Annotated in this window: 101 protein-coding genes, 2 pseudogenes and 1 riboswitch; of the genes and pseudogenes, 59 read left to right on the top strand and 44 right to left on the bottom strand. The window is 66.9% G+C overall.

Translation table 11 applies throughout. From position 1 onward, the window contains the following. The coding region (locus ACN0RJ_RS19660) for an electron transfer flavoprotein subunit alpha (RefSeq protein ID WP_417725389.1) at positions 1-93 on the top strand (93 nt) is incomplete at its 5' end. A gap of 65 nt (positions 94-158) precedes the next feature. Here ACN0RJ_RS19660 and ACN0RJ_RS19655 read toward each other — a convergent pair. The 7 genes from ACN0RJ_RS19655 to ACN0RJ_RS19625 all read right to left on the bottom strand — a co-directional run bounded on the left by ACN0RJ_RS19655 (position 159) and on the right by ACN0RJ_RS19625 (position 6959). Next, positions 159-1658: a tripartite tricarboxylate transporter permease gene (locus ACN0RJ_RS19655; RefSeq protein WP_417725386.1), complete on the bottom strand. Its 1500-nt coding sequence runs from the start codon at positions 1656-1658 to the stop codon at positions 159-161. Between the two features lie 12 nt (positions 1659-1670). Continuing rightward, positions 1671-2189: a tripartite tricarboxylate transporter TctB family protein gene (locus ACN0RJ_RS19650; protein WP_417725385.1), complete on the bottom strand. Its 519-nt coding sequence runs from the start codon at positions 2187-2189 to the stop codon at positions 1671-1673. 104 nt (positions 2190-2293) lie between these two features. Beyond that, entirely contained in the window at positions 2294-3295 is a 1002-nt protein-coding gene (locus ACN0RJ_RS19645) for a tripartite tricarboxylate transporter substrate binding protein (protein WP_417725384.1), read from the bottom strand. Between the two features lie 195 nt (positions 3296-3490). After that, positions 3491-4558 carry an alpha/beta hydrolase gene (locus ACN0RJ_RS19640; protein ID WP_417725383.1) on the bottom strand — a complete coding sequence of 356 codons (1068 nt, stop codon included), beginning with the start codon at positions 4556-4558 and terminating at the stop codon, positions 3491-3493. Between the two features lie 89 nt (positions 4559-4647). Beyond that, complete coding sequence (locus ACN0RJ_RS19635; RefSeq protein ID WP_417725382.1) at positions 4648-5658, bottom strand: PQQ-dependent sugar dehydrogenase; 1011 nt, start codon at positions 5656-5658, stop codon at positions 4648-4650. Positions 5659-5767: 109 nt separating this feature from the next. Then, positions 5768-5920, bottom strand: coding sequence for a hypothetical protein (locus tag ACN0RJ_RS19630; RefSeq protein ID WP_417725381.1), 153 nt, complete (start codon positions 5918-5920; stop codon positions 5768-5770). Between the two features lie 145 nt (positions 5921-6065). Continuing rightward, on the bottom strand, positions 6066-6959 hold the full coding sequence (locus tag ACN0RJ_RS19625) for a LysR substrate-binding domain-containing protein (RefSeq protein ID WP_417725380.1): 894 nt from the start codon (positions 6957-6959) through the stop codon (positions 6066-6068). A gap of 281 nt (positions 6960-7240) precedes the next feature. Between ACN0RJ_RS19625 and ACN0RJ_RS19620 the strand changes: the two genes are divergently transcribed. After that, positions 7241-8422 carry an MFS transporter gene (locus ACN0RJ_RS19620; RefSeq protein ID WP_417725379.1) on the top strand — a complete coding sequence of 394 codons (1182 nt, stop codon included), beginning with the start codon at positions 7241-7243 and terminating at the stop codon, positions 8420-8422. 360 nt (positions 8423-8782) lie between these two features. On the opposite strand, the pseudogene ACN0RJ_RS19615 reads toward ACN0RJ_RS19620, so the two are convergent. Next, a pseudogene (locus ACN0RJ_RS19615) lies at positions 8783-9220 on the bottom strand (DUF1403 family protein); the annotation flags it as partial. Between the two features lie 168 nt (positions 9221-9388). Here ACN0RJ_RS19615 and ACN0RJ_RS19610 point away from each other — a divergent pair. The 8 genes from ACN0RJ_RS19610 (at position 9389) to ACN0RJ_RS19575 (ending at position 18769) form a co-directional block, all read left to right on the top strand. Next, the gene (locus ACN0RJ_RS19610; protein ID WP_417725378.1) at positions 9389-10435 is read left to right on the top strand and encodes a tyrosine-type recombinase/integrase; all 1047 of its coding nucleotides are present in this window, start codon (positions 9389-9391) and stop codon (positions 10433-10435) included. Positions 10436-11026: 591 nt separating this feature from the next. Continuing rightward, complete coding sequence (gene repA, locus ACN0RJ_RS19605; protein ID WP_417725377.1) at positions 11027-12229, top strand: plasmid partitioning protein RepA; 1203 nt, start codon at positions 11027-11029, stop codon at positions 12227-12229. Continuing rightward, on the top strand, positions 12229-13194 hold the full coding sequence (gene repB, locus ACN0RJ_RS19600) for a plasmid partitioning protein RepB (RefSeq protein WP_417725376.1): 966 nt from the start codon (positions 12229-12231) through the stop codon (positions 13192-13194). Before repA ends, repB begins: the two co-directional genes overlap by 1 nt. Before the next feature lie 225 nt (positions 13195-13419). Continuing rightward, positions 13420-14514, top strand: a complete 1095-nt coding sequence (repC, locus tag ACN0RJ_RS19595) for a plasmid replication protein RepC (protein WP_417725375.1) — start codon at positions 13420-13422, stop codon at positions 14512-14514. 1058 nt (positions 14515-15572) lie between these two features. Then, the gene (gene dctP / locus ACN0RJ_RS19590) at positions 15573-16448 is read left to right on the top strand and encodes a TRAP transporter substrate-binding protein DctP (RefSeq protein ID WP_417725374.1); all 876 of its coding nucleotides are present in this window, start codon (positions 15573-15575) and stop codon (positions 16446-16448) included. A 60-nt stretch (positions 16449-16508) separates the two neighbouring features. Then, complete coding sequence (locus ACN0RJ_RS19585; RefSeq protein ID WP_417725373.1) at positions 16509-17024, top strand: TRAP transporter small permease; 516 nt, start codon at positions 16509-16511, stop codon at positions 17022-17024. Beyond that, positions 17021-18316 carry a TRAP transporter large permease gene (locus ACN0RJ_RS19580; RefSeq protein WP_417725372.1) on the top strand — a complete coding sequence of 432 codons (1296 nt, stop codon included), beginning with the start codon at positions 17021-17023 and terminating at the stop codon, positions 18314-18316. Before ACN0RJ_RS19585 ends, ACN0RJ_RS19580 begins: the two co-directional genes overlap by 4 nt. A gap of 6 nt (positions 18317-18322) precedes the next feature. Further along, positions 18323-18769, top strand: a complete 447-nt coding sequence (locus ACN0RJ_RS19575) for a type II 3-dehydroquinate dehydratase (protein WP_417725371.1) — start codon at positions 18323-18325, stop codon at positions 18767-18769. Between the two features lie 3 nt (positions 18770-18772). Here ACN0RJ_RS19575 and ACN0RJ_RS19570 read toward each other — a convergent pair whose 3' ends face one another. The 10 genes from ACN0RJ_RS19570 to ACN0RJ_RS19525 all read right to left on the bottom strand — a co-directional run bounded on the left by ACN0RJ_RS19570 (position 18773) and on the right by ACN0RJ_RS19525 (position 29857). Further along, positions 18773-19459 carry a GntR family transcriptional regulator gene (locus ACN0RJ_RS19570; protein WP_417722053.1) on the bottom strand — a complete coding sequence of 229 codons (687 nt, stop codon included), beginning with the start codon at positions 19457-19459 and terminating at the stop codon, positions 18773-18775. Between the two features lie 195 nt (positions 19460-19654). Further along, entirely contained in the window at positions 19655-20608 is a 954-nt protein-coding gene (locus tag ACN0RJ_RS19565; protein ID WP_417725370.1) for a formylglycine-generating enzyme family protein, read from the bottom strand. Continuing rightward, a complete protein-coding gene (locus ACN0RJ_RS19560; RefSeq protein WP_417725388.1) occupies positions 20605-21321 on the bottom strand; it encodes a DUF2270 domain-containing protein in 717 nt (238 codons plus the stop codon). The genes ACN0RJ_RS19565 and ACN0RJ_RS19560 overlap by 4 nt, the downstream gene beginning before the upstream one ends. A gap of 262 nt (positions 21322-21583) precedes the next feature. Further along, positions 21584-23104, bottom strand: coding sequence for a sulfatase (locus tag ACN0RJ_RS19555; RefSeq protein WP_417725369.1), 1521 nt, complete (start codon positions 23102-23104; stop codon positions 21584-21586). 106 nt (positions 23105-23210) lie between these two features. Then, positions 23211-23999: a DeoR/GlpR family DNA-binding transcription regulator gene (locus ACN0RJ_RS19550; RefSeq protein ID WP_417725368.1), complete on the bottom strand. Its 789-nt coding sequence runs from the start codon at positions 23997-23999 to the stop codon at positions 23211-23213. A gap of 90 nt (positions 24000-24089) precedes the next feature. Further along, positions 24090-25496, bottom strand: coding sequence for an amidase (locus ACN0RJ_RS19545; RefSeq protein WP_417725367.1), 1407 nt, complete (start codon positions 25494-25496; stop codon positions 24090-24092). A gap of 4 nt (positions 25497-25500) precedes the next feature. Further along, positions 25501-26562, bottom strand: a complete 1062-nt coding sequence (locus tag ACN0RJ_RS19540; protein WP_417725366.1) for an ABC transporter ATP-binding protein — start codon at positions 26560-26562, stop codon at positions 25501-25503. Between the two features lie 4 nt (positions 26563-26566). Beyond that, on the bottom strand, positions 26567-27454 hold the full coding sequence (locus ACN0RJ_RS19535; RefSeq protein ID WP_417722047.1) for a carbohydrate ABC transporter permease: 888 nt from the start codon (positions 27452-27454) through the stop codon (positions 26567-26569). A 2-nt stretch (positions 27455-27456) separates the two neighbouring features. Continuing rightward, the gene (locus ACN0RJ_RS19530; protein WP_417722046.1) at positions 27457-28404 is read right to left on the bottom strand and encodes a carbohydrate ABC transporter permease; all 948 of its coding nucleotides are present in this window, start codon (positions 28402-28404) and stop codon (positions 27457-27459) included. Positions 28405-28492: 88 nt separating this feature from the next. Further along, on the bottom strand, positions 28493-29857 hold the full coding sequence (locus ACN0RJ_RS19525) for an extracellular solute-binding protein (RefSeq protein ID WP_417725365.1): 1365 nt from the start codon (positions 29855-29857) through the stop codon (positions 28493-28495). 165 nt (positions 29858-30022) lie between these two features. On the opposite strand from ACN0RJ_RS19525, the gene ACN0RJ_RS19520 reads away from it, so the two are divergent. Together ACN0RJ_RS19520 and ACN0RJ_RS19515 are read left to right on the top strand one after the other, a co-directional pair. After that, complete coding sequence (locus tag ACN0RJ_RS19520; protein ID WP_417722044.1) at positions 30023-30826, top strand: BtpA/SgcQ family protein; 804 nt, start codon at positions 30023-30025, stop codon at positions 30824-30826. 14 nt (positions 30827-30840) lie between these two features. Next, on the top strand, positions 30841-32325 hold the full coding sequence (locus ACN0RJ_RS19515) for a sulfatase (protein WP_417725364.1): 1485 nt from the start codon (positions 30841-30843) through the stop codon (positions 32323-32325). Between the two features lie 37 nt (positions 32326-32362). Here the strand turns inward: ACN0RJ_RS19515 and ACN0RJ_RS19510 are convergent, their stop codons facing one another. Then, positions 32363-33124, bottom strand: a complete 762-nt coding sequence (locus ACN0RJ_RS19510) for an SDR family NAD(P)-dependent oxidoreductase (RefSeq protein ID WP_417725363.1) — start codon at positions 33122-33124, stop codon at positions 32363-32365. A 166-nt stretch (positions 33125-33290) separates the two neighbouring features. Here ACN0RJ_RS19510 and ACN0RJ_RS19505 point away from each other — a divergent pair, with 166 nt between their 5' ends. The 3 genes from ACN0RJ_RS19505 (at position 33291) to ACN0RJ_RS19495 (ending at position 36065) form a co-directional block, all read left to right on the top strand. Next, on the top strand, positions 33291-34793 hold the full coding sequence (locus ACN0RJ_RS19505; protein ID WP_417725362.1) for an FGGY-family carbohydrate kinase: 1503 nt from the start codon (positions 33291-33293) through the stop codon (positions 34791-34793). Beyond that, the gene (locus tag ACN0RJ_RS19500; RefSeq protein WP_417725361.1) at positions 34790-35482 is read left to right on the top strand and encodes an HAD family hydrolase; all 693 of its coding nucleotides are present in this window, start codon (positions 34790-34792) and stop codon (positions 35480-35482) included. The genes ACN0RJ_RS19505 and ACN0RJ_RS19500 overlap by 4 nt, the downstream gene beginning before the upstream one ends. A 355-nt stretch (positions 35483-35837) precedes the next feature. Further along, the gene (locus ACN0RJ_RS19495; protein WP_417725360.1) at positions 35838-36065 is read left to right on the top strand and encodes a hypothetical protein; all 228 of its coding nucleotides are present in this window, start codon (positions 35838-35840) and stop codon (positions 36063-36065) included. A gap of 96 nt (positions 36066-36161) precedes the next feature. Here the strand turns inward: ACN0RJ_RS19495 and ACN0RJ_RS19490 are convergent, their stop codons facing one another. The 3 genes from ACN0RJ_RS19490 to ACN0RJ_RS19480 form a co-directional block, all read right to left on the bottom strand. Then, on the bottom strand, positions 36162-37466 hold the full coding sequence (locus ACN0RJ_RS19490) for an ATP-binding protein (RefSeq protein ID WP_417725359.1): 1305 nt from the start codon (positions 37464-37466) through the stop codon (positions 36162-36164). Beyond that, positions 37463-38134 (bottom strand): winged helix-turn-helix domain-containing protein, encoded by a 672-nt coding sequence (locus ACN0RJ_RS19485; protein ID WP_417725358.1) that lies wholly within the window; start codon positions 38132-38134, stop codon positions 37463-37465. Before ACN0RJ_RS19485 ends, ACN0RJ_RS19490 begins: the two co-directional genes overlap by 4 nt. Positions 38135-38206: 72 nt before the next feature. Then, positions 38207-38584: a PepSY domain-containing protein gene (locus ACN0RJ_RS19480; protein WP_417722036.1), complete on the bottom strand. Its 378-nt coding sequence runs from the start codon at positions 38582-38584 to the stop codon at positions 38207-38209. Between the two features lie 205 nt (positions 38585-38789). On the opposite strand from ACN0RJ_RS19480, the gene ACN0RJ_RS19475 reads away from it, so the two are divergent. From ACN0RJ_RS19475 to ACN0RJ_RS19460, 4 genes are all read left to right on the top strand, one after another. Further along, positions 38790-39455: a hypothetical protein gene (locus tag ACN0RJ_RS19475; RefSeq protein ID WP_417725357.1), complete on the top strand. Its 666-nt coding sequence runs from the start codon at positions 38790-38792 to the stop codon at positions 39453-39455. Beyond that, complete coding sequence (locus ACN0RJ_RS19470) at positions 39452-40234, top strand: hypothetical protein (RefSeq protein WP_417725356.1); 783 nt, start codon at positions 39452-39454, stop codon at positions 40232-40234. The genes ACN0RJ_RS19475 and ACN0RJ_RS19470 overlap by 4 nt, the downstream gene beginning before the upstream one ends. Before the next feature lie 73 nt (positions 40235-40307). Further along, on the top strand, positions 40308-42290 hold the full coding sequence (locus ACN0RJ_RS19465; protein ID WP_417725355.1) for a phosphatase PAP2 family protein: 1983 nt from the start codon (positions 40308-40310) through the stop codon (positions 42288-42290). Positions 42291-42301: 11 nt separating this feature from the next. Next, the gene (locus ACN0RJ_RS19460; RefSeq protein ID WP_417725354.1) at positions 42302-43348 is read left to right on the top strand and encodes a metallophosphoesterase family protein; all 1047 of its coding nucleotides are present in this window, start codon (positions 42302-42304) and stop codon (positions 43346-43348) included. Between the two features lie 50 nt (positions 43349-43398). Here ACN0RJ_RS19460 and ACN0RJ_RS19455 read toward each other — a convergent pair whose 3' ends face one another. Then, the gene (locus ACN0RJ_RS19455) at positions 43399-44619 is read right to left on the bottom strand and encodes an MFS transporter (protein WP_417725353.1); all 1221 of its coding nucleotides are present in this window, start codon (positions 44617-44619) and stop codon (positions 43399-43401) included. 343 nt (positions 44620-44962) lie between these two features. On the opposite strand from ACN0RJ_RS19455, the gene ACN0RJ_RS19450 reads away from it, so the two are divergent. The 6 genes from ACN0RJ_RS19450 (at position 44963) to ACN0RJ_RS19425 (ending at position 50393) form a co-directional block, all read left to right on the top strand. Beyond that, positions 44963-45394 (top strand): c-type cytochrome, encoded by a 432-nt coding sequence (locus tag ACN0RJ_RS19450; RefSeq protein ID WP_417725352.1) that lies wholly within the window; start codon positions 44963-44965, stop codon positions 45392-45394. A gap of 105 nt (positions 45395-45499) precedes the next feature. Continuing rightward, complete coding sequence (locus tag ACN0RJ_RS19445) at positions 45500-47971, top strand: heavy metal translocating P-type ATPase (RefSeq protein ID WP_417725351.1); 2472 nt, start codon at positions 45500-45502, stop codon at positions 47969-47971. After that, positions 47968-48405: a c-type cytochrome gene (locus ACN0RJ_RS19440; protein ID WP_417725350.1), complete on the top strand. Its 438-nt coding sequence runs from the start codon at positions 47968-47970 to the stop codon at positions 48403-48405. Before ACN0RJ_RS19445 ends, ACN0RJ_RS19440 begins: the two co-directional genes overlap by 4 nt. 78 nt (positions 48406-48483) lie before the next feature. Next, positions 48484-49323 carry a DUF305 domain-containing protein gene (locus tag ACN0RJ_RS19435; RefSeq protein WP_417725349.1) on the top strand — a complete coding sequence of 280 codons (840 nt, stop codon included), beginning with the start codon at positions 48484-48486 and terminating at the stop codon, positions 49321-49323. A 117-nt stretch (positions 49324-49440) separates the two neighbouring features. Then, on the top strand, positions 49441-49809 hold the full coding sequence (locus tag ACN0RJ_RS19430) for a hypothetical protein (RefSeq protein WP_417725348.1): 369 nt from the start codon (positions 49441-49443) through the stop codon (positions 49807-49809). A gap of 83 nt (positions 49810-49892) precedes the next feature. After that, complete coding sequence (locus tag ACN0RJ_RS19425) at positions 49893-50393, top strand: cupredoxin domain-containing protein (RefSeq protein ID WP_417725347.1); 501 nt, start codon at positions 49893-49895, stop codon at positions 50391-50393. A gap of 174 nt (positions 50394-50567) precedes the next feature. Here ACN0RJ_RS19425 and ACN0RJ_RS19420 read toward each other — a convergent pair whose 3' ends face one another. The 7 genes from ACN0RJ_RS19420 to ACN0RJ_RS19390 are packed head-to-tail and all read right to left on the bottom strand — an operon-like array spanning position 50568 to position 55691. Next, positions 50568-51233, bottom strand: a complete 666-nt coding sequence (locus ACN0RJ_RS19420; RefSeq protein WP_417725346.1) for a transporter substrate-binding domain-containing protein — start codon at positions 51231-51233, stop codon at positions 50568-50570. Then, positions 51230-51991: an HpcH/HpaI aldolase family protein gene (locus ACN0RJ_RS19415; RefSeq protein ID WP_417725345.1), complete on the bottom strand. Its 762-nt coding sequence runs from the start codon at positions 51989-51991 to the stop codon at positions 51230-51232. The genes ACN0RJ_RS19420 and ACN0RJ_RS19415 overlap by 4 nt, the downstream gene beginning before the upstream one ends. A gap of 52 nt (positions 51992-52043) precedes the next feature. Then, positions 52044-52826, bottom strand: coding sequence for a 2-oxo-hept-4-ene-1,7-dioate hydratase (hpaH, locus tag ACN0RJ_RS19410; protein WP_417725344.1), 783 nt, complete (start codon positions 52824-52826; stop codon positions 52044-52046). A 7-nt stretch (positions 52827-52833) separates the two neighbouring features. After that, positions 52834-53727 carry a dioxygenase gene (locus ACN0RJ_RS19405; RefSeq protein ID WP_417725343.1) on the bottom strand — a complete coding sequence of 298 codons (894 nt, stop codon included), beginning with the start codon at positions 53725-53727 and terminating at the stop codon, positions 52834-52836. Between the two features lie 22 nt (positions 53728-53749). Continuing rightward, positions 53750-54184 carry a type II 3-dehydroquinate dehydratase gene (gene aroQ / locus ACN0RJ_RS19400; protein WP_417725342.1) on the bottom strand — a complete coding sequence of 145 codons (435 nt, stop codon included), beginning with the start codon at positions 54182-54184 and terminating at the stop codon, positions 53750-53752. Next, positions 54181-54975 (bottom strand): sugar phosphate isomerase/epimerase family protein, encoded by a 795-nt coding sequence (locus tag ACN0RJ_RS19395; RefSeq protein ID WP_417725341.1) that lies wholly within the window; start codon positions 54973-54975, stop codon positions 54181-54183. Before ACN0RJ_RS19395 ends, aroQ begins: the two co-directional genes overlap by 4 nt. Further along, positions 54975-55691 (bottom strand): GntR family transcriptional regulator, encoded by a 717-nt coding sequence (locus ACN0RJ_RS19390; RefSeq protein ID WP_417725340.1) that lies wholly within the window; start codon positions 55689-55691, stop codon positions 54975-54977. The genes ACN0RJ_RS19395 and ACN0RJ_RS19390 overlap by 1 nt, the downstream gene beginning before the upstream one ends. Positions 55692-55971: 280 nt before the next feature. Here ACN0RJ_RS19390 and ACN0RJ_RS19385 point away from each other — a divergent pair, with 280 nt between their 5' ends. The 4 genes from ACN0RJ_RS19385 (at position 55972) to ACN0RJ_RS19370 (ending at position 60019) form a co-directional block, all read left to right on the top strand. Then, positions 55972-56925, top strand: a complete 954-nt coding sequence (locus ACN0RJ_RS19385) for a tripartite tricarboxylate transporter substrate binding protein (RefSeq protein WP_417722016.1) — start codon at positions 55972-55974, stop codon at positions 56923-56925. A gap of 74 nt (positions 56926-56999) precedes the next feature. Continuing rightward, entirely contained in the window at positions 57000-57464 is a 465-nt protein-coding gene (locus ACN0RJ_RS19380; protein WP_417722015.1) for a tripartite tricarboxylate transporter TctB family protein, read from the top strand. Between the two features lie 11 nt (positions 57465-57475). Next, positions 57476-58996 (top strand): tripartite tricarboxylate transporter permease, encoded by a 1521-nt coding sequence (locus ACN0RJ_RS19375; RefSeq protein WP_417725339.1) that lies wholly within the window; start codon positions 57476-57478, stop codon positions 58994-58996. A gap of 123 nt (positions 58997-59119) precedes the next feature. Beyond that, complete coding sequence (locus tag ACN0RJ_RS19370) at positions 59120-60019, top strand: LysR family transcriptional regulator (RefSeq protein ID WP_417725338.1); 900 nt, start codon at positions 59120-59122, stop codon at positions 60017-60019. 12 nt (positions 60020-60031) lie between these two features. On the opposite strand, the gene ACN0RJ_RS19365 is transcribed toward ACN0RJ_RS19370, so the two are convergent. Continuing rightward, the gene (locus tag ACN0RJ_RS19365) at positions 60032-61015 is read right to left on the bottom strand and encodes a 2-hydroxyacid dehydrogenase (protein ID WP_417725337.1); all 984 of its coding nucleotides are present in this window, start codon (positions 61013-61015) and stop codon (positions 60032-60034) included. Next, the gene (locus ACN0RJ_RS19360; RefSeq protein ID WP_417725336.1) at positions 61012-61932 is read right to left on the bottom strand and encodes a dihydrodipicolinate synthase family protein; all 921 of its coding nucleotides are present in this window, start codon (positions 61930-61932) and stop codon (positions 61012-61014) included. Before ACN0RJ_RS19360 ends, ACN0RJ_RS19365 begins: the two co-directional genes overlap by 4 nt. 233 nt (positions 61933-62165) lie before the next feature. Here ACN0RJ_RS19360 and ACN0RJ_RS19355 point away from each other — a divergent pair, with 233 nt between their 5' ends. The 6 genes from ACN0RJ_RS19355 (at position 62166) to ACN0RJ_RS19330 (ending at position 69571) form a co-directional block, all read left to right on the top strand. Further along, positions 62166-63341, top strand: coding sequence for an enolase C-terminal domain-like protein (locus ACN0RJ_RS19355; RefSeq protein ID WP_417725335.1), 1176 nt, complete (start codon positions 62166-62168; stop codon positions 63339-63341). Between the two features lie 123 nt (positions 63342-63464). Next, positions 63465-64970 carry an ABC transporter substrate-binding protein gene (locus ACN0RJ_RS19350; RefSeq protein WP_417725334.1) on the top strand — a complete coding sequence of 502 codons (1506 nt, stop codon included), beginning with the start codon at positions 63465-63467 and terminating at the stop codon, positions 64968-64970. A gap of 60 nt (positions 64971-65030) precedes the next feature. Beyond that, complete coding sequence (locus tag ACN0RJ_RS19345; RefSeq protein ID WP_417725333.1) at positions 65031-65936, top strand: ABC transporter permease; 906 nt, start codon at positions 65031-65033, stop codon at positions 65934-65936. 15 nt (positions 65937-65951) lie between these two features. Further along, a complete protein-coding gene (locus ACN0RJ_RS19340; RefSeq protein ID WP_417725332.1) occupies positions 65952-66875 on the top strand; it encodes an ABC transporter permease in 924 nt (307 codons plus the stop codon). Next, positions 66872-68506, top strand: a complete 1635-nt coding sequence (locus ACN0RJ_RS19335) for an ABC transporter ATP-binding protein (RefSeq protein WP_417725331.1) — start codon at positions 66872-66874, stop codon at positions 68504-68506. The genes ACN0RJ_RS19340 and ACN0RJ_RS19335 overlap by 4 nt, the downstream gene beginning before the upstream one ends. Positions 68507-68518: 12 nt before the next feature. Then, a complete protein-coding gene (locus ACN0RJ_RS19330; protein WP_417725330.1) occupies positions 68519-69571 on the top strand; it encodes an Ldh family oxidoreductase in 1053 nt (350 codons plus the stop codon). A 55-nt stretch (positions 69572-69626) separates the two neighbouring features. On the opposite strand, the pseudogene ACN0RJ_RS19325 reads toward ACN0RJ_RS19330, so the two are convergent. After that, positions 69627-69731: pseudogene (locus tag ACN0RJ_RS19325) on the bottom strand (IS5/IS1182 family transposase); the annotation flags it as partial. Between the two features lie 280 nt (positions 69732-70011). Beyond that, positions 70012-70662: a GntR family transcriptional regulator gene (locus ACN0RJ_RS19320; protein WP_417722004.1), complete on the bottom strand. Its 651-nt coding sequence runs from the start codon at positions 70660-70662 to the stop codon at positions 70012-70014. A 215-nt stretch (positions 70663-70877) separates the two neighbouring features. Between ACN0RJ_RS19320 and ACN0RJ_RS19315 the strand changes: the two genes are divergently transcribed. The 9 genes from ACN0RJ_RS19315 to ACN0RJ_RS19275 all read left to right on the top strand — a co-directional run bounded on the left by ACN0RJ_RS19315 (position 70878) and on the right by ACN0RJ_RS19275 (position 79497). After that, positions 70878-71882, top strand: a complete 1005-nt coding sequence (locus ACN0RJ_RS19315; RefSeq protein WP_417725329.1) for a TRAP transporter substrate-binding protein — start codon at positions 70878-70880, stop codon at positions 71880-71882. A 121-nt stretch (positions 71883-72003) separates the two neighbouring features. Beyond that, positions 72004-72489, top strand: a complete 486-nt coding sequence (locus tag ACN0RJ_RS19310) for a TRAP transporter small permease (protein ID WP_417725328.1) — start codon at positions 72004-72006, stop codon at positions 72487-72489. Continuing rightward, positions 72489-73769, top strand: coding sequence for a TRAP transporter large permease (locus ACN0RJ_RS19305; RefSeq protein ID WP_417725327.1), 1281 nt, complete (start codon positions 72489-72491; stop codon positions 73767-73769). Before ACN0RJ_RS19310 ends, ACN0RJ_RS19305 begins: the two co-directional genes overlap by 1 nt. 57 nt (positions 73770-73826) lie before the next feature. Further along, complete coding sequence (locus ACN0RJ_RS19300) at positions 73827-74906, top strand: Ldh family oxidoreductase (RefSeq protein WP_417725326.1); 1080 nt, start codon at positions 73827-73829, stop codon at positions 74904-74906. Further along, positions 74899-75939, top strand: a complete 1041-nt coding sequence (locus tag ACN0RJ_RS19295; protein WP_417725325.1) for a Zn-dependent oxidoreductase — start codon at positions 74899-74901, stop codon at positions 75937-75939. The genes ACN0RJ_RS19300 and ACN0RJ_RS19295 overlap by 8 nt, the downstream gene beginning before the upstream one ends. Before the next feature lie 43 nt (positions 75940-75982). Then, positions 75983-77167: an enolase C-terminal domain-like protein gene (locus tag ACN0RJ_RS19290; RefSeq protein WP_417725324.1), complete on the top strand. Its 1185-nt coding sequence runs from the start codon at positions 75983-75985 to the stop codon at positions 77165-77167. A 29-nt stretch (positions 77168-77196) separates the two neighbouring features. Continuing rightward, a complete protein-coding gene (locus ACN0RJ_RS19285) occupies positions 77197-77937 on the top strand; it encodes an SDR family oxidoreductase (RefSeq protein ID WP_417725323.1) in 741 nt (246 codons plus the stop codon). Further along, positions 77924-78850 (top strand): 2-dehydro-3-deoxygalactonokinase, encoded by a 927-nt coding sequence (locus ACN0RJ_RS19280; protein ID WP_417725322.1) that lies wholly within the window; start codon positions 77924-77926, stop codon positions 78848-78850. The genes ACN0RJ_RS19285 and ACN0RJ_RS19280 overlap by 14 nt, the downstream gene beginning before the upstream one ends. After that, complete coding sequence (locus ACN0RJ_RS19275; RefSeq protein WP_417725321.1) at positions 78847-79497, top strand: 2-dehydro-3-deoxy-6-phosphogalactonate aldolase; 651 nt, start codon at positions 78847-78849, stop codon at positions 79495-79497. Before ACN0RJ_RS19280 ends, ACN0RJ_RS19275 begins: the two co-directional genes overlap by 4 nt. Before the next feature lie 98 nt (positions 79498-79595). Here ACN0RJ_RS19275 and ACN0RJ_RS19270 read toward each other — a convergent pair whose 3' ends face one another. Next, a complete protein-coding gene (locus ACN0RJ_RS19270) occupies positions 79596-80048 on the bottom strand; it encodes a MarR family winged helix-turn-helix transcriptional regulator (protein ID WP_417725387.1) in 453 nt (150 codons plus the stop codon). A gap of 197 nt (positions 80049-80245) precedes the next feature. On the opposite strand from ACN0RJ_RS19270, the gene ACN0RJ_RS19265 reads away from it, so the two are divergent. The 4 genes from ACN0RJ_RS19265 (at position 80246) to ACN0RJ_RS19250 (ending at position 84476) form a co-directional block, all read left to right on the top strand. Beyond that, on the top strand, positions 80246-81403 hold the full coding sequence (locus tag ACN0RJ_RS19265) for a M20 aminoacylase family protein (RefSeq protein ID WP_417725320.1): 1158 nt from the start codon (positions 80246-80248) through the stop codon (positions 81401-81403). Positions 81404-81456: 53 nt separating this feature from the next. Further along, positions 81457-82194 carry a DUF5058 family protein gene (locus ACN0RJ_RS19260; RefSeq protein ID WP_417721992.1) on the top strand — a complete coding sequence of 246 codons (738 nt, stop codon included), beginning with the start codon at positions 81457-81459 and terminating at the stop codon, positions 82192-82194. Positions 82195-82221: 27 nt separating this feature from the next. Beyond that, on the top strand, positions 82222-82929 hold the full coding sequence (locus tag ACN0RJ_RS19255; protein WP_417725319.1) for a hypothetical protein: 708 nt from the start codon (positions 82222-82224) through the stop codon (positions 82927-82929). A gap of 148 nt (positions 82930-83077) precedes the next feature. Then, positions 83078-83173: riboswitch (glycine riboswitch) on the top strand. A gap of 43 nt (positions 83174-83216) precedes the next feature. After that, positions 83217-84476: a D-amino acid dehydrogenase gene (locus tag ACN0RJ_RS19250; RefSeq protein WP_417725318.1), complete on the top strand. Its 1260-nt coding sequence runs from the start codon at positions 83217-83219 to the stop codon at positions 84474-84476. 84 nt (positions 84477-84560) lie between these two features. Here ACN0RJ_RS19250 and ACN0RJ_RS19245 read toward each other — a convergent pair whose 3' ends face one another. The 5 genes from ACN0RJ_RS19245 to ACN0RJ_RS19225 all read right to left on the bottom strand — a co-directional run bounded on the left by ACN0RJ_RS19245 (position 84561) and on the right by ACN0RJ_RS19225 (position 86509). Further along, positions 84561-84704: a hypothetical protein gene (locus ACN0RJ_RS19245; protein WP_417721989.1), complete on the bottom strand. Its 144-nt coding sequence runs from the start codon at positions 84702-84704 to the stop codon at positions 84561-84563. Further along, on the bottom strand, positions 84701-85057 hold the full coding sequence (locus tag ACN0RJ_RS19240; RefSeq protein ID WP_417725317.1) for an alpha/beta fold hydrolase: 357 nt from the start codon (positions 85055-85057) through the stop codon (positions 84701-84703). Before ACN0RJ_RS19240 ends, ACN0RJ_RS19245 begins: the two co-directional genes overlap by 4 nt. 45 nt (positions 85058-85102) lie before the next feature. Beyond that, positions 85103-85594 (bottom strand): hypothetical protein, encoded by a 492-nt coding sequence (locus ACN0RJ_RS19235; RefSeq protein ID WP_417725316.1) that lies wholly within the window; start codon positions 85592-85594, stop codon positions 85103-85105. 84 nt (positions 85595-85678) lie between these two features. Then, positions 85679-85870, bottom strand: coding sequence for a hypothetical protein (locus ACN0RJ_RS19230; RefSeq protein WP_417725315.1), 192 nt, complete (start codon positions 85868-85870; stop codon positions 85679-85681). A 99-nt stretch (positions 85871-85969) separates the two neighbouring features. Beyond that, positions 85970-86509 (bottom strand): helix-turn-helix domain-containing protein, encoded by a 540-nt coding sequence (locus tag ACN0RJ_RS19225; protein WP_417725314.1) that lies wholly within the window; start codon positions 86507-86509, stop codon positions 85970-85972. 572 nt (positions 86510-87081) lie between these two features. On the opposite strand from ACN0RJ_RS19225, the gene ACN0RJ_RS19220 reads away from it, so the two are divergent. The 5 genes from ACN0RJ_RS19220 (at position 87082) to ACN0RJ_RS19200 (ending at position 91633) form a co-directional block, all read left to right on the top strand. Continuing rightward, positions 87082-87636, top strand: a complete 555-nt coding sequence (locus tag ACN0RJ_RS19220; RefSeq protein WP_417725313.1) for an AMP-binding protein — start codon at positions 87082-87084, stop codon at positions 87634-87636. Continuing rightward, positions 87637-89613, top strand: a complete 1977-nt coding sequence (locus tag ACN0RJ_RS19215) for an AMP-binding protein (RefSeq protein WP_417725312.1) — start codon at positions 87637-87639, stop codon at positions 89611-89613. Positions 89614-89724: 111 nt separating this feature from the next. Further along, positions 89725-90129 carry a DoxX family protein gene (locus ACN0RJ_RS19210; protein WP_417725311.1) on the top strand — a complete coding sequence of 135 codons (405 nt, stop codon included), beginning with the start codon at positions 89725-89727 and terminating at the stop codon, positions 90127-90129. A 263-nt stretch (positions 90130-90392) separates the two neighbouring features. Beyond that, positions 90393-91094, top strand: coding sequence for an SDR family NAD(P)-dependent oxidoreductase (locus tag ACN0RJ_RS19205; RefSeq protein WP_417721983.1), 702 nt, complete (start codon positions 90393-90395; stop codon positions 91092-91094). 11 nt (positions 91095-91105) lie between these two features. Further along, complete coding sequence (locus ACN0RJ_RS19200) at positions 91106-91633, top strand: 2,4'-dihydroxyacetophenone dioxygenase family protein (RefSeq protein ID WP_417721982.1); 528 nt, start codon at positions 91106-91108, stop codon at positions 91631-91633. A gap of 85 nt (positions 91634-91718) precedes the next feature. Here ACN0RJ_RS19200 and ACN0RJ_RS19195 read toward each other — a convergent pair whose 3' ends face one another. From ACN0RJ_RS19195 to ACN0RJ_RS19180, 4 genes are all read right to left on the bottom strand, one after another. Then, positions 91719-92174: a very short patch repair endonuclease gene (locus ACN0RJ_RS19195; protein ID WP_417725310.1), complete on the bottom strand. Its 456-nt coding sequence runs from the start codon at positions 92172-92174 to the stop codon at positions 91719-91721. A gap of 61 nt (positions 92175-92235) precedes the next feature. After that, on the bottom strand, positions 92236-93720 hold the full coding sequence (locus tag ACN0RJ_RS19190) for a PhnE/PtxC family ABC transporter permease (protein ID WP_417725309.1): 1485 nt from the start codon (positions 93718-93720) through the stop codon (positions 92236-92238). A 55-nt stretch (positions 93721-93775) separates the two neighbouring features. Then, on the bottom strand, positions 93776-94438 hold the full coding sequence (locus ACN0RJ_RS19185; RefSeq protein ID WP_417725308.1) for an ATP-binding cassette domain-containing protein: 663 nt from the start codon (positions 94436-94438) through the stop codon (positions 93776-93778). Continuing rightward, on the bottom strand, positions 94435-95322 hold the full coding sequence (locus tag ACN0RJ_RS19180; RefSeq protein WP_417725307.1) for a putative selenate ABC transporter substrate-binding protein: 888 nt from the start codon (positions 95320-95322) through the stop codon (positions 94435-94437). The genes ACN0RJ_RS19185 and ACN0RJ_RS19180 overlap by 4 nt, the downstream gene beginning before the upstream one ends. A gap of 262 nt (positions 95323-95584) precedes the next feature. Between ACN0RJ_RS19180 and ACN0RJ_RS19175 the strand changes: the two genes are divergently transcribed. Genes ACN0RJ_RS19175 through ACN0RJ_RS19150 form a run of 6 tightly spaced genes read left to right on the top strand, consistent with a single transcriptional unit; the run spans position 95585 to position 102367 of the window. Continuing rightward, positions 95585-96622, top strand: a complete 1038-nt coding sequence (locus tag ACN0RJ_RS19175; RefSeq protein WP_417725306.1) for a C4-dicarboxylate TRAP transporter substrate-binding protein — start codon at positions 95585-95587, stop codon at positions 96620-96622. 39 nt (positions 96623-96661) lie between these two features. Continuing rightward, positions 96662-97198 carry a TRAP transporter small permease gene (locus ACN0RJ_RS19170; protein ID WP_417725305.1) on the top strand — a complete coding sequence of 179 codons (537 nt, stop codon included), beginning with the start codon at positions 96662-96664 and terminating at the stop codon, positions 97196-97198. After that, positions 97195-98538, top strand: a complete 1344-nt coding sequence (locus ACN0RJ_RS19165) for a TRAP transporter large permease (RefSeq protein WP_417725304.1) — start codon at positions 97195-97197, stop codon at positions 98536-98538. The genes ACN0RJ_RS19170 and ACN0RJ_RS19165 overlap by 4 nt, the downstream gene beginning before the upstream one ends. A gap of 11 nt (positions 98539-98549) precedes the next feature. Then, positions 98550-100097, top strand: a complete 1548-nt coding sequence (locus ACN0RJ_RS19160; RefSeq protein WP_417725303.1) for an AMP-binding protein — start codon at positions 98550-98552, stop codon at positions 100095-100097. Continuing rightward, on the top strand, positions 100094-101290 hold the full coding sequence (locus ACN0RJ_RS19155; RefSeq protein WP_417725302.1) for a CaiB/BaiF CoA transferase family protein: 1197 nt from the start codon (positions 100094-100096) through the stop codon (positions 101288-101290). Before ACN0RJ_RS19160 ends, ACN0RJ_RS19155 begins: the two co-directional genes overlap by 4 nt. Before the next feature lie 42 nt (positions 101291-101332). Beyond that, positions 101333-102367 (top strand): NADP-dependent oxidoreductase, encoded by a 1035-nt coding sequence (locus tag ACN0RJ_RS19150; protein ID WP_417725301.1) that lies wholly within the window; start codon positions 101333-101335, stop codon positions 102365-102367. The last annotated feature ends 179 nt before the right edge of the window (positions 102368-102546 follow it).

The following is a 102546-nucleotide window of genomic DNA, read 5'->3' as shown; positions in this document are numbered from 1 at the left end:
AAGGACGAAGAGGCCCCGATCTTCCAGGTCGCCGACTTCGGCCTCGTCGCCGACCTCTTCGAAGCGGTGCCGGAGCTGACCAAAAAGCTCTGACCCCGACACCCCGCACACCAAAGGCCCGCCAGTGATGGCGGGCCTTATTCGTTCCGGGGCAGATCTCAGGGATCGTGACGGACCCGGGGCCGGGCCGAGGCCGACCGCAGCCAGGACCAGGCGGGTCCCGCGAAGCACAGCACGCAGCCGACCAGCAGGATCATCGTCAGGGGATCGGTCAGGTAGACCGACATGTCTCCCCGCGCCTGCACGAAGGCCCGGCGGAAATTCACCTCGAGCATCTCTCCCAGGATCAGCGAAAGCACCACTGGCGCCAGCGGGATCTGCAACAGCCGGAAGATGTAGCCGATCACGCCGAAGGCGCACATGACATAGACCGGGAACATCGCGTTTTCCGACGCGTAGGCGCCGACGATGCAGACCAGGAATACGGCGGTCGCGATGACTTGCCGCGGCAGCGCGGTGACGCGTGCCCAGAGCCCGCCTCCGCCGAGACCGACCAGCAACATCAGCGGTGCGCCCACGAAGAGCGAGGCCATGATGGTGTAGGGAATCTCGGGATTGCGGGTGAACAGCAGCGGGCCGGGCTGCAGCCCGTGGATCATCAACGCCCCGATCAGGATCGCCCCGGTGCCCGACCCGGGAATCCCGAGCGCCAGCAGCGGCGCGAGGCTGCCCGACACCGCGGCATTGTTGGCCGCTTCGGAAGACGCGATGCCTTCGAGGCTACCGTTGCCGAAGTCTTCGGGGGTTTTCGAGATTCGCTTGGCAATCCCGTAGGAGGCGAAGGAGGCTATCACCGTCCCTGCCCCCGGAATGACCCCCAACGCGTAACCGATGAGCGAACTGCGCAGGATCGGCGCGCTCAGCCGGCGCAGGGTCGACAGCGGCAGGGTCAGCATCCGGGCAAGGTGTTCCGTCGGTTTCTTTCCGCTTGGCCCTTCGCTGATCATGAACAGCACTTCGGACAACGCATAGAGGCCGAGCAGGACCGGAACCAGAGGCAGACCCTCGAAGAAATCCGGACTGGGGGAAAAGCGCGGCACTCCGGTCTGCACATCCATCCCCACCGTCGCGAGGGCGAGGCCAAGGGTGATCGCCACCAGCCCCTTCACCATCGAGCCTTCCGAGATCAACGCGACCAAGCAAAGCCCGGCCAGCGCCAGCGCCGCGTATTGCGCCGGACCGAACTTGAGCGCCACCTCGGATAGCGGCACGGCGGTCAGCATCAGCAACAGCGCGCTGGTCAGCACCCCGGCAAAGGACGAAATGATGGACACGGCCAGCGCCAGTTCCGCCTTGCCCTTGCGGGTCAACGCATAGCCGTCCCAAGACGTCGGCACGGCCGCGGCCGTGCCGGGCGAATTGAGCAGGATCGCGGTGATCGCCCCGCCGTACTCCGCCGCCATGTAAAGCGCGATGAGCATCACCAGCGCGGACCGGGGGTCCATCCCGTAGGTGAAGGGGATCAGCAGGGCGATCCCGAGAGACGGCCCGAGGCCGGGCACCGCGCCGATGAAGTACCCGATGATCAGGCCGATCACCAAGGCAATCCAGATGCCGAGGGTTCCGAAAGAGCCGAATCCGGCGATGACAGCGTCCATGGGAAAAGTCCTTCAGGGGAGCGGGACGTCGAGACCGTAGGCGAAAGCGGCGTAAACGCCGGCCGCCAGCGCCACGGGCACGATGATGAGTTGCATGACCCGGCGCTCGCCGCCGAGCCACAGCATCGCGAGGCCGAGCGGCACGAGCGAGGCGACGGCGCCGATCCTGTCGAAAAGGACCGCGCCGAGCATCAGCAGCAGCGCCGCCGCAAAGACCTGCGGATAGCGATTGATGATCACCGTGTCCTGAGGCGTGCCACGGATCATCCCCAGCAACGGGCCGACCGCCAGTCCGAGCGACCCGAGGACACCGAAGACGGCGACCATCAGGGGAAAGGCCCCCGGCCCGACGTCGTCGTTCGTGTAGGGTGCCGGGATCCGCAGCGCCGCAATCGTGTAGGCGACGAAGGCGGCCAGTATGGCCGCCGCCACCACCAGATCGGGAAGCCTTGTCCGGACCTCCAGCGTTATGCCGTTCCGGGGCTCCCCGCTCGGGGCATGCGCCTCCGGTTTCAGGGCTTTATCGCTCATGTCTGCAGCCTTTGGTTTCGGGTTTGACCAGAAGGACGGGCCGAGGATCGTGCGGCGTACCGATGGCTCGGGACGCCGCACGATCACCGATACCCTTACCGGTATCACTTGGCGGGCAGGATGCCGGCCTCTATCATCGCGGTCTCGGCAAGTCCCTTGAGATCCGTCGCCATCTTGTCGAACTCCGCAGGCCGTACACGGGACGGTGTAAAGCCGCGTGTTTCGACGTATTTCTGGTAGCGGTCGCTTTCGGTGGCTTCGATCAGCACATCCGCAATGCGGTTACGAAGATCGTCCGGAATTCCCGCGGGGCCGTAGATGCCGCGATACATCTGCCAGTCTCCGAACACATCGTAGCCCATGTCCTGTACAGTTTTCACACCGGGATAGGCGGGCAGGCTCTCGGGCCCGATCACCGCCAGCGCGCGCATCCGACCGCTGTCCACGAATTCGCGCGCCGTACTCGGCAGGGCGATCGCGGCTTCGGCGTGCCCGCCGAGGGCCGCGGTCATCGCCTCGCTGGAGGTCTGGTGGCTGACCCAGCTGAACGGAACCCCGGCGCCCTTTACCGACAGGATCGCACCGATGCTTGCCGCGGAGTTGACCGCCCCCGCCCCGGCCAGGACCAGCGGTTCGCCTCGTGCGGCAACCGCGTCGTGAAGCTGCTCGAAGGTTTGGAACGGGCTGTCGGCATTGACGACCAGCAGGTGGGATTCCGTCTGAAGGCCGACGATGTTGGAAAAGTCGCTCTCGTCGAAGGTTCCCTTCAACGAGGTCATCATGTTGGTCAGATGGGTCAGCGTCACCGCCCCGAGGGTGTAGCCGTCGGGTTTGGCCGCGGCGATGGCGCTCATCTGGGTGGCGCCGTTTCCGCCGGGCCGGTTGATCACGACGAATTCCTGCCCTGTGATCTCCTTGGCGCCTTCGGCCAGTTCCCGCAACAGGATGTCTGTCGCGCCTCCGGGCGAATTGTTGGAAATCAGTTCGACCGTGTGATCCGGCCAACTCGCGGCATCCTGTGCCCTGGCGCCCGCGCTGCCCAGGGTGGTCGCGACTATCGCGACACCCAGGACGACGGCGTTTCTGAAATGGCTGTCATGTTTCACGACACGTTTCTCCTCTTCCCGTGATCGGGGGCAATTGGTGCAATAAGCGTGCCATGCTGCTCAACCCGCAAAAAAGCGGCCGGATCGGGAAAATGTGACGGATGGGGCCGGACGCCGGGGCGCCACGGCCCCGGTCATCCGGGGCCGGGACGCACGGAAGCGTCCCTGTCCCCGTCGTGGCGGGCGACGTCCCGGTCAGACCGTCATGTGCCGTTCGAAGAACGATTGCAGCTTGTCCCAAGGGATCAGGTCGACCTTGTCGTAGAGATCGACGTGACCGGCACCTGCGACGACATGCAGTTCCTTTGGCTCTGAAGCGCTCTCGAACGCCTGCTCGCTGAAGAACAGCGAATGCGCGTTTTCTCCCGCTATCAACAGGACCGGGCGCGGAGAGATCCGGTCGAGGTGATCGAACGGGTGGAAATGCAGGTACGAGGGATCTCCGGATACGGCCATCGCGGTCGTCGCACGGGGATGCGCGCCACGCGCCGTCCGGTAGTAGTCGAAGAACTCCCGCGTGATCGGATCGGTGTCCTCGGTGAGGACATCGGGCAGCGCCCCGTAGCGGACGGGCGCCCCGTCGACCTCGGCCCAGCGTTGCGCGCCGATCTCGGTCAGGCTGCGGATGCGGTCCTCGTCGGTCATCGGCGTGCCGCCCCAGGCCCATTTTGCGCCGCCCATGTCATACATGCTGACCGTGGCGACGGCCCTGATCCGGGTGTCGATCTGCGCGGCGGCGAGGGAATAACCGCCGCTTGCGCAGACCCCTATGACACCGATGCGGTCGCGGTCGACAAAGGCCTGCCGCCCCAGGAAATCGACCCCGGCGCTGAAATCCTCGACCGTGGCTTCCGGGGAGGAGATGAAATGTGGCTGCCCGCCGCTTTCACCGTTGAAGGAGGCGTCATGCGCGATGGTGACAAAGCCGCGCTCCGCCATGGTCTGGGCATAGAGCCCTGCGGTCTGTTCCTTAACCCCGCCATAGGGGTGCCCGACAATCAGCGCAGGGTGGCGCTGCGTCGTGTCGAGGTCCCGCGGCATGTACATGTCGGCGACCAGCTCGATGCCGAGGCGGTTGGCATAGCGAACCTTGCGATGGTCCACGCGGTCGTTCGGGGGAAACACCTTGTCCCAGGTCCCGGTATACTGGGCCGAGGCAGATGTCGCCGCCAATGTCGCGGCAGCCAGACCGGCTCCGGAGAGTTGCAGCACCGTACGGCGGTCGATGCCGCCGGACTTGGGGTTTCGTTCGAGGTCCGTCATTTTCGAAAAGCTCCATTTTGAGGATCGGGAAAAGCTTCCGCCCCACGGGTCCGGCGGGGCGGCGTCGTACATCGGGCGGGGGTTCGCCGTCAGTCCAGGGTCAGGCGCAGGAGCCGGTCCGCAGACGGCCCCTCGCCCCGAGGAGAGCGGTTGGTCGTGATGACCCAGAGGTCGGCGCCCACGGCTTCGACATCGCGGTAGCGCTCGCCGGTCGACACCACGGGTTTCAGGGTTCCCGCAGCCTCGTCCACGACAAAGAGGCCCTCCGCGCCCAGGGCTGCGATCAGCAGTTCCGGCCCGGAAAAGGCAGCGCCGGAGGGGGCCCATGTCCTGCGCCCGGAGTGAACCCATGGGGCTGTCATGCCCGCGCGCTGCTCATCGCCTTGAATGATCGGCCAGCCGTAGTTGCCACCCGGCATGATCAGATTGATCTCATCATGCGCCGACTGACCGTGTTCAACGGCATACAATGCTCCGTCCGGGCTCCAGGCGAGCCCCTGCGGATTGCGATGCCCCAGCGACCAGACGGGCGACCCCGCGCGGGGATTGTCCGCAGGGATGGCGCCGTCCGGCGCGATCCTCAGGATCTTGCCGGCCAGGCTCTCCGGGTCCTGCGGCCGCTGGCGGTCCTCCGTCCAGCCCGTCGTGATGTAGAGCATCCCGTCGGGGCCGAAACCGAGCCGACCGCCGTTGTAGAGACGATGGCCGGGAATCCGGTCGATCAGGACGCGGGTTTCCTGCCAGGCTTCGCCGTCGAACCGCGCCGCGATCACCCGGTTGGATGACCCGTCCGCCTCTTCCTCGCTGTGGTAGAAATAGCCGGTTGCGTCCTGAGCAAAGGTCGGGGACAGCGCCATGCCCAGCAGGCCGCGGCCGCCTTCGCGATAGATCGGTCGGGACGTCGAAAGCGGCATGCGGGTCAGATCGCCTTCCACGACGCGCAGAACCGAACCGGCGGCTTCGGTGATGTAGAGGGTCCCACCGTCCCGCGTGATGTCCCACGGGTAATCGAGATCGTTCGACACGACCTCGACCGTCCAGTCCTGCCGATCCGACGCAAGGATCGGGTGGCGTTCGCCGGCGCCGGCCTGTCCCGCCATGGCGAGGGAAAAGAGGCATGTTAGGCTGATGGCGCCCGTGCAGGGTCGGGCGTGTCGGGTCGGCATGGCGAAAGCTCCTCTGATCGGGTCGCGCTCTAAACGCTAAGCATCACGGGACGGCCGGATAATGCGCGATTTTCCGAAGACTTTGCTGAGCATCGCTCATCAATCCCTTTGCAGCCTGCGGCTCGAACCCGCCGAAGCGACCGGTGCGGATGGGGCTGCGCATGACCTCCCGGCGCCATTCATGGGCGATGTTCATCACTGCCATCGGCAGCGCGGTATTCCGCAAGTGCGGCGCGACGCCATCTCGGGGAGCACCCCGTATTTGCGCCGCCTGGCCCGATATCTTTTCCGCCCTGCCCATGGCGCGCGATGTCTTCGAGGCCCGCAACGTGGGCCGATCCCTAGTCGCGGTAGCGCAACGCCTCGATCAGCAGCTTGAAGGCGGGGGAAGCGTGCCGCCGGCTCGGATAGAACAGGTGCAGCCCGCCGAAGGGCTGCGACCAGCCTTCCAGAACGGCTTCGAGCCGGCCCGATGCCAGATGGTCGGCCACGTGGAAATCCGGCATGAACGAGGGCCCGATGCCATCCAGCGTGGCGGCGATCATCGGCCCTATGGCATTGAAAACGAGCTGGCCGGGGGTGTGGATGCGCAGTTCCCGGCCGTCCTTCTCGAATTCCCAGGCATAGAGGCCGCCGTGCGAGGGCAGACGGACGTTGATGCAATTGTGCTCCATGAGATCTTGCGGAACCTGCGGACGGCCGCGGGCCTCCCAATAGGCGGGCGTCGCCACGCAGAGCAGCCGGACGTCGGGGCCGATCCTCCGGGCGACCATCCCCTCCGAGACACGATCGCCGTAGCGCACCCCGGCGTCGAACTGCTCCGAGGCGATATCGGTCAGATTGTAATCGACGATGATCTCGAGCTTCACATCCGGATAGGCCCGGACGACCGGCATCAGCTTGGGCCAGAGCAGGCCCTCGACGGCGAAATCCGGGGCGGTGAGGCGGATGGTGCCCGCCGGGGTGTCCCGCATTTCGGCCAGTCCGCGCAGCTCCGCCTCGATCTGTTCGAGGTTCGGCACCAGGGTCTTGAGCATCCGCTCCCCCGCCGGGGTGGTGGACACGCTCCGAGTCGTGCGGGTGAGCAGCCGCATCCCCAGCTTTTCCTCCAGCGACCGGATGGTGTGGCTGAGCGCGGATTGGGACACGCCGAGCTGACCCGCCGCCCGCGTGAAGCTGCGTTCGCGCGCGACGGCCGCAAAGGCGATCAGGTCGGTGATGTGGTCCCGCAGCATTTTTCGTTATCTCTTGCAAATTGCACGGGCAAGCAACGCCCGTCGTCCCAATATATATGGCCCCCCGGGCCTGACTAGTGAATCACGCTCATGACAGACTTCGCGTGGCGAATATTGTTTGCGGCCGGTCTCCGGTTACCTGCTTCACCAGCGCGGCGGCGCCCGAGTGCCGGTATGGCAAAGTCTCCGGCCTGCCTGCCTGACAATCGACCGCGCCCTGTTTGCTGCCGTCCGGGGAGGAGGGGCAGCCTAGGGGTGCCATGCCAATCAAGAGGACCATCATGAACACCTCCTCCACCCTCGACCTGCGGCCGACAAACGGCCAGGGCGCGGTTCTGTCCATGTCACTCTGCGTCGCGTTGCTGATCGCGTCGGAGTTCATGCCCGTGAGCTTGCTGACCCCGATTGCCGAAAGCCTGCAGGCCAGCGACGGCCAGACCGGACAGGCCGTCTCCATCAGCGGCTTCTTCGCGGTGGCGGCCAGCCTGCTGGTGTCGACCGCCGCCGGACGGCTGAACCGCAAATCGGTTCTCCTGACGATGACCGCTCTGATGCTGGTGTCGCTGGTGATGATCGCGGCGGCGCCGAACTTCGTCGTGCTGATGATCGCGCGGGCCCTTCTGGGTGTTTCCATCGGCGGCTTCTGGTCGCTGTCGACGGCCGTCATCATGCGGTTGGTGCCTGCCGACCGGGTATCCGGCGCGCTCGCGATGATGTTCGCGGGACAGGCCACCGCCGCGGCCTTTGCCGCACCCGTCGGTAGCTACCTCGGCGAGGTGATCGGCTGGCGCGGCGTGTTCTGGCTGCTGGTGCCGATCGTCGCGGCAAACCTCCTGTGGCAGGCCGTCGCGCTGCCCTCGCTACCCGCGCGGGAAAGCCAGAGTCTGCGCTCCATATGGCGGGTGCTACGCCGCCCCTACATGACCCGCGCTCTGATCGCGGTGCTTTTCACCTTCTCCGGGGCCTTCGCAATGTTCACCTACCTGCGTCCGTTCCTCGAGACAGTCTCGGAGGTCGGGGTGCAGATGTTGTCGATGATGCTGCTGGTGCTGGGCTGTGCCGGGTTCGCCGGCACCTTCCTCGGGGGGCGGCTGACCAACGGGCACGTCATGACCCTGCTGCGCTGCCTTCCGCTGGCCATGGCGGCGGCGACGCTGGCCCTTCTGGGTTTCGGCCATGTGCTGAGCCTCGTCGCGATCCTGCTCGCGGTCTGGGGTGCGATCAACACCGCCTTGCCGATCAGCTGGATGGGCTGGGTCACGCAGGAGGTGGGCGATGCGCCGGAGGCCGCCGGCGGTCTGATGGTAGGCGCGATACAGCTCGCCATCCTGCTCGGGGCCACCATCGGCGGGACGCTGCTGGACAATCTCGGGATCTCGGCCACCTTTTTCTGCAGCGCCGGGTTGCTGACGGTTGCCGGGATGATCGTCGGCTCGGGCCGGGCCCTGCGGGCCGAAGCCTAGGCCCTGATCGATCAGGGCCGCAGCTAACCGATGAAGACGCACGACCGCTCCGCCAAAGAACTGGCTCCGGCCCTCCGAATTTGCTCGTGCAAAGTGGAGAGCACCAACCGAGGAAGCAGGAGGTGTTCTTATGTGACACGGGGAGAGACCGGCGCCTAAGTTTCGACGAGAAGCGGTGTGGCGGGCGCAAACCAGCGGTCGGACGAGGCGGGAAATCGCTGAGGACCCGGGCAGGGTGCATCGACGCTGTCGCGATTGTTGGCCAAGCACATGATCTGAGCCGAGGGATACGGTTCACGATCTGCATGCCGAGTTGAAGCGCCCGCGGCGGGAAAATCAGATGCAGAAGCACGAGCGCGTCGCCCGGCTCACCGGCGCGCCCGACCCCGTGTCGAGCCATGCCGCAAGCCGCGTCGCCTCCAACAACGGCAGAGCCCGGTGCATCCCGGCGGCCGAAACCGGTCGCTCCACCGCCCGGCGCCAGCTCAGCGCGGTTTCTCCCGCCGGGCCCGGCAGGTCGCCGGGGCGCAGCAGATGCACCGCGTCGCGAAGGTCCGCCGCCCGCTCCGGACGGCCCGAGAAGGCCACGCAGGCTTCGGCGGCGCGCAGGGCCAGCCTGTCCCTCAACAAGGTCCCGGGAGTCTCGACCCGCGCCAACACCACATGCAGACGGCACAGCGCCGCGCCCGACAGAAAGGCCACATCTTCCAGCGTTTCGCCGCGCGCCTGCGTGACCCGGGCCGGAAAGGCGGCTAGGGTTTCCGTGGTCTCGAGTGGGTCGGCACGATCCGGGGTCATCCCCGCACCCTGCCACGCCACGGCGCTTTCCGCCATATCGAAACGCAAGAACCGCCCCCACCTGCCCGTCCCCATCATGTCCGATAAGTTTGCATTATCGGTTCCTTCGTGCAAGACTCAGCCAAGCCCCCCGATCCGGAGTGGCGGCAGCACCGGGAGACATGGACGATGGCAGAAGTGACCGATCCGGAAGACGAGCGCCACGTCCCCATCGCCCTGCCCTCCCATGTCGCCGGGTCCGGAACGCTCGACCGGCTGGTGGACACCGCCCGCAACTACGCCCGCGCATCCGCTTCGGAAAACACGCTCCGGGCCTATGCGACCGACTGGGCGCAGTTCACCCGCTGGTGCCGCCTGAAGGGCGCCGAGCCGCTGCCGCCCTCGCCCGAGCTGATCGGCCTTTACCTGGCCGACCTCGCCGCGCCGCGGGACAGCGCCAGCGGCCTCTCGGTCAGCACGATCGAGCGGCGCCTCTCGGGCCTCGCCCGCGGCTATGCGCAACGCGGCCTCACCCTCGACCGCAGAAACCGGCACATCGCCACCGTGCTTGCCGGGATCCGGCGCAAGCACGCCCGCCCCCCGGTCCGCAAGGAGGCGATCCTGCCCGAGGATATCCTCGCCATGCTGGCCACCCTGCCCCGCGACCTGCGCGGGCTGCGCGACCGGGCGATGCTGCTGCTCGGCTATGCCGGCGGGCTGCGGCGGTCCGAAATCGTCGGCCTCGACCGGCACAAGGACGATACTCCGGACAGCGGCGGCTGGGTCGAGATCTTCGACAAGGGTGCGCTGCTGACGCTGAATGCCAAGACCGGCTGGCGCGAGGTCGAGGTCGGGCGCGGCTCGTCCGAACAGACCTGCCCGGTGCATGCGCTCGAACAATGGCTGCACTTCGCCCGGATCGACTTCGGCCCGATCTTCGTACGCACCACGCGCGACGGCAGCCGCGCGCTTGAGGCCCGGCTGAACGACCGGCACGTGGCCCGGCTGGTGAAAGACTGCGTGCTGCGCGCCGGCTTGCGCGCCGACCTGCCCGAGGCCGAGCGGCTGGCACTTTACTCCGGCCACTCGCTGCGCGCCGGTCTCGCTTCCTCTGCCGAGGTCGACGAGCGCCACGTGCAGAAGCATCTCGGCCACGCCTCCGCCGAAATGACCCGCCGCTATCAGCGTCGCCGCGACCGCTTTCGCGTCAACCTCACCAAGGCCGCGGGGCTCTGATCCCGCGCGAGCGGTCGGTTGGCCATCGGGACTTCAAATGACCCACTTTCAAGGCCACGGTACGCTGCGCGGGTGGCCCCCCTGCCCCGGTCGCAAACACTGGAAACACCTGGAATATGTCGAGAGCTTTGAGAGAGACAGCTCGGACGGTGATGCGCCTGACAGGGTTTCCCGCCCGTACGGTTGTGGATCGGGAAAGGCGCAACGCTTGTCCGAATGCGGATGGACCGTCTGGAGCGGACTGCGCGACTTGGGATCATCTGATCGACAACGAGGTGCCCGCTGCACCAAGCATGGGGTATGAAGATTCGCGGAAGGACCCTGCTTAGGATTTCAGGGGGTAAGCGGCGAAACCAGGTCATATCGGCTGCCGCGCCGGCACGTCCGGAGATTTATACATATTTTCAAATATTTACACTCATTAAACAAGTCCGGGCCCGAACCCCGTCCGGGTCCGCGCCATCGGCCTGGCAAGAAAATTGTTGTCTGGGGATAAGTTGCGTGTCATGAGTGCTCTAGTCGCAAGGGAGCGAAAATCCCGCGTTTTAGCGACGAAACACAATCGACCCACCAAGAGGTCACGAGGGCAGCATGAACACCACGGCAGATTTCCCGGGCGCGAAGTCCATTGCAGCGTCAATATCCGCGAACGCCGCGCGTCTATCGGATGCCCTCGACCACCATATGCGCAACAGCTTTCAACCCGAAAGCAGAAAGATACTGCGCAAGTTCCACCCGTCCGAGGTCTCCGAGTTGACGGGCATCAGCATGTCGAACCTGAGAACGCGCCATCAGGAAGGTGACTTTCCCGATGTCGAAACGGACTCCCGCGGCAGGCGTCTCTATTCCGCCGAGGAGATCGACCAGATCCGTCAGGTGATGGCGCGGACCGGGCGCAACGGCGACGCGTATCTGCCGGGCCGTCGGCATGGTGACGCGCTTCAGATCATCTCCATCGTGAATTTCAAGGGTGGCTCCAGCAAGACGACGACGGCGATCCACCTTGCGCAGCGCTACGCCCTCAGAGGGTATCGCGTGCTCGCCGTGGACATGGACCCCCAGGCCAGCCTGACGACAATGTTCGGATACCGCCCGGAGATCGAGTTTGCCGAAAGCGGCACGGTCTACGACGCCCTGAAATATGAGGATCCGGTGCCGCTGAGCCAGGTCGTTCGCAAGACCTACTTCCACAACCTCGATCTCGCACCCGCCGGATTGCTGTTGTCGGAATATGAAACCGAAACGGCCTACGCGCTGCAGCACAAGGTCGACCCCCCGTTCACGCAGCGTTTGGCGATTGCACTCGACGAGATCGAAAGCAACTACGACCTGGTGATCATTGATTGCCCGCCGCAGTTGGGCTTCACGACGATGACCGCCCTGCTCGCGTCTACCGGACTTCTGATCACCGTGGTCCCGAGCATGCTGGACGTGGCCTCCATGGCGCAATTCCTCGAGATGGCCGGCGAGACCGTCAGGACCCTGGAAGAAGCGACCGGGCCCATCGATTGGTCGTTCCTCAAATATCTCGTCGCCCGGTTCGAGCCGACCGATGTCCCGCAATCGCAGATGGCGGGTTTTCTCAGGTCGATCCTGCTCGACCAGGTTCTCAACACGCCCATGCTGAAATCCACCGCCATTTCGGATGCCGGGATGACGCAGCAGACGATCTATGAACTGGAACCCAGCCAGGTGGTCAAGAAGACCCTGGACAGGATTCTGGAGAGCGTGAACGGCGTCGCGGATGAGTTTGAACGAACGATCCAGCAGTCGTGGGGGAGGAAGGTCGAGTAATGGCACGCAGAAACCTGTTCCAGCCCCCTCCCCCGCCGGATTCGCCCGATGAAGCGGCTGGCGGCGATCTGAAGCCTCGGTTCCCCAATACCGGGGCCATGAGCGGCGTGAAATCGACCCTGAAGGATCTTTCCAGCAATGCGGTGCGGGAAATCGCCGTCGATCTCATCGAAGAGGACGGGCCGAAAGACCGGCTTTCCTTTTCCGACGCCGATATCGCCACCCTTGCGGCAAGCATCAAGGCTCACGGCCAACAGGTGCCGATCATGGTCCGCCCGCTTGCCGACAAACCGGGTCGTTTCAGGATTGTCTACGGGCGGCGGCGCCTGCGGGCCCTGCAATCGATCGGCATGTCGGCCAGAGCTCTGGTGCGCACCCTGTCGGACGAGGAGGCAATCCTTGCCCAGGGCCAGGAAAACTCGCACCGATTGGACCCGAGCTTCATCGAAAAGGCGTTGTTCGCGGCACAGCTGAGCAACAACGGATACGATCAGCCGGTGATCCTCGACGCACTTGCCATCGACAAGCCCATGCTGTCGCGAATGACCAAGGTCGCCCGCACGATACCCGAGGACGTGATCCAGATGATCGGCTCCGCGCACGGTATCGGTCGCCGACGTTGGGAAGACCTGGCGGACAAGACCAAGGTCAGCAATGCTGACCTCGCTCAGGTGGTCTCGAATTTGGGTCTGGACAGGATCTCCGCTTCGGACGACCGCTTCGAGCGGGTCAGCGACGCCGTTTCGAAAATCGGCCAGCCTGCGAGCCCCGTCAGGGCCGCGGCGCACATGGTCGTTTCAGGCGACGGAAAGACACTTGCAGAAATCAAGGATAGCCCCCGAGCTTTGACGGTGAAGCTGTCCAAGGTCGACGTACCGGAATTCGCTCAATGGATGCGAGACAACGCCGAAGTTGAGTTGAAGCGTCTCTATGAGGCGTGGAAGTCGGACCAACAGTCCGGCTGACATACAGGCGAGCAGAGCAGCAAAAAGGAGCACGAGACACAGCCAGAAAAGAAAGAGCCCCCCAAGGTAATCCCCGGAGAGCCCAATCTGTTCTTAGCACCCTCAGATTTACCAGCTTCTCCGCGACAGTCAACAACAACCGAATCGGTTGAACGGTGATCTGTTGCCTTTTCTTCAGAAATCGGGGGCTTCGGGCCTTTCCCGACCGGTTGTCGTGAAAAATTCATGGCATTTACTCAGACATCCGCCTCCGCAGGAGCGCGGCCAGGAGCTCTGTCGTCCGCGGACAACTCACACCCAGAACGTCACATCATAGTCGACACGTTGCGCCAAGCCGCACCCTTGATGGGCCTGAAAGCGCCCGTCATTGCGACCCTCGACGCGATGCTGTCATGCCTTCCTCCCAAAAGGCAGCACAACACCGTCTTCGCATCCAATGCCACGCTTGCTTTCCGGCGAAACGGGATCTCCGACCGCACGATCAGACGGCATGCCGCCATCCTGCAGGATCTGGGACTTCTCGTTCGTCGTGACAGCTCGAACCGGAAAAGGTTCACACGACACAGTGCAGCCGACGGCACGGCTCTTCGTTTCGGGTTCGACCTCACCCCCCTCTTCCGGCGCTTTCCGGAACTCGCCGAGCTTGCCGCCCGCGCTGTTCGTGAGAACGATCAGATTGCCTACCTCAAGGCCAAGATTCGCGCAGCCGCAAACGACATCCTGCATGCGCGGTGCGACGACGACAAAGCCACCTCGGCCCTGCGCGCCCTTCGCAGGAATCTGTCTATCGAGGATTGCCGCACCCTTCTGAACGGCCTCGACATGGTGGACATGACGATCGAACAACCCGGTGACATGGTCGTGCTCGGGGAAGAAAAAATGTCCGCCAGCGACGGTCAAAATGTCCGGCACCATCATAACTCAAATAAAGAACATATTGATATGGAAGAGCGCGACGAACCAAAAGCTCATTCAACACACAAACCCGTCACACCCCTGAGCGTCATGGAAATCCTGAGCGCATGTCCCCAGGCGGCGCAGTTTTCACCCACACCGGTGAAGACCATGTCCGACGTTGTTGCACACGCACGAACTCTCGCACCCATGCTCGGCATCGACACGAGGAACTACCAGGATGCTCAGGACCGTCTGGGCGCCGAACGGACGGCCTTGACTGTCTGGGCGGTCATGCAATTCCACGAAAAGATCAGAAAGGTCGGCGCCTATTTTCGCTCGATAACGTCGGGAAAGAACAGCGCGGACTTCGTTCCCGAATTGCTCGTGCGACGCCTTTCCCGCTCGCGACCGCAGCTAACCTAGACCGACCAGTTCCCCATGTAGTCACCCACCCAGACAGGAAATTGTCCGCGGACAATTTCCTTCGACCAAGAGAGGCCGAGTGGAAACATCGCGTCTCCTCTCGCACAACGCATAGAATTCGTGGTCACTGAGGACCTCCAGAGAGAAGCAAGGCACCAGAAAGGGATGCCTTGGCCTGAAAACCGCCGCCGTCCATCATGGCGCATGTCGGTACGCGGACGACCTGCGGGAATACAGCAGAGACCAAGCCTGTGGACAAACGTCAGACGGGCAGGGGGCCAAGTAAGTTCAGGTTCGCCGGGCACAAGGGGGAGCCGTACGTCGGGCAAACGAGAGGGTGCAGGATTGCGTCCGAGACCGAGCAACTTCACGAAAACAGCGTCCGGTTGCCCGAACAACTTCGCCGCTACGATTTGCCGGCACTCGATGGCAGAGTAGGGCAGGGGGCGTGTGAAGAAGTAGCTGGCTCCGGGATCCACCAGGGATGCCGCCCTTCCCTGCTTCATCACGCTTCATTGCCGCGTGATAGAGCGACAGTGGTGGTCGCAAAGTGGTTTGGGCCATTTGACGACCGCAAGCAGCGTTGGAGAGATCAATTTCGGCATTGTTCCTTCGGGACGCTCATTCGCTCTTCCGACAACAGTAGCAGCCCGCTCACGCCGTTCACGAATAGACCCGCAGCCCGGGAACGCGCTGCTGATTTGTCTGGTGATCTTCGTCCGCAGGCGCATCGACTGCGCTTCGCAGCAATGATCGCCTCGCGCGTCCCCGCCTGGCCGATCGCCTGGACAGGGTTCATGCGCAGAAGGGGCGAACTGCGTCCCGAATTGAGATTCGGCACCCGAGCGACGCCCAGGCAACAGCAGGGTTTACCGACGACCGATTTTCGACGTATGATCGGATTATCATCATATGATCAGTGAATCATATGGTACAAACGGGAGGATTGAATGACAAACCGCAGGGTATTTCTCGGGGGCATCGCTGCTGCTGGCCTGGCATTGGGCGCAGGCGTGCCTGCCGTCGCACAGGACGCTGCGAAACTTCGTTTTTCGGCCGTGTTCTCGGAACAGGACATCCGCGCCGAGATGATGAAGAAGCTTGCCGCCTCCGTGTCGGACAGTGCCGAGATCGAACTTTTCTACGGCGGCAACCTGTTCAAGCAGACCACCGAGATCATCGCGATCCAGCGCGGCAACCTCGAGATGGGCAATATCGCTCCCCAGGATATCGCGACGCAGATCAAGGAATTCTCGATCCTGACCTCGGCCTACCTGTTCCGCGACGTCGACCACCTCAACGCCTTCTTCGCGAGTGACGCGGGCGCAGAGATGGTCGCGCTCGCCGAAGAGCGGCTCGGAATCCACATCCTCGGGCCGACCTACTTCGGCACGCGGCAGGTCGGGCTGCGCATCGACAAGGAAATCAACACCCCCGCAGACATGTCCGGCGTGAAGCTGCGGATGCCCGGCGGAGACGCCTGGCAGTTCCTCGGCACGGCGCTTGGCGCGAACCCGACCCCGATGGCCTATGCCGAGGTCTACACCGGCCTGCAGACCGGCGCGATCGACGGTCAGGACAACCCGCTGCCGAACGTCGAGAACATGAAGTTCTACGAGGTCATGGACCAGATCGTCATGACCTCGCACCTTGTCGGCTATGACCTTCTGGTGATCTCGGCCAAGGTCTGGAACGGATTCACCGACGCGCAGCGCGCGGCTTTCCAGGCCGCCGCCGACGAGGCGATCGCCTGGAGCGCCGAGCAGCACCTTGCCCGCGAGACCGAACTCGCCGAGTTCTTCCAGGAGAAGGGCCTGAAGATCTCGACCCCCGACGTCGATGCCTTCCGCAGCCACGCGCAACAGATGTACCTCGACTCCGAACTCTCGGCCGACTGGCCCGAGGGGATGCTCGAGCGTATCAACAGCCTCTGATCGGCTGTCATCCTCCATGGCCGCATCCCCGGGGGGTGCGGCGCCCGAAAGGTGGGACCCTTGGATAGACTGATCAGGACAGGGCTCTGGCTGCGGCGCAGGGCCGAGAACATTGCGGCCCTGATGCTGGCGGTAATGTTCGTCGCCTTCATCGTGCAGGTGGTGTTCCGCTACCTGCTGAACCTGCCCGGCGGCGGCGCGTCGGAGCTGACCATCATCATGTGGCTCTGGCTGGTGCTCTGGGGGGCTTCCTTCGTGCTGACCGAACGCGAGGAAATCCGCTTCGATTTCCTGATCTCAAGCGTCGGTCCAAAGGTGCGGCGGGTCATGAGCCTTCTCGCCTGCGCCGCACTTCTGTTTCTCTACGGATATTCGCTGCCGGCGGTCTGGGACTTCGTGACCTTCATGAAGATCCAGGAGACCTCCTATCTCGATATCCGTTATGACCTGGTGTTCTCGATCTACGTGATCTTCGCGGTGGCGACACTGCTGCGCTACGCCTGGTTGATGGTGGCCACGCTGCGGGGGCGCGACGCCGGCGGCGCGCGGACCGGCGGTGGGGAGAGGGAGCCATGATCGACCCGTTCACCGCCTCCGTCCTGTCCATCGTGCTGCTGGCGCTGCTGGGGCTGCCGGTGGGCCATGCCATGATCGCCTCGTCGATCCTCTATCTGATGCTCGCCGGGCAGGACATGGGCATTGCCGCCGAGCAGCTGCTCAACGGCATGTTCTCGAGCTACATCCTGCTGGCGGTGCCGCTGTTCATCCTGGCTGCAGAGCTGATGAATTCGGGAAGCATCACGCTGCGGCTGCTGGCCTTCTGCAACGCGTTCATCGGGCGGTTTCCGGGGGGCCTGGCGCTGGTCAACGTGGCGCAGTCGATCATCTTTGCCGGCATGTCCGGCTCTGCCATCGCCGATGCGGCCGGGTCGGGGAAGATGATGCAGCGCATGATGACCGAGGGCGGCAAGTATCCCCCGGCCTTCGCCGCGGCGCTGACCGCCTCGACCGCGGTGATCGGGCCGATCATCCCGCCGTCGATCCCCATGGTCATCTACGCGCTCGTGTCGGATGCCTCCATCGGCTACCTGTTCCTTGCGGGCGTGGTGCCGGGCATCCTCATGGGACTGGTTCAGGCGGGCATCATCGTCGCAAGCGCGCGGCGCCGCGCCTTCCCGGTGGAGCGGCCGGTGCCCCTGCGGGAGCTGCCCGGCATCACCCTCGAGGCGCTGCCCGCGCTGATGATGCCCGTGGTGCTGCTCGGCGGCATCTACGGGGGCGTGACCACCCCGACCGAGGCGGCGGCGGTCGCCGCGCTCTATGCGCTGCTGGTCTCGGCCATCCTCTATCGCAGCGTCTCGGTCGCCTCTGTCTACGGTTCGGTGCTGTCGAGCGCCCGCACGACGGCTTCGATCGGCATGCTCATTGCCGGGGCGCTGGTGTTCAACTACGTGGTCACGGTCGAAAACATTCCCGCCTCGCTCAGTGCCTGGCTGGCCGGGTTCGACCTGACGCCCATCGCGTTCCTGTTGATGGTCAACGTGATCCTGCTGATCCTCGGCTGCCTGCTCGAGGGAACGACGATCCTGCTGGTCATCGTGCCGGTCTTCATCCCGACCGCGAATGCGCTCGGCATCGACCTCGTGCACTTCGGCATCGTCTGCGTGGTCAACATCATGCTGGGCCTGATCACGCCGCCCTACGGTCTGCTGCTCTTCGTGATGACCACCATCTCGGGCTGCCCCCTGAGCAGGATCATCCGCGAGATCCTGCCCTTCCTCCTGGCGCTTATCGTGGCGCTGGCGCTCATCACGCTGGTCCCGGACCTGTCGCTCTGGTTGCCGCGCCTCTTCGGATACAATGGATAAGTGAAGATGACAAAACCGGTCTATGTCCTGAACGGCCCGAACCTGAACCGCCTCGGCAAGCGCGAGCCGGAGATCTACGGGACCGTCACCCTCGCCGAGGTCGAGGAGATCTGTGCGAGGGCCGCGGGCGACACCGGGGTGGTCTTTCGCCAGACCAACTCGGAAGAGCGGATGATCGACTGGATCCACGAGGCGATCGACGACTCCTGCGCGCTGCTGATCAACCCCGCCGCCTTCACCTTCTATTCGATGGCGATCATGGACGCGCTGAAGATGTATTCGCATCCGCTGATCGAGTTTCACATCACCAACATCCACAGGCGCGAGAAGATGTATCATCACTCGCTGGTCTCGGGCGTGGCGACGGCGGTCATGGCGGGGACCGGACCACGCGGCTACGGCCACGCGGTAAGGCTTCTGCTGGAAATGGTCGCAGAGGGGCAGGCGGCCTGACCCTTAGGCGGGGATCTTTCCGCTCGAGATGATGTGTTCCATTCCGGCCGTGACATGAGAGGTCAGAAGGGCAACCGCGGCGTCGGCGTCGCGACCGACCACGAGGTCGCGCAGCCGTGCATGTTCATCGGCGGCCGGGCGTCCGCGGAAATCGAGCACGTTGAGGTGGTAGCGCATGTAGCGGCCGAAGATGTTGGAATGGGTGGCGTTGAGAACGGGCCTGTCGCAGGCCATCACCGTGGCGTGGTGGAAGTCCCAGTCATACTGCACCCATTGCATCACGAGCGCCTCGTCGCCCCCGATCAGCCGGCTTTCGACCGAATGCAGCTTGTGATGGCACGAGACGACGCGGGCCTCCCAGTCGATCGTGCCGACCGCGATGGAGCGCCTCAGGGCGTGGCACTCCAGCAGCAGGCGCATTTCGCACACATCGCGCAGGTCGGACTGGCTGATCTGCGCGACACCGAAGCCGCGATTGCCCTCGGCGACGACGAAGGTCTCGGCCGCAAGCCGGTTCAGGATCTCGCGCAGGGTGCTGACGCTGGCGCCGTAGGTCTCGCGCAGCCGCTCGAGCCGCAGGCGATCCCCCGGCTTCAGCGTGTTGGTGATGATGTCGAAGCGGATCCGGCGCAGTACCTTCTCGGCGATGCTGCCCCCTTCTTCATGCTTCACGAAGATCGTCTCGCTCACGTCGTCCTGTCCTGTCTTCCATTCGGCCCGATGCCGGCGCCCGGCGTCGCAGTTCTGCACAATATCTGATTTCGAAGATGGAATCATACGAAATTGCTCCTGCCATACATGCGCCCGGCCTCTGAACCCAGCGGGTTCGATCATGCACGCGGCACGCCCTGTCGGAACATCTTTGACGGGATGCACGGGCCCGGTTCAGGAATCCCACACGACCCGGAACCCCTGGTGGGTGGTGGTGGTGTCCGGCGAGTTGCCGCTGCGGGCCGCGATGCGATAGCGGTAGCAATAGCTCTTGTGACAGAGGTGCGAGCCACCCTTGAGGAGGCGATAACCCCGGCGCGCGCGGTGTTTCTCACGGGCCGCGCGACGAAGGGAGCGAACGGCAAAGGGCTCGGCGGTCCATTCCCAGACATTGCCCACCATGTTGAAGAGTCCGTATCCGTTCGGCGCATAGGATCGGGCAGGGGCCGTGAACAGGTGTCCGTCAAGACCGAGATTGTCGTGCGGGAACCGGCCCTGCCAGATGTTGCAGGGAAAATGGGCGGTGTCGTCGGGCTCCCTGTCGCCCCAGGGAAAGCGCACGTCGCCAAGACCGCCGCGGGCGGCATGCTCCCATTCCGCTTCGGTCGGAAGCCGACCTCCTGCCCAGCAGGCATAGGCTTGCGCGTCATTCCAAGAGACATGGACCGCCGGGTGAAAGGGGAGGTCCTGAACGGCATCCCCGCCCGCGCCATCGACGTTGCGCCAGTGCGCGCCATCCACCCGCCGCCACCATTCCAACGAGGGCACGCCATCGGTCAGCCCCACGGTGCCCGCAACCTGGGTGTGAAAGACGAAGCTCCAGCCCAGGCGCTCGGCCTCGGTCTCGAAGCCCGTATCCGCGACGAAGGCGGCGAAGTCTGCATTCGTGACGGCGGTTGCACCCATCCGGAACGGCGCCACCCGCTTGTGCCGCAGCGGGCCTTCGCCGTCGTCGGGAATGTGCGGCCAGCGCGTGCCGACCAGGGCCTTGCCTCCCGGGATCTGCACCGCGCCGCCATCGGCGCGCGGAGCATCCGGTGGTTCTATCACCACCGCCGGCGGCAAAGGCGCGCTTTCGGATGACGGTCCGCAACAGGGGCCGGAATGGGGGGCGGGCAGCGTTTTCATGCGATGGTGATCAGGGTCCGTTTGTCGCGGCGCGCGACGCATTCGATGGCATAGGTCAGGATCGCGATCATGCCCCATGTGCCGTAGAACATCAGCCCGCAAAGCAGCACGACATGGCCCGGCACCGGCCCGATCGAGGCCCGTTCGAAAAACTGCTCGGCACTGACCAGCGGTGTCGGATGGATCGAGAGTTTTCCGCAGTAGGCCAGAAGCTGGATCGCAAAAACCCAGGCGTAGTTCTTGCGCAACCGCCGTCCGACGGCTCGGATGAAACTGATGTGAAACTGCGGTCGTTCGTAGTCGTCGGCCAGAAGCTGATCCCAGCACCCGTCGCGACGGCCGCCGGACCCGCGCAGCAGCGGCGCGTAGAAATCCGTCTCCATCAACCGCGCCCGTGCCCGCCAGACGTTGAAATAGCGGTAGCGTCGCGATTCCTGCAGCAGGAATACCCCTACCAGCAAACCGACGAGGACCAGGGGCAGGACGGTCGCTGTCGGGCTGCCGAAAGTGACCGAGAAGGACACTCCCGTCACGACGACTGCCCAGTTGGTGGTGGTGTCGAGTCGGGTCCGCCAGATCGTGCTGCGGTAGACTTCGCCTCGGTAAAGATGCGCCAGCGCACCCATCTCGGCCGAGGTGAAATCCTCACGGGCCGCTTTGGCGGCGGGCGTGACCGGCCCGGCTGCGTGCAGGTTCAGGTCGGATGTGTTCATGTTCACGGAGACTATCTCCCTTGACGTGTGCGAGGCGTTGGATGGGGTGCCGTCGCTTGGGCATCTCGTCCCCGCCAAGGGCCGACCCGGCCGATGGACGGCAATCGGAGTGACCGGATTTCTTGCGGTGGGGCGCGGAACCGCGACTGCCCGGGGCCGGGTTCGCTGCGTCGCTCTTGCGATGAGAGCCGCGCGCAGGCCCTGCGGCCGCCCACGGCCCGATGCGACATCGGATCGAGCCGCCGGCCAGGTGCACCCCGGTTCAGTTCGGCGTGGGTTTCGGCTTTTCATGCGCGGGAACGGCGTGCGGGTCTCTCAGGAAGCCGCTCAACCGCGTTCGATAATCGGCGGCCAACTCCCTGCGACCCGAGGATTCGAGCCGTTCGAGATATCGTTCGGGGTCGGAATACAGAACCGGCCCGCGCGTCAGGTTCTGTTGCATCTTGTCGGGCATGGACCCGGGACGCCCGGCATATTCGAACCACCAGTCTGCCAGATCCGCCTTGAGCGGTGCCGCGAGTTCGGGCCGATCCGGCATGAGGTCTCTGGTCATGTGCGGATCGTCGGCGAGGTCGTAAAGAGCCTCGGGGTCGGCCTTGTACGTGCCCGGATGCAGGGTGCGGATATAGAGCAGGTCGCCCTTGCGCACCGCCCGCTGAAAGGTGTGAACCCCCTGGCTGAGGATCAGGTGATCGCGCCCGGCGAAATCCTCGCCGCGCAGAACCGGCGCGAAGGATTTGCCGTGCCAGCCTTCGGGCGTCGGCAGGCCGAGCATGTCGCAGAGCGTCGGGCCGAAATCGAGGTGATAGAAAAGACCGCCGTGGGACCGCTTCTCCTCGGGCAGGCGATCCGTCACGCCGGGCCATTGCACGATCAGCGGCACCCGCGTGGTGGCCGGGTGGGCATAGGCATGTTCACCGTAAATGCCATGTTCGCCGAAGGCTTCGCCATGATCCGCGGTAAAGACGATGGCCGTCTCTCCGTCGATGCCCAATTCCTCGAGCTTTTCGAGAATCCGGCCGATGTGGTGATCTATATAGGAGATCGCCCCGTCGTACCCGTTGATCAGCTGTTCGAAATCGGCACGACCGGTGATCGCATGCGGTGTGATTTCCGGATCGGGCGAGGGGTCGCCATAGGCCCCGTGAAGATCCTTGGCCGTCGCCGCGCCGTACAGGGTCTGATGCCGTGCGATCGTGTCTTCATCCGGCCATGCGGGCGCGGGCCCGCTGGCGGCGGCGCGGTCGAGCGTTGCCTTGTCGATCTGGTAGTCCCGGTGGGCATCCCAGAAATTCAGCATCAGGAACCACTTGTCGTCCTTGCCGCGCCGATCCAGCCAATCCAGCGCCACATCGGTCACGTCCGCCGCATCCTCGTCGATGCCGAGGGACAGGCTCGGGCGCAGGAACTCCATGAAGTTGCCGTGGAACCAGTAGGCCTGATGCCGTTCGGCAAAGCAGGTCATGCCCACGGTGAGATACCCGCCGGTATTGGCAAGGTGAAAGCCGAGAAAGGGGGCGTTGCCGCGCTGGCTGCGTGACTCGGTCAGGTAGAGATCGCCGTCGTTGCCCTGGTGTCCGATCACCCCGGTCGTGATGCCGAACCTCTGGGTGGTCATTCCGGCGCGGGACGGCATGCAGGGCGTGTCGGAGCTGTGGTATTCGTCGAACCTCACACCCTTGTCGGCAATGGACTGGATGTTCGGGGTGAGCTTCCGCGCATAGCCGTAGGGCGAGGTGTGGTCCGGACGCAGGGAATCGACGTCGATATAGATGATGCGCATGAAGAACCTCTCCTCGGGCCCGCAGTTCCGTATTGCAAAACAAATAGCAACAAATTCGACAATAAACAAACAAATTTTGTTTTAATTTGTTTGTCTGCCGGGGGGCCTAGCGCGCGACCACCACTTCGATGTCGTGGCTGGTCGCGATCGCCGCCATCTCGGAAGGCAGCGGCGCATCGGTGATCAGGACGTCGATGTCTTCGAATCCCATCACTCGGACGGCCGAGGATTTTCCGATCTTGGAACTGTCGATCAACAGAACGCGCGACTTCGCCTGTGCGGCGAGGGTCTTCTTGATCTCGGCGTCCTCGAAGGAATAATCGAACAACCCGTCCGGGGTGATCCCCGCGACCGCGAGGAAGGCGATGTCGAATCTGAAGTCGCGCAGATAGGCGACGGTCTGTGCGCCGACCGTGGACGGATCGGCCCCCGCGATTCGTCCGCAGGGCGCATAGATCTGCATCCGGTTGCCCGCGAGGAGCTGCTGTATCGGTAGAGAGGCACAAACGATGTGAACGGAGTTGTCGTCGATCAGCCTCGCAAGCTCCAAACAGGTCGTTCCGACGTCGATCGCGATGGTCGAGCGCGGTTCGATGCGGCGGACGGCGGTTGCCGCGATCCTTTTCTTTTCGGGCCGGTTCTGCGTGGCGCGGCTTTCGACGCTGGGTTCGATCACCTCGACGGCCTTGCGGCGCAGATCGTCATTGGCATGGGCGCCGCCGTGGGTGCGCACGACCTGGCCTTCGGCGCCCAGCTTGTCCATGTCGCGCCGGATGGTCATTTCGGACACGCCGAGCCGTTCGGCCACGTCGCTGACCGAGGCGTGGCCGTGTTGCTCGACTTCCGCCAGAATGGCCTCCAGGCGGACGGTGGCGGGGATGCGCTTGCTAGTCATTTGTCCAACTCGATTTTGGTGACCTGTGTACATGAAATCTATCAAAACCGAACAGAATTCTCGCATGGTTTCCGATATTGTTCTGCCGTATCACTCCGGTGGCCGCTGCCCGGACCACGGCGCGATGCGTTCGTAGGCGCGGGATGCCTGCAGGACCAGGGCATCGGCATGGCGTGGCCCCACGATCTGCAGGCCGATGGGCAGGCCGTCGCGCGACAGCCCCGCCGGGACGCTGGCCGCAGGGTTGTGAAACACGTTGAACGGAGAGCTGAAGGGCGCCCATTCCATCCAGTCCCATGCGTGCTCGGGGTAGTCCTCGGGCCGCAGCCGGCCGTTGGTGACCGGCAGGCAGGCGACGGTCGGGGTCAGGAGCAGGTCGTGATCGCCGAACCAGCCCACGAGGCGCTGGTAGATCGGGAAGGCCTTCACCTTGTCGAAGAGAAACTCGCCCGAGGTCTGTTCCAGCGCGCCGCGCGCGCAGGCGACGAGCGCGGGGTCGAGGTTGTCGACCTGATCGGCGAGCTTGTGGAACACGATGGCCGCCATGATCGCCTGCCAGTTGCGCTTGGCGATCTCCATGGAGCCGGAAAGATCGAGACCGGCGGGCACCAGTTCGGCGCCAAGCTCCTCGAAGCGCCGGGCCGCCGCCTCGCAGGTGGCCAGCACCTCGGGGTCGATCTTCTCGACGAAGCCGAGGTCGGCGCTCCAGCCGATGCGCATGCCGGTAAGCGGCTTGTCGAGGTGTTCGACATAACGGGGCGCGGGGTCTTCGAGCGAATAGAGATCGCGGTCGTCGGGGCCGGAGCAGACCTCCATCATCAGCGCCGCATCCTCGACCGAGCGGGTCATCGGGCCGTAATGGGTGTGGTGGTTGGTGTTGGGCAGGAGCAGGGGGATGCGGCCGTGCGAGGGCTTCAGCCCGTAGATGCCGCAGAACGAGGCGGGGATGCGGATCGACCCTGCGCCATCGGTGCCCGTGGCCAGCGGCGTCATTCCGGTGGCGACGGCCACCGCAGAGCCGCCTGAGCTGCCGCCGGGATTGCGGCTCCTGTCCCATGGATTGTGGGTCATGCCGTGGATCTTGGACCAGGTGAGTCCCATCCAGGCCATGTCGGGCGTGGTGGTCTTGCCCAGCGGGATCGCGCCGGCCTTCTCCATCCGCTCGATGATGGGCGAGTATCCGGTGGCGACATTGCAGGCGTTCGAGAGCGAACCGACCGTGGTGAGCTGGCCGGGGTAGTCGTCCGAATCCTTGAGCGCGTAGGGCACGCCGTGCAGCGGGCCGCGGAAGTCGCCGCGCATCTGCTCCTCCTCGGCCTCGCGCGCCTTCCTGCGGGCGATGTCGAACATCGGCAGGCAGAAGGCGTTGAGCGCGCCGTCGAGCTTTTCGATCCGGGCGATGCAGGCCTCCGTCACCTCGACCGGGGAGAGGCTCTTGTCGCGGATGCGCCGGGCGATCTCGGCGGCGTCCATCCAGTGCAGTTGCGTGGTCGTCATCGCGTCAGATCCTCTGCCCGGTCAGCGCGTCGAACAGGTGAACGGCCTCCAGCCTCAGGGACACGGGAACCTTTTGTCCGGGCGAGAGCGCAAGCCGCTGCTGCTGGGTGATCTGCACCTCCTGGCCGCCGATGGTGCCGCTCAGGATCGTCTCGTTGCCGGTGGGCTCCACCACGTCGACCGTCATGATCGCCATGCCTTCGCCCTCGGTGATGGTGAAGTGTTCCGGGCGTATGCCGTATTTGGCGGCGCGGCCATCCTCGAGTCCCGTCGCACCTTCGGGGAGGGGCAGGGTGCTGCCGTCGGTCAGCACGAATCGGCCGCCCTGCACCTTGCCTTCCAGCAGGTTGATCGAGGGCGAACCGATGAAGGTGGCGACGAACTCGTTGGCAGGCGCGTCGTAAAGCTCCAGCGGCGCGCCGATCTGTTCGATGTGCCCGCCGCGCATCACCACGATGCGGTCGGCCATGGTCATCGCCTCGATCTGGTCGTGGGTCACGTAGACCGAGGTGGCCCCGAGCCGCTGGTGCAGCGATTTGATCTCGGTCCGCATCCGCACCCGCAGCTTGGCGTCGAGGTTGGAAAGCGGCTCGTCGAAGAGGAACACCTTGGGACTGCGCACGATGGCGCGGCCCATCGCCACGCGCTGGCGCTGGCCGCCCGACAGCTCGCGCGGGAAACGTTCGAGGTAGTCGGTGAGGTTGAGCGTGGCGGCGGCTTCGCGGATGCGTGCGTCGATTTCGGTGACGGGCACCTTGGCCAGTTTCAGGGCAAAGCCCATGTTCTCGGCCACGGTCATGTGCGGGTAGAGCGCGTAGGACTGAAACACCATCGCGATGTCGCGGTCGCGCGGGGCGATGTCGTTGATCACCTCTTCGTCGATGCTCACGGTGCCGCCCGACACGTCTTCGAGCCCGGCGATCATGCGCAGCAGGGTGGACTTGCCGCAGCCGGACGGCCCGACAAGGGCCACGAATTCGCCGTTCCGGATGTCGACGTCGATGCCGTGGATGACCTCGACGGTGCCATAGTTCTTCTTAAGGTTTCGTACGGAGACATTGGCCATGGGATTATCCTTTCACGGCGCCGGCCGTCAGGCCTTTGACGAGGTATTTCTGCAGGAGGAGCACCAGCAGCAGGGTGGGCGCGAGGCCGATCAGGCAGATCGCCATCATGACCGTGAAGAACACGAACTGGTCGGAAACCAGACCGGCCAGGATCACCGGCAGGGTCATGAATTCGGGCTTGGAGGCGATGATCAGCGGGATCAGCAGCTCGTGCCAGGAGATGATGAAGATGATGACGCCGCAGGCCGCGAGGGCGGGCGTGGAGAGCGGCACGACGATGCGGACATAGGAACCGAAGCGGGTGCAGCCATCGAGCCGGGCGGATTCTTCCAGTTCCTTCGGGAAGGCCTGGAAGTAGGGCACGAGGATGATGATCGCATAGGGCAGCAGCAGCCCGACCTCGGTCATGATGATCCCGGGGATGGTGTTGAGCAGCCCGAGGTTGCGCATCACCACGAAGAGCGGCAGCATCAGCACGATCAGCGGCACCATGCGGCTGATGACCGTCGCGTTCATCAGGTAGCCGGTCCAGCTCAGCTTGAGCCGGGTCACGGTGAGCGCGGTGAGGGTGGCAAGGAGCAGGGTGAGCACGGTCACGCTGCCTGCCACGATCACAGAGTTGAGGAAGGCATTGCGGAACCATGTCACCGAGTTGGGCAGGTAGTCGATGCCCTGAAAGGCCGTGCCCTTGTTCTCGCCGCCCGAGAGGATCAGGCGGAAGTTGTCGAGCGTGTACTCGGCCGGAAGGAGCGCCCAGACATCCTCGTGCAGCGTGCGCTCGGACTGAAGGGCGCCCAGCACGACCGGAACCAGGGGCAGGATCAGGAAGCAGATCACCAGCAGGTTGGCGGCGTACATGAAGAGGCGGTAGCGCAGGGACATTCGCTTCATGATCAGTACTCCACCTTCTTGTAGACGTAGCGGACATAGGCGATGGCGATGACGCCGACGATGATGGCCAGCACATAGGCAGAGGCGGCGCCCACGCCGATGTTGAAGGGCGGGTTGAACGAGGTCTTGTAGGTGTACCAGGCGGCCACCCAGGTATCGTTGCCCGGCCCGCCTTGGGTGATCGCGAAGATCTCGTCGAAGATCATGAAGGCGAAGGTCGTCCGCAGGATCAGCGTAACCGCAAGGATCGGGCGCAGCAGCGGCAGGGTGATGTAACGGAACTTTTCCCAGCGGGTGGCACGGTCAAGCTCCGCCGCCTCGTAAAGCTGATCGGGGATGCCCTGCAGCGCGGCATGATAGAGCAGGATGTTGAAGGGCACGGTGCGCCAGACATAGGCAATGATGATCGCCATGAAGGCCGTCGAGGGATTGCCCAGCCAGATCACCTGCTCCTCGATGAAGCCGAGCTGGTAAAGCAGGCGGTTGAGATAACCGAACTGGGTGTTGAAGATGAAGGCCCAGAGAAAGCCGTTCACGATCGGCGGCACCGCCCAGGGAATGAGGATCAGGAACTTGGTCACCTTCGACAGCCCGATCCGGTGCTCGTTGATGACCAGCGCGATGGCCAGTCCGATCACCACTTCGAGCGACACCGAGATGACGACGAAGAGCGCGGTGTTCCCGAGCGATTTCCAGAACACCGGGTCGGTGAACAGTTCGATGTAGTTGCCGAGCCCGTTGAAACCGTACTCGCCCGACCGCAGCTCGCGCACGCCGACCTCGTGGAACGACAGGTAGCCCGCAAAGAAGATCGGGTAGGCGAGGATGAGGACGAAGCAGATGAGGGTGGGGAGGTTCATCCCCAGCGCAAGCCTCGACGGCGCCAGCTCGCCCCACCTGCGCTTTTTTCTGATGCCCGCTCCGGGTGCGGTGTCCGACTGTCCTGTCATGTGAGCTGTCCAATGTTGCTGGGTTGTCTCTCTGGGCGAGCGGCCCGGCGCCGGCAGTCACGCCGGCACCGGGCGGGGTGAAAGCCCCTCAGCCCTTCGCGGCCATGGCGGCTGCGGTGATGTTGTCGCAGGCGAGGTCCACCGAGATTTCGCCCTTCAGGCAGGCGGTCAGCTCGAGATTGAGCTGCTCGTTCCAGGTGGTGTACCAGGGCTGGGTCACGGCGGGCACGACCTTTTCGTAGTTCACGCCACTGGCAAAGATCTGGTTGACCGCGTCGACGTCCACCCGGTCGGACCAGGCTTCGCGGACCTCGTCGCTCTGGGCGACGGAGGTGAAGCCGGGGTACAGCATCGAGCTTTTCGCAAGACCGAGGGCCTGCGTGTAGACGCCGTCCTGCGTGCGGCCGCCGAGGTATTGCAGCAGCTTCCAGGCCCACTCGCGGTTCCGCGTCGCGTCGGACATCATGTAATACCAGGTGGCCACCAGCGTGGCGCCGTCGCCGGGCATCCCGTGGATCTTGCCCTTGCCGGCAATCGGCGACTGCGCCGGGTCGTTCATCTGGTTCATGAAGTAGTTGTGGAAGGTGCCGAGATAGAGGTGCTTGCCGGTGTTGAACACCTTCACCGCCGGCAGGAACTTGAGGTTCAGCGAATCCGGGTCGGCGATCTCGTGCTTGATGAAGCTGTCCTGGAAATATTGCAGCGTCTCGCGGGCAATCGAACCGGGACCCATCTCGGGGTTCATGTCTTCGTCGAAGATCCGGCCGCCGCGGTTGCAGACCTGGCTGAACCAGGTGCCGGGCAGGGTTTCGAGCCCGGGGCCGCCGACCCAGAGCAGCGGATGGTTCGAGACGCCGTCGGCCTTGGCCTTCAGGCATTGCTCGGTCAGCTCGTCCCAGCTGGCAAAGGGCTTGCCCTCGAAACCGGCCTTGGTGAGCAGCTCGTCGTTATAGGCAAAGGCCCAGGCGATGGAGAGGTAGGGCAGGCCCCAGAGCTTGCCGTCGACCGTGGCGGTGCTGCGCGCCAGCGGGGTCATGTCTGCGATGTAATCCTCGATGCCGGGAAGGCCGTCGAGCGGCGCGGCGACGCCCTGGTCGATGTAGCTGGCCATGGTGGAGAGGATCGACACGAAGACGTCGATATCCTCGCCCGCGGCGAACATGGTGGTCAGCTTGGCGATCTGCGGCTCGATGTTGGGCTCGATCACCCGCTCCACCGGCACGCCCCAGTCGGCTTCGAACCGGGCGGCGATCTCTTCGTAGATGTTGCCGTACTGCCAGACGACGAGGTTGAGCTGGTCGACCTCCGATTCCGGCCGGTCGGCATAGGCGCCCTGTGCAAGGGACAGGCCGGGCATCATGCCGGCGCCCGCGGCCCCGACGGCGGCCAGGGCCTTCAGAAAATTCCTGCGCGCCAAGAGCACGTCATTCAGAGATGTCTTTACCTTCGTCATTTTGCTTTCTCCCCTTCGATGCTGTGCTCCAAGGCCGCATTCTGGTTGCTGTGGATCAAGAGATAGCACAAAAAGATACAACCTAAAACAAAAATGTTGCGTGTTTGTTATTTTATGTTAGATATTGAGCGATGATATCTTTCTTTGCTCAAGGAGTAGCACACGATGATCTTCGATTTCCTGGGAGACAAGAAGCGCGCCGTCGTATCCATGTGCCACATGGGCGCTCTGCCCGGTTCGCCGCTGTACGATTCGAACGGCGGCATCGACAAGCTGATCGACGATGCGGTGTCGGATATCCGCAAGCTGCAGGACGGCGGCGTCGACGCGATCATGTTCGGCAACGAGAATGACCGCCCCTACCTGCTGCAGGCAACGCCCGAATCGATCGCCGCCTACACGGCCATCGTGCAGGCCTGCAAACCCGAGCTCACGGTGCCCTTCGGCGTGAACTACCTGTGGGACCCGACCGCCTCGGTCGCCATCGCCGTGGCTACGCAGGCCAAGTGGGTCCGCGAGATCTTTACCGGCGTATTCGCCTCCGACATGGGAGTCTGGGCCCCCGACGCGGCGCGCCCGGCGCGGCTGAAGCGCGACCTCGACCGCCGCGATCTGAAGCTGTTCTTCAACATCAACGCCGAATTTGCGCATTCGCTCGACCAGCGGCCCATCGAACTGCGCGCCAAGTCGGCGATCTTTTCCTCGATGGCCGATGCCATCCTCGTCTCCGGCCCGATCACCGGCCAGCCGGCGGATGCCTCGGACCTGCGCAAGGTGGCCGAAGCGGTGGGCGACCTGGTGCCCGTCTTCGCCAACACCGGCGTGAACGTCGACAACGTCACCGATGTCATGTCGGTCGCCTCCGGCTGCATCATCGGCTCGCACTTCAAGGTCGACGGCGACACCTGGAACGCCGTGGACGGAGACCGCGTGAAGCGGTTCATGGACAAGGTGAACAGCCTGCGCTGAAGGACGACAAGACCATGAACGACAGGCCGAACATCCTCTGGATCACGACCGACCAACAGCGCTTCGACACCATCGGGGCGCACGGAAACCCGGCGATCAACACGCCGAACCTCGACAGGCTGGCCGCCGGTGGCATGTCGTTCATGCAGACCTACACGCAGGCCCCGATCTGCACGCCGAGTCGCGCCTCGTTCATGACGGGGCGCTACCCGGCGTCGCACCACGTCCATCGGAACGGCAACGATCACTGGCCCGCGGCGGAAAGGATCCTGCCGGCGATCCTGAAGGCGGGGTCGGACTACACCACCGGCCTGATCGGCAAGCACCACCTGTCGCGCTCGGAGAACCGGATCGAACTGATCCCGGAAGACGGCTACGACGTGGCCGAACTGTCGGATTGCTGGCCGATCGGGCGGGATCACGATGTCTGGATGAATGAAACGCGGGGGGTCGAGGACCCTCTGGCGCTCTATCCCGAGCTTCTGTCGAAGTCGCCGCGCGACTATGGTCCGGGGCTGCCGATGGAGGTTCAGCAATCGACCTGGTGGGCCGAGCGGGCGAGCAGGTTCATCGAGGATCATCGCGACGGCCCGTGGTTCCTGAACCTCAACCCCGTCGACCCGCACCCGCCGTTCTTTCCGCCCAAGGAATTTCTCGACCGCTACGATCCCGCGTCGATGCCTCTGCCGCTCTACCGCGACAGCGACGTCGCGCGGCAGGAGGCGTTCCGGGAGATCGACCAGCAATGGAAGAAAATTCAGGACGTGCGGCGCTACGATCCGGCGGAGGACATCGACCAGTCCGGCATCCCGCTGGAGCAGCGCAATCTCTTCGACTTCCCGCCCGACACCTATGACGCGCGGATGGTAAAGGCCTGCTATTACGCGATGATCGAGATGGTCGATGACCGCATCGGCGCCGTTCTGGACGCGCTCGAACGCAGCGGGCAGGCCGAAAACACCATCGTCATCTTCACCTCCGACCACGGCGAGATGATGGGCGACCACGGCATGCTCTACAAGGGGTGCCGCTTTTTCGAGGGCCTCGTCCACGTGCCGCTGATCATCCGCTGGCCGGGCGTTTCCGTGCCCGGAAGCCGGACGGAGGCGCTTGTCGAGTTGATCGACCTCGCCCCGACCATACTGGATGCCGCCGGGGTGGACATTCCCCGCAACATGCAGGGCAGATCGCTCGCCGGGATACTTTCCGGGCAGACGACAACGCACAAACCGCACGTCGTCTGCGAATTCAACGAGGCGCTTGCCGGGATGCCGTATCAGAGCCACGGCACCATGGTCTTCGACGGTCGTTACAAGACCTGCATGTACCACGATGCGGGCAAGGCCGAGATCTTCGATCTTGCCACGGACCCCGGCGAGTTCGACTCGCTCTGGGGGCAGGAGGGCTTTGAAAAAGAGCAGATCCGGCTGATGCAGCAGCACATAGATGCCGTAATGGCCACCTCCGACGCCGGGATCGAACGGACGGGCATGTACTGAACGGGGGCCGGTCGCGCGGCGCGACCGGCCTGCCGCCTCAGGTCATGTAGACGCCGCCGGTCACGTTGATGCCCTGACCTGTCATGAAGCGCGCGCCGTCGGAGGCGAGAAAGACCACCACATCCGCCACGTCTTCGGGGGTTTCGATCCGGCCCAGCGGCGTCTGGTCGATATAGGATCGGAACACCGCCTCGGGCGTGGAGCCCAGAAGCTCGGCTTCCCAGGCAATCTCGCGATCCTGCATCGGGGTCTTCACGAAGCCCGGGCAAACGGCATTCACGCGGATGCCGTCCTTGGCGTGTTCGCGGGCAAGCGCCTGCGTCCAGCCGATCACGGCGAACTTCGAGGCCGAGTAATGTGCCAGAAGGGGGGCGCCCACCTTGGCCGCGAGCGATGCGGTGTTGACGATCACGCCCTTCGTGCCATGCTCGAGGAAATGCCCGACGGCCACCTGGTTGGTGAAGAACACGCCCTTGGCGTTGACGTCGAAGTTGAAATCCCAGTCCGCCTCCGTCAGTTCGAGGGCGCGCTTCATGTTGGAGACGCCGGCATTCGCGTGGACGTGGGTGATCGGCCCGAACCGGTCGCAGGCCTGCGCGAAAGCGGCTTCGATGCTTGCCTTGTCGCGCACGTCGACCCGATGCACACTGGTCGGGGCATCGACGGTCTTTGCGGCCTCCGTGCAGCGATCCGCGTCGAGGTCGCTCATGGCGATGTTGTAGCCGGCGGCAGCAAAGGAGCGCGCGGATGCGAGGCCGATCCCGTTGGCGGCGCCGGTGATGAAGACAGTTCCAGTCATGAGAGATCCTTTTGCAGAGGGCCTTCCGCCGGGATCGGTCTGTGAGACCGTCGCTCCGGCAAGAAGTTTTCCCTTGCGTATTCGCACAAAATAAAACATATTGCAACAAAGTTTGCGTGAACATGTTATATTTGCGCGGTGTGCCACAGAAACTCCGGGAACCTCCATGCGCTACGTCATTGGTCTCGATATCGGGACAACCTCCACGATCGGCATCGTTCTGGATGTCTCGAATTCGAAAGTTCTGGCCACGGCCACCCGTCCCGTGACCCTGCGCTCGCCCAGGCAAGGGTGGGCCGAGGAAGATCCGGAGCAATGGTGGACCAACCTCTGCGAGATCGTGCCCGAGATTCTGGCGGCCTCCGGCATCGACAAGTCCGCCATAGCGGCCATCGGCACGACCGGCATGTTGCCGGCGACGGTCCTGCTGGACGATGGCGGGGCGGTCCTGCGCCCGTCCATCCAGCAAAGCGACGGGCGCACCGGGGCGGAGGTCAGGGAAATCGCCGCCGAGATATCCGAGTCGGCCTTCATCGAACGGGCGGGCAACGGCATCAACCAGCAGCTCGTGGCCAGCCGGATCCGCTGGGTCGAAAAACACGAGCCGGAGGTCTTCGCGCGGATTGCCACCGTCTTCGGTTCCTACGACTACATCAACTGGCGTCTCACCGGGGAACGGGCGGTGGAACAGAACTGGGCGCTCGAGGCAGGGTTCGTCGACGTCACGAAGGACGAACTCGCCGATGACCTGATCGCGCTGGCGCATCTGCGGCGCGACATGATCCCGGACAAGGTGAAGTCGGCCGACATCGTCGGAAAGATCACGGCGGAGGCTGCGCGGCAGACCGGGCTGGCCGAGGGCACGCCCGTCGTGGGCGGCGCGGCGGATCATATCGCATCCGCCTATGCTGCGGGTGTCCTCGGGGCAGGGGACGTTCTGCTCAAGTTCGGCGGCGCGGCCGACATCATGGTCGCAACCGATACTGCCCGCCCCGATCCCCGCATGTTTCTGGACTACCACATTGTTCCGGGCCTCTTCATGCCGAACGGATGCATGTCGACCGGCGGATCGGCCCTGAACTGGTTCATCGCGCAATTCGCCAAGTTCGAAGCCGAGAAGGCGGGCGAGCTGGGCCTCAGCCCGCACCAGTACCTGGATCAGCTTGCATCCGGGACCGGGCCCGGCGCGGACGGCGTTCTGTTCGTACCGTATCTTCTGGGAGAGAAAACGCCGATCCACGATCCCGAGGCGCGCGGCACCATCCTCGGCCTCAGTCTGAACCACGACATCCGGCACCTGTGGCGGGCGTTGCTGGAAGGATACGCCTACGCCTTTCGCCACCACATCGAGGTCTTCAACGAAATGGGCCTGACCACGACGCGGTTCCTCGCCTCCGACGGCGGGTCCAAGTCCCGGCTCTGGATGCAGATCTGCGCGGATGCGCTGCAGGTGCCGATCCGGCTGCTGACGGGGCATCCGGGATCGTGCCTCGGTGCTGCGTGGGTCGCCGCAATGGGGTCCGGGGCGACGGACGACTGGGCCGGAGTCGCGAATTGCGTCAGCTACGGGGAGGAGTTCCTCCCCGATCCGGACCGGAAGGACGGCTATGACGCGGGCTATGCCAGGTTCCGAGCGGCCTATGCCCTGCAAAGGGGAGCGTCGACATGATCAAGGCCGTGGCATGGGACATCGACGGCACGCTGGTCGACAGCGAGCCCTTGCACCTGTTTGCCCTTCAGGACGTCTGCGGCGCGCACGGGGTGGATATTTCCGACCTCTCCGATGCGCATTTCATCGGCGTTCACATCGGCGATGTCTGGCGCGAACTGGCGCCGCGCTTTCCGTCCCGCGTGACATTTGCCGAGTGGTCGCATCAAATCGAGACCGCCTATTCGAACAACCGGGATCGTCTGGTCGAAATCCCCGGTGCCGCCGAAACCGTCGCGCGGCTCGCGGCGCTGGGTGTGAGACAGGTCGCTGTCTCCAACTCCAACCGCCGGGTGGTGGATGCGAACCTCGAGGCGATCGGAATCGCCGATCTGATGGAGTTCACCATCAGCCTCGACGACGTCTGCGAAGGCAAGCCCGATCCCTTTCCCTATCGCCTCGCCTGTTACCGGCTGGGGCTGAGCCCGGACGCGGTTCTCGCCGTCGAAGACAGCGCCACCGGGGTCGCCAGCGCCGAAAGGGCAGGGATGCCGGTTCTGTTCCTTCGGGCCCCGGGGGGTAGGGTCCCGGAGCCGGCACGTGCGATCGACGGACCTCCCGATGTCCTGAAGCTGTTGGCCGAGGCGACGGACACCCGTGCGTCCGCGACACGTCGGCATCGGGATGACCCTGTTGCTCGGATCGACTGATGACCTTGCCGGCTCTTTCCCCGGACGGTGTTGTCCCGAGGCTGTCGTGACGGGAATACCGGGTGCGGTTCAACCATTCGGAACGGCGATGGGCACCTGGATTTCCGCCGCATGCCGATCAGGGTTCGGTGCCATGAACCGGTGGCTCGGGGCATAGGATCAGCGAACCCTTGCCTCGATGCGGCGTCGGTCGGGAAATATCTGCGATGATCTTTCCCGCCGGGAGTGATCACGGCGGCTTTTCGCAGACTTGCCTCCCTCGTCAGAAGATTACCGATCCACAATGCGGTGGTCATGCGCGGGCATACTCCCATGCCCAGATATGAGGAGACCGGGAAGCAAAGGAGACTTCGGTATGGAACGGATGAAGACCTGGATGGCCGGGGCGCTGATCGCGTTTGCGGTTGCCGTGGGCCTGGGGCTCGGGCTCGTCATGATGGGTGTCGCGGTGATCGCGGGCCTTGTCGTCACGCTCGCCGTCCGGCTCGCCGGTCCGCAGATCCTCGCCGAGGCCGAGCGCCGGGAGGCCGACCGGAGGGCCGATGCCGCGCGGCCCGTCAATGCGGAAGCTTCGCCTGCCTGATCCTGCCGGGGCGCCGCGCGGTCGTCCCGCTGTTCGCGGCCTCCCACCTCGGCCCGACGGAGTCCCTCCCGTCGGGCCTTTTTCCGTCAGCTTCCGTCAGCCGGGGAAGGTGACGGTGACCACCAGCCCGGGTCGCGCGTCGTCGAGGGTCAGCGCTGCACCGTGAAGGTCGGAGATGGCCTTGACCAGCGCCAGACCCAGCCCCGAACCGGGGGTGGAGCGGCTGGCCTCGAGCCGCGCGAGGCGGCGCAGGACGTGATCGCGCTGGCCCTCGGGAATGCCGGGGCCGCCGTCGCGCACCATCAGGGTGCGGCCGCTCAGCGAGAGTTCGATCCCGGTGCCCGGCGCATGGCGCAGGGCGTTCTCGATGAGGTTCGCGACCAGCCGCGACAGCAGGTGACGGTCGCCGCGCACCGGCAGCGGCCCCGCCAGCGAGCATGTCAGATGCCCGCCGGCATCCTCGGACGAGGGGGCGTAGATCTCGGCCATGTCTTCCAGCAGGGCGCCGAGGTCCACATGGGTGAAATGCTCGCGCCCCTGGCCGCCCTCGAGCTGCGCGATCTGCAGCAGCGACTGGAAGGTCGCGATGATCTGCGCCGTCTCGGCACTGGCCCGGTCGAGGTGTTCGCGGGCCGGGTCCGGCAGGTTGCTCTCGCCGAGTTGTTCCAGACGCACGGCGACGCGCTGGATCGGGGTCTTGAGATCATGGGCGATGTCGGCGCCGATCTGGCGCAGGGCACCGACCGCGGCTTCCTGCGCTTCGGCCATGCGGTCGAGGTCGCGCGAGATGTCGCCGAGGTCCGTATCTGGATGCGGCGCGCCGACCCGTGCCCCGAGGTCGCCCTCGCTCAGCGCGTGGAGGGTGCTGCGGATCCCGTCGACCCGGGCCGTGGTCCGGCGCACCACGACGATGCCGATGGCGGAGGTCAGCAGCAAAGCGGGCAGCAGGGCAAAGCCGAGGATCGCCACGAAGGTCTCGTGCAGTTCGGACATGCTGTCCCGCCCGACCGCCACCATCAGCCTGCCGGGGCCGAGATCGGCGTGCTGCACGAGATAGCTGTCCGCCACGGGACCGGGCAGGTCGATGTCGTCGTCGCCGACGATGCCGCCGGGCAGGTCCGTCGCGATGTTGGCGATGGTTTCCCCGCCCAGTTCGAGCCGGATCAGCAGGGCGCGCCTGTCCGCCGCCGTGGCGATTTCCGCCGCGCGTTCAAGCCGTTCTTCGGTCTCGGGGATCGTCACGATCTCCTCGATGGTCTGGTCGGCACGCCGGGCGATCTCGGCGCCGAGCGCCTGGTGCATCAGCAGGTAGGCGATGCCGAGCCCGACGGAGATGAACACCGTGAAGACGGCGATCAGCATCACCGACAGGCGCAGGGGGGTGGAGCGCAACCGCCTCATTCCGCAATCCGGTATCCCGAGCCGCGCACGGTTTCGATCAGCGTCACCTCGAAGGGCTTGTCTACCTTGGTCCGGAGCCGGCTCATGTGGCTTTCGACGACGTTGGTCTGCGGGTCGAAATGGATGTCCCAGACCCCTTCGAGCAGCATGGTCCGCGTCTGCACCCGGCCCTTGCGGCGCAGCAGGTGTTCGAGGAGGGCGAATTCGCGCGGTTGCAGGTCGATCGCCTGGCCGCCCCGCGTGACCTTGCGGGTCAGCAGGTTCATCTCGAGATCGCGGGCGCGCAGCACCGTCGGCTCGTCCGAGGGCGGGGGACGGCGGGCCAGCGCCGCGAGGCGGGCGGAGAGCTCGCCGAAGGCGAAGGGCTTGGTCAGGTAGTCGTCGGCCCCGGCGTTCAGCCCGTCGATGCGGTCCTCGACACCGCCGAGCGCGGTCAGCAGCAGCACCGGCACCGGGTTCCTGGACGCGCGCAGGGTGCGCAGGATCGACATTCCGTCGACATCCGGCACCATCCGGTCCAGCACCATCACGTCGTAGCTTCCCGTCATCGCCTGCATCAGCCCGTCGCGGCCGTTGTCGAGCAGGTCGACCACATGGCCCTCGGCGCGAAGGCCGCTGGCGACGTAGTCGCCGGTCGTGGGATCGTCTTCGATGACGAGGATATGCATGGGACCTCCCGAAGATAGGGGCGGCAGGGACCCCTGCCGCCCGAGCGGTTCTAGCGGACGGGACCGCGCCTGTCAGTCGTTGTCCTCGTCATCGTCGGCCTCGCCCTGCTCGTGCCCGCCGTCGTCATCGGTCTCGGTCACCTTGGTCACGGTGCCGCTGGCGGGATCGACGAACCAGGTCTGCATCGCGCTGGAGGCGTCCGCGATCTCGACCTCGTAGCCCCAGCTGCCCTGGTCGTTGTCCTCCCAGCCCGCCGAGATGGCGATGCCGCCGGTTTGCCCCTGCGCGGCATCGACCGCTTGCGTCAGGGTCATGCCGCTTGCCTTGACCGCCTGGATTTCCTCGGCGTCCGACATTTCGGCGGTCTTGTCCGTGCCCGCCCAGGCGGCACCGGCGACGCCGGCGGCGAGGGCCACGGGGATCAGGGTCAGGGGGGTGAAGCGTTTCATGTGTCTTTCTCCTCTGCGGGCCCGGCGGGGTGCCGTGCCTCGTGACAGAGAGATGGAGGGTGTCACTTGGCGGCGCATGACGGCCGCATTGATAATCCGTAATGCCGGACGCGGTAACATTACGGTTTCCCAATCTTGCCGTCAGACGCGCGCAGACCCAGGGCCGCAGACCGTCGTCATCGACCATATCGGTGAGGACCTCATCATGAAACAACTCCTGCTCGCCACCGCGCTGATCGCCACGCCCGTGGCGGTCTTTTCCGGCGTGGAGCATTTCGTCATCGCCGCCGCCGCCGCACCGGCAAAACAGGGCGCGGTGCCGTCGCTCGGCGACACGTCGGCCTTTGCGGCAATCGCGAGCGACACGAAGAAGATCGCGGCGACCGGCGATCTTGTCGCCGCCGAGGCGCGGATCACCGACCTCGAAACCGCCTGGGACCTCGCCGCGAAAGACCTGCGGGCCAAGGCTCCGGAGGCCTGGGGCAATGTCGATGCCGCCGCGGATGCCGTCTTTTCGGCGCTGCGCGCGACATCCCCGGACCCGCTACGGGTCGACGCCGCGCTCGTCGATCTGCAGGCCACCCTGGCCGACCCGGCCCGCTCCGCCACGGCCGCGGACGATGGCGCGGCCCGGAGCCTGAACGGCATCGCCGTGACCGATGCGGCGGGCCATCCGCTGCCCTGCGAGATCATGTTGTCCGACCTGCGCGACGCCCTGTCCGCCGGTCGCGCGCCGGTCGCGGCCGAATCGCAGATCACCGACCTGCAGTCGAGGGCCACCGAGCGCTGCAACGCCGACGACGACCGCCGGGCCGATGCCTTCTCGGCACGGGCCCTTGCCCTTCTCACGCCCGCGCAGGTGATGAAATGACCTCTCTCGACACAGGCCTCGAGCTTCTCGACGGCCACCAGACCAACCCCCGCAACAAGGTGCCCGACGTGACCGCCGCCTTCTGGCTCATCAAGCTGATGGCCGTCACCATGGGCGAGACCGCCGCGGACTACCTGAACGTCAATCTCGGGATGGGGTTGACCACCACTTCGCTCATGATGGCGGTCATCCTGATCGGAACCCTCGCGCTGCAGTTCTCGCGCGAGCGTTACGTGCCCTGGACCTACTGGCTGAACGTGGTGCTGATTTCCGTCGTCGGCACCCTGGTCACCGACAACCTCGTGGACAACCTCGGCGTCGGTCTCGTGACCTGTACGGCGGTCTTCAGCGTGGCGCTGGCCGCCTGCTTCGCGCTCTGGTACGGCGAGGAAGGCACGCTTTCGATCCATGACGTCGACAATCCCGTGCGCGAGGCCTTCTACTGGGTCGCGATCCTCTTCACCTTCGCTCTCGGCACCGCTGCGGGGGATCTTGTCGCAGAGCAGTTCGCGCTCGGCTATCTCGCCTCGGGCATCCTCTTCGGATCGGTGATCGCGAGCCTTGCCCTCGGCTACTTCGCCCTGGGCCTCGACGGGATCCCGGCCTTCTGGCTCGTCTATATCCTGACCCGGCCGCTCGGCGCATCCTTCGGAGACCTGCTGTCGCAGCCGGTGGACTACGGCGGCCTCGGCTTCGGCACCGTCATGACCAGCCTCGGGTTTCTCGCCGTCATCGTCGCCACCGTCGCGGCGATGAGCCTCGGCCTGCGCCGCCGCTGACCTCCGCATTTCGAAATCGGGCGGGCGATCGCGGCAGATCGCCCGCCGCATCCCTGTCCGCCAAGGAACACCCATGAGCACGTTCAGCTCCCAAATTCTTCCCACCCTCGATGCCTTCGGCTTCTGGTCGTACTGGATCATCGGGCTGTCCAGCCTGCTCGAAGGCTGGTGGCTGACCTCCGTCATCGTTCCCGGCACGCTGGTGGTCGACGCGGGAGGCGCGCTGGTGCGCCTCGGCCACATGGATTTCATCGACCTTGCCTGGTTCGTCGGCATCGGCGCGATCCTCGGCGGGGAACTGAGCTGGCACAGCGGGCGCTGGCTCGGGGACCGGGTGCGGCTGCCCCGATCCGCCGCCTTCGCCCGGGCGCAGCAGCTCATCCGCAAGCGGGGCGGGCTCGCGCTGGTGATCGGCCGCTTCTTCGGGCCGGTTGCCGGTTTCGTGCCGCTCGCCGCCGCCCTCGCGGGGATGGAGCGCAGGCGGTTCGTGGTGTGGAACATCGTCAGCGGGCTGGCCTACGCATTGGGGCATGTCACGATCGGCTACGCCGCCGGTGACATCATGGCCCGCCTCGGACCCTACCTGCCGCGCCTGCTGCTGCCGCTGGCGCTGGTGGCGATCCTCGCGCTGGTGACCTGGGCGGTCATCCATCATCTGCGCCGGGGCCTTCCGGCGCTTCGGGCCTGGGGCCGCGCGATCCGCGGACGTCTGGAAACCTGGCCGCCGGTCCTGCGCTTTGCGGCCCGCCACCCGCGCGCCGCAGCGGTCGTCGCGCGGCGCCTCGATCCGGAGCGGGGCCTGCTGACCACGGCCGTCGCCGCCTTGCTGCTCTACTTCTGCGGGGTGTTCGTCGACGGGGCCTTCGACCTTGCCTTCGTGCCCGGCACCGAGGCGCTCGATCAGCGGATCGCCAACCTTGCGCATGCCTTCTGGACGCCGGGCGGGCTGTCGCTCGCGGCTTGGGCGACACAGGCGGGGCATGTGCCGGTCGCCGCGCTGGTCGCGCTCGGGGCGGTGCTCGGACTTGCACTGCGGGGAAACAGGGCGGCTGCCTTCGGACTGGCCACGGCGGTCGTGGGCAACGCCGTGACGGTGACCCTGCTGAAACTCGCCTTCGGCCGCGCGCGCCCCTCGCTGGCCTATATCCTCGAAAGCTCGAACAGCTTCCCCTCGGGGCACGCGGCGATCTCGGTGGCGCTCTACGGCACGCTCGCCATGATGCTCTGGCGCGAAAGGATCATCGGGCCGACCGTCGCGATCACCGCGGGCGTCGTCATGGCGGCGGGGCTGGGGTTCACCCGGCTCTACCTCGTCGAACACTTCCTCTCGGACGTTCTGAACGGCTGGGTGGTCGGCGCGATCTGGATGGTGATCGGCTTTGCGGTCAGCGAAACCGTCCGGCAGGGGGCGGGCAGGGACGGCAGGAGGCACCCCGTCCTGAGCCTGACCGCCGCCGGCACCTGTTTCGCTGCCGCGCTGATGATCGCGGTCCATGCCGATCCGGTGCTCGCGCCGGGAGCCGGCAAAAGCACGGCGGTCTTCGCCAACCTGCCGGGGGCCATCGCCGGCAATGCCTTCCCGCTCGACGTCGTGACCCTTGCGGGCGACCCGCTGCCCCCGGTCAGCCTGGTCTCGACGGGGCTCGGGGTCGACGGGATTGCGGGCAGGCTCGCCGATGGCGGCTGGATCGCGGCGGCGCGGCCCGACGTGGTTTCCGGCCTTGCGGCGCTGGGGCAGGGCATCACGGACAGGCCGCTGGACGCTGCCATGGTGCTTCCGGCCTTCCTCGACACCCGGCCGGCCGACGCGACGCTGCACAGCCCCGCGCGGGACACCGTCCTGCGGCTGTGGGGGGCGGGGCACGACGGCACGGGCGCGCCGGTGGTGGGCTGGGCGCTCGAGACGGCCGAGGGCGCGGACGCACCCGCACCGCGCCCGGCCGAAGCCTCGGCGCTGTCGCTCGCGGGGGCCCGGGGCGGCCGGACCCTGGCCGTCGATGCGACCGGCAAGGCGGTTCGCCTTGTCGAGATCCCTCCGGCCCCCGTCAGACAATGAGGCACCCGCACATGAGACTTTCGGCAATCCTCGCGGCGGTCCTCGTGCCGCTGCTCTTCATCGCCGCGATCGAATCACAGTGGCCGGCCTATGCCGCCTACGAGCTCGGGGTCACGGGCACCGCCTCCGCGACGGAGGGCGCGGCAACACCGCAGGAGGTGATCAATCGTGCCCCGGCGGGGCCGGGCGATGCGCTGACGCTGCTGGCGGTGGGCGACATCGCCAACTGCGACGAAGCGCCCGGCCTTGCCGCCGCCTTTCCGGTCAGCGCCGACCTGCTCGGCATCGCCTCCGCCTTCGAGCCCGCGACCGCCCCGGCCGTGCCGACGGTGCGGCTCACCGCGCGATGGCCGGATGCGCCGATCCTGGCGCTTGGCGATCTCGTCTACAGTTCGGGCAAGCCGGTGGAGTTCTCCGACTGCTTCGATCCGATCTGGAAGGGCAATCGCGGCAGAACCCTGCCCACACCGGGCAATCATGAATACAACTCTCCGGAGGCCTTCGGATACTACCAATACTGGGGGACGCGCGCGGGCCCCGACGATCGCGGCTTCTATGCCGTGCATCACGCCAACTGGCTCATCCTTTCCCTGAACAGCGAAACGGAGGCCGGGCCGGGCTCTCCTCAGGCCGAATGGCTCGCCGGGACGCTGGCTGCGTCCCCGGAGGCCTGCGTCCTCGCGTTCTATCACCGGCCGGCGCATTCGCTGCAGGCGCGGGACGGGCGCGAAAACGCCGTCGCCCTGTTCCGCCAGCTCGAACATGCCGGGGCGAGCGTGGTGCTCAACGGGCACAACCATTTCTACGAACGCACCCTGCCGCTCGGCGCGGATGGCGAGCCGGACATTCAGCACGGGACGGTCGCCCTTACCGTCGGCACCGGAGGGGAAACCTCGGGCGCGCTGCCTGTGGCCCGGACCACCGCCAGAGCCATCTTCGCGCATCCGGGTGTGCTGCGCCTCGACCTCGGGGAGGATGCGTTCGGCTGGTCGTTTCTGGATGCGGCAAGCGGGGCCACGCTGGATGCGGGGCAGGCGCCCTGCAACACCCGCCGCTGACGGGACAGGCGGTTCGCATATACCTTTCATGAGCCCGAGTGGTCGCCGCCTCAACCGGCCTCGGGCGCCCGGGCGAGCCGGCGCCGCAGGGGCAACAGGCCGAAGGCCGAAACGGCGGCAAAGCCCGCCCCCGCAAGGAAGGTGGCGCCGGGCCCGTACACCTCCCAGAGGGCGCCTGCCAGCAGACTCGCGATCAGCAGCGCCACCCCGGTGACGAGGTTGAACATGCCGAAGGCGGTGCCCCGAAGTTCTTCCGGCACGGATTCGGCGACGAGCGCCGCCAGAAGCCCCTGCGTGAAGCCCATGTGCAGCCCCCAGATCAACACGCCGACCGCGATCCCGGCGAGCCCCGGCGCGAGCGCGAGGACCAGGTCGGCCACGATCAGCAGTCCGAGGCCGCTGAGCAGAAGCCCCGTCCGGCCGATGCGGTCGGACAACACCCCGACGGGCCAGGCCGACAGCGCATAGGCGAGGTTCATCCCGACCAGCACCAGCGGCACCAGCATCAGCGGGATGCCCGCGCCCTGTGCCCGCAGGATGAGGAAGGCCTCGCTGAAGCGTGCCAGGGTGAACAGCGTCGCGACCGCGACGACCCACCAGTAGACCGGACCGAGCGATGTCAGCTCGGCGCGCGACAGCGGGTTGCGGACCTTGCGCCGTGCGGCGGGACGCGCGGGTTCGCGCACCACCCATAGCAGCAGCGCGACCGACAGGACGGCGGGGATGACGGCCACCCAGAACACGCTGCGGAAGTCGTTCGCGAACAGCCACATCAGCCCGATCGCCGCGAGCGGGCCGAGGAAGGCGCCGACCGTGTCGAGCGACTGGCGCAGCCCGAAGGCCGCGCCGCGCATCCCCGGGGGCGCGAGGTCGGCAACCAGCGCATCGCGCGGCGCCCCGCGGATGCCCTTGCCGATCCTGTCGATGAACCGCGCCGCGACCACCCAGCCGAGCGAGGCGGCAAGCGGGAACACCGGCTTGGTCACCGCGGCCAGCCCGTAGCCGAACGCGGCCAGTTCCTTGCGCCGTCCGATCCGGTCCGAAAGCGCGCCGGAAAAGACCTTGGTGATCGCGGCGGTGGCCTCGGCGATCCCCTCGATGACGCCGAGCGCCAGGGCCGAGGCGCCGAGCCCGACCGTCAGGTAGACCGGCAGCAGCGCGTGGATCATCTCGGATGAGACATCCATCAGCAGCGACACGAAGCCGAGCGCCCAGATGCCGGCGGGAAGGCGGGACAGAAGCTTCCTGTCCTGAACGTCGGGTGCTGACATGGGTCTGTCCGTCTTGCTGCGCTGCCGCGACGAGACACCGGGACGGAAGGCAGAGGCAATAGGCTTTGCACCCTGATGGACGGATTTGATACCGGCTCCCTTTGCCCGCGCGCCTGCCCATGGCATGCGCCTCCCTTTGCGCGAAACAAGGCCGCGCGACAGCCGAAGCCCCCGACCGGGGCAACACCCGGCCGGAAACTCCGGAAAATCATCCGCGATGCGTGGATTCCCGGGGTATCCTGCCGTTAGTCTGTGCAGGCCCGCTGCGGAACAGGTTCGCCCCGCAGCGGTTCGATGAAAAAGGCGGCGGCACGCAGCCCCGCCGGCCCGCGCAGGAGATTGCATGAAGACCCGACTATTTGCCGCACTGGTGGCCGTGACGGCCGCCGGGGCCGTCCTCGCGCATGAAGGTGTCGAGAACGAGACCGTGCTCGCCCGGATGGAGGGGATGAAGGAACTGGGCCAGGAGCTGAAGACGCTTGGCGCCATGGCCAAGGGCCAGCAGGCCTTCGATGCCGATGCGGCGCAGGCGGCGCTGGACCGGATTGCCGAAGGCGCCGCGCAGATCGCCGGGCAGTTCGAGGCCGAGGTGGTGGTCGAGAAATCCGAAGCCCGTCCCGCGATCTGGCGGAACTGGGAAGACTTCACCGCCAAGGCCGATGCCCTTGCGCAGCGGTCCGCCGCGCTGAGGGTCACGCGGCCCGGCGATCTCGGCCCCGCGCTGCGCGACCTCGGCGGGGCCTGCAAGGCCTGCCACACGGATTATCGCGAGTAGGGCGATCTGCGGCCGGGATCGGCGGGTCATGAGAATGTCTTGACCTTCCCCCTGCTGGAACCCCAAATCATCATGGGACACCGACACCCGCGCAGGGAGGTTCCCATGACCCATGCTCACGATACACAGGCGGCCGCATCCCGAGGTGCGGCCCGCGACATCACCCGCGATCCGGTCTGCGGCATGACCGTCGACCCCGGGGCGGGCAAGCCGTTCCTGGATCACGACGGCCATCGCTACCACTTCTGCTCGGAGGGGTGCCGCGACAGGTTCCGCGCCGATCCTGGCGCCTGGCTCAGCGCCACAGACCCGGTCTGCGGCATGGCGGTCGACCGCGCCACCGCCGCCCATATGATCCGGCACGACGGCGGGAAGGTCTATTTCTGTTCCGGGCGCTGCCGAACGAAATTCGAGGCCGAACCCGAAGCCTATGCCGGTGACCGCCCCGCGCCCGCGCCGATGCCCGAAGGCACGACCTACACCTGCCCGATGCACCCCGAGATCATCCGCGACGCGCCCGGCGACTGCCCCAAGTGCGGCATGGCGCTGGAGCCGATGACCCCTTCGGCGGACAGCGGACCCAACCCCGAGTATCTCGACTTCACGCGCCGGCTCAGGATCACGGCACCGCTGGCGGCGCTGGTCTTCGTGCTGGAGATGGGGGCGCATGTCGGCATCCCCGTCGCCGACCGGATCGGTCACACGCTCTTCGGCTGGCTGCAGTTCGCGCTGGCGACGCCGGTGCTGCTGCTCTGCCTCCCGTTCTTCAAGCGGGGCCGGGCCTCGATCGTCAACCGCTCGCCTAACATGTGGACGCTGATCGCGCTCGGCACCGGGGCCGCCTATGTCTTTTCCGTCGTCTCGCTGTTGGCGCCGGGGCTGTTCCCCGAGGCAATGCGCGACGACATGGGCATGACGCCGGTCTATTTCGAGGCGGCGGCGGTGATCCTCGTTCTGGTGCTGCTCGGGCAGGTCATGGAACTGGCCGCCCGCGAGCGTACGGGCGACGCGATCCGCGCGCTGCTGGACCTTGCGCCCGGGACGGCGCGGCGGGTGACGGACGGGGGCGAGACGGATGTGCCGCTCGATGCTGTCGCTTCGGGCGACATCCTGCGCGTCCGCCCCGGCGAGAGCGTGCCGGTCGACGGCGAGGTGACCGAAGGGCACTCGTCGGTGGACGAGAGCATGATCACCGGCGAACCGGTCCCGGTCGAAAAGACGAAGGGTGCGCCGGTGACGGGCGGCACGCTCAACGGGACCGGCAGCTTCCTGATGCGGGCCGGGAACGTCGGTGCCGAAACCACGCTTTCGCGCATCGTTGCGATGGTCTCCAGGGCGCAGCGGTCGCGCGCGCCGATCCAGGCCATGGCCGACCGGGTTGCGGCCTGGTTCGTTCCCGCGGTCGTGGGCACGGCGGCGCTGGCCTTTCTTGCCTGGGCGGTCTTCGGGCCGACCCCGGTGCTCTCCCATGCCTTCGTCGCGGCGGTCTCGGTGCTGATCATCGCGTGTCCCTGCGCGCTCGGGCTCGCCACGCCGATGTCGATCATGGTGGCGACGGGGCGGGGTGCACAGGCCGGGGTGCTGATCCGCGACGCCGAGGCGCTGGAGCGGTTCTCGAAGGTCGATGTGCTGGTCGTCGACAAGACCGGCACGCTGACCGAGGGCCGGCCGACGCTGACCGATGCAGAGCCTGCGGAAGGCTTCGGGAGGGACGCGCTGCTTGCCTTCGCCGCCGCGCTGGAGCGCGGCTCCGAGCATCCGCTGGCCGAGGCGATCACCACCGGCGCACGCGAGGCCGGCGCGGCGGAGCGCGCGGCGTCGGACTTCGAAGCGGTCACCGGCAAGGGCGTGACCGGTACCGTCGACGGCCGGCGCGTCGCGCTTGGGAACGCCGCCCTGATGGCGGACGAAGGCGTGGACCCCGGCGCGCTGATGGACCGGGCCGGAGACCTGCAGCGCGACGGCAGGACCGCGATGTTCGTCGCCGTGGACGGGCGGCCCGCCGGGCTGGTCGCGGTCGCCGACCGGGTGAAGGACACCACCCCCGCGGCGATCCGTGCCCTGCACGAGGCCGGGCTGCGCATCGTCATGGCCACCGGCGATGCGACGGCCACCGCCGAGGCGGTGGCGCGTGCGCTGAACATCGACGAGGTGCATGCCGAGGTCGGCCCCGAGGACAAGCACGCGCTGATCGAGACGCTGCGGAGAGAGGGGTATTCGGTCGCGATGGCCGGAGACGGGGTGAACGACGCCCCGGCGCTGGCCGCCGCCGACGTGGGCATCGCCATGGGCACCGGCGCCGACGTGGCGATGGAGAGCGCGGGCATCACGCTGGTGAAGGGCGATCTCGGCGGCATCGTCCGGGCGCGCCAGCTTGCCGGGGCGACCATGCGCAACATCCGCCAGAACCTCTTCTTCGCCTTCGTCTACAACGCGGCGGGCGTGCCGCTGGCCGCGGGCATCCTCTATCCGTTCTTCGGCATCCTGCTTTCGCCGATCGTCGCGGCGGCGGCGATGAGCCTCTCGTCGGTGTCGGTGATCGGCAACGCGCTGCGGCTGCGCGGGGTGAAGCTGTGAGCCGGGCCGCGCTTGCCGTGCTGCCGTTGGTCGGGCTTGCGGGCTGGCTGATCGTCGCGGGGACCGGAACCGCCCCGGCGGACTCCGCGCAGATTTTTGAAGGCAGGGCGCTCTATGCCGAGACCTGCGCCGCCTGTCACGGCGCCGATCTCGAGGGCCAGCCCGACTGGCGCCGTCCCGGTCCCGACGGGAGGCTGCCCGCGCCGCCCCATGACGCCAGCGGCCACACCTGGCACCACCCCGACGACATGCTCTTGCGCATCACCAGGCTCGGCACGGCCGCCGTGGTCGGCAACGGATACGAAAGCAACATGCCGGGTTTCGCCGACCGGCTCGGCGATGCGCAGATCGAGGCCGTGCTGGCCTATATCAAGTCGACCTGGCCCGAGGAGCTTCGCGAACATCAGGCCGAGATCTCCGCCCCGCCGGACTGATCCCTGCCGTCACTTTCCGGGGAACCCTCCAGCGCTGGAAGGCCGTTGAGTCATGACGCGACCAGCAAGGAGGGGACGATGACCTATTCCCGTTTCGCCCTCATGATCCTCGCCTCGACGGCGATCATGTTCGGGCTGATGTATCTCAACACCTATGCCTTGGAACACGTCTTCTTCAGCGAGACGCGCCTCTACATGGCGATCGTCATGGGGGCGAGCATGGCCTTCGTGATGCTGGCCTTCATGGCGGCGATGTATCCGAGCCGCGCGATCAACCTCGCCATCTTCGCGGGCAGCATCGCGGTCCTTGCCGGGGCGCTCTGGCTGGTGCGCAGCCAGGTCACCGTGACAGGCGCCAGCTACATGCGCGCGATGATCCCGCACCATTCCATCGCCATCATGACCTCGGAACGGGCCGGGATCGAGGACGCCCGCGTCCGAAAGCTCGCCGATGGCATCATCGCCGCGCAAAAGAAGGAAATTGCCGAGATGCGCGCGCTGATCGCGGATGTCTCCGCCGGGAACGTGGTGACGAAGGTCTACGAGGATCCGCCCGCGCGACCGGGAACGCTGCAGGATGCCTTGGACAACACGCTTCTGTCGACGCTCGACCCCGCGCCGCTGACCGCCGAGGAGGCCGCCGGGGTGCTGCCCCGGGGCGAAACCTGCGCCTTTCGCCGCACCCGCACCGAGGACCCGGTTCTGATCGCCGCCGCAGACGGCAGCGCCGCCGTCACCAAGCTCAACGGCATCATCCTGCGGCTGAGGGCAGGGGAGGCCGGACAGTCCTACGGCACCGAAGGGCTTTCCATGGCGGTCGAGCCGGTCGACGCGCTGCGGTCCGACAGCCGGCTGACCTTCCGCCTCGACCCCGGACCCGAGGCGATCTATCGCGGCTTCTGGAGCTGCAGCGGCTGAGGCGCCTCCGTCTCGGAAGGCCTTCGCTTTGGCAGGGATCTGCCTGACGGAAACGTGTTCCGACCCGGCCGAGCAAGGCTCTTGCCGCGGGCAGGCCGGGGTGCGTAACTCCGGGACATGCCGGAAAGGATTCGAGCCATCGTGACCTTCTGCGCCGTGATGCTCGTCACGGTCGGGATGGTCCTCGGCCCGGCAAATGCGGCCGCCATGCTCTCGTGCGATGCAGGGGGGCAGGCGGCCTCCGCTCATCCGCAGGCGCATCCGGATGATCGTTCCCGAATGACCGACCAGCACCATGCCGAGACGGTTTCGCCGGATCATCGGCCCGGGCACTGTGCGGGCCATGCCTGCGTCCTGGCGCTTCCGGCAGGCGGGCCCGCGCCATCGGCAGGCTTTGTCGGGACCCGCCTGACCATGGAGCCGCTTGCCGCCGTGCTTGTCCCCCTTGCCAGCCCCGAGGGGCTGCGCCGTCCTCCCCGCGCCTGAACATCACTTCCGAAACTGCGGCTCACCATGCGCGGCGGCGTGCGGCAGGGCCGACCATTGCGAGCAAAGGAGGACCCAAGCTCATGAAAACCGCATTGCTCACCCTCGCGGCGCTGCTCGCGCCCGCGATCGCATCGGCTGCCGGGCAGCACACCGGCGGTCACGGCACCGATCATGGCCGGACCAATGGCCGGGCCATGGCAATCGGCGCCACCGCTGTCGTCGCGCCGACGCGCACGGTCGAAATCGTGATGAACGAGGATTACGACGCGGATTCCGTCTACGTCTTCGACAAGAAGGAACTCGTCTTTGCCGCAGGCGAGACGGTGCGCCTGCACATCGTCAACGCCGGGGAAGAGGTCCACGAGTTCGTCATGGATACCGCCGCGGCCAATGCTGAGCACAAGGAGATGATGGTGAAATCCCCTGAAATGGCGCATGACGATCCCAATTCCGTCCGCCTGGGCCCCGGTGAGGAGGCCGAGATCCTCTGGACCTTCGGCGCTCCCGGCAGCTTCGAATTCGCCTGCCTTCTGCCCGGTCACTACGAAGCCGGGATGCACGGCCCCCTCACCGTCGACTGAGCCGGGCGGAGCCCTTCGGTGAAGCGTCGCCCGATGGCGGCTGCATGCGTCGTCTCGGCGAAAAGGCCGGCGGAGCTTGGCCCGCGCGACGACCGGCACCCGTACATGATGAAGCCCTGACCGTGTGTCCGGGCGTCATGAGATCGGGCAGCGGTGTCGCGGCCCGATAAGCGGTCACTCCGGCCCCGGTCCGGCACCGGCCTGATCGCGCAGGAAGGTCTCGACGACACGGTTCATCAGCGCCATGTCCGCCGCGGCACCTTTGGGCAGGGCCACGGCCTGTTCGATCCGGGCGAAGCGGTCGGGCAGGATGCGGCTGCCCGGGCAGTCGATCAGGGCAAGGGGTTCGCGGATGCCGGCAAGGGCGTCGCCTTCGCCCCGCTGGAACCGCGCGCGGGCCTCGGAAGGGGAGGAGGCGACAAGGAGCCTTTCGCGATCCACCAGCCTTTCGAGCTGCGCGTGGTAGGCGGCGCCCTGCGCGCTCAGGATGGAGTGACGGCTGTTCAGGAACGCATCGCAGGTTCCCGACGGCTGATCGCCCCGCACCAGCAGGGTTGCGTCGATGACGTGCCAGGGCCGGCTGAAGGCGATGCGGTCGGCCCGCGACGGGTCGATGGCGAGAAAGGCGATGTCCCAGCCGTCACCGGCGGCTTCCACCACCGAGCGCGCGGAGGGGTGTTCGACGAAGGTGAGGCGCGCGCCCGTCGCGGCGCCGATGCGCTGTGCCAGCGCGATCGCCGGCCCGCCATACCCGTCCCCGGACCGTTGCACCAGCGCGGCATTGTTCATGTTCAGCGCCACGCGCAGGGGGGCCGAATGCCGCCCGCGACGCGCCGTCACGACCAATCCGCGCGGCGTGCGACGGCAGCGCGGCGCAGCAGGCCGCTGTCCACGTCCACGGCAATGAAACGGGCGCCTGCCGCCTTGGCCTCGCGCAGAAAGTCCTGGTCCAGCGACAGGATCCCCGCGGGCACGCCGAGATCGGACAGCACCGCGATGCCGTCGAGGATCGCCGCCTTGACCTCGGGGTGCGAGGGCTGGCCGGGGTGGCCGAAACTGGCCGCCAGATCGGCCGGCCCGAAGAACACGCCGTCCACGCCCGGCACCTGCGCGATGTCCCGCAATTGCGCCAGCGCGGCGCGGGTTTCGACCTGGACCAGCAGGCAGATTTCCTCGTTTGCCCTTGTCGCATAGCCGGTGACGACACCGTAGCGGGTCGCGCGGGTGAGACCCGACACGCCGCGGATGCCCTCGGGCGGGTAGGTGACGGCGGCAACGGCGGCGCGCGCCTCGTCGGCGGACTGGACGTAGGGGATCAGCAGGGTCTGCGCCCCGGCATCCAGCAGCTTCTTGATCTCGACCGGGTTGTTCCAGCCCGGGCGCACCACGGCGCTGACCGGATAGGGCGCCACCGTGCGCAGAAAGCTGATGACCTCCGCCGGGCCGATGGGCGAATGCTCGGTGTCGCACATGATCCAGTCATAGCCGCAACCGGCCAGGATCTCGGCCACGGTCGGGTCGGACAGGGAACTCCAGATCCCGATCTGTGGCGGTCCCGCGCGCAGGGCGGCTTTGAAGGCGTTTGCAGGCAGGTCCATGGTCGGTTCCTCGATGGCCGGGTGCGAAGGGACGGGCAGGGCGGGGGGCGCTCTATTCGAAGCGGAGACCCAGCGACCCGAGCGGCCCGTAGTCGGCAAAGATCACGTCGCCGGAGGCGATGTCGACCGGCCGGGTGAACGATCCGCCGAGCACGATATCGCCCTTTTTCAGACCGTCGCCCAGCGGGGCGAGCTTGTTCACCAACCATGCCAGCCCGGCGGCGGGATGCCCCATGACGGCGGCCGAGACGCCGGATTCCTCGATCACGCCGTTCTGCGACAGGGTGGCGCCGATCCGGCGCAGGTCGACGTCGAAGGGCCGGATCGTCCTGCCGCCCAGCACGATGGCGCCGAAGGCCGCGTTGTCGGCGATGGTGTCGACGATCTGGCGCGGCACCTCGGTGCGGTAGTCGATGATCTCGAGCGCGGGCTGGACGAATTCGGTCGCGCGCAGCACGTCATGCACCTGGCACCCGGCGCCCGACAGATCCTCGCCCATGACGAAGGCCAGTTCGACCTCGAGCCGGGGCTTGATGAAGGTTCCGGCCCCGATCCGCGCGCCGTCATGGAACAGCGCATCGTCGAGGATCACGCCGTAGTCCGGTTCGGTCATCTTCGACGCCTGCTGCATGGCGCGGCTGGTCAGGCCGATCTTGCGGCCGACGATCTTTGCTCCGCCCGCGATGCGGGCTTCGGCCCAGCGGCGCTGCACATCATAGGCGTCTTCGAGGGTCATATCCGGCCAGGTCTTCGACGGCTGGGGGCAGACCTTGCGGGTCCGTTCGGCTTGCAGGATCGCGTCGCTTGCGTCCTGGCGCTGCTGGTCTGTCAACATGGTCTGCTCACTTGATCGGAGGAATGGGAAGCCGGGACTCGCCCGGCTCCAGCGTCAGCGTGTGTTCGAGCGTGTACCACTCCCCCACCTCGCCATCTTCGGGATGCGGGCCGGTCTGCCTTTCCAGTTTGCCGATCAGCGCCTCGGTCACGCCGAACTGCACGTCGGAGGTAAGGTAGTCCGTCTCGTCCACGTAGGTCTGATTGATCAGGGTCTTGAACCCCTGCTTGTGGGCCAGAACGTGCACATGCGCCGGGCGGTAGGGGTGGCGGTGCTGCGCCTTCAGCAGGGTGCCGACGGTCGTCGTCGTCGGGATCGGGTAGCCGATCGGCTTCACCGATCTGAAGCGCACCACGCCATCCGTGCCGGTCAGGAACTTGCCCCGCAGGTTGAACTCGGCCTGGCTGTCGTCCTGGTTCTCGTAGAGGCCGACGGGCGAAGCGTGCCAGATGTCGACCTCGAGCCCCTCGATCGGATCGCCGGCCTGATCGAGAAAGGTGAAGGTGCCGTAGAGCCGCGGCCCCGGCGTGTCGGAGCGCAGGATCGAGCCGCCGTTCTCGGTCATCGGGTGGTGCATCCGCCAGAACGGCCCCAGCAGGGATTGCGTGGTTTCGGTCGTGCCGCCGTCGCCGTTGTTGAGCAGGCAGACCAGCGACGACACCCCGAGCGAGCCCGCCATCAGCACGAACTCGTTGTGGCTGTCGTTGCTCTGCTGGCCCATGGTGTTGAGGATCCGCGTGGCCTGCTGGAATTCGGCTTCGGTCAGGCCCACGTCGCGGACAAAGCCGTGCAGATGGGTGACGAGGCTGGTCATGATCTCGCGCAGGCGCGGATCGGTGGTCTGCGCCATGACCTTCTGCACGGCGGGTGTGACGTCTTGCTGGCTCGCGAGAATGGTCATGCGAATTCCTCTCCGGGTTGGGTCAGGCCGAGGCGAGCCGGCAGATCCGGCGCACCCCGGCGGCGTAGCCGTCAAGGCCGAACCCGGCGATCACGCCGTCCGCGCGCAGCGAAACGTAGGAGTGGTGGCGGAAGGCCTCGCGCTTGTGGACCTGGCTGATGTGCACCTCGATCACCGGGGGCTCGTAGGTGTTCAGCGCATCCATGATCGCCACCGAGGTATGGGTGAACGCGCCGGGATTGATGACGACGCCGCATGTGGTTTCGCGCGCTTCGTGGATCCAGTCGATGATCCGGCCCTCGTGGTTGGACTGTTCGAGCCGGACCTCGAAGCCCTCGTCGCAGGCCGCGGCGCAAAGCCGTTCGACATCTTCGAGCGTCTCGTGGCCGTAGATATGCGGCTGGCGCTTGCCCAGCAGGTTCAGGTTCGGGCCGTTCAGGATCAGGATGGTTTTCATGCGATGTCCGTTGTGAAGAGGGAGCGGGTTGCGTCATGGATGGCGCGGGCGCGTTCGGCGGGCGGGCGCGTGTCGGTGGTCGAGGGCAGTTCGACCGAAATGACGGTGTCGCCGGGCAGGGCGCGGACGAGCCCGGCAAGGTCCAGACCGCCCTCGCCGGGCAAAAGCCGCCCGCCGCGCGCTTCGGCCAGACGCGCATCGGCGCCCGGCGGGGCTTTGGTCGGCGCGTCGCAAAGCTGTGCCGAGACGATGCGCCCCGGCGGCATCGCGGCGATGTCGGCCGGTGTGCCGCCGCAGCGGAAGTGATGCAGCGCATCGACCAGATAGCCCGCGCCCTCGGCCCCGGCGGCGTCGATCAGATCGAGGCAGGCGCGCGGCGTGTCGATCCCCCGCCATGCCATGCATTCCAGATCCAGCGCCAGACCGCGATCCCGTGCCAGCGCGTGCAGCCGCGCAAAGGTTTCGGCCAGGGCCGGGAAGACATCGGCGCACACATTGACGCGCTTGCCCCCCAGCCGGGCGGCGGCATCCAGCGCCGGGATCAGCGCGTCAGGGTCCAGCGCCGCGTCGATCACGATGGTTTCGATGTCGTGGAGGCCGACTCCTTCGCCCTCCATCACCCGCGCCAGCTCGCGCAGGCCCGCGTCGTCGGGAAGCCATGTCAGACCGCCTGCCGCGACGGGGTTGAACCGCAGGCCGACGAAGTCGAAGCCCGCCCCCCGCGCCAGACGCACCAGATCGACCGGGGGCAGGTCGAGAAAGGTGAAGTGTCCGAGGCCGAGCGATCGCATCACGCGGACCCCGCCGGAGCTTCCGTCGGGAGGTCGGCCGTGATCAGGCGGCGCAGGTTGTCGGTCGACCGTTCGATATGCCGCGTCAGCAAGGCCGCCGCATCGTCGGCGCGCCGCTCGACCGCCGCCTCTGCGATGGCGGTGTGCTCGTCGATCACGTCGCGCTGCATCGCGACCGTCTTGAGGTAGATATGCCTGTAGCGGTCGTTCATGCTGACCAGCGAACTGTACATCTTGATCAGCAGGGGCATGTCGCAGCGTTCGATCAGGGTCAGGTGGAAGGTGTTGTTCGCGGCCTCCCAACCGGCAAGGCTGCGGGGATCGCCGGGAATGCGGTCGGTCTTGTTCAGGCGGTAGAGCGCGCCCATGACGGCGGTTTCCCAGTCAAGGCCGCCGTTTGCGATGGATTTCCGCAGGGCGTAGGGCTCCAGCTCGAGTCGCAGCGCGCAGACCTCTTCGAGATTGGCGACCGAAATCGGAGTCACGGTGTATCCGCGCTGTGCCGCGACGTCGATCAGCCCCTCGGACACGAGCCGCGTGACCGCCTCGCGCAGCGGAGAAAGGCCCACACCCATCGAATTGCGCAGCTTGTCGAGGTTCAGCTTGGCCCCCGGCGCCAGAACGCCATGCAGGATGTCGTGGCGCAGTTGCGCTTCGATCCGACCCGCAAGCGTGGGTTTTCCGGCTGTGGTCGGGGACAGGTCGAGGGCTGACATGGCGGGTTTCCTTCCTGTCCCCTGTATGGGCCGGAATCAAAACGATGTAAACTTGCAAAAACGACTAAAGGATAAAAAATCGATTTTAGCACATTGGGTCGATCATTGTGCCGAGGGTTTTCGGCCAAAGCGGGCAGGCACCGGTACGGGAGCGCCAATCAATATCAATAAGGTATCAGTCGAACCGTTTGTAACATTGGACCGTATCGTTCACGCCGACTACCAATGGCGACGGGTTCCGCGTGGCACACCCGTCGCGCGGACAAGGGAGGACATTCGCATGAAAGAACAATTTCTCGGCATGATTGCCGGTATCGCTGCAGCCATTGCCGTTGCGGCCCCCGACTCGGCCATGGCGCAGGACCAATGGCCGGACGGTCCGATTCAGGTCATCGTGCCCTATGGCGCGGGCGGGGACACCGATTTTCACGCCCGGGTGCAGGCCAAGTATCTCGAACCGATCCTCGGCGTCTCCATGCCCGTGATCAACGTCACCGGGGCGGGCGGGTCGATCGGCGCGCGTCAGGCCAAGGACGCCGCGCCGGATGGGCAGACGGTTCTGCTGTTCCACACCGCGATGCTGGTGAACACCGCGTCCGGGCTGGCCGACTTTTCGTGGCGCGATTTCGAACTGGCCGGGATCTCGGGCCGTGAGCCGGGCGGCGTGCTCGTCGCCAAGGCGGATGCGCCGTGGCAGAACCTGAGCGAGCTGATCGAAGCGACCAAGGCCGATCCGGGCTCGATCGACCTGACCACCAACACCGGGGCGACCACCTATCTCGTCGGCGCGCTGCTGAACAACGCCGGTGCCGCGTTCAACTTCGTCGACGTGGGCGGCTCTGCCGACCGTCTGACCGCGGTTCTGGGCGGCAATGTCGACGTGTCGCAGAACCCGCTGGGACAGGTGAAGCCCTATATCGACAGCGGCGAGCTGCGCGGTCTGGCCAGCCTGGCCGAAGCCCGCACCGAAGCGCTTCCCGATGTGCCCACGATCCGCGAACAGGGCTATGACGTGGCCTTCCAGTACAGCTACTTCTACCTCTTCCCCAAGGGCACGCCCGAGGATGTGGTGAGCAAGTTCGCAGAGGCGCTTGAAGCCGTGGTCAGCGAAACCCCGGAATACGCCGAGGAAATCCGCACCACCTACTTCGAAGAGCCCTATTTCCGCGCACCCGCCGAGGCGAGCGCGGAGCTGGAAGCTGCCGAGCAACAGATCAACGCCGTAGAGTTCTGATCGACAATCGACAATCGGCGCCGGGTCGGCCTTCTGGCCTCCGGCGCCGACGCATACCGGGGAGGAAATCGGAAATGACAAAGACGGTCAGGGATCTGATCGCCGGCGCGGTGCTTCTGGCGCTGGCCATCGGCACGTTCGGGGTGTCGATCGGCATCACCAGCAAGATGAAGATGGGGGTGGACTCCGGTTACTTCCCCGAGCGCGCCGCCGTGCTGCTCGGCGCGCTCGCGATCATCCTTCTGGTGCGGACGGTCCTGCGCCGTCGCAGCGATGCCGCCGAGGATGTCGAAGAGAGCGGCGACACGCTCAATGTCCTCGTCGTCTTCGCGAGCTTCATCGTCTACGCCGTGGCCCTGCCGCTGGCCGGGTTCATCCTCGCCACGCTCGTCTTCTTCGTCGTCCTGCTTGCCTTGCTGGCGCCCGCCGACGGCCGGAACTGGTTGGCCTTCGCGGCGGTCTCGGCGGTCATGACCCTGGCCATCCACACGGCTTTCACCCGCGGGTTCGGCGTTGTCCTGCCCAGCGGCCCGTTCTGAGGAGAAGCGGCATGTCTTCCATCGTTTCCGGCGTCGCCGACGTCTTTCAGCTCCTGCCGCTCATGGCGATCTTCGGCGGTGTCGTCGTCGGCATCATCTTCGGCTCGATCCCCGGGCTGACCGCCACCATGGCAATCGCGCTGTGCCTGCCGCTGACCTTCGGCGTCGATCCGGTGATCAGCCTCAGCCTGCTGGTCGGGCTCTTCGTCGGCGGCATCTCGGGCGGTCTCATCACCGCGATCCTGATCAACATCCCCGGAACCCCCTCGTCCATCGCCACCACCTTCGACGGCTACCCGATGACCCTGAAGGGCGAGGGCGGCCGCGCTCTCGGGCTCGCGGTCTTCTACAGTTTCCTCGGCACGGTGGTCGGCTGGCTGGTGCTGTTCTTCTTCACCCCGCCGCTGGCGCGGATGGCGCTGCGGTTCGGCACCTACGAGTATTTCGCGATCTCGGTCTTTGCCTTGACGCTGGTTGCCGGCCTGTCGGGCGGCAACATGGTGAAGGGGCTGGCCTCGGCCACGCTCGGGCTGCTCGTCGGCATGGTCGGACTGGCGCCGATCGACGCCTACCGCCGCTTCACCTTCGGCTGGAACGCGCTGGACGGCGGGCTCGGGCTGTTGCCCGTGCTGCTGGGTCTCTTTGCCCTCTCCGAGGTGATGAAACACGCCGCCGAGGCACGGACCGCCCTGCCCTCGAGCGTGCCGCCGTTCCGCCTCAAGGGGTTCTTCGGCGTGACCTGGCCGGATTTCCGCGCCTACCTGCCGACCTTCCTGCGCTCCAGCGCCATCGGTGTCGGCGTCGGGCTGCTGCCGGGCATCGGATCGGGGACCTCCAACTTCCTCGCCTACATGGCCGCGCGCAGCGCCTCCAAGACGCCGGAGGATTTCGGCAAGGGCGAACCGCGCGGCCTCATCGCATCGGAATCCGCCAACAATGCGGGCATCGGCGCAGCCATGGTGCCGCTGATCGCGCTCGGGATTCCGGGCGATGCCACCACCGCGCTGATGCTGGGCGGCTTCCTGATCCACGGCATTCAGCCCGGCCCGATGCTGTTCACCAGCAACGCGCCGCTGGTCTATTCGATCTTTACCGCGCTGGTCCTCTCGGCCTTCGTCATGCTGCTTGTCGAGTATTTCGGCATCCGGCTGTTCGTCCGCATCCTCGCGGTGCCCAAGCACTACCTGCTGGCCAGCGTCACGGTCATGTGCGTGCTTGGGGCCTTCGCCGCGAACAACCGGATGTTCGACGTCTACACCTTGATCGCCTTCGGCGCGCTCGGATACGCCATGCTTCGGTTCGACTTTCCCTTCGCGCCATTGGTGCTGGGGTTCATCCTGGGGCCGATGATCGAGAAGAACCTGCGCAGCGCCCTGATGTCGACCCGAGGGGAATTCCTGCCCTTCCTCGAACGCCCGGTCACCGCCGTGTTCCTGGGTCTGGCCCTGCTCTACCTGCTCTGGACCGTGGCGAGCGCCCTGCTCAAGCGCAGGCGGCGCGCGGGCTCCACGGCCGTCGATCCGGCGCGCTGAGCCGTGGCAGGGCGCATCCCTCCCGAGCACCCGCAGACGCGCCTTGTCACGGACGGCCCCGGACGGTCTACTGCCGCGAAGCTCCGCGCGGAGGCATGGCCGCGGGGCCAACCGGGTAGGCCAATGTTCGAACTCAACCAACTCAGATGCTTCGTCGCCGTCGCAGCCGAGATGAACTTTCACCGCGCCGCCGAGCGCCTGAACATGACGCAGCCGCCGCTGAGCCGACAGATCCAGCTGCTCGAGCGCAACATCGACGTCCAGCTGTTCGACCGCTCGGGGCGCAACATTCGGCTGACGGCCGGGGGGAGGCGCTTTCTCGTCGAGGCGCAGGATCTGTTGCGACGGGCGGAGGAGGCCGCGCTTGCGACCCGCGCGACGGTCAGCGGAACCGTCGGCTCGGTGACGCTGGGCTTCGTGCCGATCGCCAACCTTGCACTGCTGCCGCGCGTCGTGCCGCTGCTCAAGACGGAGCTGCCCGGCGTGCATGTGGCGCTGCGCGAGATGCTGACGGTCAACCAGATGGAGGCGCTGGAAAGCGGCCAGATCGACCTTGGCCTGCTGAGAATGCCGCGCGACCGGCGCAACATGCTGATGTATCCGCTGTTCGAGGAAAGCTACGTGCTGGCCATCCATGAGGATCACCCGTTCTGCACCCGCGACACGCTGGTGCTGGAGGACCTCAACGATCAGGAATTCCTGATGTATGCGCCGTCCGACGGCTGGTATGGCTACGATATCTTCAACGGCATCTTCGCCGCCCATGAGATCCGCCCGCGCTTTGTCCAGTATTTCGGCCAGACCTTGACCATGCTGTCGCTGGTCAACGCGGGTGGCGGCATGGCGCTGGTCCCGGAAAGTTCCCGCATCCTGGGCTTCGCGCACGTTCGGTTCCGCGCGATCGAACTGCCGATCAGGGCGACGTCGGCCTATTATCTCGCCTGCACCCCCGCGGGGGTCGAAGATCCCGCCGTGGAGCGCGTGCGCGACCTCCTTCTGGCAGAGTTCTCCGACGCCCCCTGAGGGCGGGCCGTGTCAGCCCGCCACGATCGGCTGGCGGTTGACCGGGTTGATCGCCGGGCGTCCGCTCAGCACCGCGTCGATATTGTCGAGGCAGCGCAGGCAGATACCCTCGCGCGTTTCCACCGTGGCAGAACCGGCGTGCGGTGTCAGGGAAACGTTGGTCATCGCCCGGAGGCGCGGGTCCACCCGGGGTTCGTCGGCAAAGGTATCGAGCCCCGCGGCGAAGAGATGGCCGCTGGAGAGGGCGGCGATGAGGGCGTCCTGGTCCACCAGCGTTCCGCGCGCGGCATTGATGAGGATCGCGCCCTTCGGCAGGCGCGCCAGTTGTGCCGCGCCGATCAGTCCGCGCGTCGCGGGCACGTCCGGCAGATGCAGGGTCAGCACCTCCGCGAGCGGCAGCAAGTCGTCGAGCGTGGCGTGGAATGTTGTGCCATCCACGGGCGAGGCAGGCGGTCGCAGGTCGGTGAAATGCACCTCCATGTCGAAGGCCAGCGCCCGGCGCGCCACCATGCGCCCGATCTGTCCCATCCCGACGATGCCGATCCGGCGTTTGCTGACCCGCCGGCCCAGCATTTCGTCGAACCCCAGCCGCCGCCCCCAGCCGTCGCGCATCAGCCGGTCGTATTCGACGGCGCGGCGGCAGCACATCAGGATGTGCATGAAGGCGATGTCGGCGGCGCATTCGGGGCCGATGTCGGGCACGTTGGTGACGGTGATGCCGCGCGCTTCGGCGGCGGCGGCATCGACGTGGTCCCAGCCGATGCTGGTGGTGGCGATCACCCGCACGGTCTGGGGCAGGGCGGCGATGGTGGCGGCATCCAGCTTGAGATTGCCGCCCATGAGCAGCCCGCCGATCCTCTGCGAGCGGCAGATCTCGATGACCTCCTCACCCGACAGGTTGCGGTCGGCCAGGGTCGCGTCGAACCGGGCGGCGGCGGCCTCTGCCACCGCAGAAGGCACCGGGCGCGCGACGAGGAGTCGATGCCGCGCGGTCACGATGCTTTGGCCTGCAAAAGCCCGTGTGTCCGCAGGAACCCGTCAAGCGCATTGCTCTGCGCTGGCGTCAGCGGCCATGCCGATGGCGGGCGGGTCGGCCCGCAATCCATCCCGGTCATCTGCAGGGCCGTTTTGACGCCGGTGACGTTGGTGCCGTTCATCTCCTGCGCCCGCACGTCCTCGAAGGCTTCCATCTCGCCGATCAGGGCGCGGGCGGTGGCATAGTCGCCGGCTTCGAGCGCGGTGTGGATATCCATCGACCGCTGCGGCCAGACGTTGATGAGACCGGAGGTGAAGCCCCGCGCCCCGACGGCATAGAAGGCAGGCGCCCAGACCTCTGCCAGCCCGCCGACCCAGACGATGTGCTCCGGGCAGGCCTTCATCGCCTCGGCCAGCTTCAACGGGTTCGGCGTGGCCCATTTGACCCCGGCGACGCCTTCGATCTGGCAGAGCGCGGCGATGTTGGCGGTGCCGATCGTGTCGTTGCGCAGGTAGAGCATCATCGGCAGGCCGTTCGAGACATCGCGGATGCGGCTGACGTAATCGACAATGCCGCGCGGCGACACGAAGGGGTCGGGCGGCTGGTGGATCATCAGGCCCTCGGCCCCTGCGCGCACACTGGCCTTCGCCAAGGCCACCGCATCCCCGATCGAGCGCCCGACCCCCGCCAGCAGCGGGGCGCGACCGTCGAGCAATTCGGCGGCCCCGGCCACGTAGGCTTCGGCCTCGGCGGTGGTCAGGGCATAGAACTCGCCCGTGTTGCCGTTCGCGACCAGAATATGGATGCCGGCCCCGACCGCGCGGTCGACGATGGGCCGAAGGCGCGCCATGTCCAGCCGGTCATCCCGGTCGAACGGCGTCACCAGGATGCCGGATATGCCGTGCAGGTTTTCGGTGATCCGTTGGCCCGTGCTCATGGTCTGTCCTCCTGTTGCAAATTCAGGTCAGGCTTGGCCCGGCAAGGCTGCAAAGTCCAATGCGTGGTCGCTGTCCAACGATACCTTTTCTGGATCGGATGGCGCCGTAACAAACGATCCAATTCAGGTATCAATCACGCCAGTCATGGCATTGGACAGCTATCGGTCGGGGGGCCTAGCGTGCCGCAGATCACGGAAGGACCGCTCACCGGGCGGCACAAGAGGAGACACCCATGGCACGCATCGAAAAGGTGGAGCTGACCCGCTTCACCACAGACGTTCCCAATTTCGACCGGGACTACACCGACGATATCGTGGCCGGCACGATGGCCTACCGCGACGGCGCGGTCCTGAAACGTCCGCTGCTGATGGTCCGGATCACCGATGCCGACGGGGTGGTGGGCGAATACGCCAACTGGGCGCCGAGCGGCAGCTGGGACAGCGCCGTGACCTCCGCGAAAATGGCGCTGGGGCGCGATTGGGGCGACCGTGAGGGCATCTGGCGCAACGCCCGCCGCGCGAACCGTCCCGGCAATCCCTACGGTCTGTCCTTCATCGACATCGCCCTTTGGGATCTCGCGGGAAAGGCGTGGAATGCCTCGCTTTCGGCCCTGCTCGGCGGTTGGCGCAAGACGGTCCGATCCTATGCGTCCTGCAACAACGGCGACCGCTTCGGCAACCTGTCGAGCAAGGAGGATGTGGCCGATTTCTTCCTCGGCCTGAAGGAGCGGGGCTGGACCGGCTTCAAGATGCATAGCTGGAACGAGGGCAATCAGCGCGAAGAGATCGCCAACGTGCTGAACATGCGCAAGGCGCTCGGGGACGAGGTCGAGCTGATGCTCGATCCGGCCTGCGTGTTCGACAACCTGCACGACGCCATCCAGGTCGGCCGGGCCTGTTCCGAGGCGAAGTTCCGCTGGATCGAGGACCCGCTCCGCCCGATCGGTCTTGGCGCTTATCAGCACAAGAAGCTGCGCGAAGCCATCGACATTCCGGTGCTTCAGACAGAGCACGTCGCCGGGCCCGAGGCCAAGGCGGATTTCCTGCTTGCCGGCGGCACCGACCTGCTGCGCGCCGACGTTCACTATGACCTCGGCATCACCGGCTCGCTCAAGACGATCCGCTTCGGCGAGTGTCTCGGCGTCAGCACCGAGATGCACGCGCCGTCGCCCGTCCACCGCCACCTGATCGCCTGCCAGCAGGCCGAAACGCTCTACGAGGTGGCCAATGTATCGCCGGCCATGGATGACCCGTCGCCGCTGATCTACACCTGCGGATACTCCGACAACATCGCGGCCATCTCGGCCGACGGCAGGCTGCCGGTGCCGCAGGGCCCGGGCGTCGGCGTCTCCTACGACATGGACCTGATCGCCGCGAACACCGTGCAGAGCGAGGTTCTGACGGTCTGACCGGGCCGGGCACGACCGCGTGCGGCCGGGAGAGGAGACCCGTGCCGCCCGCGATGGTCGTGCCGCAGGACATCCGGCCAATTTCCGAACTGCCACAGAAATCAACAAGGGAGGAACACTGCAATGACATCCATCTTCGGACCGGGCGCATTGGCCGGCGCCATTCTGGCCGCATCCGCCATCGCGGCCGGCGCACAATCCATCACCGTGGTTCTGCCGGAAGAGCCGCCGTCGCTCGAACCCTGCGAATCCAAGCACTCCAGCGTGGGCCGGGTCATCATCCGCAACGTCACGCAGTCGCTGACGGTCATCGACCCTGATACCGGCGCACTGGAACCGCTGCTGGCGACCGCGTGGGAGCAGATCGACGAACTGACCTGGCATTTCAAACTGCGGGACGGCGTGACCTTCTCCGATGGCGCAGCCTTTGATTCCACCGCCGTCGCCGCTGCCATCGACCGGCTTCAGCGCGACGATATCGTCTGCAACACCAAGGAACAGACCCTTGGCGGCGTCGAACTCACCGTCACCCCGGTGGATGCGCTCACGGTCGAGATCAGGACCAGCGAACCTGTGCCGATCCTCCCCACCATGATGAGCGTGGTGCAGATGAGCGCGCCGGGCATGCCGTTGGAGGGCGCGAGCCGCGAGCCGGTGGGCACCGGGCCCTACACGCTGGTTGCGTGGAAACCGGGCGAAAGCATCAGCCTCGCGGCCCGTGACGATTATTGGGGCGAGGCGCCCGAGGTGAGCGAGGCGACCTTCGTCTGGCGCTCGGAATCCGCCGTGCGGGCGGCGATGGTGCAGAAGGGCGAGGCCGATATCGCGCTGGTCATCGCGGGCGTCGACGCCACCGACCCGGAGATGGACTTTGCCTATCCCAACGGCGAGACCACCCGGATGCGGATCTCGACGCAGGTGCCGCCGCTCGACGATATCCGCGTGCGCCGGGCGATGAACCTCGCGCTCGACCTCGAGGCGATGAAACCGATCATCGGGTCCGGAGCGCAGCTTGCGTCGCAACTCGTCGGCCCCGCCGTCAACGGCTTCAACACGGCGCTGCAGCCGTTCGGGTACGACCCCGCCGAGGCGACCGCGCTGATCGAGGCCGCGCGGGCCGATGGCGTGCCGGTCGACACGACCATCACCATCATCGGTCGGGAGGGGATCTATCCCGGCTCGACGGAAATCCTCGAGGCCATGCAGGCCCTGTGGTCCGAGATCGGCCTGACCACCGAGATCCGGACCTTCGACACCGGCAACTGGCTGCGCTACCAGAACCGTCCCTTCCCGGAGCCGGACATGCCGAATGTGCATACCGACCAGCATGACAACCTGCTGGGCGACGCGACCTTCACCCTGTTCAACAAGTACCATTCCGACGGCGTCAACTCCACGCTGGCGGATGCCGAGGTGGATGCGCTGATCGAGAAGGGCGAACCGGCCACGGGCGACGCGCGGGCCGAGGCGTTTCAGGGCGCGTTTGCCCGCCTGCATGACGATCTTGTCGCGGACATCTTCATGTATCACATGGTCGGCTACACCCGGGTCAGCCCCCGGGTGACGTGGAAACCCTCGGTCTCGACCAACAGCGAACTCGACCTGTCGCAGGTCGGAATGGCTGACTGAGTGCCGGGCCGCGCCGGGTTTCCGGCGCGGCCCTTCCACAATCCGAGAGGCCGTGATCCCATGTTCCGCCGCACCCTGCTCACCCTGTTCTCGCTCGTCGGGCTGTTTGCCCTCGTGTTCTTCCTGTCGCGGGTGACGGGCGATCCGTCCTACCTGTTCCTGCCCGTCGATGCCTCCGCCGAGGCGCGTGAAGCCTTCTCGCAGGCGCACGGGTTCGATCAGCCGGTTTCGGTTCAGTTCTTCAGCTACCTCAAAAGCATCCTGAGCGGAGATTTCGGCACATCCCTGCGCCAGCAGAGGCCCGCCATGGACATTGCGCTGGAGGCCTTTCCGGTGACGCTCAGGCTGATCGGCGTGTCGCTCTTGATCGCCTTTGCCGGTGCGCTGCTGTTCGGATGCCTCGCCGCGATGCACCCCCGTGGCCTTGCCGACCGGCTGATATCCCTGGTGTCGCTCGCCGGGGCCAGCGCCCCGGACTTCTGGGTCGCCATCATGCTGGTGCTGGTGTTTTCGGTGCAGCTCGACCTGCTGCCGACCTCCGGGCTCGGCGGACCCGCATACTGGGTCTTGCCGGTCATCGTCCTCGTCCTGCGCCCCTTCGGACTTCTGGGCCAGGTGGTGCGCGGCGCAATGATTCAGGCGCTCTCCGCGCCGTTCATCAAGACCGCCCGGGCCAAGGGTGTGGCCGAACGGCGGGTGGTCTTTGTCCACGCCCTGCGCAATGCCATGCTGCCGGTCGTCACCGTGGCCGGAGACCTCACCGCCAGCCTGCTCAACGGTGCGGTCATCGTCGAAACCGTCTTTGGCTGGCCCGGCATCGGGGGCGTGATGATCAACGCGATCCTCCAGCGCGATTTTGCCGTCATCCAGGCAACCATTCTCGTCACCGCCATCGCGATCCTCGCCCTGAACATCGTGATCGACCTCACCTATGGCTGGCTCGATCCACGCCTGCGCACCGCTTGAGGGAGGCGGAAGACCATGTCTCGGACCGACTCCAACCCGACCGTCCCGCCGAGCCGCTCCGATGCGCGCCGTCTGGTCCGGCTGCTCCTGCGCGACCCGGCGCCGCTTCTGGCGGTCTGCGTGCTGCTGGTGATCGTTTTCTCCGCCCTCTTCGGCCCGCTGCTGGTGGGCGAGGCGACGACCAAGCCGAACTTTGCGCTGCGCAACGCGGCACCGCAACTTGAGCACGGCCTTGCCTATATCCTCGGGGCCGACAACCTCGGGCGCAGCGTGCTGGGGCGGCTGGTGCTCGGCGCGCGCACGACCATTTCCATCGCCGCCGGGGCGGTCGTCCTGTCGCTGACGATCGGCGGCGCGCTCGGCCTGCTCGCGGGCAGCCGGGCCGGGCTGCTGAGCGATGTCATCATGCGGCTGACCGACATCATCATGGCCTTCCCGTCGCTCCTCATCGCGCTGATCGTGCTCTACCTGCTCGGTCCCGGAATCGGCAACCTCGTGCTGGTTCTCGCGGTCACCCGCATCCCGATCTACCTGCGCACGGTGCGCGCCGAAGTGATGGAGATCCGGCGACGACCCTTCGTGGCGGCAGCGCGCTCGATGGGGGCAGGGCAGGGGTGGATCATGCGAAAGCACCTCATTCCGCTGGTTCTGCCGACGCTGTTCACCATTGCCGCAGTCGATTTCGCCGCCGTCATCATCGCCGAGTCGGGCCTCAGCTTTCTCGGCCTGGGGGTGCAACCGCCGGACTTCACATGGGGCTCGATGGTTGCCGCCGGACGCGGCTACATCTCCTCGGCGTGGTGGCTCGCGGCGCTGCCCGGCGCGATGATCCTTGCCACCACACTCTCCCTGGCCGTGCTGTCGAACTGGGTGCGGCTGGCCACCGATCCCGCGCAGGCGTGGAGGTTTTTCAGGGCATCCAAGGGGAGCACGATATGAGCGATACAGCCGTCCTGAACGTCGAGGGCCTCAAGGTGTCCTTCCGCACCGAAAACGGCAGCGTCACGGCTGTCGAGGAGGTCGGCTTTTCCGTCGCCCGAGGCGAGACGCTGGTGATCCTCGGCGAAAGCGGATCGGGCAAGTCGGTCAGCGCCTCGGTCTTCATGGACATTCTGGAGTGCCCGCCCGGCACCGTCGACAGCGGGCGCGTCACGCTGAACGGCACCGATCTGCTCGGGATGGAGTCGAAGACACGGCGCGGCATCAACGGCGCACGGATCGCGATGATCTTTCAGGACCCGCTTTCCAGCCTGAACCCGGTTTACAGCATCGGGACGCAGATCGCGGAGGTGGTGAACGTCCATCAGGGCGGCGACGGGCGCGCCCGCGCGATCGAGCTTCTCGGGCGCGTCGGCATCGCCGATCCGGAAACCCGCTTCGGACAGTACCCGCACCAGTTTTCGGGCGGACAACGCCAGCGCATCATGATCGCCATGGCCCTTGCGATGAAGCCCGACGTGCTGATCGCGGACGAGCCGACCACCGCGCTGGACGTGACGGTGCAGCGGCAGATTCTCGACCTTCTTCGCGAGCTTCAGGACGAGACCGGCATGGCCATCGTCCTGATCACCCACGACCTTTCCGTCGCCGCGCGCATGGCCGACCGGGTGGTGGTGATGAAGAACGGTCGCATCGTCGAAACGGGCGATCTGCACGCGGTCGCGCGCGCCCCGGAACATCCCTACACCCGCGCGCTGCTGGGCGCGATACCGCGTCTCGAACAAGCCCGGCAGGCCGCGCCCTCCGGCGCAGAGGCCAAAGTGCTGCTTCGGGTCGAGGGGCTTTCGAAGGACTATTACCTGCCCGGCGCGCCGTTCCGGGCCGGGCGGACCGTCGCGGCCCTGCGCGACATCAGCTTCAGCCTTGCCGCAGGCACCACGCTGGGGGTCGTCGGTGAATCCGGGTCGGGAAAGTCCACCCTCGCGCGTGTTCTGATGGGGCTCGACCAGCCGAGCGGCGGCGCGGTGCACTATGACGGCATCGACCTGTTTCACATGTCGCCACAGGATCGGGGGCGGTTTCACCGCGAGGTCCAGATGGTATTTCAGGACCCGTTCGGCTCGCTGAACCCGCGGATGACCATCGAGGACATCCTGTGCGAGCCGCTGGCGATCCAGAAGGACATCCTCCCGCGCCGGGCCTGGCGCGATCGGGCGGCCGAGCTGCTCGACCTGGTCGGCCTGCAGACCGGCCATCTTGCCCGCCGCCCCGGCCAGTTTTCCGGCGGTCAGCGTCAGCGCATCGCCGTGGCCCGCGCCCTCGCCTCCGAGCCGCGACTGATCATCTGCGACGAGGCCGTCTCGGCGCTGGATGTGCAGATACAGGCCCAGATCATCGAACTTCTCGCCGGCCTCAGGCAGTCGCTCGGGCTGTCCTACATCTTCATCACCCACGACCTCCCGGTGGTCCGGTCGCTCGCCGACAGGATCATCGTGATGAATCAAGGGCGCATCGTGGAGTCCGGCGAAACCGCCGGGATCTTTGCCGCGCCCGGCCACCCCTACACCCGCGAGCTGCTGGCCGCCTCCGGTCTGCCGGACTGGATGGCCGAAGCGGTGCATCACCTCTGAAGGAACCCGTCCATGCCGAAACTTTCCGTTGCCATCGCCACCGACATGGCACGCACCCTGCTCGCGGATGCGGGCATGACCGCCACGCAGGCCGCCGCGATGGCGGAGGTTCTGATCGCCGCCGACCTGATGGGCCATCGCACCCACGGTCTCGGGATGCTGCCGACCTATCTCGACCGCATCGCCGCGGGGCTGATCCGCAGCGAGGGCAGCATCGAGACCCTGAATGAAACCTCATCCACCTTCGCATGGCACACCGACCGGCTTCCCGGCGCCTGGGTCATGCAGCAGGCGATGAGCCGGCTGCAGGACATGGCGCGCCATCATCCCGTGGTGACGGCCACGGTCTCGAACTGCACGCATATCGGCTCGTTGCAGGTCTATCTCGAAGAGCCCGCCCGCAACGGCTATCTTGCGCTGATGATGGTGACGGACCCGGGCGTCGCCTCGGTTGCGCCCTTCGGCGGGGCCGATCCGGTGCTGACCTCGAACCCCATCGCCTGCGGCATCCCGACGGGCGGCGATCCCATCCTGATCGACCAATGCACCTCGCTCGTCTCCAACGCGCAGGCCCAGTCCATCCCCGAGGGCCGGACGGAGCTTCCGGGCGACTGGCTTCTCGACAACGAGGGGCGCCCCTCGCGCGATCCATCCGTTCTCAGGACCGATCCGCCCGGCACCATCATGCCCCTCGGGGGCGCCGATTTCGGTTACAAGGGCATGGGCTTCATGCTGATGGTCGAAGCCTTCGCCCTCGCGCTCTCCGGCCATGCGCGGTCGACGCCGAAGACCCGTGGGGCGCAGGGCGTCTTCGTGCAACTCATCGACCCTTCGGCTTTTTCCGGGCGTGGTACCTTCGAGGCCGAGATGACGCACGTGGTCGAGGCCTGCCATGCCTCCCGGCCCGCCGAAGGGTCCTCCGGCGTGCGCCTGCCGGGCGAACGCGCCCTGCGTCTGAAACGCGAGCAGGCGGAAACCGGGCTCGATGTCGAGACCGGGCGTCTGGACGCCATCCGCGCCGCCTGCCGGCGCAACGGCCTGGATGTGCCGGCGGCACTGCGTTGATCGCCGCAGCCCCCGCCACGCACCAGCGAACGCGGCCGGAGCGACCGTCCCCGGGTCATGTTGAAAAATGGCGTGGCCACAGACGGACCGCTGTCATGTCGATGACGCGCGGATAGCTCTCCGCAGTCCTGTCGTAACGGGTGGCGTCGCGACTTGCGGATAGGGATGACGGGCTCGGGGCGGGCGGTGTCAGGATGAATCGTTCAAAGAACACCCGTCCCGCGGCCGACATCATGTCTCGTGCCGAGCGGTTCTCCATCGCGCATGTCAGTTTGGATCACGACCGTCGCGCCACCCATGCCGCGAGGCCGAGTAGGGCCGGAAACTCGCGCCACCCCGCCCGGGACGGCGGGAAACGTTCCGCTCGTACGGCCATTACCCGCACCCTGTCAGCCCGCTTGCCGATCAGGCCTCTGCTGCCGCTCCACTGACCCGGTCGTTCAGAGAAAATAGGCGAAGGTGATCTTGCGCGATTCCTCGACATGTTCCGCGACCCTGCGACCGACGGCCTCTTCGTCCCGGCTCAGGAACGCTTCGATGATGTCGAGATGTTCCCGGATGGATCGGTCCGCGGGGTCGTAGGGCCGCGAGACCTTGATGCGGATGCGGTGGTTGTGATCGAGCACGTTCTGCATCGAGGCGAGCAGGAACCTGTTGCGGCAGCCCTTCAGGAACTGATCGTGCAGTTCGCGGTCCAGCGCGATGTAGTAATGGCGCAGCGTGCGTTCGTCCGGGGATTGCGGCGGCTCGAGGATCTTGCGGCGCAGGTCCAGCAGCCAATCCACGTTGTCCGCCAGCCGGCACGCCTGTTGGACGATGAAGGGCTCGTTCAGGATGCGCATCTGATAGATGTCGCGGATGAGATCGGCGGTGATGTCCGAGACGATCATCCCCTTGCTGGGATAGATCTGCAGGAACCCTTCCTCGGCGAGACGCTTGCAGGCCTCGCGGACCGGGGTGCGGCCGAGGCCCAGCTCCTTTTCCAGCCAGTCTTCGGAAACGTCGCGGCCGGGCTCCAGCCTGCCCTCGATGATTTTCGCCTTGATCGCCGCGTAGGCCTCTCCGCCCTTGGTTTTCGGAATGGGGCGCATCTTGGTTCCTGGTTCCCGCTTTCGAAGTGAGGGCACAGTAATGACCGACCTTTTGTCATGCAACCGATATGTCGGTTGCATGGTGGACATATACATGTTAGCGATTCTGCCATCCCGGAGCGGGAGGAGCGCCCGGAGCAATCGCCATCGCCATGCTGCCGGGGGCTGTCGTCCGGGCTGCAGGGCCATGTTCCAATCACAGGAGGAGACACATCATGAAGTTCAGGATCACCCGCGCGGCTGCCGTCGCGGCGAGCATTCTCTCGATCAGCGTCGGCGCGGCGAGCGCTGCCGATTTCAAGATCCGGTTTTCGGTCGGCCCCGGTCCGGATCAGCCTGCGGCCATCGCGGCGCAGCAGTTCGCCGATGCGGTCGCCGCGCGCAGCGAGGGTGCGGTCGAAGTCAGCGTCTACCCGTCCGAGCAGCTCGGCGGAGAGCCGGAAGTCATGCAGGGTATCCGCATCGGCGGGATCCAGATGGCCTTCATGAGCCCCGGCGCCGTCGGCAACCTCATGCCCGACTACGGCATTCTGAACGGCCCGTTCCTCTGGAAGGACTGGGACACCGCCAGAAAGGTGCTGGATGGTCCCTTCGGTCAATCGCTGAACGAGGAACTGCGCGAGTCCTCGGGCATCCGCGTCCTCGACACCCAATGGTACTGGGGCTGGCGCCAGATGACCGCCGAAAAGCCGATCCGCAGCGTCGAGGACATGCAGGGCATGAAGATGCGCTCGCCCAACATCCCGGTGTTCGTCGGCATGTTCGAGGCGCTCGGCGCGAACCCGACCGCGATCAATTTCCAGGAGATCTATTCGGCGCTTCAGCAGGGCGTCGCGGATGGCGAGGAAAATCCGATCCCGGCGATCTGGTCGCAGCGCTTCTACGAGGTGAACCCGTTCATCTCGATGACGAACCACATCCTCCAGACCAACCTGATCATCGTCAACGACGCGTTCTTCATGTCGCTTCCCGAGGAATACCGGACGATCATCGAGGAAGAGATCAGGAAGGCCGGTGTCGCCAACACCGAGATGCAGATGCAGGCCGAAGCCGATCTTGTCGCGAAGATCAGGGAAGAGGGCGGCACGATCGTCGAGGACGTGGACCGCGAGTCGTTCCGCAAGGCGACGGAGGCGGTCTATTCCGACCTCGCCGATACCTGGTCCGAGGGTCTGTACGACCGCGTGCAGGACGCCATCGCGGCGGTCACCGACAACTGAGACGCCATCCGCCGTGTCGCGGCTTCGGCCGCGGCACCCGCGCCCTGCCGCCGCGTGGCCCCTCGAGGGGGTGCGCGCAGGGGCGCCGCGCGGGCGGCATGCCGGAACCTACGAGGGAGCCATGTGGAAATTACTCTACAAGTTGGAACTGATCACGGGAGCGATCGCCCTGTCGTCGTTTTCCGTGTTGATCGTCGTCGGAGTCTTCACCCGCTACGTGATGAACTTTCCCGTCGCCTGGGCGGAAGAAGCCAGCCTGATCGCCTTTGCCTGGCTCCTGTTCATCGGCGGCGCGATCTGTGCCCAGGAGAACACCCATGTGATCATCGAGATCATCATGCCAGAGCGCGGCACCGGACAGCACCGCGCGATGGAGACCGGCGCAAGCCTGGTGGCCGCGATGGTCTGCGCGATCATGACCTACGTGTCGTTCCGCTACACCGTCGAGGCCGCACCGATGATGACGGCCATGCTGCGGCTGTCCACCGCCGTCTACAACAGCGCCGCCCCGGCGGGATTTGCGCTCATGACACTTCACCTGCTGCGTCACGGCTATCTCGCCTTCACGCGGGCAGAGCCTGACCACCCCGCGGAAAATGGAATTTGATGATGTTCGGTTGGATCCTCCTGCTTCTGATCGTCCTGATCGTCCTGCGTGTGCGCCTGGCATTCGCGTTGTTGCTCGTCTCGCTGGTCTATTTCTGGTTCGCGGACATCCCCAACCAGATCATTCCCTCGCGGATCATGGCCGCGACGCAGTCCTTCCCGCTGCTGGCCATTCCGCTGTTCATCCTTGCCGGCAATCTCATGAACAAGACCGGGATGACCGAGCGACTCTTCCGCTTCTCGACGGCCGCGCTGCGCAGCGTTCCGGGCGGGCTCGGCCATGTGGTCGTCGTGGTCGGAATGCTGATGGCGGGCACGTCGGGCGCCGCGATCGCGGATGCCGCGGCGCTCGCGCGCATCTCGGTCGACGAGATGGAAAAGAACGGCTATCCGCGGCCGCTCGGGTCGGTCATCTGCGCCTTTGCCGCGACAATGGGTCCGCTGATCCCGCCGAGCATCATGTTCATCATCTTCAGCTGGCTCGCGGGCGTCTCGGTGAACCGCCTGTTCATCGCCGGTGCCATTCCCGGCCTGCTGGTCGGCGTGTTCATGATGATCACCATCCTGATCCTGCTGCGCAACAAGCGGACCGGGGATGCGCCCGTGCGCACCACCCTTGCCGAGATCCTGACCACCGGACGCGCCGCGTTCTGGCCGATCATCATGCCCGTGGTCGTCCTGGGCGGGATCATCGCCGGGATCTTCACCGCGACCGAAGCGGCGGCCATCGCGGTCGTCTATGCGCTCCTCGTCGGCGGCGTGATCTTTCGCAAGCTGAACGCAACGCTGGTGTGGGAGGCGCTGCACGAAACCGTCGTCACCTCGTCGGCGATCATGCTGATCGTCGCCGCGTCCTATCCCTTCGGCTGGATCCTGTCCGCGGAACAGGTGCCGCAAGGCGTCCTGGCCTACACGACCGGCATCTCCGAGAACCCCATCGTGCTTCTGCTCATCGTCAATCTGATGCTGCTCCTGCTGGGGATGATCATGGAAACGACCGCGGTTCTGCTGATCGTCGTGCCGATGCTCCTGCCGCTGATGTCCTCCATCGGTGTCGATCCGATCCAGTTCGGCGTCATCGTCAGCGCGAACCTGCTGCTCGGAACGATCACGCCACCCTTCGGCATCCTGATGTTCACCGTCTGCTCGATCACCAATGTCAGCACGGTGGCGTTCCAGAAGGCGGCAATCCCCTTCTACATCGCCTTCCTGCTGTTGATCTGCCTCGTGACCTACGTCCCGGCGGTGTCCCTGTGGCTGCCTTCGGTGCTGTTGGACTGAACGGAAATGGAGATTTCGAGTGAACCCCAACCGATTTCACCACGGGAGCCCATCGGAATGATGCGTGTCGACACCGCTGCCTGCCGCGCCTTCGCCCGCGACGCGCTGCATGCGAAAGGCCTGCGCGAGGATCTCGCCGGGCAGACTGCGGGGATCCTGATCGAAGCCGATCTGATGGGGCACAACACCCACGGGATCGCGCAGCTTCCGGCTTACCTGCAACAGATCGACCTGGGCGGGATGGCCTGCGACGGCGCCTTCGAGGTCACGCGGGATGCTCCGGCCGCCTTTGCGATCGCCGGCAACCGGCTTCCGGGGGCGCATGTGCTGACCCACGCTCTGCGCGAGGCGCTCGAACGCAGCAGGGTGCATCCGGTCGTGACCGCGACCATAGCGGATTGTTTCCACATCGGTGCGCTGCAGACCTACCTGCCTCCGGTGATCGAGCAGGGCCGCATCGCGCTGATCTTCACGACCGATCCCGGCGCAAGTTCCGTGGCCCCTTTCGGTGCCGTCGAGCCGGTGCTGACCTCCAATCCGCTGGCCTTCGCGGTGCCGGGCGCGCGGCCGATCATGGCCGACATCTGCACCTCGCTGATCAGCAACGGGACGGCGGCACAGGCCCGGCAGGCCGGCGAAACCCTGCCGGGCGCCTATGTGCTCGGCAGCGACGGCCGGACGACGGACGACCCGGAGGCTCTCTTTGCGGATCCGCCGGGCACCATTCTGCCGCTTGGCGGGACCGGGTTCGGCCACAAGGGCTTTGCCCTCGGCCTGCTGGTCGAGACGCTGGCGCTCGCCGTGCCCGGATACGGCCGGTCCCGGTCGCGCACCACCCATGGCGAGGGGGTGTTCGTGCAGGTGATCGACCCGGGGTTCTTTGCCGGGGATGCGGTCTTTGCCGCGGAAATCGACGCGCTGACCGGGGCCTGCGTCTCGGCCCGGGCGGCGGACGGCTCGACCCCGGTGCGCCTTCCGGGGCAGGGCGCGACGCGCCGCCGCAAGGAGCAACTGGACCGCGGCCTGCGTCTGGCACCGCATATGATCCGCGCAATGGAACTGGCATCGCAGGGCACCGGCGTCTCCATGCCGCCCGCGCTGCCGGATCGCGCAACCGGAGGCAGGGCCCATGACTGACCGCACAACGATGAAATGCGTGCTGGTCGAAGCGCCGCACAGCATGCGGATCGACGAGCGGCCCGTGCCCCGGCCGACGCAGGGCCAGGTCCGCGTCAGGGTCCATTTCGCAGGCATTTGCGGCTCGGACCTGCACATCTATCACGGCGACCACCCCTACGTGGAATTCCCGCGCGTGATCGGTCACGAATTCGCCGGCGTCATTGATGCCGTCGGCTCCGGGGTGCCGCAGTCACGCATCGGCGAGCGCGTCGCCGTGACCCCCGTCATCAGTTGCAGCGACTGCACGTCCTGCCGGGCGGGCCGGCCCAACGTCTGCCTGAACCTCAAGGTGGTCGGGGTGCATGTCGAAGGCGGATTTGCCGAATACTGCTGCGTGCCCGAGGCCCTTGCCTGCGCCTTGCCCGCCGGTGTCGACGACCGCTCGGCCGCCACGGTCGAGCCGTTCTCGATTGCTGCGAACATGCTGTCCCGGACGGGAGTATCCGCCGACGACTGCGCGCTCGTCTACGGCGCCGGGCCCATCGGCATGACGGTCGTTCAGGCCCTGAAGGGGGTTCACGGCGTCGCGCCCCTGATCGTTGCCGACCGGCTCGACGACCGCCTCGACCGGGCGCGTTCGGCGGGGGCGGACATGGTCATCAATGTCGACCGCACCCCGCTGGACGAAACGCTTGCGCGGCACGGGCTGGCACCGACCCTCATCATCGACGCGGCCTGCCATCCCGCCATTCTGGAACAGGCCATGCGGATCGCGGCCCCGGCGGCGCGGATCGGGCTGATGGGGTTCGGCGCCACCCCGAGTGCCGTCTCCCAGCAGATCCTGAACCGCAAGGAGCTGACGATCTGCGCCTCGCGGCTCAACAATCTGAAATTCCCCGAAGTGATCGAATGGATGCGCAGGGGACAGATCAACCCGGCGCAGTTCATCAGCCACACCTTCGCCGCGCATCGCGTGCAGGAGGCATTCGATCTGCTCGAAACCGATCCGACGGCCTGCAGCAAAGTGCTTTTGGATTTCACCGCGGCATGACGGGCCCCTGCAACACGGCAGGCGCCATCTGGAGAACAACACCATGAACATTGTGAAAGTCGAAGCCCGGCACGTCCCGCAATCCATGTGGGGCAACTTCTGGCAGCAGCAGAAAAGCGTCCGCGGCCCGAGCCCGATGAACGAGTTCGCCCGCCGCGGCGATGGCTGGTCCTGGTACACCTGGCCGCAGGGCATCACCGTCGTGCGGGTCACGCTGGAGGACGGCACCACCGGCATCGGCTATGCCGAGGACGGTATCGGCGTCGCGACCCTGATGGTGAACGCGCATCTCGCGCGCATCGCCACGGGTCTCGATGCCTGGTCGACCGAGGCGATCTGGGAACAGATGTACCGCGCGTCCATCGTCTATGGCCGCAAGGGTGCCGCGCTTCTGGCGATCAGCGCCATCGACATCGCGATCTGGGACGCGCTCGGCAAGGTCGCGAATGTCCCGGTCTACAAGCTTCTGGGCGGGCACCATCAGAAGCAGGTCCGCGCCTATGCGAGCAAGGTGCAGCCGGACGATGACCTGAACGAGGTCAAGCGCATGGCCCGCGACTATGTCGAGCGCGGCTACACCGCGATCAAGGCGAACTTTCCCTACGGGCCGGCCGACGGGCGCGCGGGGCTTGCCGCCAACATCCGCTACATCGCCGCGATCCGCGACGAGCTGGGCGACGGCATCGACCTGATGACCGATGCCTACATGGGCTGGAACCGCCCCTTCGCGCTCGAGATGATCCGCGAGCTGCGTCCGTACTCGCTGCGTTGGGTCGAGGAACCCCTCATCCCCGACGACGTCACCGGCCATGCCATGCTGCGCGACCAGCACTTCGTGCCCATCGCGACCGGCGAACACGAGTTCTCGCGCCACGGCTTCCAGCACCTGCTGGACGCGGGCGCGGCCGACGTGCTGCAACCTGACGTGCACCGCGTGGGCGGGCTGACGGAATTCCGCCGCGTGGCGCAGATGGCCTCCGGGTCCGGTATCGAGGTGACGCCGCATGTCTATTCGGCCGCCACGCTTCACGGCGTACTGTCCCAGCCGAATTGCACCTGGATCGAACATCTCACGAACCCGTCCTACTGGGGGCTGGCGGAGCGGGTCAGTCCGCTCTTCCTCGGGGAACCCGAAGTGGTCGACGGCAAACCGTGCCTGCCGACCGAACCGGGCATAGGCTTGCGCATCAACACCGATGCCGTCCCCGAACTCGTCGACTGGGCCTGATCGGGGCAGAACCACGGAAAGGATCGAACATGGCGCATGAAACGCTCAAGGGGAAAACGGCCTGGATCATCGGAGGCGGCAGCGGTCTGGGGGCGGCCTCGGCCGAGGCGCTCGCGGCCGGTGGCGCGCATGTGTGCCTGTCGGGCCGGCGCCGCGATGCGCTCGAGACGGTCGCGGACCGCATTGCCCGGGCCGGCGGATCGGCAGAGGTCCAGGTTCTGGATGTGGCGAACCGCGATGCCGTGACCGCCACCGCCAGCGCCGTCGGCGGCGTCGATATCCTCGTCTACAGTGCCGGAACCAACGTGCCGACCCGCGCTCTGGAAACGCTGGACGGCGACGACTGGGAGCGGATCGTCTCCATCAACCTGAGCGGCGCGCTGTACTGCGTTCAGGCCGTTCTGCCGGGAATGCGCGCAAGGAACAGCGGGACGGTCGTCGTGATATCCTCCTGGGCCGGGTGGCGTATGGAGCCGGTGGCCGGTGTCTCCTATTCGGCGACCAAGCATGCCCTGCCGGCGCTCTGCGAGACGATCAACATCGAGGAAGGGCAGCGCGGTATCCGCGCGACCTGCCTCATGCCCGCCGAAGCCGCGACCGATGTTCTGGACACCCGTCCGAACCCGCCTTCGGCCGAGGCCCGCGCGCGCATGCTCCAGGCCTCCGACATCGGGGATGCCGTCGCGTTCGTCGCCTCCGCGCCCGCGCGGGTCTGCATGAATCAGATCGTGATGAGCCCGCTGCACAACAACTTCTATGCGACCCGCTAATCCGGGAACCTTCGTCGCGGTCGACTGGGGCACGTCCAGTTTCCGCCTTTGGGTGCTGGACGGGTCCGGCCGCATCCTCGGCGAAAGCCGCGGCCCGGACGGGATGGTTCCGGCGGCGCGGGACGGGTTTTCGACCGTTCTGGCCCGCCATCTCGACAGGGCCGATGCGCCCGAGGGCGCGCCGGTCGTCATCTCGGGCATGGCGGGGGCCCGGCTAGGCTGGGTGGAGACACCCTATCTGCCGGTGGGCCGCGACCTCCGCGACCTTGCGACGGCGGCCCGACCGGTCGCGTTTGCCGGTCGTGCCGTCCATGTTCTTCCCGGCGTCTCGCGCGCGGAGCGGACCCGGGCGGATGTGATGCGCGGAGAGGAGACGCAGGTGCTCGGCCTGCTGCAGAAATCGGACAGCGTCGAGCGCATCGTCATGCCCGGAACCCATTCCAAATGGGTCCGGGTCAAAGGTCGGGTCATCGTCGATTTCTCGACCTTTCTGACCGGCGAGCTCTTCGCGGTCCTGACGGCGCATTCGACACTGGCCTCCGTCATGCAGGGCAACGAGGCGCCCGGCCAGACCGGCGATTTCGACGACGCCGTGCGGAGCGCGCTGGACCATCCGGCTGCGGCGCTGGAACGGCTGTTCGGCCTTCGCGCCGCCGGCCTGCTGGGGTTCGACCCGCCCGGCACATTGCGCACGAGGCTCTCGGGTCTCCTGATCGGCGCAGAGGTGGGGCTGGCACGGGCGCGCTTCGGCACCGGGCCGGTCACCCTCGTGGCGGCGGGCGGTACGAGCGGGCTTTACGAGCGGGCGCTTCGGCTGGCGGGCCTCGCTGTCACGCCGGAAGATTCCGAAACCGCGGCGCGGGCGGGTCTGCTCGCTGCCGCCCGTACACTTCATCCGGAGATCCTTTCGTGACAACGCGCATTCCCTGGCCCGATCTGGGCCGAAACCTCGTCGCCATCCTGCGCGGCATCACGCCGGACGATGCGCCGGGGCATGTCGCGGCTCTCATCGAGCTCGGGTTCGAAGCGGTCGAAGTCCCGTTGAATTCGCCCGAGCCCTTCACGACCATCGCCGACCTTGTCCGCCGGTTCGGCACCGACTCGCTGATCGGCGCGGGGACCGTGCTCGATCCCGCGGATTGCAACAGGCTTGCCGATCTCGGTGCGCGCTTTGTCGTGACACCCAATACCGACCCCGAGGTGATACGGGCCTCGGTCGGGGGCGGCATGATAACCATGCCCGGCGTCCTCACCCCGAGCGAGGCGTTGCTCGCCTGGCGGTCCGGAGCCTCGGCGCTCAAGGTCTTTCCGGCAAGTGTCCCCGGCCCGGACGGCATCGCCGCGATGTGCGCCGTCCTTCCGCCGGACGTGCCGGTCGGCGTGGTCGGGGGCGTGTCCGACATTACCCTGCCGCAGTACTACGCCGGAAACGCCAGAATTTTCGGCATGTCGACCAGCCTCTACCGGCCCGGCGATGACGTCGCGACGCTGCGCAACAAGGCGACCCGGATCCTGGCCGCATATGAGGCCTGCAGGGGAGGTGGAGGTCCGGGCACCTGACCCCACCGGTCCCCGAGGGTCCGCGACGCATCCGCTTCGAAAATCCGAACCTGGAGAACCGACTGGCGGGGCCGGTGACGGGAAAGACCTCGGGCCGGTCAGTCCGGCGCGGCGGCGGCCCCGGCAAGCGCCTCGCGCGTGAGGTCGTCGAAGCGGTCGCTGTCGACCCAGGTCGCAAGCACGTTGAGGGTCTCGACCAGGGTCTGCACCTGCGCCTCGTCCAGCGGCGCGAACAGCACCTCCAGACCGCGCTCGGATACGGCATCCGCCTTGCGCCGCGCCTCGCGGCCGCGTTCGAGCGTGTAAAGCTCGAAGCGTCGCGCGTCGTGCTCCGAGTTGCGCCGCTCCACGTAGCCCTCGCGCACCAGTTGCTGGATCATGCGCGAGACATGGCTGCGCTCCAGCCCGGCGGCCTTCACGATGTCGGCAAAGGTGATCCCCGGCTCGTCGTCGATCAGACGCAGCACGCGGACGGCGCGAATCTCCAGACCGCAGGCTTCCACGAATCCCTGGTGCCCGGCCTCGTTCGCTGCGTTCGACAAGGCGTGCATCTGGAAGACCGGGTTGCCCTTCCTGAATCCCTTCGACCAACCGCGCGCCATGTCGACCTCTTCCAGCACAAAAAATAGGCGCAGAATGCAATAATCTGCGGATGAGACCGATTCAACCACAAAAAAACGCTTCCAACAATGGTATCAGGCTGCAACTATCTTATTACGCAACTTACTGAGGGTCACTTGCCATGGGCATGATTGAAGACATCGAAGCGCGGAAACACGAATTCGTGGCCTGGCGCCACGCGCTGCACGAGAACCCCGGCATCGGTTTCCAGGAAGGCTTTGCCGCCGATATGGTCGAGAAGAAGCTGACGGAATTCGGCTTTGACGAGGTCCACACCGGCATCGGCAGGACCGGTGTCGTCGGCGTGCTGAAGGGCAAGCGCGCGTCGAACCGGGCCATCGGCCTGCGGGCCGACATGGATGCGCTGCCCATCGCCGAGGAAACCGGCAAGCCCTATGCCTCGAAGACCCCCGGCGTGATGCACGCCTGCGGTCATGACGGGCATACCGCCACGCTGCTCGCCTCGGCCTGGCACCTGTCGCGCAGCCGGGATTTCGCGGGCACGGTCTATTTCATCTTCCAGCCGGCCGAGGAAGGACTCGGCGGCGCGCTGGCGATGATCGAGGACGGGCTGCTCGACCGCTTTCCCTGCGACCGTGTCTATGCCTACCACAACATGCCCGGCTTCGACCTCGGCCACATCTACACCCGCCACGGCACGATGGCGGCGGGCTGCACCTTCTTCACCATCCTCGTGCAGGGCATGGGCGGCCATGCGGCGCTGCCTTCCAAGACCATCGACACCACGCAGATCGCCAGCAACATCGTGATGACCGCGCAGAGCATCGTGGCGCGCAACGTCGATCCCAACGAGACCGGCGTCGTCTCCTTCACCGATGTCTACGCCGGGACCAACAGCCACAACGTCATCCCCGACAAGGCAACGCTCAAGGGCTGCCTGCGCTACTACGACAAGGCGGTCGGCGAGCAGATGAAGGCCCGCCTGCAGGAGATCGCGCGCGGTGTGGCGGCGACCTACGGCGGCAGTGCCGAAATCGAGTACGACGACAACTTCGTCCCGATGATCAACGCGCAGGAACCGACCGACATGGCGCTCGATGTCGCGCGCAAGCTGGTCGGCGAGGACAAGGTGCACGCGGACTTCGCGCCGCTCTCCGGCAGCGAGGACTTTGCCTACATGACCGAGCACGCGCCCGGCAACTACATCTGCGTCGGCGCGGGACCGGGTGCGAATCCGCACCATCCGAAGTATGATTTCAACGACGAGATCCTGACCACCGCCGCCAGCTACTTCTGCCGCCTGATCGAGACGGAACTGGCCTGAGCCACCCCCCTCGCGCCTCTCGTGCGAGGGGCGCCCAGCTTTCGGAGCTCTCCATGGAAGACGTCCTATCCCTTGCCAACGGGCCCGTCATGTGGGTCTTTGCCACCTGCATCGTCGCGGTCGTCGTCGTTCAGGCCTTTCTCTACCTGCGCATGACGCTCGCCTTTTCCGACCGCTTCGCGATCCTGAGCCCGGACGAGCGCAGCACGGTCTACAAGACCGCCGCGATCAACTCGATCGGTCCGGCCATCGCCATCTTCTTCGTCGCCGTCTCGCTGATCGCCATGGTCGGCGGCCCGGTCACGCTGATGCGGGTCGGGGTGATCGGGTCGGCGGTCTTCGAATTCGTCGCCGCGGATGCCGGGGCCAAGGCCGTCGGCGCCCGGCTCGGCACCGACAGCTACACGTTGCAGGCCTTCACCACGTCGGTCTGGGTGATGACGCTCGGCGGCATGGGCTGGCTGCTCAGCACTTTCTTTCTCACCAGGAACCTCGGCAAGGCGCAGGACAGGCTCAACGCCACCAACCCGGCGCTGATCAAGGCCATGGCCACCGTGACCCCGGTCGCCATCTTCGCCACGCTGATCGCCAATACCGCGGTCGACAAGAGCTGGCTGTCCGATGTCACCATCGCCGTCGACGACCTTTCGGCCATCGCCGCCGGCGCCATCGCGATGATCGCGCTGAACGCCTTCGGCACCCGCTGGTCCTGGCTGCGCGAATGGAGCGTCGGCCTCAGCCTCGTCGCCGGCATGACCGCCGGCCACATCGCCGCCATCGCCACCGCCTGATCCGCATAGAGCAAGAGGACCCCAATCATGTCAGATACTTCGCTCGACACCTACTATGCCTCCCGCTTCGTGCCCCTTGCCCACCGGGTCGGCCGCGGCACGCTGCTCGTCGCCATGATCCTGTGCCTGGTGCCGCCGCTGTACCTGTCGCTGGTGCTGGGCGCCTATCCCGGGTTCGGACCCATCCTGAACGGCTTCCTGTCCATCGCCGCCTTCGTCGGCATCATGTGGTTGATCGAGCCGGTCTCCTACTTCCCGATGCTCGGGGTCTGCGGCAGCTACATGAGCTTCCTTTCGGGCAACATCGGCAACATGCGCGTGCCGGTGGTGATCTCCTGCCAGACCGCCATCGGGGCCGAAACCGGCAGCAAGAAGGCCGAGGTCGCGGCGGTGATCGGCATTGCCGTCTCGGTTCTGGTCAACCTCGTGTTCCTGCTCGCGCTGGTGCTGGTCGGCAGCGCGCTGATCGACGTGATGCCCGCCCCCGTGGCGCTCGCGGTCAAGGAATACACCCTTCCGGCGCTCTACGGCGCGGTTTGCGTGATGTTCTTCAACAGCGCCCCGCGAAAGTTCGGGCTGACCGGGCTGGCCGTCGCAGCGGCGATCTTCCTGTCGCCGCTGCCCGAGATGTTCGGCACCACCGCGGCGGGCGTTCTGGCCCTGCTGACCAGCGTCGCCGTGACCCGGGGCCGCCGCGCCCGGCTGGACGGCGGGCAGCCAGCCGGCACGAACTGATCGTCGGATCGCCATGACCCCATGACACTGTCGCCTCCCCGGACCGGGGGTGCGTCGCCGAAGTCACCAAGGTTCGGACAGGAGAGACGGGCAAAGGCCCGCGCCGACGGAGCAACGCCCCGGAAACTCTCAGGCCCAGGTACTGCCGAACCGACACTCTGGAGAGAGATGCAGCCGCATCCGCCGAAGGAAGAAGCCGCGACGCCGCGGTGACGCTCTCAGGCAAAAGGACAGAGGGGGAATGCGCCGGTCCCGGCGTGTTCGAACCCATTGCCCGAGAGGCACACATGAACTCAATCGCCGTCATCGGCGCCGGGATCACCGGCGTCACCACTGCCTACGAACTGATGCAACGCGGCTTTGCCGTCACCGTCTACGACCGCAACCGCTATGCCGCCATGGACACGAGCTTTGCCAACGGCGGCCAGCTTTCGGCCTCCAATGCCGAGGTCTGGAACCACCCCGCCACCATCGCCAAGGGTCTGAAATGGCTGCTCAGGCCCGACGCGCCGCTGTCGCTGAGCCTGGCCCCGAGCTGGCACAAGTATTCCTGGCTGGCCGGGTTCATCGGCAATATCCCGAACTACCGCACCAACACCATCGAGACCGCCCGGCTTGCCGTGGCGGCCCGGCAGCGGATGCGCGACATCGCGGAGGCCGAGCGGATCGCCTTCGACCGCGACGACCGGGGCATCCTGCATGTCTATGCCTCCGCCTCCGAAATGGCGCACGCGCGGCGGGTCTCGGACCTGCTCGCCGCGGGAGGGGTCGAGCGGAGCGAGCTTGACGCCGACGCGGTCCGGCGGCTGGAGCCCCGGCTGAAAGGCGATTTCCTCGGCGGCTTCCACACACCGGGCGATGCGACCGGCGACATCCATCTCTTTGCCACCGGCCTTGCGGCGGCCTGCGTCCGGCAGGGCGCGTCGTTCCGCATGGGTAGCGAGATCGTCGATTGCCGCACCGGACGCGACGGGGTCGCGATCCGCTACCGCGATGCCGGTGGCGCGCTCCGGCAGTCGTCCCATGCCGCCGTGGTGGTCTGTGCCGGAGTCGGCAGCCGCGCGCTGGCGCGCGGCCTCGGCGACCGGCTCAACGTCTACCCGGTCAAGGGCTATTCGATCACCGTCAACCTGACCGATGAGGCATCGCGTGCCGCCGCGCCGCAGCTCAGCCTGCTCGACGATGCGGCCAAGATCGTCACCAGCCGGCTCGGGCCGGACCGGTTCCGCGTCGCCGGCACCGCCGAATTCGCCGGGACGAACCGCGATATCCGGGACTGCCGCATCCGTCCGCTGGTGGCGTGGGTGAACCGCTGCTTCCCCGGCGTCTCCACCCGGCAGGTGGTGCCCTGGGCGGGACTGCGTCCGATGATGCCCTCGATGATGCCCAGGGTCGGTCCCGGCAGCCGCTCCGGCGTCTTCTACAACACCGGGCACGGGCACCTCGGCTGGACGCTCTCGGCGGCCACCGCCGAACTGGTCGCGCGCTCCGTCGAGGCCCATTTCGGCAGCGCCCGCGTGACCGGCCATGCCGGAAAGGCGGCATGATCGCGGACGGGGGCGAAGGCTCAGCAGGCAGCCGGCGACGAACGAGGCTTTCAGCCCCGGAACGATGCTGCCGCCGTCGATTTCTCACGGGGCGACCGGCCGGGCGCAGGGGGTGACGGTGACCGGGTGGGCCGGATCGGCGGCGCCCGCCTTGCGCCGGGCAAGGGCTTCCGGGTCGGGCTCTGCGGTCAGGGAAAGGATGAGGGCAAGGAACCGATCAGGGCTCATGGTCGGTCTCCTGTCGTGTCACGGGTCGGCGCAATGTGGAATTCCGGCTTCAGCGCCTCGGTGCAGGTCGCATTGACCGGCGCGTCGGGGTCCTCGAGAAAGCCGATGGCGACGTCGCGGGCGCATTGCGAGAACTGGATCACGGCGTGCCCGGCTTCGGGGAACGGCACGGCCTCCCCGTCGGGGAGGGTCCGCAGCACCATTTCGGTCGCGTCCGGATTGGTCCTGGTGTCCTTGGTTCCGGCCATGGCCAGCACCGGAATCCCGCTGACCACGGGGTCATGGTAGCCGTCGCGCGGATGCTTCTCGAACAGGTCGCAGACATCGTAGAGGATCAGCGTGCCATCCCGCACCCCGGGATCTATCTCGGGAAAGCGGTAGGAGGCGGCGACGGCGTCCTAGCCCTCGCGGGAGTTGAAGGGATAATCCTCCTGGCAGGCGATGATCCCGAGGGTGAACATCATCCGCGCCTGCGAGGTGATATCGGCGGAATCCGTCTTGGCCCGGATGCAGAAGGCGGCGACATCCTCTTCCGTCATGGCGGAGAGCAGGGCCATCGGGCGGGGTTTCTCGGTGTCGGGGATGTGGGTTTCGAGGAAGGTTTCGCTCAGCCGCCGGCCGGCGGCGTGGATCGTCTCTTCGAGGTCCGGATAGGCGGCGGCGCAGGCCGTATCCGCCTTGCAGTAGTCGACCATCCAGCCGAGGGCCTGGTCGACCGGAACGCCGTTGGTGTCATGGGCAGGGTTGTCGACCCGGCTGATGCTGTCGATCACCAGGCTGCGCAGACCCTCGGGCGCGGACCGCAGCCGTTCCTGGCCCGGCTTGGTGCCGTAGGAGAGGCCGAAGGCGTTGTATTCGGGATAACCCGGCGCGGACATGACCGCGCGCACGTCCAGCGCGCTTTGCGTGGTGTCGCAGGGGGCAAGGTCGGTGCCCGCCGCGATGGTTTCGGTCAGGCATTTGCCCGGCGGTTCCTAGGCGTCGAAGAGTTTCTTCTCGTCGGGGCTGGCGAACTGGACGAAGTCCTCGGCCAGCTCGTTGTAGCAGCCGTCCGGTCCGATCCTGACCGGCTCGCCACGATGGAGGGGCAGACCGCGCTCCCTTCGCGCGAAAGCGGTGAAGCCTTCGCCAGTGGCGGCGGTCGCTTCGGGCGCAACTCCGTTCATGGCTCCACCTCCTCACGCTCCGCTTCCGATGACGGCCATCGCCACCCTCTCGGGCCAACTCGACCCGCCGTTGACGCCAGGGGGATCGGGTGCCCCCAGCTATCCGGATCGCGGGCCGCCTGTCCGGATTGCGCCCGTGCCCCCCTCGGCCCGCCACAGCTTGGCCGACGGCGCCTCGCCATAGGCGGCGCGATAGGCCTCTGCAAAGCTGCCGAGGTGGGAAAATCCGCAGTCGAGCGCCATCGCGGTGACCGTGGCGCCGGACCCGGCCAGAAGATGCAGGCCTTCCGAACCGATGACCCCGTCGAGCGCAAACATCAGGCGCAGGTGTTCCACCACGAGCGCGGCGAACAGATCGGAGGCGGGAGAGTGGATCAGGGTCGGCGCCGGTGAGGCCGGATCGCTGAAGAGGTAATGCAGCAACGCCCCGAACCCGGCGAGCGCCGCAGCCGAGGTGGCAAGCACGGGATCGGCCTGATGTCCGGGAAGGGCATGCCGCACCGGACCCGCGTCCGGCGGGATCTTGGCCACATGGGCGCGGAAGCCGCGGTGATCGTCGCGTTCCACCCGCGTCCAGCGCTCGGAAGGGCCGAGGGCGAGGGCGGTCCCGGCCTGGATCATCCGGGTCCGGCGTTCCATCCGGACCTGCATGCGGCCCCGTATCGGCATCATGATCGTCAGGAACCTGTCGTCGACAGGGTCGATTTCATGTCCGGACGACGCCCCGTTCAGCAGGCTGGTGCCGATGGTGGCGAATTCCGCCTGCGCCGCGGATGACCCGAAGGCCGCTTTGCGCCGTTGCGGGCGTTGCGCGGATGGGACTGCAATACGCTGCGCCGGACCGGCCTCCGTCCAGCCAGGTAACCGTGGGGCCCGCCCGAACCCGTCGCGACCCTGCGGCATCCTCCGGCAAGCCCCGCGTGCCCGGCGGCAGGCACGGTTCGGACAAGGGGCAAAGGCCTGAGCGAGCCCATCACGCCGACGCAGCGAGGGCCCCTGCGTTCCGGCGTCACACCGAACGCGCGCGGACGAGGGCGGCCCGATTTCTGCGTGAAGACCCACGCGCGGACCAGCGGTCTTTCACCCGTCCTAGGGGCAAGGCCGGGTGCCGCGCACGACATGCGGCCTCGGGGATCCAATTATCTTGACTGATTTACTCTGACAATATAGCGAGCGCGGCTGTCGCCTGTCCCCAACCATGTCGAGGCTCCATGTTCCACAGCTCTGCCGCCCTCTCCGCATTCGGGGACATGCCTGCGCTTGTGTCGGACAATCGGATCACGACCTATGCCGAACTTGCCGCGGCGGCGGAGCGGTTCGCTCAAAGGTTCCCGAAGCGGCGGGGGCTGGTCGCGATCGAAATCGCCCCCACCCCGACCGCCATCGCCGCCTATCTCGGGGCGCTTCAGGCGGGCCATGCGGTCATGCCGCTCCCTTCGGGAGAGCCCGAACTGGCGGTGGATCTCGAGAAAAGGTTCCGCCCGTCGGCCGGCTGGCGGCGGCACGGGGGGCGGTTCCGGATGCACCATCACGACGGCGCGGCCGAAGTGCATCCCGATCTGGGCCTGCTGCTGACGACGTCCGGCAGCACCGGGCAGGGGCGCGGGGTCCGGCTCGGCATGGGCGCGGTCTCCGCCAATGCCGGGTCGATTGCGGAGTACCTCGAGATCACCGCGAAGGATCGGGCGGCGCTGGTCTTGCCGCTCCACTACTCCTACGGGCTCTCGGTGCTCCACTCCCACCTGCTGCGCGGCGCGAGCATCTAATTGTCCGAAGGCTCCATTCTCGACCCGGACTTCCTTCCCGGCCTCGCGGCGTCGGGCGCGACGAGCCTTGCCGGCGTGCCGCACCATTTCCGCATGCTCGAAACGGCGCTTTCCGGCGCGGATCTGCCGCCCCGCCTGACCTGCCTCACCGTTGCGGGAGGGGCGATGCCCTGCGCCGAGGTCCTGCACTGGACGAAGAGGCTCCGCGAGCGGGACGGCAGGTTCTTTGCGATGTACGGACAAACCGAGGCGACCGCGCGGATTTCCTACCTGCCCCACGACATGGCCGAACACGCGCCGGATGCGATCGGGCGCGCGATCCCGGGCGGCGCGCTGTCGCTGAGGGATGACGGCGGACGTACGATACGGGGCACGGGCCGCGAAGGCGAGCTGATCTATCGCGGGCCCAACGTGATGATGGGCTATGCGAGCGATGGAAGCGACCTTGTCGGCGGGGCCGACCTCGACGAACTGGCGACGGGCGATCTTGCGACGCTCGGCGACGACGGCTTCTATCGCATCACCGGACGCAAGACGCGCATGTCCAAGATTGCCGGTCTCCGGATTGGGCACGACGCATTGGAAAAGGCTCTGGGCCTGTCGGGTCGCGAGGCGGCCATCTGGGGCGACGACGCGCATCTCCGGGTCGCCGCGGCCGGGGCGGATGACGCCTTGCGCGCCCGGGTCGCGCAGCTTGCGGGTATCGGGGAGCATCATGTCATCCTCGTGCCCTGCGCGGCGCTGCCACGGCTCGGCAACGGGAAGATCGACTACCAGGCGCTGAAATCGCAGGCGGTGGCGCCCGCGCGTCACGACCTGCTCGCCGCCTATGCGCGCTGCTTTGCCCCGACCCCGGTGCAGCGCAGGGACAGCTTCGCCAGCCTCGGGGGCGACTCCCTGCAGCATGTCGAGATGTCGCTCGTGGTCGACGAGCGTCTGGGGGGTCTTCCGGTCGGATGGGAAGAGCGCAGCATCGCGGATCTCGAAGCGGCCGGGACGCGCCCCCGGTCGAGCCACGTCTCCATGCCGCTGCTCGCCCGCGCGCTGGCGATCCTCGCGGTGGTGACCGCCCACCAGACGCTCTGGCCGGTCTACGGCGGCGCCGCGGCGATGGTCATCCTGCTGGGAATGAGCGTCGCCGAGCATCGCGCGAAGTTCCTGGTCGCGGGTGACGCGGGAGCCTTTCTTGCGCCGCTCGGGCGGGTGCTGATCCCCTATTTCGTCATCCTGTTCGGCTATGCCCTGGCCTGGCAGCAAATTCCCTGGGTCTCGGTGGCGATGCTCGGCAATTTCGCGATCACGAAGCCCGAAACCCACCTGATGCTGCCCTACCTCTACTGGTTCGTCGAAGCATATGTGCAGATATGCCTGCTGCTGGTCGTTCTTTTCCGGTCCGGGCGGATGCGCCGCCGGCTTTCGAGGTCGTTGTTCGGCACCGGCCTCGCGCTGTTTGCCGGGGCGGCGGTGCTTAGGCTGACCGTGCCCGAGATATGGCCGCTCCCGGCCGGCAGATCACAGTTTTCCGTTCCTTGGGTCTTCTACCTCTTTGCCATCGGCTGGTGCATCGCCGCCGCGAAAAGCCTCGAGCAGCGCATCCTGGTGCTGGCCCTGGCCATGGTGATGCTGCCGCTGGCGGCCTGGCTGGGCGGCAACTGGTACGGCTCCTGGAGCAAGTACCTCAGCCTGCTCGCCCTGTGCGGATTGCTGCTTTTCGTCGAGAGGGTGCCGATGCCGCGCCTTGCGGTGAGGGGGATCATGCGCATCGCGCAGGCGGCCTTTCCGATCTACCTCCTGCACCGGTTTGCGCCGGAGCTTCTGCTGCAGCCCCTGAAACCGGTCGTTTCCGACGCCGTCTTCGACGCGCTGGCCATCGCCGGCGGCATCGCCTTGGGGCTGGTCGCGGCGCGCGGTTTTTCCGCGCTCACGTCGACCTTGCTCGGCGTGGTCGTGCCGAGGCTGCGCGTCAGGTCCGCGTAGATGGTTCGCGCCGATCGTAGTATGATATGAAGCACTTGCGGCGCGATCGACCCCGTCGCGCGCCGCGCCCGGTCCGGCAGGACCGCCGGAACATCCAGAAGGAGATTGTTCATGTCCGACAACAGCGCACCCCGATGGGGCTCGGAGATGCTGAGCGTGCTCCGCATCGTCTCGGCGCTCATCTTCCTGCTGCACGGCTCGCAGAAGCTCTTCGGCGTTCCGGCGACAGATCAGCAGCCGCCGCTGATGAGCCTGATGGGCGTCGGCGGAGTGCTCGAATTCGTCGGTGGTCTGCTCCTGCTCGTCGGCTTTCTCACCCGGCCGGTGGCCTTCGTGCTTTCCGGGATGATGGCGGTGGCCTACTGGATGTTCCATGCGCCGCAGAACCTCTTTCCGACCCTCAACGGCGGCGATGCGGCCATCCTCTACTGCTTCGTCTTCCTCTATCTTGCCGTGGTGGGCGGCGGGAAATGGAGCGTCGATGCCATGCGCGATTCCGCCCGCCGGGGCCTCTGAACGACGCGCTGGCAGGGCAGAGACCGCCGCCGTTCCGACGGGCAATGGGGCCGATGATCCCCTTGCCTTCCGACCGGGGAACCGGCTGACCGGCCCGCACGCGCGTCCGGCCTGCATCGGCGCGTCCGCGCCCTCCGTCTGCCCGATGCCGTGACATCACCCCATTGACCCCGCCGGTTCAGCGGATACCTTCGCCCCGACGGACCCCGGACGGAGGCAGCCGCAAGGCAGGTGTTCGCGCGGTCCCGGCGGGAGGGTGCAGCATGAAACAGGCGGTCGTGATCGGCGGCACGAGCGGGATCGGCGCGGGATGTGCCGGGGTCCTGCGGGACAAGGGCTGGCAGGTGACCGTGACCGGCGTCACCGGGGCCGAGGTCGAGGCCTTCCGTGCCTCCACCGGAATCGAGGCGGCCGTGCTCGACGTGCGCGATACCGGCGCGGTGCAGGCCTTCTTCGACGGGCGCGGGCCGCTCGACGGGCTGGTGAACTGCGCGGGCATCCTCGTGCGCGGGGGCGAATACGAGATCGAGACCTTCGAGCGCGTCATCGACATCAACCTCACCGGCACCATGCGCTGCTGCCTCGCGGCGCAACCGCTGCTGGCGGACACCGGCGGTGCCATCGTCAACACCGCCTCCATGCTCAGCTATTTCGGCGGCCCGCTGGTGCCTGCCTATTCCGCCTCCAAGGGCGGCGTGGCGCAGTTGACCAAGGCGCTTGCCGGACGCTGGGCGGCGGACGGCATCCGCGTCAACGCCATCGCGCCCGGCTGGATCGAAACCGAGATGACCGAGGCCCTGCGCGCCGATCCCGTGCGCAACGGTCCCATCCTTGCCCGCACCCCGCTGGGGCGCTGGGGCAAGCCCGTCGAAGTCGGGGAGCTGGTGGCATGGCTCCTGTCCGAACAAGCGGCCTTCGTCACGGGAAGCGTCTACCCCGTCGACGGCGGCTACCTCGCCATGTGAAGGAACATCGAATGTCGAAGGATACTCCGGACCACGATCCGCGCACCCCGTACCAGCTACCCTTTCCGGTGGATGCCCAGGACGAGATCGTGATCCCCAAGGCGATTGCCGAGGACGAACGGATCTGGGTGCCCCAGGCCGAGAACGTGTCGTTCCGGCCGCTCTGCCTCAACCGCAGCCAGGGCTACTGGATGAACCTCCTGAGGGTGCGGAAATCCGGCGTGCTGTCGCGGCACCGCCATCCCGCGCCGGTGCACGGCTTCGTGCTGAAGGGGCGGTGGCACTACCTCGAACACGATTGGGTGGCGGAGGAGGGCGGCTATGTCTACGAACCCCCCGGCGAGACGCACACCCTCGTGGTGCCCGACGACGTGACCGAGATGATCACCTATTTCCAGGTCAACGGCGTGATGCTCTACGTCGATCCCTGGGGCAAGACCATGGGCTACGAGGACGTCTTCACCAAGATCGAGATGTGCCGCAAGCATTACGAGGCGGTCGGGCTCGGCGCGGATTACGTGGACCAGTTCATCCGCTGACGGGGCGGGGCGGTCGGCGGTGCCCGACCGTTCCCCCTTGCCGGACCGTGCCGGCGCGACCCGCGTCCAACCCCCGGTCCGGCCATCACTCCGGCCGGGGCGGGCCTTCGATCTCCACCCGCTCCGCGCCCGCGACCAGCCAACCGGCAAGCTGCGACGCGGCGCGGTCGGCGCCCCGTCCCAGCGCGCATTCCCAGACCACCGCCACCCGCCAGCCGCGCGCGATCAGCTCTGCCTGCACCCGGCGGTCCCGCGCGACATTGGCCGCAAACTTCTCCTGCCAGAACGTCGTCCGCGTGGCGGGGGTCGAGGCCTTGCGGCACCCGGCATGGCGATGCCAGAAACAGCCGTGGACGAAGACGGCGGCGCGATGGCGCGGAAAGACGAGGTCGGGCGTGCCCGGCAGATCCCTGCGGTGCAGCCGGAAGCGGAACCCGAGCACGTGCATCCGGCGGCGCAGCGCGATCTCGGGGCGGGTGTTGCGCGCGCCGATCCCCGCCATCATGCGGGACCGCACCTGCCCGGAAACGACATCGGTCATGCCGACCCTCCTGCCCAGCCCCTGCCAGACTGCGGGCGGCGGCCGGGCGTGGCAAGACCCCTCAGCAGCAGTCGTCCCTCGTGCGCCGACCGAGCCCGGTTCCGAGACCGTGCCGGAGGGCGCGGGAGAGGGTGTCGACGGCGGCGGTCATGAGGCCGGTGGCGATCAGCAGCACGACGGCACGGTCGAGCCGCAGTTCGGCGACCGCGCTGTCGATGTAAAAGCCCAGCGTGGCGACCCCGAGCAGGCCCATGACCGCGGTTTCGCGCAGGATGATCTCCCAGCGGTAGAGACAGAGCGCGATGAACGGCCCGGACAGGCGCGGCGCCAGTTCGAACCCCCAGAGCGACAGGCCCGAGGGCGCGTCGCGGCGCAGCGAGGGCAGCAGGGATTCCCCCTCGCGCCCGAGCAGATGCGCGATGATCGCGCCGTTGTGCAGCGCCAGCGCCAGCACGGCGGGCAGCATCGAGGGGCCGAAGACCTGCAGGAACAGGTAGGCGAGCATGTATTCGGGAAAGCTTCTCAGCACGACCAGCGTCAGGTGGCCCGCCGCCCGCCCGACGCGCCCGGTGACGCGCGGCACGATCAGCCCGAACCCGGCAAAGGCCAGCGCCCCGGTCAGCACCAGCGCGATCTGCGCCACCAGCAGCGTTGCGACGAGGCCGGGAAGGATCTCGGAGGTCAGGAGCGGGCGCAGCCATTCGAGCAGCGCCGCGGCGTCGCCGCCCTCGCGCAGGGGGGCGGGCACGATGTCGTGGCCGAGAAAGCGCATCAGCGCGCCCGAGCCCATCGGCGGGCTCTTCAGCACGGCGAGCGTGGCGATGGCCGCGACGATCCAGAGCGGCACGAGGCGCGGCCGCATCCAGAGCCGGATCGAGGCGATCAGCGCGATGTAGCAGATCATGATGGCCGAGGCCGCGCCGTAGTCGCCCATGCGGAAGAAACTGTCGAGCTGGAAGCCCAGCGTCGGCAGCCCGACAAAGCCCAGCACCGCGCTGGCCCGCATCCCGCATTCCAGCCGGTAGAGCGTGTAGTGCCGCATCGAGGCCAGCGCCAGCGGCGCCCGGGCAAAGACGAACCGCGACAGCGCGTCGGTGCCGGGCGGCAGGACCTGAGAGGGGCGCTGGTCGGCCTCTTCCAGTTGCTCGGCAAAGACCTTGGCAAAGATCCCGGTGTAGGGCAGGGCGATGGCCAGCACCCCGGTGGCGGGAGACAGGCCGAGCACCTGCATCAGCATCAGCGCCCAGAACAGCTCGTGGACCGAGCGCAGGGCGATGCACAGCGCGCGCACCGGCCAAAGGTGGTGGAAGGGCGCAAGGATCAGCCCCGTGCCCGCCCCCGCCGCGACCCCGGCCACCGCAAAGGCCAGCGTCAGCCAGATCGCCCGGCCGATGCTTTCCACGGCCCCGAAATCCGGGCGCAGGAAGCCCGAGAGCATGCGCATCAGCGTGGCGGTCGGGTCGTGCCCGGCAAGCCCGAAATCCGCGAAGGGAAGGGCGATCAGCCCCAGCGCCACGAACAGCGTCACCACCCGCGGGCGGCTCATCCGGCGGCGCGGGGCGGCAAGGGGCCGCGAGGAGACGCGGCGTCGGGCCCGGGCCTCAGCGGGCATAGAGCGCGGCAATGTCGGCATCTCCCAAGGCGCCGGGCGCGGCATCGAAGGCGATCCTGCCCCGGCGCAGCCCCACCAGCCGCGTCGCGAAGCGGCGGGCGAGCGCGACGTCGTGCAGCGCCAGCAGCGCCGTGGCAAAGCGCGCCCGCGCCTGGTCGAGCAGCGCCGCCGCCTGGGTCTCGTCCACCGCCGACACCGGCTCGTCCGCCAGCAGCACCGCGCCGCCGCGCCACCAGGCCCGCGCCAGTGCCACGCGCTGCTTCTGCCCGCCGGAGAGCTCGCCCACCCTGCGGTCGGTCTCGTCCGACAGGCCGAGGTCGGCGAGGATCGGCGCGATGCCCTCGCGGTCGGCACGGCGGACATGCAGCAGCGAGCCGAGGTTGCGGACCGGCCCGTGATCGTCGAGCCGCCCCATCAGCACGTTCCTCAGCACCGAAAGCTGCGGCACCAGAGCGTGATCCTGCGGCACCAGCGCCACGCGCTGCGCCCCGGCAAGCCGGTCGTGGATCGCGTTGAGCAGCGTCGTCTTCCCCGACCCGCTGGGCCCCAGCAGCACGACCCGTTCGCCGGGGGCGAGCGCGAGGCTCACCTCCGACAGAACCGCCGTCCCGCCGTAGCCGAGCGTTTGCCGGTCGAGGACGGTCAGGGTCATTCGATGAGGCCGAGCTCTGCCGCGGTGTCCGCGATCGGCTGGAAGTCCTCGTTCTTCGCGGCGATGAAGGCTTCGCGCGGGAAGGCGGCCAGCAGGTCGGGGTCGTCCATGCCGATCAGCGCCGCCTGCACCTTGTCGGCAAAGCCTTCGCCCCAGCGCGCATCGACGTCGCCGCGGATCGTCCAGTTGTAGTCGGGATAGGGCGGGGTCTGCCAGATGACCTTGGCGGTCTCGATCTCGGGGGCGCCTTCCTCGACGGCCTTGTCATAGACCGCGTAGTTCAGCGCGCCGATCTGCCAGGCGCCCGAGGCCACCAGCCGCAGCGTCTGCGAGTGATCGCCCGAGAACCCCACGCGCGAGAAGAAGTCTTCGGGCGCCGCGCCGGTCTCCTGCCGGATCCAGTATTCCGGCATCAGCCGCCCGGAGGTCGAGGTCTTGGCCCCGAAGGTGAAGGTCATGCCCTTCGCCGCCTCGGGAAAGGCGTCCGAGGCTTCGAGCCCGGTGTCGGTGTTGGCGATGAAGTAGCTCACGAAGATCGGGTCTTCCTTGCCCTGCGCGATGGCACGGGCATCGGGCACGGCGAGCCGCGCCTGAACGCCGGTCAACCCGCCGAACCAGGCGAGCTGGATCTGATCGTTGCGGAAGGCGGTGACCGAGGCGGCGTAGCTCTTGACCGGCACGAATTCCACATCCACGCCCAGCTCGCCCTCGAGATACTCGGCAACCTTCGAGAACCGCTCGACCAGCCGCGTCTCGTCCTCGTCCGGAATGGCCGAGAAATACAGCGTCTGCGCAGCGGCGAGCCCGGCACCGGACAGCAGCAGCGCGAAGGACAGGCACAGGCCGCGCAGCAGCGGGCGGCGTTCGGATGTCATGGGGGTCATCATATCGTGTTTCCTGAAGATTTCATGGCGCGCACCGGCGATCGGCCGGGTCTTTCCCGCTCTCATTGACCCGGGTCGCGGCGTGGTTTCAAGCGGGATCTGCCCCGGTCGGGGTCATCGCGGCGGGCGGGGCCGCCGGCGCCGGGCCGGGTGTCGGTTTTGCCCGCATCCACCCGCGGGTCGGGCTGGTCATTCGGTGAATTGACTTATCATATATCGCAATTATAGTGCGCTTGCGTACAGAAATGCGGGGAGAGGTTTCATGGATCGCGCGAATGTCTTCAAGGGGGCGGTACTGGGCCTGGCGGCCGTCTGGCTCGGGGCGGGAACGGCCGGGGCCCAGACGGTGATGCGCTTTGCCGACTACGGTCCGAACCGCGGCACACGCGCGGAAACCGTGCAATGGCTGTTTTCCGAGATCGAGGCCCGAACCGAGGGCCGCGTCACCATCGACCAGCACTGGGGCGGCGCGCTGCTCGGGGCCAAGAACGGCTTTGACGGGCTGAAGTCGGGGGTCGCGGACATCGTGACGGTCACGGCGGTCTACGCGCCGCAGGATCTTTTCGCCTACCGCGTCGGGGATCTGCCGATCACCAGCGAAAACGAGGTCGCGCAGACCATGGCGCTCTACGAGCTCGCCACCACGAACGAGGCGATGCAGGAACAGTTCGACCGCGCGGGCGTGGTCTATCTGGCCAATTACACCGTCGGACCGATCCAGATGGTCTGCAACGGGGCCGACATCCGGAGCTTCGACGACCTGAAGGGCAAGAAGGTCCGCTATACCGCCGAATACGGCAAGATCTTCGAGGACATGGGCGTCACCACGATTTCCCTGCCGACGCCCGAGATCTACCAGGCGCTGAGCACCGGGCTGGTGGATTGCGCGCAGACCTATGCCTACACCACCCTGTCCTACAAGCTGATCGAGGTCGCGGACCAGTTCCTCGTCTTCGATCTCGGCACCCTCGGGTCCAACGGCATCTTCATGAACCGCCGCTCCTTCGAGCGTCTCGACCAAGCCGATCGGGAAACCGTGCTCGCCGCCGGTCGCGAGATGACCGAGCGCAATGCGCAGGCGGTGCGCGACGCCAACCAGGAGGCGATCGCCGCCTTCCCGCAGGGCATCGACGGCAAGTCCCTGACGGTGGTCGAGATCAGCGACGAGGACCGCGCCCGCATCGAAGCGGCCAGCCAGCCCTACATCGACGCCTGGATCGCGGAATCCGCCGATTTCGGCTTTGACGGTCAGGCCGTGGTCGACGCCTACAAGACGCTGATTTCGTCGAAATCGGAATGAGCGGCGCGGCGAAGCCTTCCGGGGACGGGGACCGAGATCATGGGCGCGGCTGATCGCCTCCTGGCGCGGATCGAGGCGGTGTTCCTGCACATCTCGGTCGCCGGAGCCCTCGTGATCGCGGCGATCCTGTGCTGGGGCATCGCCGCGCGCAGCACGCCGCTGCCGGGCCTGCCGGACGATATTCTCATCGTCCGGCAGCTCATGGTGGGCACGATCGCCGTGGCGCTCGGCCATGCCACCGCGACGCGGGGACATATCGCCATCGACCTGCTCTACCGCCACCTGCCCGCGCCGATGCGCAAGGCCTGCAACCTTCTCGCGCTGGCGGTCGGGCTGATCGCCTTCGGGCCGCTCTGCGTCTTCGCGCTGGAAGAGGCGGCGCGGTCCTACGGCGACGGTGCCTACATGTACGGCAAGCTGAAGCTGCCGGAATGGCCGGCCGAAGCGGCGTTCTTTCTCGGGCTGCTGGTGATGAACCTGCGGCTGATCCTGCTGTTCCTGCGGGATGCCCGGGCGCGCGCGCCCTTCGACGGCCCCGCCGAAGACGGCCCCGCCGGCGAGGGCCCGGCGCGATGACCGCCACAGCCATCGGAATCTGCGGGCTGGTCGCGACCTTCGTGCTGATCGCCCTGCGCACGCCCATCGCCTTTGCCCTGGCGGGCTGCGCGCTGGCCGGGATCTATCTAAACTTTGCCGCCCCGGGCGGGCAGGGGCCGGAGTTCGCGCTGGCGGTGCGCCCGACGCTGACGCTGGCCAGCGGCGCGATCTACGAGCTGTTCCAGTCCTACGACCTGTCGGCGGTGCTGCTGTTCATCGCGCTCGGCCACGTGGCCTTCGCCGCCGGGGTCACCACCGACATCTACGCCGCGGCGCGGGTCTGGCTGGCACGGGTGCCGGGAGGGCTGGCCATCGCCTCCATCGTCGGCTGCGGCGGGTTCTCGGCCATCTCCGGCTCCAGCGTCGCCTGCGCGGCGACCATGGGCAAGGTCGCGGTCCCCGAGATGCTGCGCTACGGCTACGGCGACCGGCTGGCCACCGGGGCGGTTGCCGCCGGGGGCACGCTGGGCGCGCTGATCCCGCCGAGCGTGCTGTTCATCCTGTTCGGCATCTTCGCCGAGCAATCCATCAGCAAGCTGTTCATCGCCGCGGTCATCCCCGGCCTGCTGTCGATGCTGGGCTACACGCTGGTGGTGCTGGCCTGGACCGCGCTGCGCCGGTCGGACGTGCCGTCGATCTCCGAGCGGTTCACGCTCGCGCAGCGCCTCTCCGCGCTGGGGCGGGCCTGGATCGCGATCCTGATGTTCGTCATCATCATCGGCGGCATCTACGGCGGCATCTTCACCGCGACCGAAGCGGCGGCGGTCAGCTTTGCCACCGTCACCCTGCTGGCCTTCGTCACCGGCCGCATCACGCGGTGCGCGTTCCTGTCCGCCCTGCGCGAGGCGGCGCACCAGACCGCGGCGATCTTCCTGATCGCGGGGGCGGCCAAGATCTTCGTCACCTTCGTCGCGCTCACCAACGTGGCGCCCTGGCTGGTGGGGCAGGTGGTGGCCTTCGACCCGGGTCCGGGGCAGCTCATCTTCGGCATCGTCTGCCTCTACGTCGTGCTCGGCATGTTCCTCGACCCGCTCGGCATCATGCTGCTGACCCTGCCCTTCACCCTGCCGCTGATCGAGGCGCAGGGCATGAACCCCGTCTGGTTCGCCGTGGTCGTGGTCAAGCTGCTCGAAATGGGCCTGCTGACGCCGCCGGTGGGCCTCAATGTCTTCGTCATCCATTCCGTGACCGAGCCGCGCATCGCCATCGGCCGCATCTTTGCCGGGGTCGCGCCGTTCTTCGTCATGGATCTCGCCGTGCTGGCGCTGCTGGTGACGATCCCGGCGCTGTCGCTCTGGCTCCCGGCGCAACTGAACTAGGAAGGACCGCCATGCGTTTCGACCCCCGACACTGGGCCCGCGAGGAGGCCGACAAGCCCGCGCTTGTCTTCGACACCGGGGAGAGCCTCTCCTACGGCGGGCTGGACGCGCTGGCCGACCGCTTCGCGCAGCTCTTCCGCGCGCACGGGCTGACACCGGGGGATCACGTGGCGGCCATGCTGCACAACGATCCCCGCCTGATCGCGGCGGTCTGGGGCGCCTACCGCGCGGGGGTCTATTTCACCCCGGTCGCCACCACCTTTTCCGCCGCCGAATGCGCCCATGTGGTGCGCAACTGCACGGCGCGGCTGTTCCTGGCCGACGACCGTTTCGCCGAGGCCGTGGCGGGCATCCCGGCGGGAATTCCGGCGCTGAACGGCTGCCTCGTCACCGGCGGCGCCCTGCCGCGGTTCGAGGATCTCGATGCCGCGCTCGCGCGCCAGCCCGCCACGCCGATCGCGGACGAGACGCCGGGCGCGCTGATGATGTATTCCTCCGGCACCACCGGCGCGCCCAAGGGCATCTGGCGCCCGCTGCCGACCCGGGACGAGATCGCAGAAGCCCCGCCGCCCTTTGCCGCCGACCTCATCGACATCTTCGACTGGCACCGCGAGACGCGTTACCTCTCGACCCAGCCGCTGTACCACGCGGCCGGGCTGCGCTTTGCCCTCGCCACCACGGCGGCGGGCGGCACCGCCCATGTCATGCGCAAGTTCGAGGCCGGGGCCGCGCTCGACCTGCTGGTGCGTCACCGGATCACCGCCTCGCAATGGGTGCCCGCCATGTTCCGCCGCCTGCTCGACCTGCCGGAGGCGGAGCGCGCGGCCTTTGCCGCGCCCGATCACCTGCGCGCGATCCACGGGGCGGCGCCGATCTCGCCCACCATGAAGCGCGAGATGATCGACTGGTGGGGGCCGATCCTGATCGAATACTACTCCGGCACCGAAGGCGTCGGCCTGTCGCTGATCGACAGTCACGACTGGCTGCGGCACCCCGGCTCCGTCGGCCGGGTGGTCAAGGGCGTGGGCCACGTGCTCGACGGTGACGGCACCGAGCTGCCGCCGGGCGAAACCGGGGCGATCCACTTCAGCGGCATCACCCCCTTCGCCTATTTCGGCGACCCGGAAAAGACCGCGACCCGGACCTCGCCGCAGGGCTACCAGAGCTTCGGCGACATCGGGCGCATCGACGCCGACGGCTTCATGTATCTCACCGACCGCATGGACGACATGATCATCTCGGGCGGGGTGAACCTCTATCCGCAGGAGATCGAGAAGGCGCTCGAGGAAATGCCCGAGGTCGCCGAATGCGCGGTGGTGGGGCGCAAGGATGCGCGTTTCGGCGAACGCCCGGTGGGCTTCGTGGTGCGCAGCCCGCGCAGCGAAGGGCCGGAGGAGGCGTTCCTCGACCGCTTCCACGCCTTCTGCAGGCAGCGCCTCGGCGCGACCAAGCAACTGCGCGAGGTGCATCTCGTCGCCAGTCTGCCGCGCAGCAACGCCGGAAAGCTCCTGCGCAAGGAACTGAAGGAACCGGTGCCGGCAGGGGAGGGCACGGCATGACCAGGGGTCCGCTGCACGGCATCCGCGTGCTCGATCTGTCCAAGGTGCTCGCCGGGCCGCTCTGCGCGCAATACCTCGCCGAGATGGGCGCCGAGGTCATCAAGGTCGAACCGCCGGTCAGCGGCGACGACACCCGCGGCTGGCCGCCGTTCCGCGCGCCGGGGCTGGGGGCGGTCTTTCTCAGCGCCAACCGCGGCAAGCGCAGCATCGCGCTCGACCTCAAGACCGACGAGGGCCGCGCCATCGTGCACGAGCTGGCCGCCGTCTGCGACGTGGCGATCGAAAGCTTCGGCACCGGGGTCGCGGAACGCCTCGGCATCGACCGCGAGACCCTGCGCGCGGTCAATCCGCGCCTCATCCATTGCAGCATCTCGGGGTTCGGGCGCACCGGCCCGCTGGCGAAGGCGCCGGGGTACGACGTGATCCTGCAGGCGTTCTCCGGGATGATGTCGCTGACCGGCGAAGAGGGCGGCAGCTTCGTGCGCAGCCCGATCTCGCCCGTCGACCAGACCACCGGCATCCATGCGCTCTCGGGCATCCTCGCGGCGCTCTACGCGCGCGAGGCGACGGGGGCGGTCGAGTCGGTCGAGGTCTCGCTCTACGACACCGCGATGGCCTTTCTCGGGTACAATTTCCAGAGCTTCTGGGAAAAGGGCGTGCAGCCCGACCGCTGCGGCTCCAGCCATGAATCGCTCTGTCCCTACCAGGCGTTCGAGGCGCAGGACGGCGCGGTGATGATCGGCGTCGCCAACGACAGTCTCTGGCGGCGGTTCTGCGCCGTGGCGGGGCTGGACGACGCGGTCCGCGACGATCCGAAATTCGCCACCAACGCGGCGCGCGTCGCCAACCGCGCCGAAACCCTGGCGCTGGTAAGCGCGGCGATCGCCGCCCGACCCGCCGCCTTCTGGGACCGCGAACTGGCCGCGGTCCGCGTGCCCTGCTCTCCGATCCAGTCCCTGGCCGAGGTGCTGGACCATCCCCACACCCGCGCCGGCGACATCGTGCAGAGCTACGACAAGCCGGGGGTCGGGACGCTGAACGGCATCGCGCACCCGGTCCGCTTCGGCGGTCGCGCTCGGGCCGTCGGCTCAGCGCCGCCATCGCTCGGCGAGGACGGCGACGGGCTGCTTGCATGGCTCGGCCACTCCGACGAGGATATCGCGGAGCTGCGCGCCCGTGGCGTGCTCGGTTGAGCGCGCCCGCCACACCGATCCCGTGCCGCCGAAGGAGCATCCATGCCGCGTGACATTCCCGCCTATTCCCGCCCCGACGCCAACCGCCGCGTGCTGCTGAGCACCCGCCCCGAGGGCATTCCCCAAGCCGGGCATTTCACCATCGACACCGCCCCCGTGCCGGAACCGGGCGAGGGCGAGATCCTGGTGCGCAACATCTACCTCTCGGTCGATCCGGCGCAGCGGGGCTGGGCGGCGGACGTGGCGAACTATTCCGAACCCGTGGCGCTCGGCACCCCGATGCGGGCGCTGGCGGTCGGGGTGGTGGTGGCCTCGCGCCACCCGGAGGTGGCCGAAGGCGCCTTCCTCTACGGCTTCTTCGGCTGGCAGGATTATGCCGTGGTGACGCCGTCCGCCATCCTGCACCGCTGCACGCAGGACCTGCCGCTCGAAGTCTTTGCCGGTCTCTGCGGCATCTCCGGCGTCACGGCCTATCTCGCGCTGACCCGGCTCGGCCGTCCGACGCCCGGCGACACGCTGCTGGTCTCCACCGCCGCCGGGGCGGTCGGCAGCTGCGTCGGCCAGATCGGCCGCAGCCTCGGGTGCCGGACCATCGGGCTGACCGGCAGCGACGACAAGGTGGCGCGCTGCCGCGACACCTTCGGCTACGACGCCGCCTTCAACTACAAGACCGCCGACCTCGCGGCCGCGGTCGGCGCCGCCGCTCCGGAGGGGGTGAACGTCTATTTCGACAACACCGGCGGGACGATCCTCGACACGGTGCTGCGGCGGATGGCGGTCGGCGGGCGCATCGTGCAGTGCGGCACGGCCTCGGTGTCGAGCTGGTCGCCGGTGCCCACCGGGCCGCGCAACGAACGCGAGATCCTGACCCGGCGTCTGATCTGGTCCGGCTTCGTGATCTTCGACCACATGGAGGCCTATGACGAGGCCTGCACCGCCCTCGCGGCGCTTCTCGCCGGGGGGGAGCTGCAGTTCGCCACCGACATCCGCGAGGGATTGCACCATGCCCCCGGCGCGATCGCGGATCTCTACGACGGCCGGAACGAGGGCAAGTCGCTGATATTCATCGGAGATTGAGCGGTCCGGCGGCCGGGGTCGGTTCCGTCCGATACGGTTATCTTGAGTATGATATGCTTGCGTACCAAACTGCCTTCCGCTAGACTCCCTCCCGTATCGCCGCGGGGAGGGTCAGATGGATTTTGATTTGAGCGAGGAGCAGGTTTCGATATTCGGGATGTGCCGTGAGTTCGGGTCTG

Origin of the sequence: Salipiger sp. (assembly GCF_048261495.1) — a bacterium.
Classification (GTDB): domain Bacteria; phylum Pseudomonadota; class Alphaproteobacteria; order Rhodobacterales; family Rhodobacteraceae; genus Salipiger.
Note: the sequence above shows the minus strand (reverse complement) of the source record. Positions and strands in the feature narration are given on the sequence as shown.

Excerpts from the sequence above, each read along its gene's own strand:
- ACN0RJ_RS19655 (WP_417725386.1), bottom strand. The coding sequence starts at position 1,658 with ATGGACGCTGTCATCGCCGGATTCGGCTCTTTCGGAACCCTCGGCATC.
- ACN0RJ_RS19650 (WP_417725385.1), bottom strand. The coding sequence starts at position 2,189 with ATGAGCGATAAAGCCCTGAAACCGGAGGCGCATGCCCCGAGCGGGGAG.
- ACN0RJ_RS19640 (WP_417725383.1), bottom strand. The coding sequence starts at position 4,558 with ATGACGGACCTCGAACGAAACCCCAAGTCCGGCGGCATCGACCGCCGT.
- ACN0RJ_RS19635 (WP_417725382.1), bottom strand. The coding sequence starts at position 5,658 with ATGGCGGGACAGGCCGGCGCCGGCGAACGCCACCCGATCCTTGCGTCG.
- ACN0RJ_RS19630 (WP_417725381.1), bottom strand. The coding sequence starts at position 5,920 with ATGAACATCGCCCATGAATGGCGCCGGGAGGTCATGCGCAGCCCCATC.
- ACN0RJ_RS19625 (WP_417725380.1), bottom strand. The coding sequence starts at position 6,959 with ATGCTGCGGGACCACATCACCGACCTGATCGCCTTTGCGGCCGTCGCG.
- ACN0RJ_RS19620 (WP_417725379.1), top strand. The coding sequence starts at position 7,241 with ATGAACACCTCCTCCACCCTCGACCTGCGGCCGACAAACGGCCAGGGC.
- ACN0RJ_RS19610 (WP_417725378.1), top strand. The coding sequence starts at position 9,389 with ATGGCAGAAGTGACCGATCCGGAAGACGAGCGCCACGTCCCCATCGCC.
- repA (WP_417725377.1), top strand. The coding sequence starts at position 11,027 with ATGAACACCACGGCAGATTTCCCGGGCGCGAAGTCCATTGCAGCGTCA.
- repB (WP_417725376.1), top strand. The coding sequence starts at position 12,229 with ATGGCACGCAGAAACCTGTTCCAGCCCCCTCCCCCGCCGGATTCGCCC.
- repC (WP_417725375.1), top strand. The coding sequence starts at position 13,420 with ATGGCATTTACTCAGACATCCGCCTCCGCAGGAGCGCGGCCAGGAGCT.
- ACN0RJ_RS19580 (WP_417725372.1), top strand. The coding sequence starts at position 17,021 with ATGATCGACCCGTTCACCGCCTCCGTCCTGTCCATCGTGCTGCTGGCG.
- ACN0RJ_RS19575 (WP_417725371.1), top strand. The coding sequence starts at position 18,323 with ATGACAAAACCGGTCTATGTCCTGAACGGCCCGAACCTGAACCGCCTC.
- ACN0RJ_RS19565 (WP_417725370.1), bottom strand. The coding sequence starts at position 20,608 with ATGAAAACGCTGCCCGCCCCCCATTCCGGCCCCTGTTGCGGACCGTCA.
- ACN0RJ_RS19560 (WP_417725388.1), bottom strand. The coding sequence starts at position 21,321 with ATGAACACATCCGACCTGAACCTGCACGCAGCCGGGCCGGTCACGCCC.
- ACN0RJ_RS19555 (WP_417725369.1), bottom strand. The coding sequence starts at position 23,104 with ATGCGCATCATCTATATCGACGTCGATTCCCTGCGTCCGGACCACACC.
- ACN0RJ_RS19550 (WP_417725368.1), bottom strand. The coding sequence starts at position 23,999 with ATGACTAGCAAGCGCATCCCCGCCACCGTCCGCCTGGAGGCCATTCTG.
- ACN0RJ_RS19545 (WP_417725367.1), bottom strand. The coding sequence starts at position 25,496 with ATGACGACCACGCAACTGCACTGGATGGACGCCGCCGAGATCGCCCGG.
- ACN0RJ_RS19540 (WP_417725366.1), bottom strand. The coding sequence starts at position 26,562 with ATGGCCAATGTCTCCGTACGAAACCTTAAGAAGAACTATGGCACCGTC.
- ACN0RJ_RS19535 (WP_417722047.1), bottom strand. The coding sequence starts at position 27,454 with ATGAAGCGAATGTCCCTGCGCTACCGCCTCTTCATGTACGCCGCCAAC.
- ACN0RJ_RS19530 (WP_417722046.1), bottom strand. The coding sequence starts at position 28,404 with ATGACAGGACAGTCGGACACCGCACCCGGAGCGGGCATCAGAAAAAAG.
- ACN0RJ_RS19525 (WP_417725365.1), bottom strand. The coding sequence starts at position 29,857 with ATGACGAAGGTAAAGACATCTCTGAATGACGTGCTCTTGGCGCGCAGG.
- ACN0RJ_RS19520 (WP_417722044.1), top strand. The coding sequence starts at position 30,023 with ATGATCTTCGATTTCCTGGGAGACAAGAAGCGCGCCGTCGTATCCATG.
- ACN0RJ_RS19515 (WP_417725364.1), top strand. The coding sequence starts at position 30,841 with ATGAACGACAGGCCGAACATCCTCTGGATCACGACCGACCAACAGCGC.
- ACN0RJ_RS19510 (WP_417725363.1), bottom strand. The coding sequence starts at position 33,124 with ATGACTGGAACTGTCTTCATCACCGGCGCCGCCAACGGGATCGGCCTC.
- ACN0RJ_RS19505 (WP_417725362.1), top strand. The coding sequence starts at position 33,291 with ATGCGCTACGTCATTGGTCTCGATATCGGGACAACCTCCACGATCGGC.
- ACN0RJ_RS19500 (WP_417725361.1), top strand. The coding sequence starts at position 34,790 with ATGATCAAGGCCGTGGCATGGGACATCGACGGCACGCTGGTCGACAGC.
- ACN0RJ_RS19495 (WP_417725360.1), top strand. The coding sequence starts at position 35,838 with ATGGAACGGATGAAGACCTGGATGGCCGGGGCGCTGATCGCGTTTGCG.
- ACN0RJ_RS19490 (WP_417725359.1), bottom strand. The coding sequence starts at position 37,466 with ATGAGGCGGTTGCGCTCCACCCCCCTGCGCCTGTCGGTGATGCTGATC.
- ACN0RJ_RS19485 (WP_417725358.1), bottom strand. The coding sequence starts at position 38,134 with ATGCATATCCTCGTCATCGAAGACGATCCCACGACCGGCGACTACGTC.
- ACN0RJ_RS19480 (WP_417722036.1), bottom strand. The coding sequence starts at position 38,584 with ATGAAACGCTTCACCCCCCTGACCCTGATCCCCGTGGCCCTCGCCGCC.
- ACN0RJ_RS19475 (WP_417725357.1), top strand. The coding sequence starts at position 38,790 with ATGAAACAACTCCTGCTCGCCACCGCGCTGATCGCCACGCCCGTGGCG.
- ACN0RJ_RS19470 (WP_417725356.1), top strand. The coding sequence starts at position 39,452 with ATGACCTCTCTCGACACAGGCCTCGAGCTTCTCGACGGCCACCAGACC.
- ACN0RJ_RS19465 (WP_417725355.1), top strand. The coding sequence starts at position 40,308 with ATGAGCACGTTCAGCTCCCAAATTCTTCCCACCCTCGATGCCTTCGGC.
- ACN0RJ_RS19460 (WP_417725354.1), top strand. The coding sequence starts at position 42,302 with ATGAGACTTTCGGCAATCCTCGCGGCGGTCCTCGTGCCGCTGCTCTTC.
- ACN0RJ_RS19455 (WP_417725353.1), bottom strand. The coding sequence starts at position 44,619 with ATGTCAGCACCCGACGTTCAGGACAGGAAGCTTCTGTCCCGCCTTCCC.
- ACN0RJ_RS19450 (WP_417725352.1), top strand. The coding sequence starts at position 44,963 with ATGAAGACCCGACTATTTGCCGCACTGGTGGCCGTGACGGCCGCCGGG.
- ACN0RJ_RS19445 (WP_417725351.1), top strand. The coding sequence starts at position 45,500 with ATGACCCATGCTCACGATACACAGGCGGCCGCATCCCGAGGTGCGGCC.
- ACN0RJ_RS19435 (WP_417725349.1), top strand. The coding sequence starts at position 48,484 with ATGACCTATTCCCGTTTCGCCCTCATGATCCTCGCCTCGACGGCGATC.
- ACN0RJ_RS19430 (WP_417725348.1), top strand. The coding sequence starts at position 49,441 with ATGCCGGAAAGGATTCGAGCCATCGTGACCTTCTGCGCCGTGATGCTC.
- ACN0RJ_RS19425 (WP_417725347.1), top strand. The coding sequence starts at position 49,893 with ATGAAAACCGCATTGCTCACCCTCGCGGCGCTGCTCGCGCCCGCGATC.
- ACN0RJ_RS19415 (WP_417725345.1), bottom strand. The coding sequence starts at position 51,991 with ATGGACCTGCCTGCAAACGCCTTCAAAGCCGCCCTGCGCGCGGGACCG.
- hpaH (WP_417725344.1), bottom strand. The coding sequence starts at position 52,826 with ATGTTGACAGACCAGCAGCGCCAGGACGCAAGCGACGCGATCCTGCAA.
- ACN0RJ_RS19405 (WP_417725343.1), bottom strand. The coding sequence starts at position 53,727 with ATGACCATTCTCGCGAGCCAGCAAGACGTCACACCCGCCGTGCAGAAG.
- aroQ (WP_417725342.1), bottom strand. The coding sequence starts at position 54,184 with ATGAAAACCATCCTGATCCTGAACGGCCCGAACCTGAACCTGCTGGGC.
- ACN0RJ_RS19395 (WP_417725341.1), bottom strand. The coding sequence starts at position 54,975 with ATGCGATCGCTCGGCCTCGGACACTTCACCTTTCTCGACCTGCCCCCG.
- ACN0RJ_RS19390 (WP_417725340.1), bottom strand. The coding sequence starts at position 55,691 with ATGTCAGCCCTCGACCTGTCCCCGACCACAGCCGGAAAACCCACGCTT.
- ACN0RJ_RS19385 (WP_417722016.1), top strand. The coding sequence starts at position 55,972 with ATGAAAGAACAATTTCTCGGCATGATTGCCGGTATCGCTGCAGCCATT.
- ACN0RJ_RS19380 (WP_417722015.1), top strand. The coding sequence starts at position 57,000 with ATGACAAAGACGGTCAGGGATCTGATCGCCGGCGCGGTGCTTCTGGCG.
- ACN0RJ_RS19375 (WP_417725339.1), top strand. The coding sequence starts at position 57,476 with ATGTCTTCCATCGTTTCCGGCGTCGCCGACGTCTTTCAGCTCCTGCCG.
- ACN0RJ_RS19370 (WP_417725338.1), top strand. The coding sequence starts at position 59,120 with ATGTTCGAACTCAACCAACTCAGATGCTTCGTCGCCGTCGCAGCCGAG.
- ACN0RJ_RS19360 (WP_417725336.1), bottom strand. The coding sequence starts at position 61,932 with ATGAGCACGGGCCAACGGATCACCGAAAACCTGCACGGCATATCCGGC.
- ACN0RJ_RS19355 (WP_417725335.1), top strand. The coding sequence starts at position 62,166 with ATGGCACGCATCGAAAAGGTGGAGCTGACCCGCTTCACCACAGACGTT.
- ACN0RJ_RS19350 (WP_417725334.1), top strand. The coding sequence starts at position 63,465 with ATGACATCCATCTTCGGACCGGGCGCATTGGCCGGCGCCATTCTGGCC.
- ACN0RJ_RS19345 (WP_417725333.1), top strand. The coding sequence starts at position 65,031 with ATGTTCCGCCGCACCCTGCTCACCCTGTTCTCGCTCGTCGGGCTGTTT.
- ACN0RJ_RS19340 (WP_417725332.1), top strand. The coding sequence starts at position 65,952 with ATGTCTCGGACCGACTCCAACCCGACCGTCCCGCCGAGCCGCTCCGAT.
- ACN0RJ_RS19335 (WP_417725331.1), top strand. The coding sequence starts at position 66,872 with ATGAGCGATACAGCCGTCCTGAACGTCGAGGGCCTCAAGGTGTCCTTC.
- ACN0RJ_RS19330 (WP_417725330.1), top strand. The coding sequence starts at position 68,519 with ATGCCGAAACTTTCCGTTGCCATCGCCACCGACATGGCACGCACCCTG.
- ACN0RJ_RS19320 (WP_417722004.1), bottom strand. The coding sequence starts at position 70,662 with ATGCGCCCCATTCCGAAAACCAAGGGCGGAGAGGCCTACGCGGCGATC.
- ACN0RJ_RS19315 (WP_417725329.1), top strand. The coding sequence starts at position 70,878 with ATGAAGTTCAGGATCACCCGCGCGGCTGCCGTCGCGGCGAGCATTCTC.
- ACN0RJ_RS19310 (WP_417725328.1), top strand. The coding sequence starts at position 72,004 with ATGTGGAAATTACTCTACAAGTTGGAACTGATCACGGGAGCGATCGCC.
- ACN0RJ_RS19305 (WP_417725327.1), top strand. The coding sequence starts at position 72,489 with ATGATGTTCGGTTGGATCCTCCTGCTTCTGATCGTCCTGATCGTCCTG.
- ACN0RJ_RS19300 (WP_417725326.1), top strand. The coding sequence starts at position 73,827 with ATGATGCGTGTCGACACCGCTGCCTGCCGCGCCTTCGCCCGCGACGCG.
- ACN0RJ_RS19295 (WP_417725325.1), top strand. The coding sequence starts at position 74,899 with ATGACTGACCGCACAACGATGAAATGCGTGCTGGTCGAAGCGCCGCAC.
- ACN0RJ_RS19290 (WP_417725324.1), top strand. The coding sequence starts at position 75,983 with ATGAACATTGTGAAAGTCGAAGCCCGGCACGTCCCGCAATCCATGTGG.
- ACN0RJ_RS19285 (WP_417725323.1), top strand. The coding sequence starts at position 77,197 with ATGGCGCATGAAACGCTCAAGGGGAAAACGGCCTGGATCATCGGAGGC.
- ACN0RJ_RS19280 (WP_417725322.1), top strand. The coding sequence starts at position 77,924 with ATGCGACCCGCTAATCCGGGAACCTTCGTCGCGGTCGACTGGGGCACG.
- ACN0RJ_RS19270 (WP_417725387.1), bottom strand. The coding sequence starts at position 80,048 with ATGCACGCCTTGTCGAACGCAGCGAACGAGGCCGGGCACCAGGGATTC.
- ACN0RJ_RS19265 (WP_417725320.1), top strand. The coding sequence starts at position 80,246 with ATGATTGAAGACATCGAAGCGCGGAAACACGAATTCGTGGCCTGGCGC.
- ACN0RJ_RS19260 (WP_417721992.1), top strand. The coding sequence starts at position 81,457 with ATGGAAGACGTCCTATCCCTTGCCAACGGGCCCGTCATGTGGGTCTTT.
- ACN0RJ_RS19255 (WP_417725319.1), top strand. The coding sequence starts at position 82,222 with ATGTCAGATACTTCGCTCGACACCTACTATGCCTCCCGCTTCGTGCCC.
- ACN0RJ_RS19250 (WP_417725318.1), top strand. The coding sequence starts at position 83,217 with ATGAACTCAATCGCCGTCATCGGCGCCGGGATCACCGGCGTCACCACT.
- ACN0RJ_RS19245 (WP_417721989.1), bottom strand. The coding sequence starts at position 84,704 with ATGAGCCCTGATCGGTTCCTTGCCCTCATCCTTTCCCTGACCGCAGAG.
- ACN0RJ_RS19230 (WP_417725315.1), bottom strand. The coding sequence starts at position 85,870 with ATGAACGGAGTTGCGCCCGAAGCGACCGCCGCCACTGGCGAAGGCTTC.
- ACN0RJ_RS19225 (WP_417725314.1), bottom strand. The coding sequence starts at position 86,509 with ATGGAACGCCGGACCCGGATGATCCAGGCCGGGACCGCCCTCGCCCTC.
- ACN0RJ_RS19220 (WP_417725313.1), top strand. The coding sequence starts at position 87,082 with ATGTTCCACAGCTCTGCCGCCCTCTCCGCATTCGGGGACATGCCTGCG.
- ACN0RJ_RS19210 (WP_417725311.1), top strand. The coding sequence starts at position 89,725 with ATGTCCGACAACAGCGCACCCCGATGGGGCTCGGAGATGCTGAGCGTG.
- ACN0RJ_RS19205 (WP_417721983.1), top strand. The coding sequence starts at position 90,393 with ATGAAACAGGCGGTCGTGATCGGCGGCACGAGCGGGATCGGCGCGGGA.
- ACN0RJ_RS19200 (WP_417721982.1), top strand. The coding sequence starts at position 91,106 with ATGTCGAAGGATACTCCGGACCACGATCCGCGCACCCCGTACCAGCTA.
- ACN0RJ_RS19195 (WP_417725310.1), bottom strand. The coding sequence starts at position 92,174 with ATGACCGATGTCGTTTCCGGGCAGGTGCGGTCCCGCATGATGGCGGGG.
- ACN0RJ_RS19190 (WP_417725309.1), bottom strand. The coding sequence starts at position 93,720 with ATGAGCCGCCCGCGGGTGGTGACGCTGTTCGTGGCGCTGGGGCTGATC.
- ACN0RJ_RS19185 (WP_417725308.1), bottom strand. The coding sequence starts at position 94,438 with ATGACCCTGACCGTCCTCGACCGGCAAACGCTCGGCTACGGCGGGACG.
- ACN0RJ_RS19180 (WP_417725307.1), bottom strand. The coding sequence starts at position 95,322 with ATGACCCCCATGACATCCGAACGCCGCCCGCTGCTGCGCGGCCTGTGC.
- ACN0RJ_RS19175 (WP_417725306.1), top strand. The coding sequence starts at position 95,585 with ATGGATCGCGCGAATGTCTTCAAGGGGGCGGTACTGGGCCTGGCGGCC.
- ACN0RJ_RS19170 (WP_417725305.1), top strand. The coding sequence starts at position 96,662 with ATGGGCGCGGCTGATCGCCTCCTGGCGCGGATCGAGGCGGTGTTCCTG.
- ACN0RJ_RS19165 (WP_417725304.1), top strand. The coding sequence starts at position 97,195 with ATGACCGCCACAGCCATCGGAATCTGCGGGCTGGTCGCGACCTTCGTG.
- ACN0RJ_RS19160 (WP_417725303.1), top strand. The coding sequence starts at position 98,550 with ATGCGTTTCGACCCCCGACACTGGGCCCGCGAGGAGGCCGACAAGCCC.
- ACN0RJ_RS19155 (WP_417725302.1), top strand. The coding sequence starts at position 100,094 with ATGACCAGGGGTCCGCTGCACGGCATCCGCGTGCTCGATCTGTCCAAG.
- ACN0RJ_RS19150 (WP_417725301.1), top strand. The coding sequence starts at position 101,333 with ATGCCGCGTGACATTCCCGCCTATTCCCGCCCCGACGCCAACCGCCGC.